Here is a 93,387-nt window from a genome sequence, read left to right as displayed (position 1 = left end):
CGTCGCCGAGCTCGTAACTCCGGTCGGGCTACGCCCTCCCTGCGTCACGAGCTCGGCGACGCTCTCTCATCCTGATTGACGCTCTGCTTCCATCCTGATTGCCGCGCGGCACCGTTGCATTCTTGCTAGGCGCCTTCCTAGCTCGTCGGTAGCGTCCATGCAGCGCAGCCCTACGAATTGCCAGACGGCAATATCTTATTCGGATTGCTCAATGACCTTGCTCGCATCAGGCTCATCAATCCCATCCGCCCGATTGCACTCGCAAGGCATGCCGGCGCCGCACTGACAGCCATGTGCCTCCGCCGTCCAAGGCAAGTGCGGATGGTTCTCGCAGACCCAGCCCAACCCCAAGCAAATCGGACAGGTCGGTTTGGTCATTCTTGAGCTTTGTCGGGCAGACCCAATTCCTTGCGGACCGCAGCAGCGGAGTTGCCGACCTTTTCGACGACCTTCTGAAGGTCATTCTTCGACACACCAAGTGCATGGGTCCAATACTTCACCTCGTATGGCTCGTGCATGTTGATCTTCGAGCGATCTGGCTGGACGCGGTTGGTTAAATTGTCCGGCATTGCTTCTATCCCAAAATAAAAGGTCGCGGCCGTTGGCTGGTCCGAAGAAGATCAGGCTATTGTCGGGGCGGTTTGCAAAATTGACCGTCGCGGCAGTAACGTCGGCCACCCAAAGCTAGTTCCTGCCAACGCTTCCTTGCCCCCGAAGATCCGGGGTACATTCTCAATCAGTTTAAACCGGTGGCCCCGGCTGCACCTCGCTAGGGCCGTCGACTCGGCCTCAGCGTCTCGCCGGGGCCGTTCTGTTCAGGGAACGAGCAGCAGTCCACGACGTCAAATCTAAACGATGGACTGGGACTATTACCGCGGCCTTAGCGCTCTCCGCGGGCGTTGAGGCCATTCTAACGTCAGGGGCCGCTTTTCGCGACTCGTGAATAGCTTCGCTAAAATCTCAGCCTGGTCTTTTGTCAGCTTCTCGGCGAACGCGCCGTCCTTTTCTATCTGGGCCGGTCCTTTGCATTCGCTATCGTAGACCATCCAGCCGTTGCCGCCTTGCCGAACGAGGAATCGGCCTCTCATCGGGCGTCCAATAAATTCCATTGCAACACCACCTGTGAAATTGAAGGGTTTCATGCGTCCAGCGAATTGAAACGCCCCCAACCCGAGGGCCGCCAACCCGAACAATGCGGGTTTTCCTCCAGCAGCCGGGGGGGGGCTGGATCGGCTGGGGGACCTGAGCCGACTCGTTGCCAAGCCGATCGTTCCTATTATCGATCGTTAGGATAAACGGCCCAGTGATGCTGGTTTTGGCGTGCAGGTGATCGTGGCAACTCGGCCCCTCCGCGCCGCGCCTCACCGCGTTGGGGCCGTTTTTGCAAAGACTACGCGAAAAGGTCTTTGCTGACCTGGGTGATCCGCGGAGTGCCAGCGTTATTAGCGAACCGAAATAAACATTCAGCTGAAGTCGTGTTTATTCGGTTAGCCGAACAGATTCTCGCCGGCCTGGGGTCATGCGATTGGGTGCCGTCCTAGTTAGGACATTCGCTGCGGGCCTACCTTAGAACGCGACAAAGAAAAAACCCATCAGTAGCAGGGCGAGCAAAACAGACGCCCCGGCCGCTATCTTTCGTCCGGCGCTTGGCTTCGCTGATTGGTTCATATGGGGGGCCAGAACCCGGAAGATTGAAGTCACTCGCTCATATGCGCGCCGGTCTCAGCTTGCCGGGTTCTCTTAAGTAGCTGCTCTTTTTCCATACCTGCGGGGAGTACGCTTGCTTCTTCACGAAGACTCTTGGCCTCTTCGGTAAGGCGTTCCTCCAGAGAGTGCTCTTGCTTGAAGTGCCGACGCTTAATGACCATGCGCTGTCCTTTCCGTGGCGGAAGGCGACGTGCCCCCCGAGCTGGAGCTACTTCGAGATAGCGATGCGGCGTTGAGCGCGTCGCCGAGGGGCGGATGGGCGCGGAGGCGACCATCTGGATTCGAGAATGCCCCGGCGTAGCTTTCTCAAGCAGAAAAAGCGGGTGCGCGTTTGCGACCGCTTTTTCTTGATGTCGGTTTGACGGGACCTCTTACTTTGCAGGCTCCATCATTGGTTTACCCTTATCGACGATATGGACCGTCAACATCTTCAGGGTTTTGTCGCCTGCCACCTTGAAACCACCGTGGGGCACGTCGCGAATGTTGATTGTTGCTGCTCCCGTAGGAAATGGCACCTCTTTTCCATCGGGTAGCGCCAACGTTGCGCCCTCTAGAACGTAAACGGCTTCCTCGCCATGATGCGTGTGGCGAATGAGATTATTTCCGGGCTGTACGTCGACGACGCTGACTACAATCTCCATATTCGTGCCGCTTAGGTCGGCGCGTTTCAACTCGGTGCGGTTTGTTTGGGCATTCGCGGACCAGGTAAGGGCGAAGAAAATAAGAGCAGTGATCCGAAGCATACTTTCCTCCTCAAATAGACAATGAAATGTTTTCGCGACACGCCAATGTGACGCCCACTTATCCAACAGCAACCATTACGAGAGTGCAAGGGAAGTGCAGCATAATCCATCCTGAAGCAGATTGTGGCGATTGAGGCGACGACTACACCACCCCGCCGATCGTGGTATCGACCCGTGATGGCCGCATCGTCAGAGATTGCGAAGCAAAGTAAACCTCCGCGCATCGGAAGGTACCAGTAGGAGAAATCGGCAGGGCCTACCAGAGACGTCCTTGGCGAATTGATCACTTCGCCTCACTCGATCCGGGTATCAACCCAGCCGACCTTGCCGCAGGCGGTGAACTTGCGGTGCACCGAGATTTCAGCCCAATCCCATCTGCAAGTCGGCAAGCTTCAGCAGCCGCTATGATGTTGGCAGCCGACGCAAGAACACAAGCACCGTCTTGAAACCGGCGTTGCGATCGACAGGGCCAGTCCAATAACGGAGATGACGGGCGGGTTTTCGACGCCAAGGCATGGGCCGATATACTCAGTGCATCGAGTTCATGGCCGGTCGGGCTGCGGAGCGCATGTTGCTAGGCGGCGAACTCGCCGCTCCGGTTGAAGAACGTCCTTAGCGGGGATCGCTTGTGCATTTCCCTGCACGAACGAAAACATCCAGGTCCGGAAGCTTCATTCGCAGCTCCTCAACGAAGAGCGGGCGAGCAAGCCGCCGCCGGCAATCCTGGCTTGTCAGCTCGGTTCGCAAAACCAGCTTCTAGAACTCATCTGCCGGGGACGCCCTATCCCCGCCGAGCCTGCTGCAGCTCTTCGGAGTGGATTGTCGCCACCGCGTGACTGAATACTTGGCTGGCGTCGCCTTGCGCAATCACCGGTAGAGAAAAAATCCGTGGACGCCCGCATAATCGAAAGTAGTGGGGAGCAGGCTCTCCACGGCGCCGCGCTGCGGACGGCGGCAGCATTTACCCGCGGCGGGGAATTGATTTCTTAACTCAAACCTTGGGTGCGGTGATCGCGAAGCTTGAGGACTTCCGAAGCGGTCCCTTGCCGGAAATTGGGCTTCATCCGCGATAGGTCGGGCCATGGGCTTTGCCGGTCATCATGTCCCGCTGAAACGTAACCCCGCGCCCATTATGCCGGGAGTGCCGCCGTCTCTTAAGAGTGGTCGCTGACAAGAGACGGCAAGGCATCCCTGCGGCACGGATATCCCCAGCCTCGTTGTCCACATCCGCAACTCCTTGAAGCTGCAGCAAAGACGAATGCCCTCGGAGCGCGCACCATAAGCCCACGTATTGTTCGGGAAACGAATATCGCCGGCGGCCTAGTTTCAAGTGCAGAAGCGATGTCTGCCTTCGGGGTCGATGCCGTAGCCCGTCGACATTCGCCGTCGCCCGCTCGTAACTGGCCTTCAGCTGCTTGACCTGCTGGCGTGTTTGCGCAAGCGATGCCTCGAGCTGGTTGACTTTGTACTGGAACGGCGCCGGATCGATACGAAACAGCACCGCGCCGGCGACCGCGGTGGTGTGCCTGGCACATGGGATAGGTTGATTGTCCAGGCGTCATCGACCCGCGACCCGTCTAGAAATGGTATCCGCGCGACAAGGAGAGGTCTGGCGCGATCTGGTAGGTCAAGTTGAGAAATTGGCCGGAGATGGTCGGAAGGAAGCAGACGAGGGGCACCACGCGCCTACGGCACGATGCCGGCACCGAATACGGGCTTTCGATATTCCGCGTGCGCGACAGAGCACGCGACTCCGAGAAGAATTATCGCATGTTGTTCGATTTGATTGATGAAGGATGAGGAATAGGCCCGGAGCAACTCGAGCGACGATGCGGGTAAGCCGACATCGGATCCCGAACGTTTTGGGCGTTTGCTGGAAGGCCTCCGGAAATACTGTCCCGGCATGATTGTGCAGCTCTCGACTGGAGGGCGCTCAGGCACAGGCCGGGAGCGAGGCGGAATGCTGTCACTGCGGCCGGACATGGCGTCGCTGTCGACCGGGTCGTGCAATTTTTCCACGCGCGTTTACGAGAATGCTCCCGAACTCGTCGACTGGTTGGCCTCCGAGATGCTGGCTCATGAGATAAAGCCGGAGATCGAGGCGTTCGACCTATCGATGATTTTCCAGGCCATCGCTATGCAAAAGATCGGCAAGATCAAAGGACCGCTGCACGTCCAATTCGTAATGGGCGTGAAGAACGCAATGCCCGTCGATCGAGCAGCGTTTGAGTTCTATATTGAGACCCTTAACCGGTTGGCGCCTGATGCGACCTGGACCGGCGCCGGCATTGGAAAGGACCAGATCACGCTCAATGCGTGGTCTCTTGAACTCGGTGGACACTGCCGCACAGGACTTGAGGACAATGTGCGACTGGATCGTGAGAAGCTTGCACCGTCGAACGCTGCGCTTGTCAAGCGTGTGGTCGAACTCTGCGGTCGATACGGGCGGCGTCCAGCGACCGTGCCGGAGGCGCGCGCGCTATTGAAGCTCGCTCCATGAGTTGGGCGTCGAAAATGCCTTTTAGTTGTCGTGCGAGGACGGCTAGGAATTGGTGCTGCTCGCCGGGATTATCGTCATGAGGGTCGGCCTAGCCATGCATACGTTGCGGTTGTGTAGGTCGCAGACCGTCTTTATGCGTAACCCTGATTACCCCTCACTATCCGACGCGCCTCGCACTCCTCGGCGCCACGCTCCCGGACTGACGCCGACCATTGCTGAAAATACCCTCGTAAAGTGGCTCTGATTGGCAAACCCAGCCGATTTCGCAACCTCGGACAGCGGCAGATCGCGGATGGTCATCAACTGCTCGGCCGTCTTCACCCGCCGGCGAAGTAGCCATCGATGCGGCGGCAGACCAGTGGAGATTCGGAACGCCCGCGAGAAATGATCGACCGAAAGATCAAACTCGGCTGCGATCTGCCGTAAAGGAGTCTTTCCGGCGAGATCGGCATTGAGCATATCGCAAGCGCGGTCTAACTGCCACGGAGCGAGGCCGCCGCGTATCGTCTTGGCGCTACGCCGAAGGCCACCGTAGGTTTGAGCGACGTGCGCAGTAAGTGCGTGCAACATGTGGTCGACGAAAAGCTGGTTGGTCTCGTCCGCTCGACGCAAAGCTTCCACGAGCGACGCACCGAGGTTACGGACGACTGCGTCGTCGTGGCCTATACCCGGCTCATAGGCAAGCTCGCCAATGCGCGGTGCGCCGGCCTGCCTCGCAATGTCGTCAAGGGCCGAGCGCGGAAGATAGAAAAAGAGGGAGTGAAACGGCTTGTCGATGACGTAGCGCGGATCGCGCTTCAGATCGTAGAGATAGGTCGCGCCGCCGTGGACATTCGTCTTGATGACGCATCGGCCCCGCTCCCAGCACTCGCAGTCCGGATAATCACGAAATTTGAGGCTGACGAGGTAGGCGTCCTCGGAGGGCAGCGAACCGGAAAGGCTCGGCACCGGGTCGTCGTTTCGGGTTTCGGTCACCGCCAGCTCGGAACTGCGCAGCGTACGTGCAATCAGCGAAGGTGCGTTCTTCGCCTGCAGGGGTCGTCCGAGCCTCGATCCGTAGACGCCGGCCTGTGCCATTTGAGTTGATCCGGAAGGTTAGACCGCAGGCGCTGATCGCCCTGCGAATTTTGCGGTGCATTATCGGAAATAGGCAAGCGGCTGTCCACGGCCACCCGGCGACGCGCAACTTTTCGTGAGGGCAAATCGTCGCGAAAGTCGCAACGGATTCGGAAGCAATTTCAATGCGGTCGACCCAATCAACTGCCGCCAGGAACTGGGGTGAAATCCGGAGCGCAGGTCGCAACGATTCGCAAGCACACGTGATTCCGCGACTCGCAGTCGCATGGTCCTCGTTTGGCACGGAATGAGGCAAGACATGACGGCTTTGGGAAAGACGCGGGGGCCCTGCGAGCCCTAGAAACACGCCGTAGAAGCCAAGTGACCGTGACGGCCGTGTCATGACATGGACCTTACGGGCATCTGCGAAAAAGCAGCGAAAGACCGCGGGGCAGAAGCGATCAGGAGGCCACGCAAATGCTTAGGGCAACCGTATCCACGGGCTCGCAGCCTTCATCGCACGTAGCGCGCTTACCTATGACTCTCAATACTAACACTGCAGACCGCCCACTTGTTTTGATCGTGGACGACGACGAGGAGATCCGGTCGGCGCTTCGGGAGCTTTTGCTATCGGTCGGCATCGACGCGTGCTGCTTTGGCTCGACGCAGGAATTGTTGCGTGCCGATCTTCCGGAGCGGCCCGGCTGCCTGATTCTCGATGTTCGCATGCCCGGAGCAAGCGGGCTGGATCTGCAACAGCGTCTGGCATTGAACGGCAACACGAGGCCGATCATTTTCCTCACGGGTCATGGCGATATAGCCATGACCGTCCAGGCAATGAAGGCGGGAGCCGTCGACTTCCTGACGAAGCCAGTCAGAGACCAGACACTCCTCGACGCCGTCGCGGCGGCGATCGAGAAGGATGTCTCGCAAAGAGCCGCGGCCAGGCGCATAACGCAACACGCCGCCCGCTTCGCAACGCTGACACCGCGCGAACGTGAAGTCCTGGGCGAGGTAGCAAGGGGCCGCCTCAACAAGCAGATCGCCTTTGATCTCGGCATCAGCGAGATCACTGTGAAGTTGCATCGCGGCAACGCGACGAGAAAGCTGCAAGCAACGTCCGTCGGAGACTTGATCCGGATTTGGGAAGCACTTCCTGCGGAACTTCGCGGGAGGTAGCCCATCCTACACCAAGGAATAGGTACAACCCGATCAGCAATGGGCAGATGATCGGCGGGCCATGCCAGCGAAAGTCATCTGTTTGTCCAAAACGCCCCTAGTTGCCATCGTAGATGACGACCAAGCTGTACGAGAGGCTCTTTGCGATCTCCTCCTGGTCCTGGACGTTGCGTGTCGCTCGTTTGATCGGGCGGAGGCGTTCATGGCTGAATTTGTGCCAGGCCGCTTCGATTGCCTGATCACGGATGTGAGCATGCCCGGCCGGAGCGGGCTCGAACTACAGGAGCGATTGCGCGAGCTGGGCTCGTCAATGCCGGTCATTTTCATCACCGCGGACACAAGCCCGGCGACAGAGGCTCGCGCACTGAGGGGCGGTGCCTATGCCTGCCTGACGAAGCCGGTCAATGATGAGGTGCTCTTTCATCTCCTGCAGAACGCAATGAACTGCGCAGGCCGCTCGCGACGCAACGAGCGACGGGATCCACCATCAGATGACTAATCTCGCCCGACAGATATCGCAAGGCGGCCAGCCGAATCTCGTTGCCTCTGCTCCCGGCACGGAACTGGCCGACCTTGTGTCCGAAAGCATCATCGTCAGCAACCTGCACGGTGTCATCCAGTACTGGAATGCCGCATCGGAAGTCCTGTACGGCTGGCCTTCCATGGCGATGGTCGGTCGACACGTGGCAGAGATCGGCTCGCACGGCCACTCGGGTGTCGATCACATCGACATACTGCTCCGCGAAGGTCGATGGGAAGGTATCGTCTTTCGGCGTAGCCTGACCGGGGTCGAGGTTGCGGCGGCCGTGCGGCAGGTGGTGCGACGAGACGCAACCGGCGCGGTCCTTGACATCGTTGAGTGTGGCCGAAATGCAGGACCACTAACCGAAGCAGCGTACCTGCGCATGGATGCCGAGTTGCAGGGATCTCTGGCCGCTGCTTGGGAGCTTGATGCCTCGCCGGCCCGGCCCCTGCTCGATGCAATCGCGAAGCACAGGCGTGGCGGAGCCGCTATCGACCTTGATCAGCATCCGGACTGGGTCAACGGACTGCTTACCGCCACTCGAATTCTGGCTGTCAATGATCGCGCGGTTCGCATGTTCGGGGCACATGCAGGGCACGAGCAGATGATCGGTCAACCGATCGGTACGTTCTGGCCGGCTGAAAGCCGCTCAATCCTGGCCGGACTAATCGGAGACGTTGCCACAGACCGCTCGCGCCTCGAGACCCGCAGAATGGTCCTGAGCGGCGCGATACGCAACCCCATCATCAGGGCCTGGCATTCTGCGGACCCGAAGCCGTCGGGCACCGTGCTCGTTACGATCAACGGCGCGATCGATGATGACCGCACGTCCTGGGAGTTGCACGCGAGCGAGGATCGATATCGCAAGCTCATTCAGTATCTACCGACGGCTCTCTGGCAGGTCGATTCCCGACGCGCGGGCGAGGTCTTCGACGATCTGAAGGCGAAGGGTGTTCGCGATATTGCTTCCTATCTGGCGACACACCCTGATCTTATCGAGCACGCCAAGGACGTCGTTCGTGTGACGGACGTCAACCACGATGCAGTCTCACTGTTTCGGGCACGCAATCCCGCCGACCTAATCAAACCGGTTCGATACCTGTTTGCCGCCGTCCCGGGGCTCGCCGAGCGGGTCATGGTGGCTCACTTTGAAGGTCGACGCAATCTCATAGAGGAGACCAGGATCCGTGCATTCGACGGTTCGCTCATCGATGTCCTGTTCACGGTCACATATCCTGTGCCCCCCGAGCAACTCGACAACACCTTCATCACCATCCAGGACATCAGTGAGCGCTTGAACGCCGAACGGCAACTTCGGAAGCTGCAAGCTGATTTCGCGCATGCTGGCCGCATCGCAACTCTTGGGGAGCTCGGAACTTCGATCGCGCATGAGATCAATCAGCCGCTTACGGCCATCGTGACCAATGGTGAGGCAAGCTTGAGGTGGCTGGCGCGCGCAGATCAAAACATCGAAAAGGTCACCCAGCTCACGTCCCGAATCGTGGCGAATGCGCGGCGCGCGAGCGAAATCATTCATCGCATACGAGGCATGGCGGCGAAGCATGAACCAGAGAAGCGGCTCATGGATATCAATGACGTCGCGAAAGAAGCGCTGTTATTCATTCGCCACGACATTGAGTCAAAATCAATTGCCTTGTCGACGACGTTTGCATCTGGGCTTCCCCAAGTGATTGGTGACCGGATTCAGCTGCAGCAGGTGATTATCAATCTGCTCGTCAACAGCGTCCAGGCCATCGTGCACTCCGGTCAACCGACACGTCGAATCGACGTCCAGACGTCGGTCACCGAAGAAGGCTCGGTCGGCTTCTCCGTCTTCGACAATGGGCCGGGTATCGCCACCGGAGATATCGGGCGCATCTTCGACAGCTTCTTCAGCACCAAGGATGCAGGAATTGGCATCGGCCTCGCGATCTGCCAGTCGATCGTTAGGGCGCACGGAGGCAGCATTTTGGGCGCGAATCGTCCAAATGGCGGCGCGCATTTTCGCTTCACGCTTCCGGTGCCGGCGACTGCCGGTCCCGATTCCAGCGTTGTCGCGCTCATTCGGTAAGTGCGCCAACGTTTGCATGAGCGCCTGCGTTTGCAAGGAATTGCGCCCGCGATGCGGACAATCTCTCCCGAACTATACCGAGGTATAGGTCGACCTATCCGCTGAACCAGCGCGACCAGACCCGCTGCACGATGCCCTCGTACAGCGCTCACCGCCATGATCGCAGCACACGGGAAGCGATGCATCCGCAGACGCGCGGAACGAACGCTCTTCCCCAATGCGAGTGGAAGTTCATGAGCAAGCCCATCTTGCGCGCCCCCCTGGACAATGTGCCCGGCGCGACGCAGGCGCATAGGAGTGACCTGCCGGTCGGTGAGCGGCGCCCCGCCAATGAAGAGATGGCACGCGTGCTCAGGACTAAGCCCTTTCGCGTTGCTTTGGAACCGTCCAGCGGCACGATTGCATACTGGAAGCACGAGCCCGTACACGACATCGTCAAGCCGATGGTCGATCACGTCATCATGACCTACCCGACCGGCGTACAACGGCTCGAGCGGCGCACCGGACGATCAGTTGCGATCGGAACGGCTCGTCCCGGCGTCGTGACGCTCATTCCGGCTGGTTCGACCTCTCGGTGGGATATTCACCGGCCGATGCATGTCCTTCAGCTCTATCTTCCGCAGGCAACACTCTCGCGTGTTGCCGACGAAGCCTACGTGGCCGCGCCCGGCGATCTTCTGGAGCGGACAGTGTACTCGGATCCCGTTACATCCCGGTTGCTGATGAGTGCAGTGGATGTTCTGGAAGGACACGCGACGCTGGAAGCATTGTTCAGGCAGCAATTGATGGACCTTCTGGCAACGCGCCTCTTGGCAGCACATGCTGGCTCGTCGATCACGGTCCGGCCAGCTCTGGGCGGCCTGTCGCCAAATGTCCTGCGCCGCGCCATCGAGCGCTTGCGCTCCGATAACGATGCGGACGTTTCCCTCGGAGCACTCGCTTTCGAGGCCGGCCTCTCGCGCTACCACTTTTGCCGTGCCTTCAAGGAGAGCACAGGCCTTTCGCCTCATGCCTGGCTCCGCCAGCGACGGCTCGAGCAGGCCATGGAGATGCTGCGCGACACGGACGCATCGGTCGTCGCGGTCGCGGAGGTCCTTGGCTACGGCTCTCAGACCGCGTTCGCCGCGGCATTCAAACGGTTCACCGGCGAAACGCCGACCAATTGGCGGCGCAGCATGCGTTAGCAGCAATCGCGCTGCAATCGGCGCAATCGCTCTTGGGCAGTGGTCCGCGAGCTCCCCTAGATAGCCGCAAGAAATCTGACGACACGGAGACCAACAGATGATTTCCAAAAAGGCCTTCAGCGGCCTCGCCACGTCGCGTCGAAACTTGCTGGCGAGCACGCTCATTTGCGCGACATCGCTGACCGTTCGCTCGCCTTCGGCGATTGGCAACGAAAGGGACCATTCGATGTCGGCCACACAAGGAAGCGATCCCGCGACTTCTGTGACGACCAAGGACGGCGTGCAGATATTCTACAAGGATTGGGGGTCGAAGTCCGCCCAGCCGATCGTCTTTCATCACGGTTGGCCGCTCAGTTCCGACGATTGGGACGCGCAGATGCTGTTCTTCGTCGGCAAGGGCTATCGAGTCATTGCGCATGACCGGCGAGGTCATGGCCGCTCGAGTCAAGTGAGCGATGGCCATGACATGGACCACTACGCAGCCGACGTTGCGACTGTCGTTGACCATCTCGATCTTCGCAATGCCATTCACGTTGGTCATTCCACGGGCGGCGGCGAAGCAGCGCGCTACGTCGCACGCCACGGCAGGAACCGGGTGGCCAAACTGGTCCTGATCGGGGCCGTGCCTCCCTTGATGTTGAAGACGGAAGCCAATCCGGCGGGCGTGCCCATTGAGGTGCTTGACGGATTGCGCAAGCAGCTCGCAGCGAACAGGGCACAGTTCTATCTCGAATTCGCGAGTGGCCCGTTCTATGGCTACAATCGCCCAGGTGCACAGGCGTCCCCGGCGGTGATCTGGAATTGGTGGCGCCAAGCAATGATGGGTAACGCCAAGGCACAATACGATGGCGTCAAAGCCTTCTCGGAAACCGACTTCACCGAGGATCTGAAGAACATCGACGTCCCCACGCTCGTCCTGCATGGCGGCGACGATCAGATCGTGCCCGTTGGCGATTCTGCAACCTTGTCGGCGAAGCTTCTGAAACGAAGCACTTTGAAAATCTACGACCTGCTACCGCACGGTCTGTGTACGACGCATCCCGATATCATCAACGCAGACTTGCTGAAATTCGTGAGCGCCTAACCCGGTGCCTTCATCGAAGAGAGTCAAACCCAAGGAGTAATCAAATGCGACTAGTCATCATTGGCGCCGGATTCGCCGGCATGTATGCCGCTCTCTCTGCGGCCCGGCTGCGCGACATCCAGGGCGTTTCGCCCGAGGCGTTCGAAATTGCGTTGGTTTCACCGGAGCCGACGCTGGTGATTCGACCGCGGCTCTATGAGCCGAAACCGGAGACCCTGACAGCTTCGCTCCTGGATGTGCTGAAGGCCGTTGACGTTGCCTATGTGAAAGGCAGCGCCGAGTCGATCGATACCAAGTCTCAAGTGGTAGACATCGTTGCGGCCAAGGGTGCGAAGCAGAGACTCACCTATGACCGATTGATTGTCGCAGCTGGTAGCCGGCTGTTCCGTCCCAGTATCCCCGGGCTCGCTGAACACGGTTTCAGCGTCGACCAGCTCGACGACGCGATCGCCCTCGACCGGCATTTGCATCATTTGGTGGGGTGGCCGGTATCACGGATGCGCGACACGGTTGTCGTGGCCGGCGGCGGATTCACTGGCATCGAAGTCGCGACAGAAATGCCCGCACGGCTTCGTGAGATCCTCGGCAAGGATGCCAAGCCGCGTGTCATCATCGTCGAACGAAACAGTGCGATCGCCCCCGACATGGGCGAAGGTCCTCGTCCTATCATCGAAGCCGCGCTCCGCAAGTTGGGGGTCGAGGCCCGGCTCGGCGTTGGCGTTACCTCGCTCGACAAGTCCGGCGTCACGCTTTCCAGCGGCGAGCATATTGATAGCGGGACCGTGATCTGGGCGGCCGGCATGCGTGCCGCTCCGCTAACCGCGCAGATTCCCGCTGAGCGCGACAACTTTGGGCGCCTGCTCGTCGATCCCGACTTGCGCGTGCTGTCGGTGCCTGGGGTCTTTGCGACCGGCGATGCGGCGAGGGCGGCATGTGACGAGGTTGGCAACTACGCGCTGATGTCCTGCCAACACGCCACGCGGATGGGCGCCTTCGCCGGCAACAATGCGGCCGCCGAGCTGCTCGGCGTCCCTACCAAACCGTACCGCCAGAAGGCTTACGTCACTTGTCTCGACTTAGGAGAAGCCGGTGCGCTCTTCACGCGCGGCTGGGAGCGCAAGGTCGAGATGGTTGGCGACGAAGCCAAGAAGACCAAGAAGGAGATTAATACCGTCTGGATCTATCCGCCGCGGGTCGAGCGTGCCGCTGCTCTTGCTTCCGCTGATCCGGAGCGTGTCACTGATCTCTAAACACCTCACGAGCATTGACCGCGCTTTCTGCGCGAAAGCACGAGCCGCTCAGGATCGAGCGCTGAAGTTCTCGAAGATGGATCGGATGATTCGCAATACTCAACAGGAGACAACCATGAACTTAGACACTGCCGCACGCTCCGTTAGATCGAAGCCCGACGAATTGGTACCATCGCGCTACGCGCTGAAAATCGGCGACATCGATGTTATGGTGATCAGCGACGGCGTGCTGCCGCTGCCGTCCAAGATGCTGGCGCACAACGCCGACCCGGCCGTCCGCGCCGCCTGGCTGGACGACATGTTCCTGCCGCCGGACGCGTTCGACTGGGCACTGAACGTGGTCGTGGTACGCAGCGGCGCGCAGACCATCTTGATCGACGCGGGTCTCGGACTGGACCCGGATCTGCACCTGCCGCGGGCCGGGCAGTTGGTCAAGCGACTGGAAGCCGCCGGCATCGACCTGGCATCCGTGACCGACGTGGTGCTGACCCACATGCACATGGACCATGTCGGCGGCTTGCTGGTCGAGGGCGTGAAGGACCGGCTGCGTCCGGACCTGCGGATCCACGTGGCGGCCGCGGAGGTCAAATTCTGGGAGGCGCCCGATTTCTCCCGCGTCTCCATGCCGCCGGGATTCCCGGACGCGCTTCGGGCCACCGCCAAGCGGTTCGCGAACGAGTACCACAACCAGCTGCGGACGTTCGAAGATGAGCACGAAGTTGCGCCGGGCGTCGTAGTCCGCCGCACCGGTGGCCACACTCCCGGACACAGCGTGGTTCGCGTGGCATCCGGCGGCGACCGGCTGACATTCGCTGGCGACCTCGTCTTCACCGTCGGGTTCGAGCACCCGGATTGGCACAACGGCTTCGAGCACGATCCCGAGGAAGCCGCTCGCGTCCGGATCGAACTTTTGCGCGAACTGGCGGCGAACCGCGAACTGCTGGTGGCCACGCACATGCCGTTCCCGTCGGTCGGTCATGTTGCGGTCGCAGGCGACGCGTTTCGTTGGGTGCCGGCCTTCTGGGACTACTGACCGATTGTTGGCTCAAATCCGAACCAGGGGCGGGCGCTGACAAGCGGCGACCGCGCCCGCCACTGACAAGCTTGGAGCTTACCACCGTGAAACACGAGACCGTGCGCGCATCGTCGTTCGCGATGCCGCTGAGCAGTCCGGCCTTTCCTCCCGGTCCTTACCGCTTCGTCGACCGCGAATATTTCATCATCCAGTACCGCACCGATCCCGACGCGCTGCGCCGCGTGGTGCCGGAGCCGCTGGAGATCACCGAACCAGTAGTGAACTACGAGTTCATTCGCATGCCGGATTCCACCGGCTTCGGCGACTACACCGAGAGCGGCCAGGTTATTCCCGTATCCTACAGGGGCCAGCTGGGCGGCTTCACCCATCAGATGTTCCTGAACGACCATCCGCCGATTGCGGGCGGGCGCGAGCTATGGGGGTTTCCCAAGAAATTGGCGCAACCGAAGCTCGAGGTCGAAATCGATACGCTGGTTGGCACTTTGAACTATGGCTCAATCCGCATTGCGACCGGCACCATGGGCTACAAGCACCGGTCGCTCGATACGGCGGCGGAAGCCCGCAAGCTCGCAGCCCCCAATTTCCTGCTCAAGATCATTCCGCATGTCGATGGTTCGCCGCGCATCTGCGAGCTGGTGCGTTTCCACCTAAAGGACATCACCGTGAAGGGTGCTTGGACCGGCCCCGCTGCCCTGGATCTGTACTCGCATGCCCTGGCACCCGTCGCCGAGTTGCCGGTGCTGCAGGTGCTGTCGGCCAAGCACCTCGTCGTGGACCTGACGCTCGGGCTAGGCGGCGTGGTCCATGACTATCTTGCCACCGACCAGGGCCGCGGCTCGGTCTCGGACGTCTTGATCGAAGCAAATGCCGGCTGACCGAGATCAGCCCTACATCCGGAGCTCCAGAAAATGCTGAACGTCATGCGCGGGGATATCGATCCGGCGCCGCAAGCGGCCAAGCCATTGCCATATGATGTCGTGGCCTTGGTGCTGCAGGGTGGCGGCGCGCTTGGTGCATATCAAGCCGGCGTTTACGAAGGCCTGCACGAAGCCGGCATACGGCCGAACTGGTTGGCTGGCATTTCGATCGGCGCGCTGAACGCCGCCATTATTGCCGGCTCGCCCGAGGCCGAGCGGATCGAACGGCTACGCAAGTTCTGGGAGAGCATCTGCGCGGCGGCGGTGGAATGGCCGGTCGGCGAAGGGCTTGCCAATGCGATGCCGTTCGCCTTCGATCTCCGCTCAGCGCACAATGCCCTGGCGGCGCTCAGGGCCCTCTTGCAGGGGCAACCCGGCTTTTTCAAGCCACGCTTCCCGCCACCGTTCCTGTCGCCCTTCTCGGGCAACGCGGCGACGAGTTTCTACGATACCTCACCATTGCAGCAGACGTTGGAGCGGCTTGTCGACTTTGATCGGCTGAACGCCGGGGAGGTGCGCGTCAGCGTTGGCGCGGTCAACGTCCGTACGGGCAACCTGACCTATTTCGACACGGCTGAACGCCGGATCGGACCGCAGCATTTCATGGCATCCGGTGCCCTGCCGCCGGGCTTCCCTGCGGTCGAGGTCGACGGCGAGCACTATTGGGACGGCGGCGTCGTTTCGAACACGCCTCTATCCCGAGTGCTGTCGAGCGAGCCGCGCGACACGCTGACCTTCCAGGTCGATCTTTGGTCGGCACGGGGCCGTGTGCCGAATGACTTGATGGAGGTGTCGAGCCGCCAGAAGGACATTCAGTATTCCAGCCGCACACGCGCCATCACGGACCAGGCGCTACGGATGCAGAAGATGCGTCAGGCGCTGCAGCGAATGCTCGAAATGTTACCGGATGGCGCGAAGCAGGATCCGGAAATCCGCGCCATCGCGGACATGGCTCGCCATCGCTCCTGCAACATCATCCATCTGATCTACCAGTCCAAGATCTACGAGCGCCATTCAAAGGATTACGAATTTGGGTTGAACGCGATGCGGGCGCATTGGCAGAGCGGTCTGGAGGATATCCGCCGTACGTTGGCCGATCCGCGGCGGCTCGACCCGCCTGCTCCCGAGCTCGGCATTGTCACGCACGATATCCACCGCCGTGACTGATCTCGCGGCAAATCTAATCCCAAACCATCGAAAGGAAGTCCCATGTTGAAGGGCAGGGTAGCCGTCGTCACCGGATCGACCAGCGGTATTGGGCTCGGTATCGCTAGGGAGTTGGCTAAGCTCCGGGCAGACATCGTTTTGAATGGCTTTGGCGATGCCAGCGAAATCGAGGCGATCCGAGGCGGCATCGAACGCGAGCATGGTGTGCGCGCCGTTTACGATGGCGCCGATATGTCGAAGGAGGAGGCCGTGCGCGGATTGATCGCAGCGACGGTCGAGAAATTCGGCCGGCTCGACATCCTCGTCAACAATGCCGGCATCCAATTCACTGCGCCGGTCGAAGAGTTCCCAGCCAACAGGTGGAACGCGATCCTGGCGATCAATCTGTCGGCCGCGTTCCACGGCATTGCGGCGGCGGTCCCGCAGATGAAGAAGCAGTGCTGGGGGCGGATCGTCAACATTGCCTCCGCGCACGGCCTCGTCGCTTCGACGCATAAGGCAGCCTACGTCGCGGCCAAGCACGGGCTGGTCGGCTTGACCAAAGTAGTCGGCCTGGAGACTGCCGGGAGCGGGGTCACATGCAATGCAGTCTGTCCGGGCTGGGTGCGAACGCCCCTCGTCGACAAGCAGATCGACGACATCGCTGTGCAAAGAGGGGTCAGCCGGACGGAAGCGGCCAGGACACTCCTGGCGGAGAAGCAGCCGTCCCTCGAATTTGTTTCTCCGGCGCAGCTTGGCGGCACTGTCGCTTTCCTATGTTCGTCCGCCGCCGACCAGATCACCGGAACCGCGATCTCGGTTGATGGCGGTTGGACCGCCCAGTAACCGCAAAGGAACGCGATCAACATGCATAGCGAAGAAAAGGTCATTGTCCTGACCGGCGGCACTTCAGGGATCGGGCGAGCGGCGGCAATCCGCCTTGCCAACCAGGGCGACAAGGTGCTCGTGACCGGCCGCCGGGCGGGTCCTCTGGACGAAACGATCGCCGAGCATCCGAACATCGCGGGTATCGTTGCGGATGCGGCCTCGATCGATGATGCCAGGCGCACAATTGCCAAGGCGATGGATCTCTGGGGCAGAATAGACGCCTTGGTCAACAACGCCGGCGCGGGCGCAATCCTTCCATTGGCCGATACCACGGCCGATCGGATCATGGATATCTTCTCGGTTAATGTGCTCGGTCCTAGCCTGCTTGCCTCCGCTGCCCTTCCGCACCTGAAGACGAGGTGCGGCACCATCATCAACGTGTCGAGCACCTTTGGTCACCGACCCGCGGCCGGACTGTCTCATTATGCTGCGAGCAAGGCCGCGCTGGAGCACCTGACCCGTTGTTGGGCGCTGGAGCTTGCGCCATTCGGCATACGGGTGAACGCTGTCGCCGCTGGGCCAACGGAATCCGGCGCCCTCACCGGCATGATGGGACTGACCCAGGAACAGGCCGCCGCGGTCAAGGAACAGGAGCGTGCGCGCATCCCGCTCGCGCGGCGCGGCGTTCCGGACGATGTCGCAGAATGGATTGTCCGGCTTGCCGGCTCAGCCTCGGAATGGATGACCGGCCAGGTGGTTGCCATCGACGGCGGCCTCGGGTTGGCCTAGTCGCAATCGGGGTGTGGGCGCTGAATCCGGAAGTGATGATCAGCACAATGGATGCCGACCTGAGGAACAGGGTCGATGAGCTCGAACAACGACTGCAGAGCGGAGTAGCCGAGAATGCCCGCCTGCAGGGCGAACTCGCGATCGCGTTGGAGCGGCAGTCCGTCACGGCAGGAATCCTCAATGTCATCGCCAGTTCGCCAACTGACGTGCAGCCGGTATTCGACGTCATATCCGAAAGCGCGAGGCGATTGCTTGCCGGCCAAACGGCGCTCGTGACACGTGTCGTCGGCGACATGCTTCATCTGGCGGCATGCACGGCAGGAAGCGTGGCCGGTGATGAGGAGATCCGAATCTCATTTCCCGCGCCACTCACGTCCTCCGGGATCCACAGCCGGGTCGCACTCACGTCGACGATTGCATTTCGCTCCGATATCGAGACCGAACCGGGTGTGCATCCGGCGATCAGGAGTATGGCACGCGCGAGGGGATATCGAAGCATTGTGGTCGTGCCCATGCTCCGAAAAGGCGTGGCGATCGGTACGATCGGCGTTTCGCGCGTCGAACCCGGAACCTTCACTGGCAGCCAGATCAACCTTCTCAAGACGTTCGCCGATCAGGCCGTGATCGCGATCGAGAACGCACGGTTATTCGAAGAAGTAGAGGCCCGCACGAAGGAGCTCGCTGGATCCCTCGACGATCTACGCGCGGCCCAGGACCGCCTGGTGCAGACCGAAAAGCTCATATCGCTCGGTCAGCTCACTGCTGGCATTGCGCACGAGATCAAGAACCCGCTCAACTTCGTCAATAATTTTGCCACGCTCTCGGTCGAACTGACCGGCGAGTTGAACGAGCTCCTCACTCCGGCCATGCTCCCGGACGACATCCGCGGCGAAGTGGATGAACTGAGTGAGCTGCTAACGGACAACCTTCAGAAGATCGTGCAGCACGGCAAGCGCGCCGACTCCATCGTCAAGAACATGCTCCTGCATTCGCGTGGTGGCGGCGGCGAGCACCGGCCTGCCGACGTCAATGCGCTCGTCGAAGAGAGCCTCAATCTTGCCTATCATGGCGCGCGCACCGAGAGACCGCAGTTCAACGTCACCCTCAGGCGCGAGTTCGATCCGAACACCGGGATCGCCGACGTGTTCCCGCAGGAGATCACGCGGGTGCTGCTGAACGTCATCTCCAATGGCTTCTATGCCGTGGCGAAGCGCTGTGAGCGCGGTGATCCCGGATTTGAACCCGCGCTCAGCGCCGTCACGCATGATCGCGGCGAATACGTCGAAATCCGCATCCGCGACAATGGCGTCGGTATTCCGCCCGAGGTGAAGGAGAAGATGTTCAATCCGTTCTTCACGACCAAGCCGCCGGGCGAGGGAACGGGCCTCGGACTTTCCATGAGCCACGACATCATCGTGAAGCAACATGGCGGCAGGATCGATGTCGAGACTGAGCCCGGCGAATTCACCGAGTTCACCATCCTGCTGCCGCGCAACATCGGTCTTTCTCACAGTATCGGGGGCTGACTATGACTGTATCGGTTCTTGTGGTGGATGACGAACCCGATCTGGAGGTTCTGTTTCGCCAGCAATTTCGACGCGAGCTTCGCGCCCGGCGCTTTGTGATGGACTTTGCCGGATCGGCAGCGCAGGCCCTGAACCGCATTTCCGATACCGGCGAGCAAACGCTGATCCTCATCCTCTCCGACATCAATATGCCCGGAATGAGCGGGCTGGAGATGCTGCCGGAGCTTCGCGCTCGGCGGCCCGACGTTCCGGTGATCATGATCACGGCGTACGGGGATGCCGAAACGCGCAAGACGGCACTTGAACGGGGGGCACACGCCCTGTTGACCAAGCCGATCGACTTCGGCCAGGTCCGCCAGGCGATCCAGGCGAGATTGGAACAGCCCGCATGACCTCCACCGTTCTTGTAGTCGATGACGAGCCGGATCTGGAGGTGCTCGTCCTCCGGAGGTTTCGCCGGCAGATTCGCGAACGGCAGTTAAGCTTCGTGTTCGCGCGTGACGGTCTTGAAGCGCTGCAATCGATCGAGCAGCATCCGCATGTCGATCTCGTGGTCTTGGACATCAACATGCCGCGCATGGACGGCCTTTCCCTGTTGGCGAAACTGCAGGAGCGAGAGGACAAGAAGGTGGCGATTGTCGTGTCGGCCTACGGCGATATGAGCAACATACGTACCGCAATGAATCGCGGCGCGTTCGACTTCCTGACCAAGCCCATCGATTTCGCCGACCTGGAATCCACGATCCAGAAGACCATCCGTCACATCGAGGTCTTGCGCGAAGCACGCCGGCGACAGGCGGACGCGGAGCGGGCTCATGCGTCGCTGTCGAGATATTTCTCGCCTGAGCTCGCCAAGCGCCTTGCTGCTGTAGATGGCGACGATGGAATGCAGGTCCACTGGCGCGACATTGCAGTGATTTTCACCGATATTACAGGGTTTACGTCACTCGTCGAGACGGCCGATTCGAATGTGCTGAGAGATCTGCTCAACGAATATGTCGGTGGACTGACGGAGGTCGTCTTCGCCTATGAAGGGACGGTGGCGAAGGTGATCGGTGACGCCATTCAGGTACTGTTCAATGCACCTGGCGACCAGATCGATTACCCCGCCCGCGCGATCGCCTGCGCGCAGGCGCTCGATCGATGGGCCGAAACATTTCGGGAGCGCTGGAAACAGAGGGGCGTTGACTTCGGTGTCACGCGGATAGGCGTCCACGCCGGACCTGCGCTGGTCGGCAATTTCGGCGGCGGCCGTTACTTTGACTACACAGCCTACGGGGACACAGTTAACACTGCCGCCAGACTGGAGGCGGCGAACAAGACATTGGGCACACGGATCTGCGTCAGCGACTCGATCGCATGTAAGGTTCGGGAGTTCAGAGGGCGGCCGATCGGCGACCTTGTTCTGCGGGGACGAAGTGAGGCGCTACGCGCCCACGAGCCCTTGTCAGCTGCGGAGAGTTATGGGTTGGCCGCGACACAGTACGCGACTGCCTTTAACAAGTTGGAGGCAGATGACACTGACGTGGTGCCAGCCTTCGCAGCACTGGTCGGTCTCAACGCCGCCGACCCGCTGGCGAATTTTCATCTGAAGCGGCTCCTCAACGGGGCCAAGGGTGTTCGAATGCATGTGGGGTAATTGGGCACACCTCCAGGGCGTGGGCTCATTGATGCGTAGCTTCACCTGAGCGTAGGGCCCTTCCGTCGGTGGCAACCGACCGCTATTGCTGAATCCCAATCATGTTAAACGAAGATCATATGATGCCGCTTGTTCTGACCAGCATCCTCGGAATTGCCGGTATCGTCGTTTGGCATCTTCAGGGGAGCAACCGTCCGACCGGCCGACTGATCGCCCAGATCCTGTTCTTTATCGGCATGAGTTTTACGCTCTATCTGGGCGGCATCGCTCCGCATCGCGTCGATGGCGCCCAGTTGCGGGGTCTCGGCGCGTTGCTCTCCATATCGGCCAGGATCCTGTGGTGGACCCATCTCGCATGGGCCATCATTGGCCTAGTCCACATCTATATGTTGCTCAATCGTCGGCCACGGGAAGCGCACCTGATCCAGGACATGGCCGTTGGTGTCATCTATCTCGGTGTGGTGCTGTCGATCATTGGTTTTGTGTTCGGTGTCCCGGTTGGTACGCTGGTCGCGACCTCAGGCGTCGTCGCGATCATTTTCGGCCTTGCGCTGCAAAATACCCTTGGCGATGTCTTCTCAGGGATCGCGCTGACGCTGGGGAGGGCCTATGCCATAGGCGACTGGATCCAATTGAAGGATGGCACGGAAGGCCGCGTCGTTGAGACCAACTGGCGCTCGACCAATCTGCTTACCGGAGGGTACAATGTCGTTGTTGTGCCGAACAGCATCCTGGCAAGACAGGGTGTTACCAATCTCAGCCGCCCCGACGAGACGCACCAGATAACGTTGACCGTACGCATTGCCACCACGACGCCAAACTTCGTCGAGCAAGTCATGCGGTCCGTACTGGATGCCAGCACGCGGATCGTCCAGGACCCGTCGCCGATTGTCGCCCTGAATTCGATTGACGCCGCCGCGATTGAAGTCGAGTTGTTATTCCGTGTGGAGAGTCCCGCCGGCTGGACGGCGGCCCGCAACGAAGTCATCGACCTCCTTTACAGCCAATGCAAAGCAAACGGTCTATCTTTGGCCGCGCCGGCCGAAAGCCTTGTCTTCGACTCGGCCGCGATCAGCGGCGAACATTCTGCCAGGGCAATCGAAGCGCATTCATCCCGCGCGGGTTAAGGTTCACGCAAAGGTATCCTTCCAGAGCGCCGCAGGTGTTTCCTTTGAAAGGAACGAGATCGGACAGCGTGACGCTGCGCGGTTTCTCGCGCCAAGCGTCGTCGGCCTCCCACATGATCTGTGCGACAGCGCCCCTAGTACCCCAACGCGTGGACATGGAGCTTGAGGTTGCCGTCCTCCCGGTTGCCGATGTCGATCGCGCTAAGCGATTTCGGCGGCTACAAGGCGTAGTCGATTGCGCAGCCAGGCGTGTGCGGGGTCGTTGTTATGTCGAGGATGCCAATACATCGCTTCGTGAATGTCGGGCAAGGCAATGGGGGGCTCGAATAGTTTGAGCCTCGGGCAGGAATGCAGCGCCCGGACCTCGCGCTCCAGCACGAGACTGATGAGCGGGGTACCCTCGATGAGAAACGGAACCAGCAGGAAGCTTTCGACCGTGACGTGAATGCGCCGCTGGATACCCATCTCGGCAAGGCGTTGGTCGGCCAAGTTTAGCTGCCGGTCCATACCGATGCCATAGACGAGATGCGGCAGTTCCAGGAACTGTTCGTGGGTCAAGCAATCCTTCGCGATGTGCGGATGTTGGGCGTCGGCGGCACATAGCCAGCGGTCGCGAAGTAGAGGCGTCGACGGGAATCCGGCGTCGCCAAACAGTTCGCTGGGCTCGATCACGAGGTCGGCCTGGCCGCTCTGCAACATGCGCCCCGGGTCGCGGGCGCGCGGCAGGAGATGAACGGTCACGTTGGGTGCTTCGGTGGTGAGCGCACGCACCAGCGGCGTCAACAATACCAGGACGGCGTAGTCCGAAGCACTTATCGAAAAGCTACGCGAATTTTCGGCAGGATCGAAATGCGCCTTCTTTGAAAGCGTCTGCTCGATGCGCTCCAGCGTCTCCCGCACCGAAACGATGAGCTCTTCTGCGTTTCGCGTCAGCTCCAACCCTCGACCGAAGCGAACCAGAAGCGGATCGTCGAACAGCTCGCGGAGACGCGACAGAGCCGCACTCATCGCAGATTGCGTAAGGCCAATGCGCTCGCCGGCGCGACTGACGTTTCGTTCCGTCAGCAGTGCATCGAGCACGACTAGGAGATTGAGGTCGACGCTGCGAAGGTTCAAAGCCCTGCTCCCGTTGACCGGCAAGTGGCACGATGCAGGAGTGTGCACGTTCCGACCGAACAAAATCAACCTGATTTGATGGTTTCGGGAGCCCGCGGCCGGGGAAAGATCGGGTCATAATATCCATACGATCGATGTTAGACATCCATTGCATCGATAGTGGGGCGCGGCGCCGGGTTTGCTGACCGCCACAGTCCGATCGCCTGCAAAACGCAGCATTCGCGTAAATATTTGAAATCACAAATATCGATTGGACGCCTTGTAATTCTCCCGAATAGCCTCGTGACGTTGCCAACATGTCGCGCACTTTCCTCCAAGCGGGGCAGGAAATAGCGCGAGGCTGCGATGGGAGGCTATACGATGAGACATCGTTTGGAGAAGGGCGTTAGTGCGCGCGCTGCGCTTTGGGATCTCGCTTCCGGTCCGCGACCCGATGCTTTCCGCACGGTGATGCGTCGGATCGTGGGAGGCGTCGCCGTTGTTGGCACGCTTCGGGAAGAACGGCCGTGGGGAATGACGGTGAGCGCGTACACGCCCGTCTGCATGGAGCCACCGACCCTTCTGGTCTGCATCAACGCGAAGACGGTCACGGCCGCGGACATCGAGAGAGACCGGAAGTTCTCGCTCAATCTGCTCAGTGAAGCTCAAGCCGGACTCTCTCAACGTTGCGCACAGCCCGGTGCTTCGAAGTACCTCGACGGCTATGTCGTGCCCGCGGACGAGCTTCCCGTCCCATCTTTTACACCCGTGCTGCGTGAGGCGATCGCAACGTTCGATTGCGACGCCTCCGAAATCCGACGGATAGGGACCCATGTCGTCGTGATCGGTGCGATCCGCACGATCTTGGCGCCTACGTCGCTTCGTCCCCTGCTGTACGGGCAGGGCCGTTACTTGAAGACAGTCGCGTTGGACCTCGCATCCGCAGGGGCGTCTGCATGAGTATCGAGAAGGTCGTCGAACGATTCTACGAAGCCCACAACGCCCGCGATGCCGCAGCGGTCGCGGCTCTTTATGCGCGCGACGCCAGTCACGAGGAGATTGCGCAACGCAAGGTCAAACAAGGTCCGAAGGAAATAGCGACGGGCCTGGAGCGCTTCTTCGGCTGGTTTCCCGACGCTTCCTGGACACCGGAACGGCGTGCTGTCGGTGCGAACGGTGTCGCCATGATGAGCTACCTCCTGAAGGCGACGCTCAAGAGCCAGATGGGACCGATCGCGCCGCGCGAGCAGGCGATTTCACTTCGCGGCGTGCATTTGTTGGTAATCCGCGACGGCCTCATTCACCGGAGCGAGGACTACTGGGATGCAGATACTTTTCAACGTCAACTCAACCATGTCTAACGGAGAATAGAAATGAGAAGCGGGAATGAATACCTGGAGTCGCTCCGCGACGGCCGGAAAGTCTATGTCGGAGGCGAACTGATCGAGGACGTCACGACTCACCCTGCGACTAAGGGCTATGCCCAAGCCATCGCCGGATATTACGATCTCCACCTCGATCCGAAGAACCAGGAAATTGCGACCTTCATCGACAAGCACGGTAACCGCCAGTCGATGCATTGGTTCCTACCGCGCAGCAAAGAGGACGTCGTCAAGCGCCGGCAATACTGCGACTTCCTCTGCCGCCATTTCAAGGGCGGCATCTTCACCAGGCCGCCTGCCGGCATGAACGTCGTGATGTTTACCCAGGTGGACGATCAGAAGCCCTGGTCGGAAAACTCCCGCTTCTCCGGAAAGAAGCGCGATCTCTCCGGCAACATCCAACGGCAGTGGGAAGAAGTGACTTCGCAGGATCTGGCCATCTCGCCGATGTTCCTCGACGTGCAGTTCGATCGCGGCCGCGACAATGCGATGGCCGAGACGCCGATGCTCAAGATCATCGAAGAGCGCGATGACGGCATTCTGGTGCGAGGCTGGAAGGCGATCGGCACTTCCGTTCCGTTCGTCAACCACCTCCTCATTGGAAACCTCTGGCGCCCCGGTCAGACGCCCGAGCAGACCGTTTACGCGCTGGTACCGATCGCCACGAAGGGCATCTCGGTCGTCGCCCGTAAATCGAACGCTCAGCCAGATGCCGATCCGTACGATCGTCCCTTGGCCACGATCGGAGACGAATTGGATGCGATGGTGTACTTCGACGATGTCCTGATTCCCTGGGACCGCGTCCAACACGTCGGTAATCCCGATCATGCCAAGTGGTATCCGCAGCGGCAGTTCGACTGGGTGCATCTCGAGACTCAGATCCGGCATTGCGTCCACGCCGAACTGATGGTTGGTCTCGCGCTGCTCCTAACGCAATCGCTGGGTACCAGCACCAATCCGGTCGTACAGGCCCAGCTCGCTGAACTCATCCGCTTCCGCGAGACGTGCCGTGCATTCATGATCGCCGCCGAAGAAACCGGCTTCGCGACGCCCGGCGGTCTTTTCAAGCCGAACAACATCTACATCGACTTCGGCCGTGCCTATTATCTTGAAAATCAGAACAAGATGGTCAACTTGCTCATCGATTTCTGCGGCCGCGGCGTCGTGATCCAACCGTCGAGAAAAGAGCTGGAGGACCCCTACATCGGTCCGAAGCTTTCCGAGGCTTTGCGCGGTGCCGAGATCAGCGCGTACGACCGCATCAAGATCTTCCGTCAGATCAGCGAGCGGTTCCTGACCGAATGGGGCAACAGGCACGAGATGTTTGAGAAGTTCAATGGAACGCCGCTCTACCTCATCAATCTGCTCACGATGCAGCGTACGGAGTACCAGGTAGACGGTCCATTGACCGAGTTGGCTCGGCAGGTTCTCGGCTTCGGCGATACGGCAGAACTCGGCAAGCGAGCTGCAGAGGCACAGAAGAACTCGCACTACGCCAATGTGCGCTTCCAACCCGAATACGCCAAGGCGCAGGACCAGCGCGACGGTTATATGTCGACGGCCGCCGAGTAGAAAACATCCTGAAGCGCTCGGGCGAAAGCCCGAGCGTCGAGGGCTCTCTTCAGTGACAGGCCGGCAGGTGGCAGCGCTCCGCCATCGACCAACCCCTCACATTTCGGACTTGAATCTACTCGATACGGATTTGCAAGGCGCCGCGGCAACCGCTGCGATGCCCTCGAACTTGAGCGACCCACGGATCGGGCTGCCAACTTACGCTCTCATAAGAACAGTGCTGGCATGATCGGATCATTCACGTACGAAAGTCTTCCGTGTCGCGTTGTCTTCGGCAGTGGCACGCTGGGTACCGTCAACGCCGAGGTCAGACGCCTCGGTGGCAAACGAGCTCTGGTGTTGACCAGTTCGCAACAAATGACGCAGGGCGTCTCGCTCGCGGACGAGCTTGGGTCGCTCTGTGCCGGCATATTCTCCGACGCCACGATGCATACGCCGGTCGAGGTGACAGAGCGGGCATTGACCGCGCTGAGGACGTGCCAGGCGGACTGTGTCATTTCGCTCGGCGGCGGATCGACCATCGGCCTCGGCAAGGCGTTAGCGTTGCGCACCGGCGTCAATCAGCTCTGCATTCCCACCACTTATGCGGGCTCCGAAATGACTCCGATTCTCGGAGAAACCCGCGATGGACGGAAGACAACCCTACGCAGTGCGGCCGTGCTGCCGGAAACGGTTGTCTACGACGTCGACCTGACGATGACCTTACCTGCTAAGCTTGCCGCGACTTCGGGCATCAATGCGATCGCCCATGCCGCGGAGGCGCTCTATGCTCAAGAGGCCAATCCCGTGATCTCGCTGATGGCGGAAGAGGGCATCCGTGCCCTTGCACATGCGTTGCCCGTGATTGCCGTCACAAGCGACGATCACGACGCGCGCACCGAAGCACTCTACGGCGCATGGTTTTGCGGGGTTTGTCTCGGTACCGTCGGAATGGCACTGCATCACAAGCTTTGTCACGTGCTCGGTGGTCGGTTCGATCTTCCGCATTCGGAAATGCACGCCATCGTTCTCCCGCATGCGCTGGCCTATAATGCGGCGGCAGCCCCCGACGCCGCGGCTCGCATCGCCAAGGCAGTAGACGCGAACAACGCAGCCACCGGGTTATTCGATCTAAGCCGGCGACTAGGCACGAAGCGCGGGTTGCGCGAGATCGGTATGCCGGAGGATGGTATCGACCGTGCGGCGGACCTTGCGATAGTCGACGCCTATTGGAATCCCCGTTCTCTCGAGCGCGACGCAATCCGAGACCTTATCGCCCGCGCTTGGGCAGGCGAACCGCCTGCCGTACCTTAGGAGACGATGCTCTCTTCCGCCAAACAAAGCGAACTCAACCCACGGAGTGATAATGCGCAACTTCAACGAAGATACGATCACTGATGCGGTGCTTGAGCGACTGCAGGGCGCAACGAATGCCCGCATTCGAGAGATCAGCGAGGCCCTGGTGCGACATCTCCATGCGTTTGTACGCGAGGTGCGTCCCACCCAAAAGGAATGGGAATACGGCATCGACTTCCTCACGAGGACCGGTCAAATGTGCGACGACAAACGCCAGGAGTTCATTCTGCTCTCGGATACTCTGGGCGTCTCGATGCTGGTCGACGCGATCAATGTTTCTTCGGTGCCCGGCGCGACGGAAAGCACGGTGCTCGGCCCGTTCTTCGTTCAGGACGCTCCAGAAGGGAAATTGGGGGAGGACATCTCCAACGGCGTCGAAGGCGATCCGCTTTTCGTCACGGGCTCGGTCTCGACCGTCGACGGTCTCCCCCTTGCCGGCGCATCGGTCGATGTCTGGCATTCCGACGACGATGGTAATTACGACGTGCAGCAACTCGGTGAGATCGGGGGGCTGGCGATGAGGGCCCGCTTCCGCACCGACGCCAGCGGTCGATTTAATTTTTGGTCGATCAAGCCGGCAGCCTATCCGATACCGCACGACGGCCCAGTCGGCGAAATGCTAAAGGCACAGGGCCGGCATCCTTGGCGGCCGGCACACGTGCACTTCATGATTTCCGCCCCGGGCTTCGAGCAATTAGTGACGCACATCTTCGTCGCAGGCGACCAGTACCTCGATTCCGATGTCGTCTTCGGCGTGAAGGACGATCTGGTCCGGGAATTCGTGCTTCGTAACCCCAGCGACGAAGGCGACGGTCGGGCCACCAATAGAAAGTACTACTACCTAAACCACAATTTCGGTCTGAAGAGGGCTGCGAAAAGCTCACAATCCTTGGAGTCAACGAAGGTCTCGAGAGTTCCCGGCGCACAAACCTGAGTGCGTTCGCCGCTCAGCTCTCTCGACCGTAGCGTCGAGCAGCTACTCACTAGTGTTGGGCTGCCAAGATGAGCATAGGCGCCACGCAGGGCTCAGCGCGCCCGGCGAGACTCGCGGTCCATCGTCCGATCCCTGTTGCCGGCACGCGTGGCCCATTCCGACAAAGCAAAATTATCTAATGATCTCAATAGCCCGAAAGGCTGCAAAATATCGGAATAGCACCAGAAAACATTGCCGAGATTCGAAGACTTCCAATCTGAATGGAGACCGGCTTCTCGATCATCTTAGCGCGATAGGAGGTCGCGTCGAGGCGGCTTTAGGCGAAAGATTTCAGAAGGTACCGTAGGTTTTCTGGCTGTGCGGAAAGGCGGTAGCGCTCCCCCGCTACCATGCGGCATTCGTCATCCCGTCGCGGTTCATCGCCTTATCCAGCCTCCGAAGGGATGGTGCTTTCCACGCGGTCCGCCAGCTCGGGGGCCAGCTCGCTCTGCGGCCACGGCGCGAGTAACGAGGGAAAGGCTGCCTGGCGTTCAGCTGTCGGGTGGGGGCGCTGCATCCTCATGCTCGACTCTCGCCGTTTTGATGGCGGTCGTCAATCTAAGACCTTCGTACGAGTGCGGTGCCTTGGCGACCATTGAGCGAATTAGTGGCGCCAAGCTTCCCGGCCGTCAGCGTCGTACCAAGATACGGCCCAGCAATGCCGTGCTGTACTCGCCGGTGGCCCTCGCCAGATTTCTTGCGCTCGAACTCGGCTGCCCGCCCGGAAAGTTGAAGGGCAGGCTGAGCGTCCAAGGCGCGATGAACCGGAATCCCCAGGAGTCGTCCTTTTGCGGTGGCTTTGAGATCGGTGCGAGTTCGATCTCCTCTGCCTTATGGGCGAAAGGCGAGGATAGCGCGATCTTGCCCTTGATGGGTTGAACGACCGCACCGCCAAGACCGTATTTCAGCATCGAGTAGATGAAATTGCCATCCGGCTGGACGCCGACCAGAGGCTGATCCAGTTTGTCGCGGAGTTGCTTGATGACGAGATAGCTGTCGATGCCACCGGGCACGCCGTCGCGCTCGAACCAGGTTCTTATGGTGCCGGATGAGCTTCGCATGGAGAAGGAGTCATTATCATCCTGGATTCGTGCGACCTGTTTGTTGAAGCCGTAAAAATTCTGACCGATCAACGTGGCTGCCAGCGAGCTCACGAACAAATGCGGCATGTAGCTGAACAGGACGTTCTGCAATGAAGGTGCGTTCTTATGGACAACGTCGGGAATCAGCTGGGCGATTTCGAGGTAGTGCGCGCCGCCGAAGGGTAGTGGTCCCGGACGCACGTTGCGTTGCCGGGCAAAGATCAGGACGACATGATGCGGTGGCTCGGGAATAATCTCCGGTGTCCTTTCCGTCTTGCCCTCTGCATCGGACGACGCGCCGTGATGCGCTGTCTTGATCGTGCTGTGGGGCGCTGGAGGTTCGAGGAGTGTCAGCCCATCGGGTAGCATCTTCTCGAGTTCGCAGCGCGGCCGTTGTTGGACGACGCAAAACGCCTCGATTTCGCCGGTACCGGCGACGGCGTTAGTGGCAAGCTTGCGCAACAGGTCCAATGCCGGCAACAAGGCGGTTGGCAGCGAAACGTCGTTGAAGTCGTTGGCGTTTGGCATGGCAATATCTACTCCTGCAATTGCGGCTGCCGCGGCGCGGCCCGCCATGACCGATGCTTCAATACAACCCGCATTAATACCGGTACGAACCCAGTCGCCGGCGAGAAAGAGATTGTCGACCCCCGACTTGCCGGCCTCCATGCGTTTGAACACGCTGCCGGGAACCGATAGCACATATCGGTCCGAGGGATTGATGTTCACCCTCGGATATTGCGCGAAGAACCGCCTTCGAGTCGGGGGGGAATAAGCACGATAGTCGAAGAATCGCTCCCAACGAATGGCATGGCCGGGGCCTTCAATTCCGGGCCATAGGAAGTGAAGGTTGCTCTCGACCCAGTGCAGCATCCTTCGCCTTTGCCGCGCGAGCATCCTGGCCGGATAACTGTGTTTGCAGAACGGGGGCGGCGGATGCAGGGGATCGTCGACCAGGGAGCCAACGAAATATGCCAACCCCTTGGGAGGCGATTGAGGCCATTTTTCCAGTGGCAACATCAGGCTGAGGTCGGCCCAGGTATCGAGCGGCAATACGAATCCCGAAAGAGCCGTTCGATCCTGCTTGCAACCGAGCTCTCGCATGCCGACGCTTGTCCATGCCTGAAAGGCTACCGTCGCCGTCGTCTTGATGGCATCGACCATCTCTCGCCAGCCGGGCGTGTGGCAGATCAGGTCGCTGCATATCGTGCAAAATGCGCCGATGCCGATGCCGAGCACGACATCGTCGAAATCTCTCCCTCGCAGCAGCTTTCGGGGAGGGGCGACGCCGGGCCACTTCGTCCACGCCGATTCCAGGTCTATTCTTTGGTCCCGCAGATCCTGTCCTTGGACCAGCTGACAGTAGTCTGGATGGGAAGGCCAGCTCGGGATAGTGCCATCTGCGCCGATCCAGATCAGCGGATCGTAAGAATTGCCGGAGTGGGTGGTCGCCTGCACGGTGGTGTCGATGAACTCGATCGAAGCTTTGTCTTGAGACAGTCCGATGTGCTCGACCTTGGTAAAGAATTCGAATTTGACATGGCGTTTCGTGAGGACCTGGTAGAGCGGAGCGAACAGCAGCTCGCCCATGGTCGCCTTGAGAAGGTAGAAGAACGACCCGCGATATGTGAAGAGCAGCTTCAACAGGATGCGGGTGCCGGTGCCTGCCGCCACGTTCCTGCAGGGAATGACATTCCCGTATTCATGCGTGTGGCGGCTACCGAAGAACCCGAACACATAATCATAGCAGCCACGGATAATGGCGGAATCCAGCGTCGAATCCGAGCAACCGTTCGACCTCATCCAATCGGTCCACTCTTGATGGTCGATGCAGTCGAAGCCCTGCCACAGCACGCCGTCGCTCAACATGCCGATCGCGATCGTCAGCGCGACCTCCGCCACGATCTCGCGCGGGTCGCGTGGCATGGCGGCTGACGCCGGCTTGTCGCAGAGCTGAGACCGCGCATGCCTTAGTATCGTCTGTAGTTCGGCGGCGTCACTCGGGCTGACCGCCCTGGGATCCTGCGGCAGGATATCGATCTTCGCCCGCGCCGTTCTGAACGGACCGTCGGTTGTTCCGGCCGCCACGGCGGAGTGCTGGGTCGCCGCCGGCCATTGGTCGGTGAAACCAGCGATCGACTGGCTCTGCTGCACCGAGCATTCGAGCAGGGAGCGCAGAAAATCGACGAGCGAGACTGCGGGACGCGGTGTGCCGGGAATACCTTCATGGGGTGGAATGTCGATAGTCCATGAAGTCCAACCGGAATTGAACGGCTCCATGAGCACGGATCGATCGAGGCCCTCGAAGGCGTTCTCGCGTGATCCGAACGGCGGGCTGAGATCGAGATCGTTCATCGCGGCATAAAGCCGGTCGACCAGTTCGAATGCGTTATCGTAGAAACCGGTCCAGACATGAAGTCCGTGTTCTTCGGCGCGATATCCTTTTTCCTTGTCGCGGCCGACCGCTCCCTTGCCGCCAAGCCGCCAGCCGATCGTGTAGACGGTGATGTCGAACAGTTGATGCTGCGGATCTTGCTCCGTCAGCTCGAACGCCGCGCTGAGCGCCGCGACACCGCCTCCCAGGATTGCAATCTTTCTGAGCGCCATGCGGCCGATCCTCATTCAGCGGGGGCGGGCGCGCAGCTGCGCATAACATCACAGAGAGACACAAATTGTCGGGTAGCGTGAAGGAAACGCTCGCCGGGAATTTCGAGCTCTGCGCCGGTGATCGCGCGCGCCGCCTGCATTCCCGAGATCACGGCTGTTTCAACGCATTCGGTGTTGAAGCCGGTGTCGATCCAGGTTCCGGCGAGGTACAGGTGCTTGAAGCCGGACTCGTCGGTCTTCAGGCGCCAGGCGCTGGTGCCGGCCGCGGTCGCGACACAGCAGTCCCAGGGACTGATATTGGCTTTGACGTGCTGAGCCCTGATCCGGCGATAGCCGTGGCGATCCTGATCGTCGTAAAGCACGGTCCAGTCAAACGCACCGTTCGTCATCACCTTCGGCCAGATGAATTTAGCCTTGTGCTCGAGCCAATCCAGCGTCTTGAGATAGGCGAGCAGATTTGCCATCTCCTGGGTATGCCGGCTTGTCTGCGGCGCTGCGTACAATTTCGAAGGGAAGACGTCACAGAGGTAGTGAAGCGAGTAGGGAGGAGGGACGCGGCGCTCATACCGCAGGAGCTGAAACATGTCCGCCCAGATGTCGAGAGGATTGGGGCCTGACACCAGCGCGGGCTTTTGTCCGGGCCAGCCGAGGTCGGCAAGCGAGCGCGTGCTCCAGAGCTGAACTGCGATGCTGGGCACCAGGCGAAGCTTTGCCGCCATATTCCAGAAGCCGGTGCTGTAGTTGTAAAGGTCGTCGAACGGCTCGTGCTTTGCTTCAATGCCAGATAGGCCTGGTCCGGGCGGTCGCTCGACACTCTTGTTGCCCGTGAACTTCTTGAAAGCGCCGAGCGGTATCGCCAGGACGACATCGTCGAAATCGTCGACGCGTGTCTTTACGTCGGTGCCGACCCGCTCGTTGCACCAGAACGATTCAAAATCAACGCAGCCGTTCGGGGGCACGTCGAGGTGAAGCCAGTCGGGTTGGCTGCTCCAGCCGGACAGTCCATCGCCAATCGGCACGGTCCATTCATAGCCGGACTTCGGTATCGCCTGCACGTCAAAGTGCAGTGAATCGACAGATCGCCCATCCGACGAGACCCTGATGTCGGTCAGTTTGTGAAAGAACCGAAACTCGACGTCTCGCTGCTTGAGTATCTCGAACAGGGGAGCGACGATCACTTCGCCTGCACCGGCCTGCAGCTCCCACGCCACGGCTCCTTGATAGGTTCCGAGTGCTCGAAGCAGGACCTGGACCGCAGTTCCTGCTCCGTAGCTCGCGTTGGCGATGTCTCCGTCCGGATACTGAAACATCGTGTCGTAGAGCGCTTTCACCATTGGCGAATGCTTGACCAGTGAGGGCTCGGCGCCATGACGAACCAACCAGCGGCGAAAGTCCTCGCCGTCCATCTGCTGGATGGATCGTTGCTCAATCACGATGTCGTCGAAAATGCCGTCCACCAGCGGCCACGCTAGTCGCAAGGCCTGGTCGAACAAGTGACCGGCTGCGGTATTCGCAAAGGTCATATGACAACTGGCGCCGGCAGCGCCCTGAAGCACCCGGCGGACTAATTCCATGTCCGCGGGGCCAAACGAGATCATGTCTTCGTCGAGATGCAACAGCCATGCCGAGGCAATCTCCAGACAGGTTCTTGCCGTCACCACACCGAGTAGTCTTGAGGGGGGAAACCGCGGGTCGTCGCGCATTTTTATCGTTTCGATCGAAACTTCGTCGAGCTTGACGATCGGCGAGTCTGACCCGAGCGCATAGTCGTGGAAGTTGATCAACAGCCCTATCGCGTGCGACAGACAATTGGCGATGCTGAGGTCAGCCGGTTCTCTGCCGGGTATACCGACTTTCTTCGATGTCGGGAAGTTGACGTCATACACGGTCGGCTTGGCCCCATCGGGATCGCCGATCGGCGTGTAACCCTGTGGGAGAATCAAAGTGTTCAAATCGACTTTCGCTCCCTTCCGCGGCAAGTTTCGGTAAACTTCGGCCAACATCTGGAAAGCGTTCAGGTAGTGGCCGAACCAGATATGCAGGCCATGCTCGATGTTGCGGCCCTGCGCATCGCGCCCGCTGGCGCACTTGCCTCCGAGCCGCCATCCCAGCTGATAGACCGTGACGTGATATTGCTTGCGCAATTCCGATGTAAGGCTGAGCTGATAGGCGGCGGAAAGTCCCGCCATTCCGCCGCCCACGATGATGATGCGGCGCTGGCTCAAGCCTGTCTCCATTGCGACGACGGCGATGGATGGACACGTTTCAGTTCGGCGAGCTCCTTGGCGGCGCCGAGGCGTTCAAAGATGTCGGCCGCCTGCCGCAGGCGAGACTCACGCTCAGGATCGCTCGCGCTGGTCGCAAGGCCGATTCGATAGATCGCCTGCGCCTGCTCGCGGGGGGTTTGCAGCAGCTCGGCCACTTCGGCGGCGCGCTTCCAATTCTCGAGCGCCCGCGCCGGTTGACTGGTCAGGAAGCGCAATCGGCCGTTCATTAACAGGCTGTAGAGACGGCAGATCGGCGATGTTCGAGCCAGCCGCGAAAGCTCCCGGCACGCCAGCTTCGCCTGGCTTTGAATGTTCGAAGAGACCGCGCCGGAAGCTTGCTCCCAATGGCTCAGTAAGACATCGGCGATTCCTGCCGGCCCGAAGGCATATCCGCCCCACACAACGCCGCATTCGCGCAGGATTGGAAGTCCCCGTTCCGCAAGCTCAAGGGCGACCGCGGCCTCGCCGCGCTCGAGATAGCCGGCCGCGGCCACGCCCGTGCAAAGCAATTGTTCGGTGCGGATCAACCGCTGGCCCGCCAGCGCTTTCAGTTTGTCGAGGCATCCGGTATCGGCCCCGCCCCGGGTGATGTCGATCAATGCCCGTAAGGAAAGACTCCAAGCGCGGATCTGCGGCGGGGAATCGTCGGAGAGTTCCGCGAACAGCTTGGCAAGCCGCTCGTCGGCGAGCGAAATATATCCCCGCAACAGCGCGATGAAGATCAACATCGTCTCGCTGTTCTGCGCACGCTTTCGGTCTCCCAGGCGCTCGTAACAACGTCTTGCATGCTCGCCATGCGCCTCGGCATTATCCCATTCGGCGAGGCCATAAGAGAGAACGCCGAGCACGAGTCGGACCCGCGCGATCTCGGGCAGCGAGCCGTAACCTTCCGCAAGTTGGATCGCGCGCGCCGCGTACCTGCGGCCGATCCCCACCATGCCGGACATCCCAATTCCGAGCGCCAGCGCGCTGTATCCTCGAATCGTCTCCGGGGTCGCGCCGCATTTTTCGGCCAGGTTCAACGAGGCCAGCGTTCCGTTGAGCACGGCCAGCGAGTCATTCTGGTAGAAATACTGCTCCGACAGAAATTCGTGCATATGAGCGACGCGCTGCATGTCGGACCTGTCCTGCTCAGCCAGGGCCACTTGTTTCGACGAAGTATACCGTAACCTCAACTGGGTTGCGGCGTTGCGAACAAGCGCGCCGATTCGTTCGGTCTTGCTCGCCGGAAGACGATGACCAAGCAACTCCATCGCGCGGTGGTAGTGGTTGGCGGAGCTCTCGTAGTCCGACAATTCGTGACAAGCGTCACCGAGGATGACCTCCCAAGCCGCTTTGCGGCTGCGTCCGATCTGGATTGCTTCGCGCTGCGTGAGATCGAATAGCTTCTCCACGTAACGGATCGCTTCGCGATTTGCCGAGTTGTTGCGCGACTGTTGCGCCGCAAGCTCGAGGTAAGTGATCGCCCGCAACGGCTCGCCGCCAAGCTCGAGATGCCTTGCCAGGCGCGCATAATTCGGTTGCAGCTCCTCGGCGTGATGCTGCTCGATGAAGCCGGCAATCCGCCGATGGAGGGTTTTTCGCTGCGCAAAAGACAAGACATGATAGGCAACCTCCATCGTTATGGAGTGCCTAAACACAAAGGAAAGTGGCCGCGTCTCGCGATCGAGTTGCAGGAAGTCGAAGTCGATCAATCGGCGGATGCATTCCGCCTTGGTGGCAGCGGACAACTCCGGGACGATTTGATCCAGCAACTCGGAGGAGAAGGCGTCGCCGACCGCGCTGGCGGCCTTGAGCACCAGCTGGTCGTCGAGCGATAGCAGGTCGATCCGGCTGACGATTGCGCGTTCAACGCTGGTCGAGAGCGAGATACTGGAATCGGCGAGGCTCTGTTCATCGAACGAACATATCCCCCGCGTAACCTGAATCTTTCCAGTGTCCCTGAGCGCGAGCGCGAGCTCCTCGCTGAAGAACGGATTTCCACTGGCATGACCGTAGACATATCGCACCAGTTCCGGCGGAACCTCGGACGATCTCAGGCGCCGCTTCACCAGCAGCCGCACGTCGTCGCGCGATAGCCGGTCGAGCCGCAGCTGCAGCGATGAGGCGAGTTCGACGGCAAGACGCTGCTCTGCGATCGCTGTCGTCTGGGTCCGCTGAGTAACCACGATCAGGAAGTCCGAAAGCCGGCGCGCGACGGCGCCAAGCAGTTCGATCGAGGGGCCGTCGAACCAGTGGACGTCCTCCATCAGGAGGATGCGAACGCTCGATCGGCGAAGGATGAAGATCACGAGTTCTTCGATCGCGCTCGCGCGAGCCGAGCCGACGATCTGTTCGGTGAAGGCGAATTCGGAAAATCCCAGTGGAATGACTTCTTCGAGCAGCGGAAGCCAATTCAGCAGCGACTCGTTTTCGAGCAGCGCTTCCGACAATTCGCGTCGAACCCGCGGTCCGTCGCCCGGTCCTTCAAACTGCAAGATCTGCCGCAATACGGCGCGCCACACGAAATAGGGCGTCGATCTTTCGATCGCCGTGGCATTTGCAACCAGGACGGCGTGATTGTCGGCCTGCGCCGATCCGATGAAGTCTTCGAGTAGGCGCGATTTTCCGATGCCGGCTTCGCCTGCAATGAGGACGAGCTTACCGGTTCCTGTCTTCAGACCGTCGAGACAGCTCCTGAGCATCGCGGTTTCGCTGACGCGGTCGATGATGGTGCGCCGGGGTGGAGCATGGAAATCGTCGGTCACTGCCGCCGGACTGAACGCCAACATCGATGCGCCCGTCCCCTTGACCTGGAGATGTGGCAGCAGATTGAACACGATCCTGCGCCCGACGGCCTGGGCCGTCGTGGCGTCGCAGACGATGTCGCCCTGTGCGGCCTCGGCGAAATGCGCGGCCACATTGATGGCCTGCCCAAAAATCCCGAACGTCCTTTGATGGAGGCCGCCATAATTGCTGCAGAACAGGCGGCCGGTCGCCAGGCCGACAGAAATCGGAATGGCCTTCGCTTCCAGCTGGCGACGGAGGCGCAGACACGCCTCGACTGCCCTGAAGGGATCGTCTTCGTGGGCAAGCGGAGCCAATCCGAAGACGAGCGTAAGAGTCAGGCCCTTGTCGTCCATCAGGACCTGATGAACGGTTCCCTCGAGCCGTTCGGCGATTTGCTGGATGTCAACGACGAAGGCCTGCAGTCTCGTCAGGAAATCATCATCGAAATTGAAATCGGGGAGGCCGACCCGCGCCACTGTGAGCGTGCGAAACTCGCCGACCCAGTCGCTGGCATCGGCCTTGCCCGTGTGGCTTCCGAAGATAATGCCGTCTATCGGTGCGACGGCATCGGGCGCGTTCATTCCAAGGAGCCGTGCTCCATAGGGCATGGGCTCGAGTTCGCACGAGCCCGTCAACAGCCGCGCGGCGTTTGCACACAACGCGATGTCGCCGATCGCGGCCTTCTGATAGGCGAGGCCGATGCTGTAAAAGGGTTCTCCGGCTGCAACATAGTGCCATTTGTCCTGCCAGCCGCCGAGCCTGCAGAAGAACACTTCGCCGGTTTCCACCGCCGTACGCGCACTGATCGCTTCTCGGCCCGGCCCGGCGGTCATGGCCTGTCGCAGCGCAAGGCCGCAGCGCACGGCCTGCGCGGTAGCGACGGCCGCGTCCGGATCGACCCAAATCGCGAGAATGGCGTCGCCGGCGAAAGCGACGATGTCGCCTCCCTCTGAATCAATCACGTCGGCCAGTATCGCAAAGCAATCGTTGATGAAGTAGGTAAGGCTTTCAGCGCCGTCGCCGGCAGCGCGGTCGGTCTTCGCTGTGAAGCCGGCAATGTCGATAAGCAGCACTGCCGCGGTCCGGGCGTCCGCGCGAGGGTTGTTGGACCACTCCTGAGACCGGAGGCGTGCATTCACCCATTTTGGCGTGTGGGCGGCTTGCTCCCTCGCGACAGCTCCGGCAGGCATTGCACGACCTCGGCTCAATGGAGCCGGAATGGAACCCTGTCTTGGAGAGAAAATCAACAAACCTGCGGTTCTCGGACCGCCGGAGACCGTCAGCGGTCTTGTCCAATGTCTAAAATGCCTTTTATCACTTCGGCCGCATCCGGGCTGTGGGGTGGTTCACAATGATCGTCAAACTTCGGGTCCGTTCGTGATCCGGAAAGAACGCGACCACAGGCGATGACCTTGTCACTCACACGCATGTCGACGTGCACATGACGGGCCGGCCGAGCCGTGCGCATGAGGCGGCGCGAACGCGCGCCAAAGGACCGTCACTGGCTCTCTTGGCTTTCGACACCTTGCTTTCGTTCCAGTCTTCATGAGGCTGCGCCTTCTGAACAAGCTCGACTTCCAAATTGAGGCTCAACCTATTGAAAACACTGGGCCGGGAAATGACGGGGCGATCCCGGCAGGAGGGATATCCCAAGCAAATTCAATGGCATGGAATTGATAACCCCGCCAATGCCGCCATTGCCTAGCGTTTTCGTTGCGGTGGCTACCGTGTTCGTCGCTGAAAGGGGGTATCAGCGCGAACAAAACGGACTAGCCGTTCTGCCCGTCGCGGGGGGCTGCCCGACTGCAGGGATTGGGTGGTTTTCAGTGCTGTGGGTTGACCAGGATCGGCTTACTGGTCGGGACGGCTTGCCCGTGTCCGTGGGCCGTTCGAACGTCTCGATACTTGCCGAGATTTGCGGAAATCTCCCTTGCGACGGGCGACCGTGAAGGTCACCGACGCTCCCCGACCTCTCCCGACTGGCGGGTCGCAGGCGATACATTCTCGAACCGGTGCGCTTGCCAGCCTATGCTCAAGCCGAGCTGTGCTGCCGCCATCACCGCAGCCCGGGCCAAGATCCCTCTGTAGGTGGGGTAGGCTCAACCGCGACGTTCAGCCGCTTCGTGTCTGCGACCCAACCCACTGCCAAAACCGCAAGCGAGGCTTCAGCATCCAACCGGGCTCCATTCTTCGTAAAGACCATGCGCACGCCATCAGGTGTCTTCGCGAACGCCTCGATGGTGCCGAAACTCTGGTATCCTGAGCGTTATGGTGTCATTTGTCGCTGCCTCGCAGCTCATGCCGATGCTTGCGATTTTGTTGAATCTAGAGAAGCGATGCCGTCACCCGCAACGTCGACAATCGAGCGTCTGCGTTGTGAAATTCAACCTGAGGTTAGTTAGCCCTCCGGACATGGCCGAAGACTCCTTCGCCTTTGTTTTGACGGACAGGCGTGTGACGAATGCTGCCAAGAGAGTAGCGAAGCTCCGGCCGGCAATCCCGGTATGCATCGAGGTGAGCAATGAGTTCATTCGAGGCTTTCCCGTCAGCTCTGCACGACCGCCACTTGGGGGAGGTGTCGTGTGAGATGGCTGCCCACCGCGCCAGGCGGGGAGATCCAATCTCGCAACGCAAGCGGACGTCGATTCGACCGGTCTGGTTATGCATCCTGGCGCTGGCGGTGGCCGCGTTCGGCTGCGGCGCCCTTCACGCCCAAGCTGCCGCGGCCCCTGACAGGGAATTAGTCGTGGCGACCAAGCAGGCCCCTCCATTTGCCATCAAGCAGCCGGATGGGAGTTGGAGCGGTATGAGCATCGCGCTCTGGAAAAGGATCGCCGATCAGGCACACCTACGTTTTCGCCTGGTCGAAACCCAGAGCGTGCCGGATTTGCTGGACGGCGTCGCAAACGGCAGATTCGATGTTGGCGTCGCGGCGGTTACAGTGACTGCCGAGCGTGCGCGCAAAGTCGATTTTACGCAGCCGTTCTACAACACCGGGCTCGGCGTTGCGGTACCGGTCAACGAAAACCCCTGGGTCGCGATCGGGCGGGCGCTTCTCTCTTTCGGATTCTTCCAGGCCGTCGCGGTGCTGCTTGGTTTCGCAATGGCGGTCGGATTCCTGATCTGGATGCTGGAACGGCGCAAAACGGAGCACTTCGGTGGCGGCGCCAAGGGACTCGGCTCCAGCTTCTGGTGGTCGACCATCGCCATGACGCAAGCCGGAGCCGCTCAGAATGCGCCGACAACACTCCCCGGCAGGATCGTGGCAATGGGATGGATGATCGCTTCCGTGATCGCGATTGCGGTGTTCACCGCCGGTATCACCTCCACCCTTACGCGCAGAGGGCTCGAGGGCGCCGTTCACGGCTTCAACGACCTGCGTTCCGTGCGCGTCGGCGCGGTCGCGAACTCCGCGACGACCGACTACCTCGCTCGTCAGCGGCTTTCGTTTCGAACGTTTCCGGACATCCAAGGCGGCCTCTCCGCGCTGGGGCGTGGGACAATCGATGCCTTTGTTCATGACAAGCCGTTGCTGACCTGGATGGTTCGCAGCGACTTCTCGGCCTCGGCTCGCGTCGTCGATACCAGCTTCAGCAGCGAGAGCTATGCGATCGTACTGCCCAAAGATAGCGCCTTGCGGCCGATGCTCGATCTCGCCGTACTCGATCAAATCGAAGGTGATTGGTGGCAGCAGACGGTGTTCGAGACGCTTGGAAACGCTCAATCTCGCTGACGATACCGTGCGAGGAGCCCGGTCCGTTCAGTGCTGTCAGGGCCTCATCGTTGCAGCGGAACCGACAAAGTTCCGAACATCGGCCTCGCGAGCGATGCAAACCGTCAATAGCCCTGTGCGTATGCGCGAGTTGCTGTTCCACCAAATCAGCTTCAAGCTTGGTTCATCCTCGGCGTGGCGGCTTGGCGCATTTTCTAACATGGCCCCCAAACCACGTGCGTGAGTTGCCGTTGCCGAGGAACTGCTCCAGCGCGCCTTGTCCGTAGACCGAGTTCGATCCATCGGCCAACTACGCGGGCCAATCATTCCCATCTGAGCGGCCTTCCTATTGGCGCGGTCTCAACCTGTTGTCGGCAACTGTGCTGGCGCGAGTGCGTTCCATGCTTCTGCGAGATGTTCTCCGGTGCCGCGACTGGCGCCACCGGGCACGCAACGTGAGCGTGATTTCCCAACCGTCGCGTCCGTGCCTGACCAGCATTGTCGACCATCGGGGCCGGCTGCCCGCACGCTTTGATTCGTGCAGCACCAGAGTTGATCCTTTTCTCTGCCGGAGCGATTGGCATTTTCGACATCATCCTGACCGCACATCAAGCCGCCCCAACAGGCGATGGTCTCGAAAAAGGAGGCCGCGTTACACGCGCGCGCACATCAGTGCGCAGCGCAGTTCCACGAAGCGAGGTTGAAAAAAAGCGCAATGGGTTTGTGCGTCGATCAATCTCTGCAATAGGGTATCAAGCACTTGAACGCAGCAGCCGTCGAGTGGCTTGCAAGTTGAAATAGGAGACCGGGTTGCAAACACATTTTTCGCGCATCAATCAGTCCAAGGCCGTCTTCGATGATATTTATGCCCTGGATGATCCCAGGGCATATTTCTCTGTCCTCGGAGATTTGGATTACATGATCCCGGACGTGGCCGAGCCGGTTGTGCGCCAAATTCTGGCAGCGAAGGTTTCGGAAACCGGCGTCAAGCCGACCGTGCTTGATGTTGGCTGTTCATACGGAATCAACGCAGCGGTGCATCGGTTTCCACTGACTTTCGGGGGCTTGCGCCATCGCTACGCCCGGCGCGAGATGAGGGCGATCGGTTCTGAGACATTGGTGCGTCTCGATCGCAATTTTTATGCGGCTTGGCCGGATGTCGGTCTCGCGCGATTTATCGGTCTCGATGTATCGGCGCCGGCGATTAGGTATGCAACGGGTGTTGGTCTGCTTGAGCAGGGCATTGTCGCAGATCTTGAAACGGAGGCGCTCTCGACCGACAGCGCGCATCTTGTCCGATCCGCTGATGTCATCATGTCGACGGGGTGCATCGGCTACGTCACCGAGAAGACGTTCAGCAAGATTCTCGATGCGACGGAGAAGCGTCCATGGATCATTTCGTTCGTGCTACGAATGTTCCCGTTCGAATCTCTAGCCGCGACGTTCGCGAAGCGTGGTCTTGTGACAGAGCGTCTTGCCGGCGCGACTTTTATCCAGCGTCGTTTTCGCGATGCTGAAGAGTTTGAAAGTTGCTTGGCAAGCCTGGCGGCTCTTGGCATCGATGCTACCGGTCTTGAGTCGGAAGGGCTGTTTCACGCCGACCTGATGTTGTCCCGCCCTGAGGCGGATGCGCGCGCCGCTCCCCTGGAAGACATTGTCACTGTTGCCAGCGGCAGGGGGCGTCCGATCGGACCGCGTTATGTCCATGTTGAGGGCGACGACGGCCTGCAGGTCGCGTTGGAGCCGTGACGGGCTCGCCTTCCGAAGATGGGCGTGGGTGTGACCCAGGGACCTGCGCATCCAAGCGGATCATGCCCTGACTCCCGCTTGGTCATTTTCTGCCAGTTTCTGCAGTCCACAGGGAGGCCCTGTTCATGACAGCTTCGCCGATTTCGAATCCGTCCAATTCCGTGCCGTATATCGAGATCGATGCTGTATCGAAATCCTACGATGGGGGACGGAGCGTTGCTGTTTCCAACGTATCGCTCGACGTACAGCAGGGGTCACTGGTCGCGCTCGTGGGCGGCTCGGGATCCGGCAAGACCACGCTGCTGAAGACCATCAATCGACTGGTCGATCCTGACGTTGGAGAAGTCAGGATCGACGGAGTGCCTGTAAGCAAAGCCGAACCGCCGATGCTGCGGCGGAGCATCGGCTATGTCTTTCAGGGGATCGGTTTGTTTCCACACATGCGCGTTGCCGACAACATTGCCGTGACACTCAAATTGCGTGGCTGGCAGGCGAACGAGATCGAATCGCGGGTAGCCGAGATGCTGGATATGGTGGACTTGCCGCAGGATTACGCCAGCCGCTTTCCGCACATGCTGTCCGGAGGTCAGCGCCAACGGGTTGGCGTCGCGCGTGCAATCGCCGCCCGACCGCGCATTGTTCTGATGGACGAGCCACTGGGTGCGCTCGATCCTGTCACCCGCGACAGCCTGGGTTCTTCCTACCGCGAGCTGCACGACCGGTTCGGCATGACGACCCTGATGGTCACCCATGACATCCAGGAAGCTGCGCTGATGGCTGATCGAATCGTCGTCATGAAGAACGGCCGCGTACTCGCGGACGATACGCCGCACACGTTGATGATGGGCTCTGGTTCTGACGATCCGGACGTGACCGCCTTGATGGAAGTCCCGCGACGTCAAGCGGAGCGCATCGCCGCGCTTGCGACCAAGAACGGACCTGCTCGTGCCTGATGCCGGCGCAGAGCTGCTTTCCAGTGCCCGATTAGACGCGTTGTTCGACGCCTGGCGCCTGCTTCCCACCTATCTCACACCACATATTGTACTTTGCGCCACGGCGCTTGCGCTTGGACTGCTCGTCAGCCTGCCGCTGGCTGCCCTCGCAGCGGAACGACCATGGCTACGCAGGCTGGTGCTTGCCATCGCCAGCTTGATCCAGACCATACCGGGACTTGCGTTGCTCGCACTGTTCTATCCATTGCTCCTTGCGCTCTCGACATTGACGGCACGGCTCTTCGGCTTCGGTATCCCCGCGCTGGGATTCCTGCCGACGCTGATCGCATTGACGCTCTATGCGATGCTTCCGATCTTGCGCAACAGTGTGGTTGGTTTGAATGGCGTCAGTCCAGCTATCGTCGAAGCTGCAGAAGGCGTTGGTATGACGCCTCAGCAGATTCTGACGCGCGTCAAGGCGCCGCTCGCCACGCCTGTCATCATGGCCGGGGTGCGGACTGCAGCTGTATGGACGATTGGAGCAGCCACGCTTTCCACGCCCGTCGGCCAAACCAGCCTTGGCAATTACATTTTTACGGGGTTGCAAACCGAGAACTGGGTTTCCGTGCTATTCGGCTGCATCGCCGCGGCCGGGCTTGCTCTGATCACCGACTTCTGTCTCGGTCTTGTGGAGACAGGGGCGTCTGAACGCAGCAGGAAGCGTGTGTTGTTCGGCATCGCCGGGCTTGCTCTCGGTACGCTCGCCGGTTTCGCGCCGCTGCTCTCGAACGAAGCAGAAACCTATGTCATCGGCGCGAAGAGCTTCTCCGAACAGTTCATTCTGGCGGACCTGATGGGTGACCGGCTGAAGGCTGAAGGAGTCGGCGTAACGCGCAAGGATGGACTCGGTTCGGCTATCGCCTTTCGCGCGCTGGCTCACAATGACATTGATGCTTACGTCGATTACTCCGGCACGCTCTGGCGCAACGTTATCGGTCGCACCGACATGCCACCGCGCGAGGAGATGCAGGCGGAGATCGTCCGCTGGATGAAAGCGGAGCAGGGCGTCACGGTACTCGGTGCGCTTGGTTTCGAAAATGCTTACGTTCTCGCGATGAAACGGGAGAGAGCGCAGGCACTAAACGTCAGGTCGATTGCCGATCTTGCTCGTGTTGCACCTCAACTCACCATCGGCGATGACCTTGAGTTCCTGGGGCGACCGGAATGGCGCTCGCTTAAGGATGCCTATGGTCTGTCGTTCAGAACGCGACGCTCGTTCAATCCAACGATCATGTATCACGCTCTCGAGGCCGGCGAGGCCGACGTCGTCTCCGCGTTCTCCAGCGACGGGCGTATCGCGGCGCTTGATCTGCTCGTACTGGCTGACCCGAAGCATGCGATACCTTCCTATGATGCGCTGATCCTCATCTCGCCAAAGCGTGCCGCCGATGCGCGGCTGAAGCGAGCACTTGTTCCGCTTGTCGGCTCGGTGCCCGTTGAGGCGATGCGCGCCGCTAACCTCATGGTCGACGGTGATACGGACAAGGCTTCTCCGGCAGAGGCGGCGCGAGCCCTGGCAAAGGCCGTGCATTTGCAGTCGCGATAAATACGAGAACACGATCAGGGGCGTTCTCGTTCGAGGTTCGACCATCGCCGATGAGTCGTGCTCAAGGTCCCGGACGAAATTGCGCGTCACGCAATGAACGATCACTTCGGCAGCGTGATTCATAATGAAGCCACGAATCGTTGTCACGAATGTACAACCGTATTTGGGGATGACAATGCGGGCAAAAAGAGTGGAAAGGGCGGTTGGTTCCAACCAATCGCTACTCGAGCTGCTCCAGGCAGAACTTGCAGCCCTCAATTCGCAAATCGAAGCGGTTGAAAAGACGCGGGCAGAAACGCACTCGATCGATGAGTTGAGAGAGTGTGCGATCCGCGCGTGTCGACGGATTGACGAGATTCGTTCCATCGTTGCAGCCGAACAGTCGAACGACGCGCCCAACAGCGCAACTCGTGAATCTCCGTCTACGGTTGCTCGTTGAAGCATGTTCGAGACGCTGTTTTAAGCATCGCCGGCCGCGTGGTCCGTCTCTCGGATTCCTGAGCGGTAGACGCGATCAAGGCGCTCGCCAAACGGGGGCGGCGATGCTCCGCTCGCTCGTCTGCGGCGGTCGTCCTGAAGGCGAGGACGAATCTCGACTTGCGTCATGCGCTTGGGCACCAGCCCTAACCAAAATCGTCCCTTCGATCCCGACAGCCGCGCGTATCGCAATCAGCCAACTTCCGGGTGTAGCGCGATCAGCAAGATCGCCACCGCGACCACTGCGAGCCAGCATTCAGCGGCGATGATGGCCCATTCGGTGCCGGTTCGATTTTTCATTGGCGCCACCTTTTTCGACGGCTCCGACGTGAGTCTGAGGGGTTTCAACGTCGGAGCCATCTTCGCCGGTGCTTCGGACTATCCGAGTTTGATGCGCTGTGGGGCTCGGCTGATCCGAGCGACGATCAGATCACACTCGGCCTTAGATGGAAGTGCACTTTGTGCCAACGCAACCGGCTCCGTTGCCGTGGTTGCATCGAAATTCATGCGCAATCCATGCCGCCTATCGTGAGGCACCCAACTGTGTTGCCGCGAGTGCATTCCAGGCCAGCCCGAAGCTCAGTCCGATGGACGACACTTGATCCGCGTTAAGCGCAAGCCTGATTTCCCATCCGCGTCCATGCTGGCGTGAAATCAAAACCTCGGACGACCCAAATCCGCGCACGTCGCGTTTCCATTCGCGCAGCATTAGAATCAATTCCTTCTCTTCCGCGCTCACTTCTATTCTCGACATCGCCATCACCGCGCATCAAGCCACCCCAACCGGCAAAGCTATTGAGCGCCGCAACGCCGCGTCAGCACGCGCGCGTGCATATCCGACAATGGCACTTCATGGCTGTCGCCCATCTCGCAAGCTCCGCTGACACAAGCGACGGCCCCGACGTGCTGTCTGAGGGCCGCGCCGGAGCCGTCTTTGCCAGTATTTTCGGATTGGCCGAGCCGATGCGCCTGCTCGGTCGATCCGATGTACGCAATGAGATCACAGCCGCCTCGTGATGGGATGTGCAGTCCGTGCCAACAGCACAGGTTCCATGGTCACGATTGCATCATAATCAATCAACAACCAAAACACCCACGTGTGTTGCTGTTCCATCGAATGCGTTTCACTTTGCATTCTCCTCGGCGGTGGTGGGCGACTCATGATCCAGCACTGGACTCGCAAAGTGTGTCGGCTAGCACTCGCCGGGGAACGGAGGCCATGATGAAACGCTGCGACCGCAAGCGCTCCGACATGACGCCGTGCGTGATTACCGACGGCGCGGATGCCTATAGCTTCGAGAGCGATCAGGACACTCGGCCGATCTGCGTTGGCTGCGGTCGCAGCCCGCAAGTTACAGGCGTGGCGCCACCCGCCGATTGGGCTGAGCAGGTTGCCGACTATCTGAAGGCCGTGCAGATCAGGCATCGGCGCTGAAGCTTCGCAGCGCGCGGCGCCCACGCGGCAAATCCGACCGGCCTGTCCAAATAACCAGCCCGGCCAAACCGCTCGCAACGGGCCTCCTGTTCGCGCTCCATCAGCCCGATGAGCGTTAGCTGCCATCGTCCCTTCGAGGTCAGTTCCATGACGCATTGATCGTCGTGCGTCATGTCGTCACGGATCAGTCCGTCAACGTGCGTCAATCGACCGCGCTAGAGGCTTCCAATCCAGGAGGAACCACCGTTCCAACGAAAAAGCTCCGGGCCTTTGTTTGGCCCGGAGCTCTCATGTCGCTTGGAGTTAAGCGAGCGATCAGTACCTGGCGACGGCCGGGCCGCCCAGGTTGAACCTGTAGTTCAAGCCCGCCTTGATGGTGTGCTGGTCGTTGCGGAAGCTGCCGATAAAGCCGAGAGAATCGGACACGTTGACGGTGCCGAAGTCATAGTACTGGTATTCGAGCTTGCCCGACCAGTTCTGGGTAAACATGTATTCGAGACCGGCACCGACGGTGTAGCCGTCACGGCCGCCGTCGCCGCCGAAGCCGTTTGAGAAGCGCGTGTCAGCCCAGGCATAGCCGCCCTTGACGTAAAGCAGCGCCGGACCCCAAGTGTAGCCGAGGCGGCCGGTTACCGAACCGAGGCCACGATTGGCGAAGCTCGAACTGGTATCCAGAAAACTATAGTTGGCTTCAAGACCCAGCACCCAGCTCGGCGCGAACTGGTAATCATAGCCAGCCTGCACGCCGCCCATGAACACACCGTCGTTGCCACCGCCGAAGCCGGGGGCGAGGACGTTGTCGTTGCCACCGAACGCACCACCGACGTGACCACCGATGTAGAACCCGGTCCAGTTGTAGATCGGGGTCGGAGCAACATAGGGCGGAGCCTTGGTGTAGGGCTGAGGCGCGAGATCAGCCGCGGAAGCGGGCGCGACCGCGCCGAGCGCGATCATGCTGGCGGTGACAAGCAGAATTTTCTTCATCTTTTTCATTCCAACTTTCTTGTACTAGCCCAGCCCCAAGTTCATCGCCTATCAGACACGTGCGGAATTGCTGTAACTTGGCTGCAACAGGCGGCGCCAAACGGGGGCTGCTAACGACAAAGGCGAGGGACGCTTGGCGTTAGGCGAGCTCGGAACTTTCGTGACGCGGATTATGCATTGCAGATCACGTCCCGGCGCAACGCGTCGGTGGATAGATGACTATCTTCGCATGGAACTGGGGCAAGCTCGAAGACGACCGAGAGCGAAGCGCGGGCCTGCAGCGCTTGTCGAGCCAAAAGGAAGAGTCACTATCGGGCCTCTGTCCCGTAGCGGAACGAAGTGGGGGCCCCGACGCATACCAGCCCCGCGCCGCGGTCCGTTTGCGTGCGCGCAACACCCCGCCCGATATCTCTGACAGATTGATCCAGCGATAATGCAGGGCAGCGTCCCGATGATGGGAGTCCTGAACCAGGCTGTGTCAATCACCGGAGAGGATGTCGCAGCAGACTCGTCCGATGAGCCACGAAATAAGGCCAAGGGCGGCGATCACGACTCCAACTATTGGGGCAAACGCCACGTAATGGCGATAGGTCGTCGATTGGGGCGCTACGTAAGCCTTCTCGTTCGCTGGACGGTGCCGTTCTCGTGAAAACGGCGTGCTGTGCGTTCGGCCGGAGTAAAGTGCCCGTAATGCGGTCACATTCTCTGCGCTTGCAACGCGAACTCGGCTTCGTCGCTTGCGCTGAACTAGGAGCGCTTTTCGAGTCGCGGCCGCGGCCCTTCGGTGATGCGGAACCGGGACAGCACGTCGGTGCGAATGGCGCCGCGGAGGATCTTGCCGATTCCGTTGCGCGGCAATTCGTCGAGGGCAAGCAGCAGGCGCGGACGCTTGTAGTCGGTCATGTTCGGCACCACGCGATTGATGCGCTCCTCCCAGCCTGGTGCGGGATTTTCCACCGCTGCCAGAATGACCTCGCCCCAATAGTCCGAGGGAATGCCGACCACCGCGACTTCCGATGGCTGCAGCCCCGGCGCAAGCAACCGTTCGACCTCTTCCGGCGCTACTTTGTAGCCGCCCGACTTGATGACGTCGGCGCTACGGCCGGTGAGGTGCAGCCGGCCGCGTGCATCGAGATAGCCGAGATCGCCGGTTTCGTGGAATTCATTCGGTGCCAATCGGACGAAACCCTCGGCGGTGCGGTATCCGGCCATCAGATGTTGCGCGCGCATCAGGACTTCGCCGCCATCGCCCATGGCGGCCGGCCGGCCGTCCTCGCCGCGGATGACGATTTCAACACCGGGAGCGGGCCAGCCGACGCAGGCGTCCTCGCCTCCGGATGCATACCAGGACTCGGTCTCCTCGGCTTCAAGCACTGTGATCGGATTGAATACCTCGCTCTTGCCATAGGTCACCCGCACCACGGGGCCGAACATCTCCTTGACGCGCGCGTAGAGCGTGGGCTTCAGCACGGCCGTGCCGCAGAAGATCGTGCGCAGCGACGAGAACTGGCGCGTGCCCGCGGCAGCCACGATCTTTGCCAGCACGGTCGGCGGCGCAAACATCGCATCGCATGCGCCGCGTGCAAGGATATCAAGTACGCGCGGCGGGTCGACGCCGTCGAGCAGTGTCACGGCCGCACCCGACGACAGATAGGCATGCGTCATCAACGAGGAGCCGTGCGAGAATGGCGTCATCAGCAGGACGTTGCTGCCGGCACCCGGGCGGAACGGCAGGTTCGCCCGCAGCAATATGTTGGCCGTCCAGCGGCCGATCTGGCTGTGAACCGCGCCTTTCGGACGTCCGGTGGTACCAGAGGTGAAGACGATACGCGCCGGCGCGTCGCCGTCGACCTGCGAAAAGGCGGCCGGATCCAACGCGGTCCGTTCGATGCTTTCGACCTCGATGATGATCGGACCGCCGGCGGCCTTTTCGGTCGCGAGGGCCGCGCCGGTGATCAACAGACGAACGTTGGAGACCGCGAGGCAGTAAGCGCGTTCGTCGCTGCTCAGCGCAGGGTTGATCGGGACTTCGACGGCGCCCGCCAGCATGACGCCGAAAGTGGCCGCAACGGCGTCGGCGCTGTTGCGGAACAATGTAGCCACGGCATCTGCCGGGCCGATCCCGGCCTGCATCAGGGCATCCGCAACGCCGGCGGCTTTGGCGAACAACTCCGCATAGGACGTCGTGCCGGCGGCGTCGACGACAGCCGGCCTGTTGCCGTAGCGGAGCGCGAGCGTGGAGAATTCGCCGGCCCAATGGATTGATTTCGATAACATGCTCGAGTTCTCCGTCGAGACGATCCGCGCTGCTAGCCCGCGCCATAGACCAGATTGGGCAGCCAGAGCGAAAGCTGTGGGACATAGGTGATGATTGCAAGGCACAGCAGCAGCAGGCCGAGGAACGGCAGAACGCCGCGCACCACTTCGGTGACCGGCGCCGTCGAAATCGTGGCCAGCACGTAGAGGTTCAGTCCGACCGGGGGATGAACCAGCGCGATCTCCATGTTGTGGGTAAAGACGATCGCGAAATGGACGGGATCGATTCCGAGCGGTTTCAGCGCAGGCGCAAGGATCGGCATTACCACCAGCAGCGTGGCGGCGACCTCGAGAAAGCATCCGAGCACGAGCAGCAGCACGTTGATCGCGAGCAGGAATTGCCAGGGATGAAGCTGGTTGTCGAGCGTGAACTTCACCAGCGAGGCCGGGATGCCCGAGTCCGTCATCCAGTGGCCGAATGCCAAAGCGGTCGCGACGATGATCATGATCGTCGCGGCGCTCTTGATTGCCTCGGCGATCACCTCGAGCGTCTGGCTGACCTTAAAGCCGCGATAGAAGAACAGGCTGACGAGAAGAGCCACCGTGGCCGAGACCGCGGCTGCTTCGGTGACGGTCATCAGGCCGCCGTAGATTCCGACCATCACGATGAAAGGTACGCACAGCGCGGGCAGGGCATTGAGACTCATCCGCACCAGTTCGGCGCGAGGCACGGACGGTTCGCGCGGCAGCTCGTATTTGTGCGAGTAGTAGAACACCCAGCCGAAGAACATCGCTGCCTGCAGCAGCCCGGGCATGATGCCGGCCAGGAACAGGCGCGGTACCGATTGCTCCGCGATCAGTCCGTAAAGAATCAGCGACAGGCTGGGAGGAATCACGATGCCGATCGTGCCGGAAGCGCCGACCACGCCAAGCGCAAAATGACGCGGATAGCCGCGCTCGATCATCGCCGGCACCAGAATGGTGCCCATGGCGAGCGCGGTCGCAACTGAGGAGCCGCAGATCGCGGCAAACAGGGTGCATGACACCACCGTCACGAGACCGAGTGCGCCCCGCAATCGTCCGAACCAGGCGATTGCGACATCGACCAGCGCTTTGGCGACGCCGCCGCGCCGCATGAATGCGGCGGCCATCACGAACAGGGGCAAGGCCATCAGTGTGCTGGAATTCATTTCATCGGCGATCTTCTGCGCGATCGCCACCAGAGGCTGGTCGCTGAAGCCGAACAGGACCGCCGCGCAGAGACCCAACACCAGAAAGATCGGCATTCCCGCGCAGAGCAGCCCGAAGAACATCAGCAGGAAAAGCATCGTCCACATCGTGTCGGTCTCGTTGTTGCTGGACCTGAAGCGTCCCGATGCGGGACCACGACGGTCAGTTTGCCGATGGCAGATCGGTCATCAAGACGGCTGACGTCGTCGATCGCTCAGTGATCGTGAACGGCGATGACCATGGTGGCGGGATCGAAGCGGAATACGAGCAAATAAAGCTTGATGACGTAGCGCAACAGCATCAGCACGGCGCCGGTCAGGATGGCCGAGTAGTAGATCCACATCGGGAATTCGAGGCCCGTGATGCTGCGCTCGTCGAGGCTGCGGGCGACATCCGCAACCTGGAAGCCGCAATAGGCCAGGCCGCCACAAAACAAGATCGCGACACAGCAGTTGAATGCCTCGACCCATCTTTGCCCTTGCGGCGGCAACAGTCGCAGCACGACGTCGGGCCTGACATGCCCATCGGTCCGGACCAACTGGCTCGACGCCAGAAACACCGCCCAGACCGTCAGATAGACCACTACCTCCTCGCCATTGATGAAGGCGAAGTTCTTGTTCACGTAGCGACCGATGACCTGAGCGGTCCCGACCGTCAGCGCGGCGGCACCAAGAACTCCTATCAACAGGAGTTCAAGCCTGTTCCAGATCTTCATCATGGGTGGCAATCAATGGCCGACGGTCGTTACATCCGCCTGCACCTGCAGCAGCAAGGCGGGCGAAATCCGCAACTCCTTCGCGATGCCGTCCTGCAAAGGCAGCATCTTGGCGCGGACCGCAGCGAGCGCGCTCTCGGACGGCGAAACGAACACGATGCCGTTCTTTTCCAGCGTGTGGCGCGCCTCGGTCTGAGCTTCTTCCATACTCTTGCGGTAGGCCTGGATGTTCTCCTGCCAGAGGTCGACGACCAGCTTCTGGAGATCCGGCGGCAGCTTCTTGTAGAAGCTCTCGCTGATCATCGGCACGTAGAACCCGACGAATTCGCGATCCGCAAATCCATATTTCACGCCGGATTCCCAGAGCTTTGCGCTGGCAAGGCTTTCATCGGTCGAGCTCAGCCCGTCGAACGTGCCTTGCGAGAGCGCCAGCGGAACGTCCGGCCAGGCTGTGACGTTCGGTGTTGCATTGAAGAACTTGGCTCGCGCCGATTGTCCGGCACCGCCGGAGTTGCGGATCTTCATGCCGGCCTGATCGGCGAAGTCGCGGATCGCCTTGTTGGTGCTGTAGGTGTTTTGATATCCGAGCTGCAGCCAGGGGCCGAGCAATTTGACATCGAGCTTGCTCTCGAATTGCTTGTTGATGATCTCGCCGATCTTGCCGTCGGCAGCAGCATAGACCACCGGGTAGGGCTGCCCGAAAAATGCCGGCAGCTGGAAGACGTCTGCATCGGGGACGAAGCCGGTCAGCACCCAGGTGCCGGGGATCGCCATCTCGACGGCGCCCTGACGCAGCGCCTTCACCACGTCGCGGTCGCGAAACAACTGGCCGCTGTGGAACAGCTCGGTCGTGATCCGGCCGCCGGATTTTTCCTGCAGCTTCTTCAGGTAGTCGGCGGCAGACAATGTCCGTCCGTGTGTCGCCGACGTGTCCACCGAAGCCCGCAGCTTGAACTGAGGTTCAGCTGCTAGCGCTCCCTGGCTGCACTGAATCGCAAGCACGGCAAGCACGGCCGTCACGGCGCACCGCATCATCGAGTTTCTCCCCTTGGCCGTCGTCTTCTGTCCGCGACGGGTCACGGAAGCTAACGGGCAGGTTAGGTTGATTCAAGTGGAACGTTTCATTGCATAGGTGTGTCAGTAGCGGTGCGTCGTTTGGAGTTTCTGATGGATCATTCGATCGACAGGGGAAATTACTGTTATTATTCATGTTTATTGCATGTCCAGAACGTTGGCTCATCTCAAGCATAGCTGATCTGCCCTATTTTTCATGAAACGTTTCATTGACAAGGCGACCTCCGCGCGCCTAGCGTCCCGGCGCCGAGCGATACGCGCGGCCCCGGGGCGAACGCTTCGGGTTTCCACGCAACAAGTGGACGGCGCATGAGCCGCAACAAATTACGGGGGGAGTGATGAGCACTACGCGGAGAAATCTGCTGTTGTCTGGCATCGCCGTCGGCGCTGCGCTGGCCAGTTCGAATGTCTCGGTGATGGCGGCGGGACAGGAATTGACGCTCGGCGTCGTCGGCGTTCTGTCGGGTCCCGCTGCGCAATGGGGCCTCGCGCTGCGCGGCGCGGTCGAACTCGTCGCCGCCGAGGCCAACCGGGACGGCCTGATCAAGGTCGACGGGGCGCCATGCAAGGTCAACGTCGTTGCCATCGACAGCAAATACACGGCCGAAGGCGCCGCCGCTGCAGCCAACACGTTGGCAGGGCAGGGCGTTAAATTCATCATCGGCCCGATCGGCTCGCCCGAGCTCACCGGCGTGAAGCCGATCGCCAAGCGCAATTCGATGCTGGTGATGGGCAACGGCTACGCCAAGGATGCGCTGTCGCCGCAGTTGCCACTGGTGTTCCACATGGGGCCGGGTCCTTCGGGCTGGGCCGAGCCGATCATCAAGATCGCCAAGCAGAAGTTCGGCATGAAGAGCGTGGTGCTGGTCGCGCCGAACGACCAGGGTGGCACGGATATCGCGAGCGTCGACGCCGACGCATACAAGAGAACCGGCATCACCGCTTCCGAAGAATATTATCAGCGTGGCACCACCAATTTCGCGCCGATCGTGACCCGGATCATGAACGCGAAGCCCGACGCCGTCGATCTCGCTTCATCGCCCCCTGGCGACGCCGGCATCATCGTGAAGCAATTGCGTCAGGCTGGCTTTGAGGGACCGATCGGACGTCTCGGCGGTCCGGGATACACCGAAATCTCCCGCGTCGCCGGTGGCGACGAGGTGCTGAAGGACTTCTATTGGTACGAGCCGGTTCTCATCGACGAGAAAGTGCAAATGATCGCCGACGAGTACAAGAAGCTGCTCGGTGCCGAGCGGCCGGAAAACAATCTGTTCTTTCAGTGGGTCTCCGCCGCCCGCATGGTAACCAAAGCCATCGCCAAGGCCGGTACCATCTCGGACACGGCCAAGGTTGCCGAGGCCCTGCGATCGTTGCCGGTTGAGGATCCCAATATCGGTCCCGGTCACTGGATCGGGCAGGATTTCTTCGGCATCAACCAGGAACTGTCGTTCCCGTTCGGTGTCGGACTCGTGGAAAAAGGCAAGCTGCAACCGACCATCAGGGTCGAAGCGGCCGGCGGCAAGTAGCGGGTACTCCGTGCAAGGTTTTGTCGCCACCTGCCTCATCGGCATCAGCCTGGGTGCGCAGTACGCGCTGCTCGCCCTCGGCTTCACCCTGATCTTCGGCATTCTGGGAGTCGTCAATTTCGCGCATGGCGGCTTCTACGTTCTCGGAGGATATCTCGCCTATTCCGCGGTGACCTATCTTGGCATGCCCTACGCGCTGGCGGTGATCTGCGCGGCGCTGGGCACCACGCTGCTCGGATTCCTGTTCGAACGCTTCGTGCTGGATCGCGTGATCGACGATCATCTGGCGACGCTGATGCTGACGCTCGGCCTCTATTTGATGATGTCGAGCGGCATATTGGTGGTGTTCGGACCGCAATCTCCGGCCTTCGCCTTTCCATTGACCGGTGTCATTCACGGCCATGGCTTCTTTGTGCCGATCGAGAATCTCGTGGTGCTGGGCGTCTGCATCGTCGGGATCCTGTCGATCTACGGCCTGATCTATTACACCGATTTCGGCCGCGCGCTGCGAGCGCTGGCCGATGACCGCGCGGTGGCGACAGCGCAGGGACTGCGTCCCGCGATTCTGTTCCCGGCTGCCTTCGCCCTGGCGACGGGGCTCGCCGGCCTCACCGGCGCGCTGGTCACACCGATCCTGTCGCTCGCGCCGCATATCGGCGATCCTGTGCTGGCGACGTCCTTCCTGATCGTCATTCTCGGCGGTCTCGGTAGCGTCGGTGGTGCGACAGTCGCGGCTTTCATCGTCGGCATGGCGGAGGCGTTCTCTGCGGTCTATCTCGGTGGCTCGAAGGGCGCACTCGCGCTGTTCGTGCTCGTCCTGGTCATGCTGGTCGTCAAGCCATCGGGTCTTTTCGGTCACCGGGTTCGGGGAGCTTGAGCACATGACAGCCCGCACCCTTTCCAAGCGCGGCGACCTGGCCGAGGCAGCAAGCGTCGTGGTCATCGCGGCCGCTTTCGTAGTTCCCTGGCTCAGCCAGAACCCGATGGTCTATTCACTGGCCAACCAGATGCTGATCGCGATTACGGCCGCGTTCAGCGTCTACATCATGCTGCGCATGAATCTGATGACCTTCGCGGTGCCGACCTTCATGGCGATCGGCGGTTACACCGTCGCGATCCTGGGGCTTCGTCACGGCGTGACCGATGTGCTGCTGCTGGGGCTTGCGAGCTTCGTGGTGCCGGCGCTGTTTGCGCTGCCGCTCGGCGCGCTGGTGCTCCGTCTGACCGGCGTCTATTTCGTGCTGGTCACGTTCGTCCTCACCGAGATCACGCAACTGTTGCTGTTTGAAACGCCGGGGTGGACCGGCGGGTCCAATGGACTGGTCGGCATGCCGGCCGTGACGCTGTTCGGGCTGGAGCTCGCCGACAACCGCGCGGTGCTGCAGGTCACGATCGGGCTGGCGCTCGCCGGCGCTATCGTCACCGCTGCGGTGACCCGCACGCTGCGCCAGCATTTCGCGGCGATCGAGGAGAACGAACTGCTCGCCCAGAGTCTTGGTCTCGTCGTCTGGCACTACAAGGCGTTCGGCTTCGCCATCGCCGCGGGCGTATCCGGGCTCGCCGGCTTCGCCCTCGTCAACATGCTGCTCACGGCCCATCCGACCTCGTTCAGCGCGCTGTCATCGGTCAACTACATTGCCTATGCGATCATCGGTGGGAAGAGCAGCATGCTTGGCCCGGTTGTCGGTGGCGCCCTGCTGATCTGGGCAGGAGACGTCTTCGCATTGCGCGGGGAGTATTCCCAGTTCCTGTTCGGCTTCCTGATCGTGGTGGTGGTGCTGGTCGCGCGCGAGGGCGTCGTCGGGACGATCCATCGCCTCGGCGTCCGCGTGTTTTCGCCACCGTCGCCGTCGCGGTCTTCCACCGTCGCCTCGTCGCCGACGCTGAGTGTGCCCAATGCGATGGAGCCCCTGCAATGACGGCTGAACGCACCGGACGGACCGACGGCGGCGCGCTGCTCGAGGTCGCAGCCATCTCCAAGCGTTTCGGCGGGCTGCATGTCTTCGACAATGTCAGCTTCGCCATCCCGCCAGGCGACGTCCTTGGCGTCATAGGGCCGAACGGCGCCGGCAAGACCACGCTCATCAACGTCATTTGCGGCATGCTGCCGCCGACCATCGGCCGGGTGCGGCTCGACGGCAAGGATATGACCGGCAAGCCGCTGCATGCCGTCAGTCGCATGGGAATTATCCGCAGCTTCCAACAGACCAACACCTTCCGTACGGCATCGGTCCGCGAGAACATTTCGAGGGCCCTTCGCTTCAGCGGCAGTGGGCCCGGATGGGACAGCGTCGCGCCGCTGATCGACGAGTTCGAGCTCGAACCGCAGCTCGACGAGCAGAGCGACAAGCTGCCGTACGGGCTCCAGAAGATGCTGGGCCTTATTCTGGCTTGCGCCGCCCGGCCGAAAGTCCTCCTGCTCGACGAGCCGGCGGCCGGTCTCGAGCGGCGGGAGCGCCTGCGGGTCGATGCTTTCGTGCGCCACGTGAGGACGGAGCTCGGTTGCGGGGTCCTGATCGTCGAGCATGACATGGATCTCGTGCGCCGCCTCTGTCCAAGAATACTGGTGCTCGATTCCGGTCGTGTCCTGGCCGAGGGCGCTCCGGCCGACGTCCTGGCACGCAAGGATGTCATTGACGCCTATCTCGGGACAGTGGACGAGGAGGCGGCCTGATGCTGGCGGTGAAAGACCTCGAAGTCCGCTACGGCGGCATCACGGCAATCAGCGGCGTCTCGATCGACGTCGCCGAGGGCGAGACGGTGCTGCTGATCGGCGCCAATGGTGCCGGCAAGTCGAGCCTGATCAACGCCATCATCGGTCTGGTCCAGGCCTCGCATGGCAGCGTGCGCTTCGCGGGCCGTGATCTCAGTGCCGTATCCTGCGATGGGCGCGCGCGGGCCGGAATTGGGTATTCGCCCGAAGGGCGCCGCGTGTTCCCGACCATGTCGGTCGCTGACAACGTCCTGAGCGGCGCCTGCTGGCACGGCGGAGCGAGCCAGCGCCAAGCCTGGGCCTGGCTTTGTGGCATCTTTCCGATCCTGAAGGAGCGCGCCAGCCAGCCGGCCGGACAATTGTCGGGGGGACAACAGCAGATCGTCGCCTTGGCGCGCGCCATGAGTTCGTTTCCCAAGCTGCTGCTGCTGGATGAACCCTTCCTCGGGCTCGCGCCGGTGTGGATCGCGCAGATCAGCGAGGCGATCCGTCATATGCAACAGCGCGGCACGACCATTCTCATGACCGAGCAGATGGCGCGTCCGGCGCTCAAGCTTGCCACACGCGGCTACGTGATGCGCGGTGGCGAGGTCAGGCGGAGCGGCACCGTCGCCGAAATTCGCGACGTTGCGCTTGCCGAGGAGTATTTGTGATGTCCGCTACTTTGAACGCCACTGCGCTGCTCGGGACCTTCGCCGCAACGACGTCGGCGAGCGAACTGTCCCCGGATGTCGCCACGAAGGCAGCCATTTGCCTGCTGGACTCGCTGGGGCTCGCGCTCGCGGCGCGACACGAGCCGACGGCCGCGGCCGCGCGCGCGATGTCCGCGGAGGTGCTGCCTGGACCGCGCACCGCGCGCATCTGGGCGAGCGGCAAACATGCCGCGCTGTCCGAGGCGGTTCTCGCCAACGGCATTGCCGTTCACGCCCATTTTCAGGACGACACCGACCACGATTCATGGACGCACCCGGGATCCCTGATTGCGCCGGTCGCGGTGTCGCTTGGTGAAACGCTGGATGCGCCGCTGCGCACCGTATTGACCGCTCTCACGGTCGGCTATTCCACGCTCAAATGGCTTGGTGCGGGTGAAGTCGTTGCCCGCGGCCTGATCGGCAGGGGCGTGCGGACCAGCCCGACCTTCGGCACGATCGGTGCTGCGGCGGCGGCCGCAGCCGCACTTGGGCTCGATCCACCGAGGTCCACCAGCGCGGTTGCAATCGCGGCCTGCACGACCGGCGGCACGCTGGAGCCGGTGCGCTGCGGCTCCGATGAATGGCGCGTACAGAACGGGCGCGCCGCCCAGGGCGGGCTGGTGGCCGCGGAGCTTGCGGCGCGCGGCGTCCAGGGGGCGCCCGATGCGCTGGAAGGACCGAAGGGATTGTTGCGCTCGCTTGCCGGCCTCGATCGCACGCCAGAACAATGGCAGCGAGGCCCCGATGTCGCGACGATGATCGGCATCATGGCAAAGCCGTTCGCAACCCTGGGCGACAACATGTCGGCGGTGCTGGCGGCGCATATGCTTCACCGCGACGGCATCGATCTGTCGCAGGTGAAGCGGATCACCGTGACGATCTGGGAGCCCTATACGCAATATCCGGGAACGTCATTCAAGGGACCGTTCACGCGGACCGTGCAGACCCAGGCCAGCACCGCCTTTGCGGTCGCCGCCATGCTGCGCTACGGCCGCCTCGACTACGAGATGGGCGTCGAGCACCGCCAGGACCGGGAGATCATGGCACTCGTCGGAAAGACGATCGTCGAGCCGGACGCGGTCGGCACCCATCTCGACGCGACCGTCGAGTTGGAGATGGAAAATGGTGCGCGTCTTCGCCGGACCGCGCGCGAGGCGCCCAAGGTTCTGGTGTTCCAGGACGAAGCCCGCGCCACCGAGGTTTTCGATAGCCGCCTGGCCGGCACCGGAATTCCGGCCGGCGAAGGCGCCAGCCTTGCGGCCGAGGTTTTCGCCTCGGCACGTAGTGGCGGATCGATGCCTGTGCGCAGGCTGCTCGACCGCCTGACCCGATCTCAAAGGGATGCGATCAAATGAAACTTGGACTTGAAGGCAAGACTGCGATCGTCACCGGCGGCAGCAAGGGCATTGGTCTCGAGACCGTACGCTTGCTGGCGGAGGAGGGTGTCAAGGTTCTGGTCTGCGCGCGCCGCGAGGACGCGCTGGCCGAATGTCGTTCTGACGTCGAGCGGAGCACCGGCGTCAAGGTCGAAACGCTGTCGCTTGATGTGACGGATCTGAAGCAGATCGAGCGGCTGCCGGCGGTCGCCCGCGACCGTCTCGGCCGCGTCGACATCCTGGTCAACAATGCCGGCACGGGCACCTACAAGCCGTTCCTCGAAGTCACCGACGAGGAACTGCAATACGGCATGGCGATCAATTTCTTCGCTCAGTTCCGTATCTGTCAGCGCATCATCCCGATCATGATCGAGCAGAACGGCGGCGGCATCGTCAACGTGTCGGGCGAAACCGGGATCATGGTGACGATGCCGCCGTTCCTGTCGTCATGCACCGGTCCGGCCAAGTCGGCCGAAATCCGCTTCTCCAAGATTCTCGCCAACGAATTCGGGCCGCACAACATTCGCGTCAACTGCGTCGTTCCCGGTTTCGTCAATACTCCGGAACGTTTTGCAAAATGGGAGCGTGAGCTCGCCAAGCGCAATCTGGGCGAAGAGGAGGCGGAAGCCGAACGCAAGCGCTGGTCGGAAAATAACTCGATGCGCAACACGCGCTGGGGCACGCCGGAGGAACTCGCCAATTTGATCGTCTTCGCGCTGTCCGACCGCGCGAGCTTCGTCAACGGCGCGGTGCTGGTTGCCGACAATGCGCAGGACAAGTCGTGAAAGCGACGCCGCTCGACATGATGAATCGATTGATGACAACAGGAACGTCGGCGGCCCTTGCGGCAGCCGGGAGGATTTGATGGACGTTGACAAGCCGCTCGCTGGTATCACCGTGATTGAACTCGGACACAGCGTGGCCGCCCCCTATGCCGGATTGATTCTGGCCGATCTCGGCGCCCGTGTGATCAAGGTCGAAAATCCCAAGAGCGGCGATTATGCGCGTGGCTGGGGGCCGCCGTTCTGGAACGGAACGGCAAGTGTGTTCCATAGTCTCAATCGCGGCAAGGAAGGCATCACCGTCGATTTCGGCGCAGCGGAGGATTGCGAGAGGCTGAAGTCGCTGATCCTGAACGAGGCCGATGCCGTCATCCAGAATCTGCGGCCCGGCATTCTGGACAAGTTTGGTCTCACCGCGGATGCGCTCAGCGCCGCGAAGCCATCGCTGATCTGGTGCGACATCGGCGCGTTCGGCGCCAAGGGGCCGCTCGCCAGCAAGCCCGGCTACGATCCGCTCGCCCAGGCGAGCACCGGTATCATGAGCGTCACCGGCGAGGGCGGCCGGCCGCCGGTGCGTGTCGGCGTCTCGCTGGTCGACATGGGCTCCGGCATGTGGGCAGTGATCGGCATGCTCGCTGCGTTGGTGGCGCGCAACAAGGGCGGTCAGGGTCGCAGCGTTGCGACCTCGCTTTACGAGACCGGGCTCGCGTGGATGACCGTTCCACTGGCCGGCTATGCGGCGTCAGGTGAGGTGCGCAAGCCCTATGGATCGGGCACCGCGGAAATCGCGCCCTATCAGGCATTCGAGGCGTCCGACGGATGGCTGATGATTGCCGCCGGCAACGACAATCTGTTCCGCAAGCTGTGCGTGGCGTTGAGTCTCGAGGCGCTTGCGCATGATCCTGACTTCGCGACCAACGCGGCAAGGGTCGTCAACCGCGAACGACTGATCCCCCAAATCGCGGCCGCGGTGCGTAAGTATACGGCCGATGCGCTTGGCTTCATTCTCGACGGCGCCGGGGTTCCCAATGCACCGCTGCTGACCACCGATCAGGTTGCGGAGCATCCGCAAACCCGCGCCCTCGACATGATGGTGCGATGTGCTGGCGACGATATCGATCTTGTCGGCGTTCCGCTTGCCTTCGACGGTATGCGACCGCGCGCACGCACCGCTGCGCCGGCGCTCGGCCAGCACAATGCCATTCTTCGAAAGCCTGCGAGCAAGGGAGCCATCAATGCGAACTGATTTCCAGACCATCAAGGTCGAACGGCGTGATGGCGATATCCTGCTGGTGACCTTGCACCGGCCGGAAGCGTCGAATGCGATGAACACCCAGATGGGCCTCGATCTGGTGGAGCTGTTCGAGGGCTTCGCGACCGACATCGAGGGGTTGCGCGCGGTGATCCTGACCGGACACGGCGACAAGGCGTTCTGCGCCGGGGGCGATCTGAAGCAGCGCAACGGCATGACGGACGAGGCCTGGCAGGCGCAGCATCTGGTCTTCGAGCGCATGCTGCGCGCTCTGCTGGGCTGTCCGATTCCCGTGATCGGCGCGATCAATGGTGCGGCCTATGGCGGCGGCTGCGAGATCGCCGCGGCGCTCGACTTCGTCTACGCCTCGACCAATGCGCGCTTCGCGCTGACCGAAGTGACGCTCGGCATCATGCCGGGTGGCGGCGGCACGCAGAATCTGCCGCGCGCCGTCGGCGAGCGCCGCGCCAAGGAATTGATCCTGTCCGGGCAGCCGTTCTCGGCTGCCGAGGCCGAGCAGTGGGGGCTGGTCAATCGGGTGCTGCCGCCAGGGGAGTTGCTGGAGGCGACCTTCGCCATCGCCCATCGCATCGCTGCCAATGGCCCGATCTCGGTGCGCCAGGCCAAGCAGGCGATCCATCGCGGTTTGCAGATGTCGCTCGCCGATGGCCTCGCCTTCGAGATCGAGGCCTACAACCGTCTGGTCCCGACCGCGGACCGGCGCGAAGGGGTGCTGGCGTTCAATGAGCGCCGCAAACCCAACTTTCAAGGCAAGTAGGAGGAGGCGCGAAATGCGTGAGAAAGCTCATGTTCGCGAGGTCGGACCCCGCGACGGCATTCAGATGGTCAAAACCATCCTGCCGAGCGCGCGCAAGCTGGCCTGGTGCCGTGGCGCGGTGGAGGCCGGAATCCGCGAGATCGAGGTGACCTCATTCGTACCGGCCAAGGTGATCCCGCAATTTGCCGACGCGGAGGAGGTGGCCCGCGGCGCGCTGACAATGCCGGGCTTGCGGCCCTCGGTTCTGGTTCCGAATCTGAAGGGGGCCGAGCGCGCCTTCGCGCTCGGTGTGCCAATCGTCAACTACGTGCTGTCGGCGAGCGAGGAGCACAACCAGGCCAATGTTCGCCGCAGCACAGAAGAGTCGCTGCAGGACTTCGCGCGCATCGCCGCGGAGCGCGATCAGCGCCCCGGAGCACGAATCGGACTTGGTGCGGGCATCGCGACCGCGTTCGGCTGCACCATCTCGGGGACGGTATCGGAGGCACGAGTGGTCGAGATCGCGGTGCGACTCGCCGGGATGGGCGCCGACGAGATCATCGTCGCCGATACGGTCGGCTATGGCGATCCGGGTCAGGTCCGCCGCCTGATGGGCGCGGTGATCGCCGCGGTGCGCCCACTGCCGGTCGCCTGCCACTTCCACGACACGCGCGGTCTCGGTCTCGCCAATGTGACGGCGGCACTGGATGCGGGTGTACGCGCCTTCGACGCATCCCTCGCCGGACTCGGCGGCTGTCCGTTCGCACCCGGCGCCACCGGCAACATCGACACCGAGGATACCGTCTTCCTGCTCGAGCAACTCGGTTTCGATACCGGCGCCGATGTCGAGCGGCTGGTCGCCTTGCGACGCGAGGTCGAGAGCTGGCTGCCCGGCGAACGGTTCTCCGGCGCGATCGCCCGCGCCGGCCTGCCCAAAACGTTCCGCGTGTCGGCCAGCGCCGCCGCCTGAAAGGATATGACATGAACTATCACGACGCCGCCCAAACCGCCGACATGGAGGTCACCGTCACGTTGGGCGAGGATTTCTCCGACCTGCGCAACACGGTGCGGCAGATCTGCAAGGGCTTTCCGGGCGAATACTGGCGCAAGCTCGACGATCAAAGCGCCTATCCGACCGAATTCGTCGCGGCGTTGACGGAGGCGGGATTCCTCGGCGCGCTGATCCCGGAGGAATATGGCGGTTCGGGCCTGCCGCTGCGTGCGGCGGCAGCGATCCTCGAAGAGATCAATGCGAACGGCTGCAGCGCCAGTCCCGCGCATGCCCAGATGTACATCATGGGTACGTTGCTTCGTCACGGCAACGAGACCCAGAAGCGGACCTACCTGCCGGAAATCGCGGCGGGACGGCTGCGGCTGCAGGCCTTTGGCGTAACCGAGCCCAATACCGGCTCCGATACCACCCAGCTCAAGACCCGCGCCGAGCGTCAGGGGGACGTCTATGTCGTCAACGGCCAGAAGGTCTGGACGTCGCGGGCGCTGCACTCCGACCTGATGCTGCTGCTGGCGCGCACCAGTCCGGTCGATCAGGTGAAGCGGCGCACCGACGGACTTTCGGTGTTCCTGGTCGACTTGCGTGAGGCCAAGGGCAACGGCGTCGAAATCCGCCCGATCAAGGCGATGGTCAATCACAATACGACAGAGGTGTTCATCGAGAACCTGAAAGTGCCGGTCGCCAATCTCATCGGGGAGGAAGGCAAGGGCTTTCGCTACATCCTCGACGGCATGAACGCCGAACGAATCCTGGTCGCCTCCGAATGTGTGGGCGACGGACGCTGGCTTCTCGGCAAGGGCGTCGCTTATGCCAATGAGCGGCGCGTCTTCGGACGATCGATCGGCCAGAATCAAGGCATCCAGTTTCCGCTGGCGCGCGCCTACGCCGAACTCGAAGCCGCCGACATGATGTGCCGCCGCGCCGCCGCGCTGTTCCAGGCCGGGCAGCCCTGCGGAGCAGACGCCAACATCGCCAAGCTGCTGGCGTCGGAGGCCACCTGGAAGGCTGCCGATACGACATTCCAGACCCATGGCGGCTTCGCCTTTGCGCAGGAATACGACGTCGAGCGCAAGTGGCGTGAGGTCCGTCTTTACCAGACAGCCCCGATCTCGACCAACATGGTGCTGGCCTTTGTGGCGCAGCACGTGCTCGGTCTTCCGCGTTCCTACTGAGGAGACGACCCATGCTGGATATCACGCGTCAGACGGCCAATTTTGTAGCCGGCCTCAAGCTGTCCGATCTGTCCGGCCGCTGCCGCGAGGCGGCGCGGACCGGCATCATCGACTGCGTCGGCGTCATGATCGCTGGCGCCGCCGAGCAGCCGGTGCGGATCGTGTCGGCGATGGTGGCCGCGTCCACGCAGAACGACGGCGCGCTCGAGGTTCCGTCGGGCCGCAATCTCGCGGCGCCGGATGCTGCGCTCGTCAACGGCGTCGCGGCGCATGTGCTCGACTATGACGACGTGGCGCTGGCCGGACATCCGAGCACGGTGCTGGTGCCGGCCATCCTGGCCGAAGGCTGGTCGCTCGACTCCAGCGGTGCCGACGCGCTCGCCGCCTATGCCGCGGGCTACGAAGTCTGGGCGCAGGTCATTGCGCTGGAGCCCGGTCACCTCCATGAGCGCGGCTTTCACCCGACGGCCGTGATGGGCGCGCTCGCCACCGCGGCCGCCTGTGCGCGGCTGCGCAATCTCGACTCCACGAAGACCGCGCATGCCATCGCGATCGCCGCCTCGCTCGCCTCCGGACTAGTCGCCAATTTCGGCACCATGACCAAATCGCTGCATGCCGGCCGCACCGCTCAATCCGGCGTGCTTGCCGCGCGCCTCGCCGATCAGGGATTTACCGCATCGCTGGACGTGCTCGAGCACCAAACCGGCTTCCTGCGCGCCCATTCGCCATCGGGCACGCCGGATATCGAAAACGGGACGATCGATATAGGCCGCAACTGGCGGCTGGCCGATCTCGGCATCAATGTGAAGCGCTATCCGACCTGCTATGCGACCCATCGTTCGATCGACGCGATGATTGGCCTGGTGAATGCGCACAAGCTCAAACCCGACGACGTGAAGGAAATTCGGGTCCACACCGGCGTCACCCAAAGGCTGATGTTGCGCAACACCAATCCGCAGACCGGTCTCGAGGCCAAGTTCAGCATGGAATTCGCGATGACCGCCGCGCTGATCGCCGGCCGTGTCGGGCTGTCCGAGCTCACCGATGAGTTCGTCTCGCGGCCCGACGTCGGCGCTACCTTCGCCAAGGTCCGCTGCACGACGACGGACGAGATCATGCCGGGCGACCAGCCGTTCGCGCCGGCCGACCGCGTCAGCGTCGTGTTGACGTCGGGCGAAGTGCTTGAGCACGCGCCGGTGGTTCATGCCAAGGGCAGCTGGCAGCGCCCGCTTTTGCGCGACGAACTGCAGGATAAGTTCATGGACTGCGCGACCCGGGTGTTCAAGCAAGGCCAGGCCGCAGCACTGTTCGAGCAGCTCTGGAATATCGAGGACCTCGGGTCGATCCGTTCGCTGCGCCTGACCAACGATCGGGGCGACGCATGAGCGCGGCAATGCCTGGGAAGAGATCGACGCCGCGGATCTGGCACCAGTCGGTCAACGAGCTCGATCATCTCGAAGTCTACAAGCGCGCGCTCGAGGCCCATGCGGCGGAAATCCTTGGCGACGACGCCGAGGTCGTCGTCCACGGGCTTCCGTCCGGATCATACGCCGGCGCTTCGGCCACTGCGGTGCTCGGCAATGCATTCGCCTATCACCGCATTCTCAGCCGGGTGATCGACAATGCGATCGCGGCCGAGCGGCAGGGTTATGATGCCTTCGTGATCGGCTCGTTCAGCGAGCCGTTTCTGCGCGAGATCCGCTCCGCGGTGGATATTCCCGTCGCCTCGCTGACCGAGAGTGGTCTTCTGGTCGGCTGCTCGCTCGGCAGCTATGTGGCATTGATCTCCAATGCGCCGGCGGTGCAGTGGATGACGAAGGTGGCGGTCGACAAGCACAAGCTCGCCGCGCGTGTGCTGGAGGTCGCGGCGATGGATCCGCCGCTCGACGAGCCGCAGCTGGCGCGTGCTTACGCCGACCCGGCTCCGGTCATCGCAAATTTCACCGCCGCGGCCGAGCGCCTGGTGGCGCGCGGCGCTGACGTCATCATTCCGGCGGAAGGCGTGCTGGCGGAACTCTTGGTTCGTCACGGCGTCCACCGCATCGCCGGTGCTCCTGTGATGGACGTGTTTGCCGTCACCTGGGCCTACGCGCTGATGCAGATCAGGCTCTGGTCGAAGGCGCAACTTGGCGTGGGCCGGAGCTGGCACCACAGGCGCGACGATGCAGCGATCGTTGCAAGAATTTGGCAAGGGGACGCACAATGAGCACTTCACCCTCAACGCAAGTCGCGGGAGTCTATCACCGCAGGCTTGGCGACGCGCTGGTCACCGGCCTCAGCGACGGTTACGTCGACATGGGATACACGATCTTTCGCAATATCCCCGAGGAGGAAACCAAGGCCATTCTGGCGCGCGATCATCGCACCTCGCCGCCGCGCATCTCGGTCAACGCCTTTGCCGTGCGCATGGACAACCGGACCTACCTGATCGACTGCGGATCAGCGGATCTGATGGGGCCGACCTGCGGTCGCCTGCCGGCAAATCTCGCTGCCGCCGGCATCGATCCGGCCTCGGTCGACGCGGTGCTGCTGACCCATGTCCATCCCGACCATTCCAACGGGCTGACAGATGCCGCAACCGGAACGCGGCTGTTTCCCAATGCGGAAGTCATCGTCCATGAGAACGAGATCAATCACTGGTTCAACGACGAGGCGATGGCCAAGGCGGCCGAGCGGCCCCGGCGCCGCTATTTCGAGGCCGGCCGCACCCAGCTGAAGCCCTATATGGCTGCCGATCGCGTCAAGACATTCCGGAAGGGCGAGGTGCTCCCGGGCGTCACGGCGATCCCGATCCACGGTCATACCCCCGGCCACGCCGCCTATGTCGTATCGCGCGGCCGCGAATCAATGGTGGTTTGGGGAGACACGGTCCATGTGCCGGAGATCCAGGTTGCACGTCCGGAAGTGACAATGGAATTCGACACCGACCCCGAGGCCGCCGCGGCCGCTCGTCAGATGATGTTCGACATGGTGGTCACTGACGACATGCTGGTCGGCGGCATGCATCTGCATTTCCCCGGGTTCGGACATTTGCGGCGCGAGGCAGGCCGATACAGCCTGGTGGCGGAGCAGTGGGCGTTCGAAGTATGAGCCGCAATATCGTCGAAGCCGACGCCATCTGATCGTTCCGGAACAAGGACGGGAGGCCAGGCCGTTTGGATCACGGTGGAGAAATGCACAAATCATTTGCCTTCGGCCGGCGGATAGCACCTGCGGCCGAATTGGCTTCCGCGTATTGTGCAGGGGATTGAGGTCTCAGCCCCGGTGATGGTGATGGCAGAACAGCAAACGGCAGGTCGCGGAAGCAAATTGACGATCCGCGACGTGGCGACCGCAGCGGGCGTTTCGACCGGCACGGTGTCGCGGGTGCTCAATGCCAATGCCACCGTCCATCCCGACATCCGCCGGAAGGTCCAGCGCGCAATCGATGATCTGGGCTATACGCCGAACGCGGTGGCGCAGAGCATGCGCATCCGGTCGACCCACACGATCGGCTGCATCTTGCGTGAGATCAACATTCCGCAACTGGCGGGCTTCGTCAAAGCCGCGCACGACGTGCTGGACGAGGTCGGCTTCTCGCTGCTCATATCCAACTCGGAAGGCCGCAAGGAGCGTGAGCGAGAGCTGCTCAGCCGGCTGTCGCGGCGGCAGGCCGACGGCGTGATGATGGGGCCGTACACGCCGATCGCCGGTGAGTTCGAGGCCTTCCTGCGCGATCTCGATATTCCGATCGTGCTGATCGATCGTGATCAGCCGGATTGGACTGATGCCGTTATGGCCGATCACGCCGAAGGGATGCGCGTCGCGGTCAGTCATTTGCTCGATCTTGGTCATCGGCGCGTGGCGCTGATCACCGGCGACGCCGGGCTCTATCCGGCGCGCGAACGCGTTCGCGGCTATCAGGAGGCTTTTGCCGCGCGAAATCTCGAGCCCGATCCCTCGCTCGTTCACGCCGGGAGCTTCCTGCCCGGCGCTGGATTTCGTATCACCTCGGCATTGCTCGGCCAGCGCAACCCTCCGACCGCGATCATTTCCGGCGGCATCGACATGCTGTCTGGCGTGCTGCGCGCGGTGCGCGGGCGAGGCCTGCGGATACCTGAGGACGTGTCGCTGATCGCGTCAGGCCATTCCGAGCTCGCCGAGCTCGTCTCGCCGGCCGTCGCCATCATCGGCTGGGATCAGGCGGAGGTCGGCCGGATTGCGGCTGGCATGCTGCTCGATCGCATCCGAAACGACGGTCCGCACGAGCCGCGGCGCGTGCTCGTGCCCAACGAGTTCATCCCGCGCGCGTCGCTGGGGCCCCCAAGACGTACCTGAAGACTTGCCGTCCATGGCACGAACGGACGGCCATAGCATGCAAGGAGACAGTTCCATGAGTGGTGAAATGATCAACGGCAAAGAAGACGAGCGGCCGATGCTGTTCAAGCCACTCACGATTCGAGGCCTTACGCTGAAGAACCGCCTCGTCGTGCCGCCGATGGTCCATTACAGCTGCGAACCGGGAAATACCTGCGGAGCGTTTCATCTCGTACACCTTGGTCGCTATGCCCTCGGTGGATTTGGGCTCGTCTTCGTCGAAGTGACGGCGGTGGAGGAAGTCGGACTCACCAACGAAAACGATCTCGGCATCTGGAATGACGAGCAGGCCGAGAGCTTCAAGCCGCTGGTCGCCTTCATGAAGCGTCAGGGGACGGCGATCGGCATTCAGATCGGCCATGGCGGCCGCAAGTCGTCGGCACAGTCCGCCATGCAAGGCATGGGGCCGCTGACCGAAGAGAATCTGAAAGCCGGCGCCAGGATCTGGCAACCGGTAGGCCCGACCGCCGAACCGGTCGCCAAGGGCTGGCTGACACCACGGCAATTGACCACCGCCGAGTGCAAGGCCATGGTCGGCACCTGGGCAGCCGCTGCAAGGCGGGCGGTTGCCGCCGGGTTCGACACCATCGAGATCCACACCGCGCACGGCTATCTGCTGGCCTCGTTCCTGTCGCCGGTCTCCAACACACGTAATGACGAGTATGGCGGCGACCGCGCCGGGCGCATGCGTCTGCCGCTCGAGATCGTCGAGGCGGTGCGCCGCGAAATGCCGGCGGACATGCCGCTGTTCGTGCGCGTCTCGTCCGTCGACGGCACTGTCGAGGGCTGGAACATGGATGATACGGTCGCCTTCGCGCGCGAGCTGAAGGCGCGCGGCGTCGACGTCGTCGACTGTTCCTCCGGCGGAATCTCCGGCGCGGCTACGGCAGCGCAAGTGCCGCGCAGCCTCGGCTTCCAGGTTCCTTTCGCCGAGCGCGTGCGCAAGGAGGCGGATGTCACCACCATGGCCGTCGGCATCATTCTCGAGGCGCAGCAGGCCGAGGCCATCCTTCAGAAAGGCCAAGCCGACCTCATTGCCGTCGGGCGGCAATCGCAGTTCAATCCCAACATCGCCCACCACTGGGCGCACGATCTCGGCATCAACAGCCGTTTCGAAGATTGGTCGCCCGAGTTCGGCTGGTGGCTCGAGAAGCGGATCAAGACTCTCCAGGGCTTTGCCACGCCGACGGGTGTCGTTACGCGTCACTCCTGACCGGCGTCACACACATCGCTCGCAGCCGGTGAACGGAACGCCGTCCACGGCATCGCTGCTATCTTTGAGGATCCGCGGTGCCGCGCGACGGGTATCGCAGCGCGGGTCCAGCAGCGCGTTTCAGGTTCGCTGCTGAACCTGCGCCGAGTAGATATCGGCGAAGCGGTCGCACAACAGGTTCTTCTGCACCCTCCCCATCGTGTTGCGTGGAAGTAACTCGACAATGACAATCGAACCGGCTCCTTCGCTTTCAGCCGGATTCCGACAAGCGGCGGAATCATTTCGTGGAAGGTCCGGGTTTTTACGGACTGAGCGTTAACGCTGCCGCACGAGCACAAAGGTGGGGGTCTTGTCAGGAAGCGATTTGGCCATTTTAATCGAGAGATTGCAGTACGTTATTCTTATTGTAGAGCGCATTTCCGATGAAAGCCATCGAGCAGATTGTTGCCGGCTACGTTTCGTTGAAGGATCGCCAAGCCCTGGAAAAGCTGAGGCACCATCGACAGCAATTGCTGGATGATGTTCAGATGCACACCATTCCAGGGTTCAAGCCGTCGATCGTGAGCGATATCCTCCGCGAGGAGATCGAGGTCATCGAAGGCGCGCTAGCGCGCGTAGATGAGGATCGATCATTGCCATGAGCAGAACCTTCGACGAGATCGAGACACTGAAACCAATGGCCTGCAGTGCCATCACCGATCCCAATCTGAGGATGATATACGAAGCTATCCGCGGCGCGCTCGAGGCCGACGATGAATTCGAGGCAAGCGGCAAAGATCCCAAATTCCGAGTCCGATCGACGGCCGAATGGAAGCGGCATGCCCGCGATCTTGAGGCAGAGATGTTGAAGCGAGGGCTCGAGTTCGACGTTATCGATTGGACGAATGGTCAGAGTGAGCGGCGAGGAAGCCGGTGAAGGCACTCGCTGCTCATGCGTAAACGCCGTTGCAATGGCACCAACGGACAAACGTGTAGATGGACCAGACCCGCGACCAGTATATGCCGGGCGCTCCGTCGAGAAAGGCTCGCCAAAGTCGCTCAACCGCGTCGGGATTCAGGCCGGTAGTTGCGATCGCCTGCGGATCGCGCATGGTTCGATCCATGGCGTCCTTCAATCCGCGGCGAATCCACCGGTCAAAGGGCATGACGAAGCCGGTCTTTGGGCGCTCGAAGAGCGCAGGATCGAGACCGCGCAATCCGATCCGCCGAAGCATATCTTTGCGCCCCAAGGGCTGATATCGCACTTGGTCCGACAGGGCGTCGACGCTTTCAAACAATACGTGGTCGACCAGCGGAACGCGCTGCTCGAGCGAACTGGCCATGCTTGCTGCATCATTGTCGCGCAGGAGGCGTTCACCCAAAAAGAGACGTTGTTCCATCACGCTAATAGCGGAAACTGGGGTACGGCCTGCCGTTTCGGCCGTCAGCCGCCGGCGCATCGCGTCGGGAAGGCCTTCCACGAGCGCGCCCGCGAAATCCGGTGCAAGCAATTCACCCTGAAATCCAGGCAGGAAGAGCGCGTAGGCCATCTGGTATAACGCCAGCAGATCCTCGCTACGATCGACCATATCCGGAAGCTTCGCCCAGCGCGTTTGAGGCGGCACGGGATGCGAGGATCGTCGCAGGGGCCAAGTCAACAAAGCTGCAGCCCTGGCCTGCCATTTTCTGGGCAATGCGCGGCCCCGATGACACCACTGCTGCAAGATCGGAAGATCGCGATACGTCGGATACCCGCCGAACAGTTCGTCACCCCCGGTTCCTGACAGTGCGACGGTAAAGCCTGCTTGGCGAATGGCCCGGGAGATGAAATAGGCGTTCAGTCCATCGAAGGTTGGCTGGTCGAGACTATCGAGGGCGTCGTCCAGACTGTCGACGAACCGCTGCTCGGACAACACCACCTCATGATGCTGAGTGCCGATTGCCGCAGCGGTCTGTCTTGCGAACGGCGCTTCGTTGAACTGCTGGTCCTCGAACGCGAGCGTGAAAGTATGAACCGGGGCGTCAGCGGTCAGTTGCGCGAGATTTGCCATCGCGGAGGAATCGATGCCACCCGACAGGAAAACCGCGAGCGGCACATCACTGGCGAGGTGAAGCTTCATCCCTTCGTCGAGGATCGAGGCAAGCGCCGCTTCGTCCATTGTCGGTTTTGGCGCCTCTCCGGGAATGCGCCAGAAATCGTGCTCGCTTATTTTGCGGCCTGTCCCGTCAAACTCGGCGTAGTGACCCGGCGCAAGAAGTTCAACACCCTGAACGGCGGTGCAGGGGCCGACAACAAACCCGTTCCATACGTTGCTCGCAACCGCCTGCGGATCAAGACGCGGCGTTCCGAGCAAGCCTGAGGCCAGCAATGCACGCAATTCGGATGCAAATATCAGCGACCACGTCGTGTTCGGATTGCTGGACTGCGCGATATAGAGCGGCTTGATGCCGAGCTGGTCGCGCGCAAGGAGAAGTCGTCGCTGTTGCGGATCCCAGCTTGCAAATGCGAACATGCCGCGCAGCCATCCGACTGCCTTTAGGCCATGCAGCCCAAGTGCCCGCAGCATGACGGCGGTGTCGCCGCTGGATCGAAAAGACTGCCCTTCGCTCTCGAGGCGTTTGCGCAGGGCGACATAGTTGTAGATTTCGCCGTTGAACGAAATCACGTGCCCGGTTGTATCGTCCACCATCGGTTGGGCGCCGGCGGACGACAGATCGAGGATCGAGAGGCGGCGGTGATCGAGCATGACACCCCAGCCGCGGGCATCCGGCGTCGAAGCCCACGAGCCATGGCCGTCCGGCCCGCGATGGATCATGGCCTTGCTCATCCGAGCGAGCGCGGCCCGGTTGTTTTCGTCAAGCCGGCCGATGATACCCGAGATACCGCACATTCAATCGTCGCCTTCGCGGCTTGAGCTTGAGCTGGCCCGCACGAGGTAACGTTGCGGAGAACCTACCAAGACTGCTTCGGCAATGCTTTTACGTCGAAAATCCAAGCGGATAAATGGACACGCCGCCTTTCTATCATTGTTTCGTTAAGAGGAACGAGGCAACTATTAACGCAAAGCGCAGGCTTAAGCATTGAGTAAGCCGAGCTATGTGAATGTGGGGCCCAGCGAGCATCTCAGTACCTGTCGACGTCGGCAGGCAGGTTTGGATCGATGCACTCAGACCGCCTAAATATTCTCTTCGTGTCACAGATGCCTGCGAGCCCGCCGCGGATCGGCGCGCAGGCACGCATGCACGGTTTGATGACGGAATTGGCTCAGCGCCATGACCTGACGGCAGTCATGCTCGTGGATGACGAGCACGACATCGACGAATGCCGAACTGCCATGCAGGCCTATTGCCGCAAGGTGGTGCTCGTGCGTAACCCGTTCGGTCGCGATGGGATGCCGAAGCGCTTGCTTCAACTGCGCTCCCTGGTATCGCCCCTCAGCTTCGAGCGTTTGCGAATCACGGCAGACGTCGTGCGTCAGACGCTGGATGACTTGCTTGGGTCGACGCGCTTCGACGTGGTTAATCTCGAGTTCACGTTCCTTGGTCACTACGAACTGCGCAAGGCGCCGGCAGGAGAGAAGCTTCCGGTATTGGTCGTGGATTCTCACAATATCGACTACGACCTTGCCCGCCAGTACGCCCAAAGCGGCGACAGCTTGTTTCGTCGCCTTTATTCCGAAGTCAATTGGCGCAAGCTTCGGAAGGAGGAGCTCGGGACCTATCGTGACGCGGATGGCGTCTATCTGTGCAGCGCTGCTGACGAACGACGGCTGCTTGAAGAAGTGCCGGAAGCCAGGACTGCCGTCATACCCAATGCCGCGGATATCGAGTTCTATCGCCCGCGTGCCGACGGTCCGAAGCCCGACGGACGCACCGTCGTATTCTTTGGCCTCTTGTCGTATGCACCGAATGTCGACGGTGTCATCCACTTCATCAATGATATATGGCCGCGCATCGCGGCCAGCCATCCGGATGCGCGTTGCAAGATCATTGGCGGTTCGCCGCCCTCCGCCCTGTTGGCGCTGGCAGGTCCCCGAATCGAGTTCACCGGCTTCGTGCCGGATCTGAGACCGCATCTTGCCGAGGCGGCGGTCGTCGTCGTCCCCCTGCGATTGGGAGGCGGGACACGGCTCAAGATTGTCGAGGCTATGGCGATGGGCAAGGCAATCGTCTCGACAACCCTGGGCGCCGAGGGGATCGAGGCCGTGCCGGATCGTAACATCATGATCGCGGACGATTTCGAGAGCTTTGCCGCCCGTGTCAGCGGCTTGCTGGGCGATGCCGATCGCGCTGCGGATCTCGGACGTTCCGCAAGGCATTTGGCCGAAAGCAAGTATGCCTGGAGTTCAGCAGCTCGCGCTCTCGAGGGTTTTTACCATACGAGGCTCGCCATCAGTTGCGGTACGGATGGGAAGGCGCCAACGCTTCGCCAGCAGCAACGGTGTGCTGAGCTTTGAAGAACCGCTTCAGGTCCAGGAAGCGCTTTTCGACGAATTCATAGCTCAGATAAGCGATCAGCAGCGAGACGAGTGCTCCCGCTGTCGCCTGTATTGCCACGGCTGCGCTGTGAGAGCCGAGCCATTCGCCGAGTGCCAGTTCGGTTCGGTGAGTCACGAGATAGTACGATATAAAGTGATGGTAGACGTACAGGCCGTAGCTATAGGTCCCGAGAAACATCAGCGGTCGGCTGCAGAAAAGGCGCGATAACAAGGAATGTTTTGGCGCAACGAGCACCCAGATGAGGAGACAAGCCAACAGCACGGTGATGATGGAAGACCGAACCGGAAGGACGAAAGCGTTACCTTGGTCGGTCACCAAGCGCGTCCAGGTGAAAGTCAGGGACAGCAAGCCAAATGCAGTGGTCGCAACGTATGGAAGGGCGCCAACAAGTCGCTGAAGTCCGCCCGGTTGTCGGACCACCACGGCGAGGAAGGCGCCAAGGGCCAGACCGTCCAGGCGAAACGGTGTCAACACGTAGGTTGTCCACCAGCTAAGTCCGGCCAAGGAGCCGCCCAGGCGAGCGAGCATCGCAGCGACCGATAGGCCGAGGCTGACCGCAATCAACTTTCTCGGTTGCTTCGCGACCAGATATACGACGAGCGGCCAGAAGAAATAGAAATGTTCTTCGATGCAAAGCGACCAGAGATGCTCCAGATATGAGAATGACCAGTCACCGTTCCATGCGATGTAGACGTTGACTCCGTACAGCCAGGCCCAAGCCTGACGATCTATCAGATAGTCGAGGGTCGGACCACGCAGCGGGCTCACAAGCGGAGCAACGAAGAAGACAAGTGCGAGCACGCCATAATAGAGCGGAAAAATGCGCAGCACTCGCCGTATATAGAAATTGCGGAAGAAGTTCGGCTCCTCCCGTGAATCATAGAGGATTCCGGTGATGAGAAAGCCGGACAGGACGAAGAACAACTCGACGCCATAGGAGCCGTAGTTGGTGATTCCGACGACGATCTTCTCGACAGCGTTGGTTGGTAACGTATTGCCGACGAAGTGCAGCAGCATCACCATTGCGATGGCAAGTCCCCGCACGCCGTCGAGCGCAGGAATGTGTCCGTGAAGGCGGGGCCACCGGTCGCGGACTGTTGCCTCGGCGGATTCGGTTGCCGGCAGCATACCTGCCGCGCGAGCCGATTCCGCCAGGCCAATTGTCGTCATCGGGACGACGTAACGATGGTTGTCGCGCCAGAGATGCTGCCGTTGGCGAGTCCCTTCAGCGTGTAGGCATCGATCCCGGCGACGATTGGATCGCTCACTGTGCCGATGATCATCCGCAGGTAAGTCATGAACTTTGTCGCTTCGACAGAATTTGCGTTGGACGCGAAGATGACATCTTTATTCCGCATCTCGAATTCTGTCGCGATGAAGTAGCCGCCGGGATCTCTCAAATCGAGAATATAGATAACGGGGACAAGGGGTCCGCTATAGCGAGTGCAGTCGACGCCGAGCTGCTTGGCAACTTCGCGTGGCTCTCCTCGGTAGATAAACACGGATCCAGGGTCGGCGTGATCATCCTTGAGGCCGCCTGCCTTCGCCATGGCCTCGGCCAGTGTCAGGCGCCAGGCTCCAAACGAGAACTGCCCCTGTTGCCCGGAGGCGCCCATCGCGAGGAAGGTTTGCGGCTGCGTGAATACGTAGACCGTATCTTGGGGGCGAACGAAGATGTTGTTTGCCGGTTGGCTGAGCAGCGATCCGAACGGTGCGGTACCCTGCCGGCCGTCGCGTTCGAGGGTCACCCAGGTATCGAAGCCGGGATTCTTGGGGCCGCCCGCACGCGTGATGATGTCGAGCAGCCGCTCGCCGCTGGCGCTTGCGGGCAAGCGTGCAGGCGTTCCGACCTCGCCCAATACGCTGATGGACGTTGCCTTCTGATCCACCAGCGCAACCACTGCCTGTGGTTCGATCGCACGGTCCTGCAGGGACTTCACGATCGCATTCTGGACTTCCTCCGGCGTCCGGCCCGCAGCGCGGATCGAGCCACCATACGGAACCGTGATGTTGCCTTTGTAGTTCACGGCCTGATTGGGCAACGTGACGTAATTTCCCTGACGTGTGCCGGCTTCGGTTGGAGTAAACAGGCCACCGGCCATCGATTCGAACAGCGTCACGCTGACCGTGTCGCCGATGCCAAAACGAATCTCGGGCGGACCGCGGCGATCCGTGAAAACGCGGTCGATCCGCCTGGAGTTGCGCACGAGGACCCTCTCGGTGTCAGCCGTGAGGCGCACCAGAGCATAGTGCACGCTTTCAGGGTCGGTCTGCCCCGCGCGGACATACGAGCTTGCCGGTCCCGAGGTCGGCATGGTCGAGCAGCCAGCGAGCGCGATTGTCGCTGTGATGGCCAGGGCGCCCAATAGGCGGCCACCACCGAGACGCGAGGAATTGCCAGCCGAATGCGCCGGCGTCACTTCGCGAGTGGTCAGGCGCGGCGTTCGTTGACTACTCTTGCCTGCACTTCTCGGCACGACATTGGACCCTGGTTAACGAAGATTAGCGAACGGAGTCTTGGTAAACGCCGGTCTCTTCTTCGCGCTTGCTTGCGCGCCGCTTGCGGTCGTCGCCGTCCGGCATCGACCGCCGCACCGCCGGACACAGGCTCGGAAGAAATTTGCGCGAGTAAACATGTGCTTACGCGGCATCCACAATTTCCCGGAATATCAATCGACCAGGCGAAACAGCCCGCCCTGTGCGCCACGCTAGGGGACAAGCGTTAACGAAGCGTTCACTATAAAAATTCAGGAAAGATTGACTTATCGTTGGTGTTCGGAGCCGTGTCTGAGTACGTGTTGGCGCCAGCGCCATTGAGAGGCTGATCGTATCGCTGCGTGGCCCCACGATCGGGCAAGGCGGGCGAGTAACGATCAGCGTGCTGCCTTGGCGACTGGAGTTGACGGGCACCGAGCATGCACGAAGCCGTATTGCGTTCTCAGCGACCAGGCTTGGCGGCCCCGTCCGATCGGGTAATCGATAGATACGCAATCATCCCGCTGCTGGCTTGTGTCTACGCCACGATTGCTTTTCCCCTGATCCTCGTGACCTGTAGTCCGTCGGACTCGGCATGTCTTTTGGAAGCTCGACCAGAGAGCAAAATCTTTTGGCCGATCCTGTCCGCAGTCGCGCTCGTCGTTGCGCTGCGCAATCGGTCGCGACTCCGCTTTCCGCCGATCCTGATCATACTGTTTGCCTATCTTGCGCTGGCGGGGGCGAGCGTTGCCTGGGCATTCAAGCCGGAGGCTTCGGGGATCAGGTTTGCGCAGCAGGCCATGATCATTGCCTCGATCGCGCTCCCGGCGATCGTTGCAACTCGATCGACCGACCTGCTGCGCGGCTTGTTCTGGTGCTTCTTTATCGCTGCCGTGCTGAATCTGCTGTTCGTCATGGGCCGGCCGCCGATCGATGTGAAATTCGCCACATGGGGCTATCCGGGCTATTTCTCAGGCAAGAACTATCTAGGCGAATGCGCTGCCGTTGCATTCCTGCTTGCGCTACATGAACTGCTTCATCCCGGACGGCGACGGATTCTCGGCATCGTTACCGCGCTGATGTCTGTTGCGCTGCTGCTGCTGAGCAATTCAAAGACGGCACTTGCACTTGCGGTGCTTGTCCCGGCGTTCGCCTGGACCTTGCTCAAGCTTTCCAAGGCTACCCGCGTTCCGGTGTGGGTGATTGTCGTATCGATACCGATTTGCTGGATGGTCTTTTCGTTCGTCACCGGCTTCAGCATGAATCGCGTGTCGTACATGCTGTATGGCGATTCGACTTTCACAGGCCGTACCATCATTTGGGATTTTGCAAATATGCAAATCGCAAAGAAGCCGCTGCTGGGCTGGGGTTATCAGTCGTTCTGGCTGGTTGGACCCGACGCGCCGAGCATCGTGGAAGCGCCGGGCTGGGTCAAGGAGATGCCCAACGCCCACAATGGGTATAAAGACACGTTGCTCGAACTTGGCTATGCGGGATTTTTCCTGCTTGTCGCGTTCATCCTTGCGACGATACACGGCATTGGTCGCCTGGCGCGTTTTGATCTTTCGCGGGCATGGATCCTGCTGTCGATCGTTCTCTACGTTGCCATTACCAACGGTCTCGAGAGCACGTGGATGCGCGGCTTCGAAATGCTGTGGGTCGTGTTCGTTATAGCCGCGGTTGAAGCTGCCAGATATTGGGGACAGGCGCGTCCCGCGGCCAGCTTGCGGATAGCCAGGCGTCCAGCAATGCGGCGCACCCACGGATCGCGGTTCAGGCCGCCGTCCACTCCCGTCAACGTCGTGAGGTCACGCTAGCAGGCGCGAAGCCGGTCGGTTCGGCGCTGCAAGTCAGAGGATGCATGTTCAACCGGAAGGTCATCGCGACGCGGCGCAACCCTGATCACGAGACGCTGCGAGCCGCCCCGCGGCGGCGACCTTGGCGATGTTTGGCTGCAACGATGATCTTCGTTGCATGCTCAAGCCATTCGTCCGCATTTGCTCTCGACTCGATGGAGATACTGCCCTCAGATCGCGCGACCACCTGGCAACCCGGCCTGATGGCCGAGGGTAGTATACCCTCTCGAAAAACCATCTGCGCGACGCTGTCGCCTCGTGGCGGCACACTCGATGACGCTGCGGTAATCCAGGGCGCAATCAACGCATGTCCGGTAGGGCAGGTCGTGCAACTGTCCGCGGGACGGTTTCTGATCAATGGCGGCAATTTCCTGCTGCTCAACAAGGCAATCACGCTGCGCGGCTCCGGTCCGGGCCGGACGATGCTCGAAAAGCAAGATGGCGCGAAACCTTTTAATGACGCAGTCGGTGCCAAGCCGTCTCCGCTGGTCGTGGTGGGACCGTCGCTTTTCTCCAGCACGAGCGATACGGTCAATGCCGTGCGATCGGCGAACCTTCGGAATGATGCAATAAAGGGCGAAAAAACCGTCGAGGTCGACGATGCTGCAGGCTTCGTGCCTGGACAGATCGTGCTGCTCGACGAGGCGTCGGCCGCTGATTGGCGTGTCGACCCGCAGGGGCGAGGGGAGATCTGGGCGTCGGAAGATTTCAGGGTTGTCTGGCAAAAGCACAAACCTGCAATTCAGTTTGTCGACGACTTTGCACCCGATGGGTTTCCGTCGACGCCACAGAGCGCTGGATCGTGGTTCGGGAGACCTGATCGGCCCGTCGCCGAGATCAAGGAGATCAGCACCGTCTCCGGTTCCAGGATCACCTTCACGACCCCAATTCACATCAGCTATCGGAAAGCAAACGCAGCTCAACTGTCGCGGTTCGCGCAGCCGCATGTGAAGCACGCGGGCATCGAAGATCTGGCGCTCAAGGGGGGCGACGCGGGCAATCTTCGCTTCAATTGGGCTGCTTCTTCGTGGGCGAAGAATGTCGACAATTCTGTCTGGCACGGCGAAGGCTTTGCAATTCACAGCTCCTTCCGGGTCGAACTGCGCGAGTTCTACGTGCACGACGCGGCCTGGGCTCAACCCGGCGGAGGCGGATATGCCATTAGCCTTTCCGCCGGATCGTCGGAAGCTCTGATCGAGAATGGAATTGCCGTGAGGGCCAACAAGCTGGTGGTGGCGCGTTCCGCCGGGGCTGGTTCGGTGGTCGGTTACAACTACATGGACATGGGCTACATCAATACCAATGGAGCCTGGATCGAGACCGGGCTCAACGCCAGCCACATGGTGGGCGCCCATCACGTCTTGTTCGAGGGCAACTATGCTCAGAACGCCGACAGCGACGACACTCACGGCAACAGCATCTATCACACGTTTTTCCGCAACTATCTGCGCGGCGTCCGGGCAGCGTTCGACAATCAGGCTGGCGGGACGATCGATGATGTGTCGCAGCTCCGCAATGGGCCGCGTCGCGCCGCCGGTCTGATGGCGTATTCCTACTGGATGTCTTTCATAGGAAACGTGCTCGGGGTTCCCGGTCAGATGGACGGCTGGTCGTATGAAACTCGTTTTACCGACGCAAAGCCCGGCGTCTGGATGCTCGGCTGGGACGCCGTGAAGCCATATCCGACGGACGCAAAGGTTGCGACGTCCACGATTCGATATGGCAATTTTGATTACCTCACCAACAAAACGCACTGGGATTCCGGAAGCGAGGATCAGGCCTTGCCTGCTTCCATGTACCTCACAAGCCGCCCCCCGTTCTTCGATGCCGGGCGCGGATACGAGTGGCCTTGGGTGGACCCGGTCGGGATAACGAAGCTTCATGTGCTTCCGGCCAAAGCGCGCTATGACGCCGGCACGCCGTTCGTGCAACCGAATTTGGATGGATCGGCACGCAAAAGTTCGCAGTGAGCATACGCCTCGCGGGCAATGATTAAATATGTTTTGAACAGGCGCGGTATTGCGTCAATGCGTCACCTGACCGACGCCGAGCTCGGAGGCTAACTAGGCGAGCGCCCGATTTAAATGCTGCAGACGTCGTTAACTACAATAGAAGCTAAGGCCTTCTGATCCGCGCGGACCTTGGGCATTTCTGCACGTTTTGGTTTAATCAGATTGCCGATTCGCTATCCGGTTAGTCTCCGGAAGAGGAATTTGATGCGCAAATCGGTCTTTCACGAGGATTGGTGGCTGGATGCGCTGGCTCCCGGTGGCTGGCGCGAAGTCACTTGTTCGCGTGGCGGGCGCGTCGTGGGTTCTCTGCGGTTCGTCACGCGTACTGAAAGCGGGATGAACATATGTGAGATGCCTCAGATCACGCGTTTTCTCGGGCCGACGGTCACGCTGCAGTCCGGCAAGACGGAAGCGCGCATGCGGTTGGCGCATGCGGTCATCACTGACCTGCTCAAGCAGGTCGCGGATTTCGATCACGTCGAGATGACGCTCGATACCGGGTTCAGCGATGTGGCCGCGTTCCTCGCGTGCGGCTACGAGGTGCGCGCGCATCCGACTTTCATGCTGAAATGCACGATCCCCCGAGACGAGCTCTGGTCGGGATTGCGCGACAAGACGAAGAACGTGATACGACGCGCGCGGGAACGGCTCGCCATTCGCGAAGTCACGTCCCCAAAATACTTCGTGAAGTATTACCAGGCCAACCTGGAGGGCGCGAAGTCGTATTTCGACCTCTCGCGATTGGAAGCTGTCTATGCCGCCGCGAACGAGCGACAGCAATGCAAGATCCTCGCGGCGGTGGACTCGAACAACAACGTCCACGCCCAGGTCTTCTTCGTCTGGGACCACAAGTTCGTGCACTATTTCCTGTCATCGCGGGACAGGAGCATTGCGCATCCAGGCGCAGTAAGTCTGCTCCTCTGGAGTGGCATCGAGCTGGCGCACGAGCGGGGCCTTCATTTCGATTTCGATGGCGGAATCGAAAACGAGGCGCGATACAAATTCGTTGTGGCGTTCGGCGGAGAACTGGCCAATCGCTTCGACGTCAGCCGCTCCACCACACGTTACCGGCTTCACCGGCAACTACGCAGAGTTCCCCAAGCGCTGCTGCGGCGTCTCTCGCCTGGCGCCGCTACCGGCGACGTCAACGATCATGGGGTACGGCTCAACCATTTTCCGTCGTCCTGAGCGGATCGTTCCCGCAATTTCAGGCGCGCCATTAACTAAGGTTTTACAAACACGTGCATCAGCGGGCGATTTTGAAATAAGTAGGCGAGATAGAAACAGAATAAATTTGGAGGCGTTTAGATGCGCGTTCTCGTGAGCGGACATCTCGGCTACATCGGAACAGTGCTCACCCCGATGCTACGGCGTGCCGGGCACGAAGTCGTGGGCCTCGACAGCGATCTGTACTCTCGCTGCACATTTGCAGAGGGCGGGTCGATCGTGGATGTGCCGGCCCTTTGCAAGGACACGCGAGACATCGAACTTGCGGACCTGAAGGCTTTTGATGCGGTCCTGCATCTTGCCGCGCTGTCTAACGATCCGCTCGGCAATCTGAGACCTGGCCTTACCGACCAGATCAATCATGTAGCCAGCGTGCGCCTCGCGCAGCTGGCCAAGCAAGCCGGTGTGCGACGGTTCGTGTTTGCGTCCTCCTGCAGCAACTACGGCAAGGCGGGCGACGGGATGATCGACGAAACCGGAGCCCTCAACCCGGTGACTGCTTATGGCGAATCCAAGGTGCAGTCGGAGCGCGATATTGCCAGCCTCGCCGGTGACGGATTTTGCCCGGTCTACCTGCGACCCGCAACGGCTTACGGCGTATCTCCCCGGCTCCGATTCGATGTCGTGCTGAACAATCTCGTTGCCTGGGCGGTGACAACGCGGAAGATCCTCTTGAAGTCGGACGGCACGCCCTGGCGGCCCATCGTTCACATCGAGGACATCTCCCGCGCCTTTATCGCGGCGATGGAGGCTCCCGAGGCGGCGGTGTTCAATGAAGCTTTCAACGTCGGCCAGACGGCGCACAACTACCAGATCCGCGATCTCGCGAAGATCGTCGCCGATGTTGTCCCCGGTTGTCAGATCGAATTTGCCGATGGCGCCGGTCCCGACACGCGGTCCTATCGCGTGAGCTTCGAAAAGATTCGAACCAGGCTGCCGGAGTTCAAGCCGCAATGGGATGCGAAGATGGGCGCGGAGCAGCTCTATAAGGCCTACCGGGTCTCGGGCATCACGCTCGAAGAGTTCGAAGGTCCCCGGTATCAGCGCATCAGCCACGTCAACAAGTTGCTGGCGGACGCCGTGCTCGATGCGGATCTCCGCCATGTAAAGTCGAGGCGGAGCGTCGGGCAATCGGCTCTCGCCGCGAACTAATACACGCGCCGATCGATTTGACACACCAGGAGGACGGCGTGTCGGCGGCAGACGATGGCACGAGTTCAGGCGCAAAGATCTTTGCGCTTGCCCAAAAGATCTACCCGATCTGCCGCAGCATTACCGGTAACGGTGTGCGGCAGACCCTTCGGGAGATCGGTGCGTACATCTCCCTTGATGTCCACGAGGTGCCGACCGGTACACCCGTTCTCGACTGGGTCGTGCCACGTGAGTGGAACATCCGGGACGCGTACATCAAGGACCCGCGGGGCCGGAAGGTCGTAGATTTCAACGAATCGAACCTGCACGTCATGAGCTACAGCGTGCCGGTGCGCCGCACCATGTTGTTCGACGAGCTTAAGTCCCACATCTTCACATTGCCCGATCAGCCGGACCTGGTCCCCTACCGAACGTCTTACTACCAGGAAAACTGGGCTTTCTGCATGGCCCACCGACAGCTCGAGCAACTGCGGGACGATAGCTACGAGGTCGTGATCGACTCGACCCTCGCCGACGGGCATTTGACCTATGGTGAGTATTTTCACCGGGGAGAGTCAGACGACGAGGTGCTTCTGTCGGCGCATGTTTGCCATCCCTCGCTTGCCAATGACAATTGTTCCGGTCTGGCCCTGCTTGCGGAGCTCGCAAGCCGCATCTCCCAGATGCGAACGCGATACAGCTATCGGTTTCTCTTTGCGCCGGGAACGATTGGCGCGATCACCTGGCTCGCCCGCAATGAGCATCGTGTGTCTCATATCAAGCACGGCCTCGTGGTATCAATGGTCGGAGACGGCGCCGGTCCGACATACAAGAAGAGCAGGCAGGGCGATGCCGAAATCGACCGTGCAATGTTACACACGCTGCAGCATTCCAAACTGACGCCGACGATTTTGGCGTTTTCGCCCTACGGCTATGATGAGCGGCAATACTGCTCGCCCGGGTTCAACCTGCCGGTGGGATTGTTTCAGCGCAGCCGTTTCGGTGCCATCCCTCAGTATCATACCTCGGCCGACGACCTGAGCTTCATTCGGCCGGAGCACCTCGGGGAATCCTTCCGCATCATTTCCGAAGTCATCGACCTGCTCGAAGGCAACCGTAGCTACTACAACACGTCGCCGAAAGGCGAACCGCAGCTGGGTAGACGCGGACTCTATGGTGCGATCGGCGGCGACAAGGACGCTGCTGCAGCCAACATGGCGATGCTGTGGATTCTAAATCTGTCCGACGGACATCATTCTCTGCTTGATATCGCCAGGCGTGCCGACCTGCCGTTCCCGGTCATTCTGACGACAGCAAAAGTGCTCGAGCGCCACGGGCTCCTCGCGCCTGTGCGGTAAGCGTTCACGCACCCCGAAGCGGCCAGTTCAGGTCCTTATCGGAGATCGTGCTGACGGCCAGAGGCCAGCTGATGCCGAACATCGGGTCGTCGTATCGGACGCCGCTAGCAGCCGAAGGCTCGTAGAACTCCGAAATCAGGTAATTGACCTGAACGTTGTCGCTCAAGGTTTGAAAGCCGTGTGCGAACCCCTCGGGGACGTAGAGCTGCGAACCGTTCTCCGCTGAAAGCTCGAAGCCGCGCCATTGACGAAAGGTCGGCGAGCTCGCACGCAGATCGATGATGACGTCCCAAATCGATCCGTTCAAGCAGCGCACGAGCTTAACTTCGCCGTGCGGCTCATTCTGAAAGTGCATTCCGCGCAATGTTGCCTTGCGCGAGGAGCTCGAGATGCTGTGCTGGGGAAATCTGGTCACGAGCCCATGTGCACGAAACTCGTCTTCGCAAAACGTGCGCGCGAAAAAGCCGCGCTCATCGTGTGCAGGCTCGACTTTGACGAGCCACGCTCCGTCAAGTCCTGTTGCTTCAAAGCGCATGGGACGTATCCACTCCCGACCGAGAGGCCAATTGTCGATGACCAGTTCTATACAATTTTACTAAAATTTTCAGCAACTGCGTGGTTTACCTTGTTGTTCGATATCGCTTCATATTGTTCGCTTTCATACGATAAAATTCAATCTAACGAGCCCGATTTAAGCGCCGGCAATCTCATATTCGGCAATCCTATATTCATGGTACGGCCCAATGAACGCTCACTCGAGATTCGAATCGATTCGGTCGAAATCCTCTCACGGTAACTGCCGTCTGTGCGGCGCGACGTTGAAATCGACGTTTGTCGACCTGGGGATGTCGCCTCTCTGCGAAAGTTTTCTCACAGCCGACCAGACCGACGCCATGGAGCCGTACTACCCGCTGCACACCGTGGTTTGCGGGTCCTGCTTCCTGGTGCAACTCCAGGAATACGTTAAACCGGAGCATATCTTCACCGAGTATGCCTACTTCTCGTCTTACTCGACGTCGTGGGTGGAACATGCGCGGCGCTACTGTGAGATGATCAAGGCCAGGCTGAGCCTTGGTGCCGAGAGCCGCGTCTACGAGATCGCGAGCAACGACGGCTACCTGTTGCAGCACTTCCTGCCGCTCGGGGTGCCGGTCACGGGAATCGAGCCGGCGGCCAACGTGGCCGAAGTTGCTAGGCAGAAGAATGTCCCGACAATGGTCGAGTTCTTCGGCCTGGAGCTGGCGCGGAAGCTGGTGTCAGATGGCAAGCGCGCCGATCTGATTATCGGCAACAACGTGCTGGCACAGGTTCCGGATCTAAACGATTTCACCGCCGGAATGGCGTGCCTGCTCACGCCGAAAGGCGTGATTACGCTCGAATTCCCGCATCTTGAGCGGCTCATCGACGAAAATCAGTTCGATACCATTTATCACGAGCATTTCTCCTATTTCTCGCTGGTCACGATCGATCGTCTGGCGCGGCGGCATGATCTGAAGGTTTTCGACGTCGAGCAGATCTCAACGCATGGCGGCTCGCTTCGCGTCTATCTCTGCCGCGCCGATGCGACTCACGCCGTCTCCGCCGCGGTGACCGCACTGCTGGCCCATGAGCGTCGGATCGGCCTGGAAGACATAGGTCAGTACGAGCAGTTTACATCGCGGGTTCATCGCACCAAGCGCGAACTGCTGTCGTTCTTGATCGCGAGCAAGAACAAGGGCGCGCGGATCTGCGGCTATGGCGCTCCCGGCAAGGGCAACACGCTGCTGAACTACTGCGGCATCGGTACGGACTTCCTCGACTTCACCGTGGACCGCAACCCTTACAAGCACGGCCGCTATACACCGGGAATGCACATTCCGATCCTCCCAGTCGAAGCCATCGACGAGGCTCGTCCCGACTACCTGTTCATCCTGCCCTGGAATTTGAAGAGGGAAATCGTCGCGCAAATGCGGCATGTCGCGGACTGGGGCTGCAAGTTCATCGTTCCGATTCCTAACGTCGGAATCATTGATCCGCGTGAGGTTGCGCCATGAAGGTTGTCCTTTTTTGCGGCGGTCTCGGTACGCGGATCCGCGAGTATTCGGAGAGCATACCGAAGCCGATGGTCCCGATCGGCCATCAGCCGATCCTCTGGCATGTGATGCAGTACTACAGCCAGTACAATCACAATGATTTCATATTGTGCCTTGGCTACAAGGCGAACGTCATCAAGGATTACTTCCTCAATTATCGCGCGACTGCGAACAGCGACTGCGTGATTTCGGAGTATGGCAAAAAGGTCGAGTTGATCGGCGAACATCAGCCGGACTGGCGGGTTTCGCTGGTGGATACGGGGACATGGCGCAACATCGGGCAGCGCTTGCTGGCCGTCCGCCATCTCGTCCAGGACGAGGAGATTTTCCTTGCGAACTACAGCGACGGGCTGACCGATGCGCCGCTGCCGGACATGATCCAGAAGTTCAAGGAAAGCGGAAAGATCGGCTGCTTCGTGGCGATCCATCCACCGATCAGCTTCCACCTTGCCGAGTTTGACGCCGAGGGGTCGGTGCAGCGGATTCGCTCCAGCCAGGAGTCCGAGATCTGGATCAACGGCGGCTACTTCATCTTCCGCAACGAAATCTTCGACTACATCAAGGAGGGAGAAGAACTCGTCCAGGAACCGTTCAACCGTTTGATCGAGGGCGGTCATCTCATGGCCTATCGCTATGAGGGTTTTTGGCGCGCCATGGATACCCTGCGCGATAGACAAGTGTTGGAGGACATGGTGGAGCGCGGCGACACGCCGTGGCGGCTGAATCACTCGTCGGTAGCCAGCGCGGCATAACCGGAATGAGAGCATTGCAGCTTGCCAAGCCCGGAGACCGTCTGTCGATCCTGTGCCTTGGCGCCCATTCGGATGATATCGAAATCGGCGCGGGAGCGACGCTGCTGGATCTGATCGAGCGGGGTATCAAGCTGGACGTGCATTGGTGCGTTCTAAGCGGTGGCGCCATACGGGAGGCTGAGGCGAGAGCGTCGGCAGCTGACTTCTTGTGCGAGGCGGCATCCGCGAATATCGAGGTGCTGTCATTTCCCGACGGATTTTTCCCGGAAAGGGGAGAAGCCATCAAGGAATGGTTTGAATCGCTGAAGCGGCGGGTCGAGCCCGACGTCATTCTGACGCATCGCAGGGATGATGCTCATCAGGACCATCGTCAGGTCTGCCGCCTGACCTGGAACACGTTTCGTGATCATCAGATTCTGGAATATGAGATCCCGAAGTGGGATGGCGACTTCGGTCAACCCAACGTTTACATGCCGGTGTCGGCGGCGGCGCTCGATCGTAAGATTGAACTCCTGCTCAAGCATTTCGGGACGCAGCGATCCAAGCAGTGGTTCGATGCGGACACCTTTCGCGGCCTCGCACGGATTCGGGGCATGGAGTGCAGGGCTACGGAACGCTTCGCCGAGGCATTTTTTGGACGAAAGTTGACACTGATCTGACGATGGTTGCGCGGATGTCACGCAGCCGGTGAATTTCTGATTGCAGGGTGTATCTCAAGGCGCACGATATGAGCACGCTATTTTCAAGCATCTTTCGCGCTGGTGACCTGGTGGAGGTCAGAAGCAAGGAGGAGATCCTCGCGACGCTGGATGCCAACGGCCGCCTGGAGGAAATGCCCTTCATGCCCGAGATGCTGAAGCATTGCGGCAAGAGGCTTCGCGTCGGCAAGCGAGCTCACAAGACCTGCGATCCCGCGCTCGGTATCGGCGGGCGCAAGATGCTGAACACGGTCCATCTCGAGAACATTCGCTGCAACGGCGCGGCTCATGACGGCTGTGAGGCAGCCTGTCTGATATTCTGGAAGGACGCCTGGTTGAAGCCGGCGGGCGAGAAAACGCCGTCGCCAGATGGCGCTGACAAGCCGTTCAGGTCAGGCGGCTGCAGCGAGGATACGCTGTGGAGCACGATCAAGCATCCGCCGAAGGTCGGCGAAACCGAGCCGACCTACGTTTGCCAGAACACACAGGTCAAATTCGCCACGCAACCCCTGAAGTGGTGGGATCCGCGTCAGTATGTCGAGGACTACACTTCGGGTAACGTTCGGTTGCAGGACCTCGTCGCCGGATTGACGTTCTCGGTCTGGCGCACGGTCACCGAAGCAGGGCTCGGCATTGGCACCGCGATGCGCTGGATCTACGACACATTCCAGCGCATGAGAGGTGGCGTGCCTTATCCGATCAGGCCCGTCGGTGTGCCGGAGGGTAGCAAGGTCCCGCAGTCCCGGCTTGATCTGCAGGTGGGCGACGTCGTGCGCGTCAAGCCGTACAAGGACATCCTCGAGACACTGGACAGCAATTACCGCAATCGCGGCCTGTATTTCGATCCGGAGATGGTGCCGTTCACCGAGCGCGAGTACGAGGTCGAGAGGCGTCAAAAGCAAATCATCGACGAAGGCTCATGCAAGATGGTCCGTTTCAAGACGGACGCGATCATCCTGAAGGATGTCGTGTGTGAGGCGCGCTATGCGATCTGCCGCCGCTTCTGCCCGCGCGCCATCTATCCCTATTGGCGAGAAATCTGGCTTGAGCGGGTACCTCAAGGCCAGAATCCAGCGAATTGAACGGGAACGGCGCGTGCATCGGAACGAACGTACCGATCAGTATTTTGCGGACAACAAGCCATATTCTGGCCTTGGCCGCAGGTCGCTGCACAGCGGCGTAGCGTTCATTGCTGCGCGTGGACTGAATATCTTCGTTCAATTGGCCTCGACGATCGTGCTGGCGCGACTGCTCGGACCGCACGATTTCGGGTTGGTGGCCATGATGCTGGCCCTGATCGGCTTCGCGCCCCTTTTCGTCGATCTCGGGATGAGCGAGGCCTCCGCCCAGCGGCGCAGCATCTCACGAGCCGAGGTCAGCACGTTGTTCTGGCTGAACGTTCTGATCGGCGTCGTGCTGGCTGTCGTGCTGGCTGCGTCCGGTCGGTGGATAGCGCGTGCCTTCGGCGAGCCATCGCTCGCGGGCATGGCATTGGCATTGTCGGTGACCTTCCTGATGATGGCCTTGTCGACGCAACACTATGCGCTGATGCGTCGGGCAATGCAGTTTCGCCGCATCGCGATGATCGACATATCGGCGAACATCATCGGAAGCGCTGCAAGCGTCGGACTGGCGCTTTCGGGCTGGAGCTACTGGGCGCTGATCGCCAAGCCGATCATAACATCGGCCTTGACCGTCGTGGGAGCCTGGACCGCCTGTCGATGGATCCCAGGCAGGCCCGGACTTACGCCAATGGTCAAGGAACTGCTGCGGTTCGGGCTGGGAGTCACCGGCTTCACCGTGACAGATTGCTTCGCTCGTTCAGCGGACAGAATCGCGATGGGGTATTTCCTCGGGGCAGGGCCGCTTGGCTATTTTCAGAACGCCTTCACGATCTACAACAACCTGCTGTCGATTCTCAGTGAGCCGCTGCATAACATCGCGGTTTCGGGACTGAGCAAGCTCCAGCACAGTGCGGCCGAATTGAAGCGTTCCTGGGAAGGCGCGCTTTCATTGCTTTGCTACTTTTCGGGACCTGCCTTCGCGGCCCTGGCCGTGAGCGCTCATGACATCGTGATCGTGCTTCTCGGAGAAAAATGGTCTCCCGCGGGCCCCCTGCTCTGTATCCTCGCCATTCGCGGCATTGCAGACTGCATCGAGCGAACTCTCGGTTGGGTCCATGTCGCTGTCGGGCGTCCAGATCGGTGGATGCGATGGGGCATCTTCAGTGCAATCTGCCAATTGGTTGCGCTTGCAGCTGGACTGCCGTTCGGCGTGATCGGAGTGACGATCGCCTACACGGTCACCATGTTCGTGCTGTTCGTTCCAGCGCTGGTCTACGCCGGCAGGCCTGTCGGGATCACAATCGGGGACGTCCTGCGCGCGACAGCGCCGCAGACCATTGCTGCGCTGGTCGCCGTCGCGGTCGCCTCCTCGATACAGGACGCATTCCTGCAGGAATTGCCGCGGTTGCTGCGAATTCCCGTCGCGAGCGTGATCTGTGTGACGGCCTACCTGACCGTCGTGATCGGGGTCTTCAGGATCACGCGGCCACTGCAACTCGCGTGGTCGTTGCTACGCGACTTCGGCATTGTACGACTGCAAGTCAACTCCTGATCCTGGATTACGCCCATGACCTCCGTTGAGCGCTTCCTGATTAACTTGGACACCTGGCCCGCCGGGGCATTCCTGAGGATCGGCCTCGGCCTTTGCATTCTGCCGGTGTTCCGACTGCTGTCCGGCGGCGACGATCGTATCGTGGTCGCGTTGACGATGTTTCTTGCCTTGCTGCTCACGCTTCGCCTTGTGCCGGCCGTGTGCCGACGTGTCCTTCCGTTTTCGCGCGAAGCGAAAGATCTGTGGTTCAAGCGTCGCAATCTTGGCAAGAGGTACGACTCCTACCAGTGGCAAAAGCTCTTCTGGATGGGTCTGGGCATGCTGCCCGACGCACTGATCTCTGGTGGATTGGGGCGCGGTGAAATCGTGCTGCTTGCGATCTGTACGATCGGCGGCGGAGCAGGGTTGCTGCTTTGGCGCAAGACCGGCCAGCTCAGCGTCGGTGTTGCCACTGCGAAAGCGACAAAGTTGCCGCCGGCCGCGGTCGCGTCGACGCCGCCCTAGGACCGGGCCGCCCTACATTACGGGAGCCTGCGGCACTCGGTGAACCTGTCGCCGTCCGGCGTTTCCGCCCTCTCGAGGCAATGAGCCTTATCGGTAACCTTGCCGGCTACGACAAAGTCGTAGGCCTGGTTTTTGAAGACCAGCACGTAACGGCCGGGTGAGAGGACGAGATCTGGGTTCACTGGCTGCAGCTCGACCATCTCGCGGCTTTCAGGGACCGGCGCTACGGTCAGGTCGACGGAAACGGACCGGATAGCCCAGGCATCGTTGGCCATAGCGACTGCCGGTGACGACGGTGTTCGTGCCACCTGGGCGAGAATGCGCAATTGTGCGTTGTCGGGCGCGCTTGTCATAAGCTCGCGCTGATACGCGACAAACGAAAGCGGGCCGTGCGGCACCACAACCGTGCCCGGCTTCGTGGTCAATACCGACACGGCGATCCGGCTGTCGGGAAGGCGGATGTTCATCGGCTCGAGCCGGATCATCCGCCCGATGCTTGACGCAAAAATCCCATATGTCGTCGGCAGTGAACGTGCGGGTGGAGCGGGCGCGGCTGCTTCGATCGGAGCACGATGTACGAACGTGGCAATTGCCGGTTTCAGCTTGCGTCTGCTTTGCGGTGGCGACTGAACGGGCGTCGCGTTCGAATGGCTGACAACCTGGGGTGTTGTATTGAACACGGATGCAACATTGCCCCGCATGAGCATTCCAGTGCCAATCGCCAGCAGAACCGCTGTCGGAGCAAGGAACCACACAAAGTTGCGCACTTTCCATTCGCTGGTGATGGAACGTCGGTCTCGCGGCGAGCTCTGAAGTTCTTCCGCGATCAGCTTGTCGATCAGTATGATCTGCTGTTTCTGCACCGCGACGCTCGCCTCGGCGGTGCTGGTGTGCACGGGCGGTTGCACTGCTGGACGGATTGATGCCGGCGGCACCGAGTTCGGACCTGGGTCCGCGGCCGGACTGAATCCCTCTCCTTCATCTGCTTCGGGCGTGTACGAGGCAACGGCTGAGCCGGCATGCGAGTCCGGTGGCGCTGGCTGCGTGTCGTTGTCGGATTCCTTCGCTGAAGCATCGTTTGGATCGGCCGCAGAGGAGACGGACCCGTCGTCTGGTCCGGCATCAGGCGGAGCCACATTTGTCCAGCGGCCGATGTTCTCCGCGGCCTCATTCAGGCGCAGACTGACCTCATCCTGCGGGAGCACGATCGGCTGCAGGTGTTCCAAGTCGGGGACCGGGTGGGCTTCATTCGTCGGCCCACCGCCTGGCAAGCTCGGATTGTCGCCGAGGATCGTCGGTTGCTTGTCGGTCGGACTGTCTGGCGGCGGCTCGGCGGGATTTCGTTCCGGATTTACGGGCTCGCGCAGGCGGGCTTCGACGAATTGCGTCCAGGCGCCACGCCGTCGCAGAGGTGCAGCAAGCCTGTCTGCCTGACGTGGCAAGGGCGGCGCATTGAGGATGGCCGCCTGAGCCGAGGGGAGCTGACTGGAGCGTTTCATGCCTGGATACGCAGCTTGACGTTTGTCCGCCATTGCGGACGTTCGCGACACCCTGGCGATCATATGAAAAGGATCGCCGACCTGCCGGGATGTAGCAGCCGCCGCTTAACAGGCCGTTAACCATAAACCGGCGGAAACGCCGCATTGCTCCGCACCACGCGAGGGCGACGATTTCAGGCGGCCGCTGGCAGCTCAAAGGATCCGGCGATCTGGCGCAGACGGTTGGCTCGTGCGCGCATCTGATCGGTATGAGCAATACCGAGGATGTCGAATACCGTCTGTATGCGGTAGAGCCAATCG

75 protein-coding genes and 2 pseudogenes (1 of these 77 running past the window's edge) are annotated in these 93,387 nt (G+C 61.0%); 57 read left to right on the top strand and 20 right to left on the bottom strand.

Annotated features, from left to right (window positions below; genetic code table 11):
• Positions 1-374 precede the first annotated feature (374 nt).
• The 3 genes from ACZBJS_RS13725 to ACZBJS_RS13715 all read right to left on the bottom strand — a co-directional run bounded on the left by ACZBJS_RS13725 (position 375) and on the right by ACZBJS_RS13715 (position 2,450).
• On the bottom strand, positions 375-569 hold the full coding sequence (locus tag ACZBJS_RS13725) for a DUF3606 domain-containing protein (RefSeq protein ID WP_016844186.1): 195 nt from the start codon (positions 567-569) through the stop codon (positions 375-377).
• A gap of 1,128 nt (positions 570-1,697) precedes the next feature.
• Positions 1,698-1,868, bottom strand: a complete 171-nt coding sequence (locus ACZBJS_RS13720) for a hypothetical protein (RefSeq protein WP_168855288.1) — start codon at positions 1,866-1,868, stop codon at positions 1,698-1,700.
• A gap of 210 nt (positions 1,869-2,078) precedes the next feature.
• A complete protein-coding gene (locus ACZBJS_RS13715) occupies positions 2,079-2,450 on the bottom strand; it encodes a cupin domain-containing protein (RefSeq protein ID WP_016844188.1) in 372 nt (123 codons plus the stop codon).
• Positions 2,451-4,287: 1,837 nt separating this feature from the next.
• Here ACZBJS_RS13715 and ACZBJS_RS13710 point away from each other — a divergent pair.
• Positions 4,288-4,950, top strand: a pseudogene (locus tag ACZBJS_RS13710) (3-oxoadipate:acetyl-CoA acetyltransferase); the annotation flags it as partial.
• A 147-nt stretch (positions 4,951-5,097) separates the two neighbouring features.
• Here ACZBJS_RS13710 and ACZBJS_RS13705 read toward each other — a convergent pair.
• Positions 5,098-6,027 carry a helix-turn-helix domain-containing protein gene (locus ACZBJS_RS13705; protein ID WP_141340809.1) on the bottom strand — a complete coding sequence of 310 codons (930 nt, stop codon included), beginning with the start codon at positions 6,025-6,027 and terminating at the stop codon, positions 5,098-5,100.
• Between the two features lie 516 nt (positions 6,028-6,543).
• Between ACZBJS_RS13705 and ACZBJS_RS13700 the strand changes: the two genes are divergently transcribed.
• The 15 genes and pseudogenes from ACZBJS_RS13700 to ACZBJS_RS13630 all read left to right on the top strand — a co-directional run bounded on the left by ACZBJS_RS13700 (position 6,544) and on the right by ACZBJS_RS13630 (position 22,305).
• Positions 6,544-7,185, top strand: coding sequence for a response regulator transcription factor (locus ACZBJS_RS13700; RefSeq protein WP_141340810.1), 642 nt, complete (start codon positions 6,544-6,546; stop codon positions 7,183-7,185).
• A 61-nt stretch (positions 7,186-7,246) separates the two neighbouring features.
• On the top strand, positions 7,247-7,684 hold the full coding sequence (locus ACZBJS_RS13695) for a response regulator transcription factor (protein ID WP_141340811.1): 438 nt from the start codon (positions 7,247-7,249) through the stop codon (positions 7,682-7,684).
• On the top strand, positions 7,677-9,779 hold the full coding sequence (locus ACZBJS_RS13690; RefSeq protein ID WP_463438801.1) for a PAS domain-containing sensor histidine kinase: 2,103 nt from the start codon (positions 7,677-7,679) through the stop codon (positions 9,777-9,779). Before ACZBJS_RS13695 ends, ACZBJS_RS13690 begins: the two co-directional genes overlap by 8 nt.
• 233 nt (positions 9,780-10,012) lie before the next feature.
• Positions 10,013-10,963, top strand: coding sequence for a helix-turn-helix transcriptional regulator (locus tag ACZBJS_RS13685; protein WP_463438800.1), 951 nt, complete (start codon positions 10,013-10,015; stop codon positions 10,961-10,963).
• Positions 10,964-11,189: 226 nt separating this feature from the next.
• Complete coding sequence (locus ACZBJS_RS13680; protein WP_076826970.1) at positions 11,190-12,047, top strand: alpha/beta fold hydrolase; 858 nt, start codon at positions 11,190-11,192, stop codon at positions 12,045-12,047.
• A gap of 44 nt (positions 12,048-12,091) precedes the next feature.
• Positions 12,092-13,297, top strand: coding sequence for an NAD(P)/FAD-dependent oxidoreductase (locus ACZBJS_RS13675; RefSeq protein WP_463438799.1), 1,206 nt, complete (start codon positions 12,092-12,094; stop codon positions 13,295-13,297).
• A 76-nt stretch (positions 13,298-13,373) separates the two neighbouring features.
• Positions 13,374-14,330 (top strand): MBL fold metallo-hydrolase, encoded by a 957-nt coding sequence (locus ACZBJS_RS13670; RefSeq protein WP_463438802.1) that lies wholly within the window; start codon positions 13,374-13,376, stop codon positions 14,328-14,330.
• An 86-nt stretch (positions 14,331-14,416) separates the two neighbouring features.
• Positions 14,417-15,208 (top strand): acetoacetate decarboxylase, encoded by a 792-nt coding sequence (locus ACZBJS_RS13665; protein ID WP_316397992.1) that lies wholly within the window; start codon positions 14,417-14,419, stop codon positions 15,206-15,208.
• 33 nt (positions 15,209-15,241) lie between these two features.
• Positions 15,242-16,417 carry a DUF3734 domain-containing protein gene (locus ACZBJS_RS13660; protein WP_463438798.1) on the top strand — a complete coding sequence of 392 codons (1,176 nt, stop codon included), beginning with the start codon at positions 15,242-15,244 and terminating at the stop codon, positions 16,415-16,417.
• 42 nt (positions 16,418-16,459) lie between these two features.
• A complete protein-coding gene (locus ACZBJS_RS13655) occupies positions 16,460-17,242 on the top strand; it encodes a 3-hydroxybutyrate dehydrogenase (protein WP_168855294.1) in 783 nt (260 codons plus the stop codon).
• Positions 17,243-17,263: 21 nt separating this feature from the next.
• Entirely contained in the window at positions 17,264-18,013 is a 750-nt protein-coding gene (locus ACZBJS_RS13650; RefSeq protein ID WP_076826845.1) for an SDR family NAD(P)-dependent oxidoreductase, read from the top strand.
• Between the two features lie 110 nt (positions 18,014-18,123).
• Positions 18,124-19,539: pseudogene (locus tag ACZBJS_RS13645) on the top strand (GAF domain-containing sensor histidine kinase); the annotation flags it as partial.
• 2 nt (positions 19,540-19,541) lie between these two features.
• Entirely contained in the window at positions 19,542-19,931 is a 390-nt protein-coding gene (locus tag ACZBJS_RS13640) for a response regulator (protein WP_076826847.1), read from the top strand.
• Positions 19,928-21,178: an adenylate/guanylate cyclase domain-containing protein gene (locus ACZBJS_RS13635; protein ID WP_076826849.1), complete on the top strand. Its 1,251-nt coding sequence runs from the start codon at positions 19,928-19,930 to the stop codon at positions 21,176-21,178. Before ACZBJS_RS13640 ends, ACZBJS_RS13635 begins: the two co-directional genes overlap by 4 nt.
• Before the next feature lie 101 nt (positions 21,179-21,279).
• A complete protein-coding gene (locus ACZBJS_RS13630) occupies positions 21,280-22,305 on the top strand; it encodes a mechanosensitive ion channel family protein (RefSeq protein ID WP_168855297.1) in 1,026 nt (341 codons plus the stop codon).
• Between the two features lie 201 nt (positions 22,306-22,506).
• Here ACZBJS_RS13630 and ACZBJS_RS13625 read toward each other — a convergent pair whose 3' ends face one another.
• A complete protein-coding gene (locus ACZBJS_RS13625; RefSeq protein WP_463438797.1) occupies positions 22,507-23,421 on the bottom strand; it encodes a LysR family transcriptional regulator in 915 nt (304 codons plus the stop codon).
• A gap of 360 nt (positions 23,422-23,781) precedes the next feature.
• On the opposite strand from ACZBJS_RS13625, the gene ACZBJS_RS13620 reads away from it, so the two are divergent.
• The 5 genes from ACZBJS_RS13620 to ACZBJS_RS13600 all read left to right on the top strand — a co-directional run bounded on the left by ACZBJS_RS13620 (position 23,782) and on the right by ACZBJS_RS13600 (position 28,623).
• Complete coding sequence (locus tag ACZBJS_RS13620) at positions 23,782-24,360, top strand: flavin reductase family protein (RefSeq protein ID WP_316397996.1); 579 nt, start codon at positions 23,782-23,784, stop codon at positions 24,358-24,360.
• Positions 24,357-24,761: a nuclear transport factor 2 family protein gene (locus tag ACZBJS_RS13615; protein ID WP_253625479.1), complete on the top strand. Its 405-nt coding sequence runs from the start codon at positions 24,357-24,359 to the stop codon at positions 24,759-24,761. Before ACZBJS_RS13620 ends, ACZBJS_RS13615 begins: the two co-directional genes overlap by 4 nt.
• Positions 24,762-24,773: 12 nt before the next feature.
• Positions 24,774-26,354, top strand: coding sequence for a 4-hydroxyphenylacetate 3-hydroxylase family protein (locus ACZBJS_RS13610; protein WP_168855299.1), 1,581 nt, complete (start codon positions 24,774-24,776; stop codon positions 26,352-26,354).
• Positions 26,355-26,579: 225 nt separating this feature from the next.
• Positions 26,580-27,647: a maleylacetate reductase gene (locus ACZBJS_RS13605; RefSeq protein ID WP_253638742.1), complete on the top strand. Its 1,068-nt coding sequence runs from the start codon at positions 26,580-26,582 to the stop codon at positions 27,645-27,647.
• 52 nt (positions 27,648-27,699) lie between these two features.
• The gene (locus ACZBJS_RS13600) at positions 27,700-28,623 is read left to right on the top strand and encodes an intradiol ring-cleavage dioxygenase (RefSeq protein WP_076826860.1); all 924 of its coding nucleotides are present in this window, start codon (positions 27,700-27,702) and stop codon (positions 28,621-28,623) included.
• Positions 28,624-29,291: 668 nt separating this feature from the next.
• Here the strand turns inward: ACZBJS_RS13600 and ACZBJS_RS13595 are convergent.
• Genes ACZBJS_RS13595 through ACZBJS_RS13585 form a run of 3 tightly spaced genes read right to left on the bottom strand, consistent with a single transcriptional unit; the run spans position 29,292 to position 38,460 of the window.
• On the bottom strand, positions 29,292-32,351 hold the full coding sequence (locus ACZBJS_RS13595) for an NAD(P)-binding protein (protein WP_316397997.1): 3,060 nt from the start codon (positions 32,349-32,351) through the stop codon (positions 29,292-29,294).
• Between the two features lie 11 nt (positions 32,352-32,362).
• On the bottom strand, positions 32,363-34,576 hold the full coding sequence (locus tag ACZBJS_RS13590) for an NAD(P)-binding protein (RefSeq protein ID WP_316397998.1): 2,214 nt from the start codon (positions 34,574-34,576) through the stop codon (positions 32,363-32,365).
• A complete protein-coding gene (locus ACZBJS_RS13585) occupies positions 34,573-38,460 on the bottom strand; it encodes an AAA family ATPase (RefSeq protein WP_316397999.1) in 3,888 nt (1,295 codons plus the stop codon). Before ACZBJS_RS13585 ends, ACZBJS_RS13590 begins: the two co-directional genes overlap by 4 nt.
• A gap of 1,448 nt (positions 38,461-39,908) precedes the next feature.
• On the opposite strand from ACZBJS_RS13585, the gene ACZBJS_RS13580 reads away from it, so the two are divergent.
• The 4 genes from ACZBJS_RS13580 (at position 39,909) to ACZBJS_RS13565 (ending at position 45,386) form a co-directional block, all read left to right on the top strand.
• Positions 39,909-41,120: a transporter substrate-binding domain-containing protein gene (locus ACZBJS_RS13580; protein WP_244558769.1), complete on the top strand. Its 1,212-nt coding sequence runs from the start codon at positions 39,909-39,911 to the stop codon at positions 41,118-41,120.
• Positions 41,121-41,909: 789 nt separating this feature from the next.
• A complete protein-coding gene (locus ACZBJS_RS13575; RefSeq protein ID WP_316399361.1) occupies positions 41,910-42,848 on the top strand; it encodes a class I SAM-dependent methyltransferase in 939 nt (312 codons plus the stop codon).
• A 125-nt stretch (positions 42,849-42,973) separates the two neighbouring features.
• The gene (locus tag ACZBJS_RS13570) at positions 42,974-43,801 is read left to right on the top strand and encodes an ATP-binding cassette domain-containing protein (protein ID WP_168855306.1); all 828 of its coding nucleotides are present in this window, start codon (positions 42,974-42,976) and stop codon (positions 43,799-43,801) included.
• Between the two features lie 40 nt (positions 43,802-43,841).
• On the top strand, positions 43,842-45,386 hold the full coding sequence (locus ACZBJS_RS13565) for an ABC transporter permease/substrate-binding protein (RefSeq protein WP_092081762.1): 1,545 nt from the start codon (positions 43,842-43,844) through the stop codon (positions 45,384-45,386).
• A 1,000-nt stretch (positions 45,387-46,386) separates the two neighbouring features.
• Here ACZBJS_RS13565 and ACZBJS_RS13560 read toward each other — a convergent pair.
• Complete coding sequence (locus ACZBJS_RS13560) at positions 46,387-46,602, bottom strand: hypothetical protein (protein WP_143029505.1); 216 nt, start codon at positions 46,600-46,602, stop codon at positions 46,387-46,389.
• A 56-nt stretch (positions 46,603-46,658) separates the two neighbouring features.
• Between ACZBJS_RS13560 and ACZBJS_RS13555 the strand changes: the two genes are divergently transcribed.
• The gene (locus ACZBJS_RS13555; RefSeq protein WP_316399365.1) at positions 46,659-46,880 is read left to right on the top strand and encodes a hypothetical protein; all 222 of its coding nucleotides are present in this window, start codon (positions 46,659-46,661) and stop codon (positions 46,878-46,880) included.
• Positions 46,881-47,082: 202 nt separating this feature from the next.
• A complete protein-coding gene (locus tag ACZBJS_RS13550; RefSeq protein ID WP_463438796.1) occupies positions 47,083-47,298 on the top strand; it encodes a hypothetical protein in 216 nt (71 codons plus the stop codon).
• A gap of 315 nt (positions 47,299-47,613) precedes the next feature.
• On the opposite strand, the gene ACZBJS_RS13545 is transcribed toward ACZBJS_RS13550, so the two are convergent.
• The 5 genes from ACZBJS_RS13545 to dctP form a co-directional block, all read right to left on the bottom strand.
• The gene (locus ACZBJS_RS13545) at positions 47,614-48,282 is read right to left on the bottom strand and encodes an outer membrane protein (RefSeq protein WP_057017476.1); all 669 of its coding nucleotides are present in this window, start codon (positions 48,280-48,282) and stop codon (positions 47,614-47,616) included.
• Positions 48,283-49,029: 747 nt separating this feature from the next.
• Positions 49,030-50,559: a class I adenylate-forming enzyme family protein gene (locus tag ACZBJS_RS13540; protein ID WP_463438795.1), complete on the bottom strand. Its 1,530-nt coding sequence runs from the start codon at positions 50,557-50,559 to the stop codon at positions 49,030-49,032.
• A gap of 32 nt (positions 50,560-50,591) precedes the next feature.
• Positions 50,592-51,875, bottom strand: a complete 1,284-nt coding sequence (locus tag ACZBJS_RS13535) for a TRAP transporter large permease (protein ID WP_253589162.1) — start codon at positions 51,873-51,875, stop codon at positions 50,592-50,594.
• Positions 51,876-51,982: 107 nt separating this feature from the next.
• Positions 51,983-52,486, bottom strand: coding sequence for a TRAP transporter small permease (locus ACZBJS_RS13530; protein WP_057017373.1), 504 nt, complete (start codon positions 52,484-52,486; stop codon positions 51,983-51,985).
• Between the two features lie 9 nt (positions 52,487-52,495).
• Positions 52,496-53,518: a TRAP transporter substrate-binding protein DctP gene (gene dctP, locus ACZBJS_RS13525; RefSeq protein ID WP_463438794.1), complete on the bottom strand. Its 1,023-nt coding sequence runs from the start codon at positions 53,516-53,518 to the stop codon at positions 52,496-52,498.
• Between the two features lie 404 nt (positions 53,519-53,922).
• Between dctP and ACZBJS_RS13520 the strand changes: the two genes are divergently transcribed.
• The 18 genes from ACZBJS_RS13520 (at position 53,923) to ACZBJS_RS13435 (ending at position 71,324) form a co-directional block, all read left to right on the top strand.
• On the top strand, positions 53,923-55,083 hold the full coding sequence (locus ACZBJS_RS13520; RefSeq protein ID WP_253625491.1) for an ABC transporter substrate-binding protein: 1,161 nt from the start codon (positions 53,923-53,925) through the stop codon (positions 55,081-55,083).
• A gap of 10 nt (positions 55,084-55,093) precedes the next feature.
• A complete protein-coding gene (locus ACZBJS_RS13515; RefSeq protein ID WP_028333424.1) occupies positions 55,094-55,960 on the top strand; it encodes a branched-chain amino acid ABC transporter permease in 867 nt (288 codons plus the stop codon).
• Positions 55,961-55,964: 4 nt separating this feature from the next.
• Positions 55,965-57,002 (top strand): branched-chain amino acid ABC transporter permease, encoded by a 1,038-nt coding sequence (locus tag ACZBJS_RS13510; RefSeq protein ID WP_028333423.1) that lies wholly within the window; start codon positions 55,965-55,967, stop codon positions 57,000-57,002.
• Positions 56,999-57,757 (top strand): ABC transporter ATP-binding protein, encoded by a 759-nt coding sequence (locus ACZBJS_RS13505; protein ID WP_076826880.1) that lies wholly within the window; start codon positions 56,999-57,001, stop codon positions 57,755-57,757. The genes ACZBJS_RS13510 and ACZBJS_RS13505 overlap by 4 nt, the downstream gene beginning before the upstream one ends.
• Positions 57,757-58,449, top strand: coding sequence for an ABC transporter ATP-binding protein (locus ACZBJS_RS13500; RefSeq protein ID WP_050387518.1), 693 nt, complete (start codon positions 57,757-57,759; stop codon positions 58,447-58,449). Before ACZBJS_RS13505 ends, ACZBJS_RS13500 begins: the two co-directional genes overlap by 1 nt.
• A complete protein-coding gene (locus ACZBJS_RS13495; RefSeq protein WP_076826882.1) occupies positions 58,449-59,843 on the top strand; it encodes an MmgE/PrpD family protein in 1,395 nt (464 codons plus the stop codon). Before ACZBJS_RS13500 ends, ACZBJS_RS13495 begins: the two co-directional genes overlap by 1 nt.
• On the top strand, positions 59,840-60,649 hold the full coding sequence (locus ACZBJS_RS13490; protein WP_057017379.1) for an SDR family NAD(P)-dependent oxidoreductase: 810 nt from the start codon (positions 59,840-59,842) through the stop codon (positions 60,647-60,649). Before ACZBJS_RS13495 ends, ACZBJS_RS13490 begins: the two co-directional genes overlap by 4 nt.
• A gap of 79 nt (positions 60,650-60,728) precedes the next feature.
• Positions 60,729-61,892: a CaiB/BaiF CoA transferase family protein gene (locus ACZBJS_RS13485; protein ID WP_316393890.1), complete on the top strand. Its 1,164-nt coding sequence runs from the start codon at positions 60,729-60,731 to the stop codon at positions 61,890-61,892.
• The gene (locus ACZBJS_RS13480) at positions 61,882-62,676 is read left to right on the top strand and encodes an enoyl-CoA hydratase/isomerase family protein (protein WP_316393891.1); all 795 of its coding nucleotides are present in this window, start codon (positions 61,882-61,884) and stop codon (positions 62,674-62,676) included. Before ACZBJS_RS13485 ends, ACZBJS_RS13480 begins: the two co-directional genes overlap by 11 nt.
• 13 nt (positions 62,677-62,689) lie before the next feature.
• Positions 62,690-63,625 (top strand): hydroxymethylglutaryl-CoA lyase, encoded by a 936-nt coding sequence (locus ACZBJS_RS13475; RefSeq protein ID WP_057017382.1) that lies wholly within the window; start codon positions 62,690-62,692, stop codon positions 63,623-63,625.
• Positions 63,626-63,636: 11 nt separating this feature from the next.
• A complete protein-coding gene (locus ACZBJS_RS13470) occupies positions 63,637-64,839 on the top strand; it encodes an acyl-CoA dehydrogenase family protein (RefSeq protein ID WP_410469682.1) in 1,203 nt (400 codons plus the stop codon).
• 11 nt (positions 64,840-64,850) lie between these two features.
• On the top strand, positions 64,851-66,224 hold the full coding sequence (locus ACZBJS_RS13465; RefSeq protein ID WP_316393894.1) for an MmgE/PrpD family protein: 1,374 nt from the start codon (positions 64,851-64,853) through the stop codon (positions 66,222-66,224).
• Between the two features lie 8 nt (positions 66,225-66,232).
• Entirely contained in the window at positions 66,233-67,045 is an 813-nt protein-coding gene (locus ACZBJS_RS13460) for an aspartate/glutamate racemase family protein (protein ID WP_463438793.1), read from the top strand.
• The gene (locus ACZBJS_RS13455; RefSeq protein WP_253589172.1) at positions 67,042-67,929 is read left to right on the top strand and encodes an MBL fold metallo-hydrolase; all 888 of its coding nucleotides are present in this window, start codon (positions 67,042-67,044) and stop codon (positions 67,927-67,929) included. The genes ACZBJS_RS13460 and ACZBJS_RS13455 overlap by 4 nt, the downstream gene beginning before the upstream one ends.
• A gap of 219 nt (positions 67,930-68,148) precedes the next feature.
• Positions 68,149-69,156, top strand: a complete 1,008-nt coding sequence (locus ACZBJS_RS13450) for a LacI family DNA-binding transcriptional regulator (RefSeq protein ID WP_233475241.1) — start codon at positions 68,149-68,151, stop codon at positions 69,154-69,156.
• The gene (locus ACZBJS_RS13445) at positions 69,038-70,408 is read left to right on the top strand and encodes an NADH:flavin oxidoreductase/NADH oxidase (RefSeq protein ID WP_244558771.1); all 1,371 of its coding nucleotides are present in this window, start codon (positions 69,038-69,040) and stop codon (positions 70,406-70,408) included. The genes ACZBJS_RS13450 and ACZBJS_RS13445 overlap by 119 nt, the downstream gene beginning before the upstream one ends.
• 422 nt (positions 70,409-70,830) lie before the next feature.
• Entirely contained in the window at positions 70,831-71,049 is a 219-nt protein-coding gene (locus tag ACZBJS_RS13440; protein WP_076826890.1) for a hypothetical protein, read from the top strand.
• Complete coding sequence (locus ACZBJS_RS13435; RefSeq protein WP_316393900.1) at positions 71,046-71,324, top strand: hypothetical protein; 279 nt, start codon at positions 71,046-71,048, stop codon at positions 71,322-71,324. The genes ACZBJS_RS13440 and ACZBJS_RS13435 overlap by 4 nt, the downstream gene beginning before the upstream one ends.
• Before the next feature lie 13 nt (positions 71,325-71,337).
• Here ACZBJS_RS13435 and asnB read toward each other — a convergent pair whose 3' ends face one another.
• Positions 71,338-73,278 carry an asparagine synthase (glutamine-hydrolyzing) gene (gene asnB / locus ACZBJS_RS13430; RefSeq protein WP_316393901.1) on the bottom strand — a complete coding sequence of 647 codons (1,941 nt, stop codon included), beginning with the start codon at positions 73,276-73,278 and terminating at the stop codon, positions 71,338-71,340.
• 348 nt (positions 73,279-73,626) lie between these two features.
• Between asnB and ACZBJS_RS13425 the strand changes: the two genes are divergently transcribed.
• Positions 73,627-74,844 (top strand): glycosyltransferase family 4 protein, encoded by a 1,218-nt coding sequence (locus ACZBJS_RS13425; protein ID WP_410469683.1) that lies wholly within the window; start codon positions 73,627-73,629, stop codon positions 74,842-74,844.
• On the opposite strand, the gene ACZBJS_RS13420 is transcribed toward ACZBJS_RS13425, so the two are convergent.
• Both ACZBJS_RS13420 and ACZBJS_RS13415 read right to left on the bottom strand, forming a co-directional pair.
• The gene (locus ACZBJS_RS13420) at positions 74,780-76,057 is read right to left on the bottom strand and encodes an acyltransferase family protein (RefSeq protein WP_316393902.1); all 1,278 of its coding nucleotides are present in this window, start codon (positions 76,055-76,057) and stop codon (positions 74,780-74,782) included. The genes ACZBJS_RS13425 and ACZBJS_RS13420 overlap by 65 nt on opposite strands.
• Positions 76,054-77,253 carry a polysaccharide biosynthesis/export family protein gene (locus tag ACZBJS_RS13415; protein WP_057017391.1) on the bottom strand — a complete coding sequence of 400 codons (1,200 nt, stop codon included), beginning with the start codon at positions 77,251-77,253 and terminating at the stop codon, positions 76,054-76,056. Before ACZBJS_RS13415 ends, ACZBJS_RS13420 begins: the two co-directional genes overlap by 4 nt.
• Before the next feature lie 549 nt (positions 77,254-77,802).
• On the opposite strand from ACZBJS_RS13415, the gene ACZBJS_RS13410 reads away from it, so the two are divergent.
• From ACZBJS_RS13410 to ACZBJS_RS13390, 5 genes are all read left to right on the top strand, one after another.
• Positions 77,803-79,179 carry an O-antigen ligase family protein gene (locus ACZBJS_RS13410; protein WP_316393904.1) on the top strand — a complete coding sequence of 459 codons (1,377 nt, stop codon included), beginning with the start codon at positions 77,803-77,805 and terminating at the stop codon, positions 79,177-79,179.
• 44 nt (positions 79,180-79,223) lie between these two features.
• The gene (locus tag ACZBJS_RS13405) at positions 79,224-81,188 is read left to right on the top strand and encodes a hypothetical protein (RefSeq protein WP_463438792.1); all 1,965 of its coding nucleotides are present in this window, start codon (positions 79,224-79,226) and stop codon (positions 81,186-81,188) included.
• Between the two features lie 246 nt (positions 81,189-81,434).
• A complete protein-coding gene (locus ACZBJS_RS13400) occupies positions 81,435-82,418 on the top strand; it encodes a GNAT family N-acetyltransferase (protein WP_244558774.1) in 984 nt (327 codons plus the stop codon).
• Between the two features lie 120 nt (positions 82,419-82,538).
• Positions 82,539-83,609 carry an NAD-dependent epimerase/dehydratase family protein gene (locus ACZBJS_RS13395; protein ID WP_057017394.1) on the top strand — a complete coding sequence of 357 codons (1,071 nt, stop codon included), beginning with the start codon at positions 82,539-82,541 and terminating at the stop codon, positions 83,607-83,609.
• A gap of 17 nt (positions 83,610-83,626) precedes the next feature.
• Positions 83,627-84,946, top strand: a complete 1,320-nt coding sequence (locus tag ACZBJS_RS13390) for a DUF4910 domain-containing protein (RefSeq protein WP_316393909.1) — start codon at positions 83,627-83,629, stop codon at positions 84,944-84,946.
• Between the two features lie 4 nt (positions 84,947-84,950).
• Here ACZBJS_RS13390 and rfbC read toward each other — a convergent pair whose 3' ends face one another.
• Positions 84,951-85,481, bottom strand: coding sequence for a dTDP-4-dehydrorhamnose 3,5-epimerase (rfbC, locus tag ACZBJS_RS13385; RefSeq protein WP_463438791.1), 531 nt, complete (start codon positions 85,479-85,481; stop codon positions 84,951-84,953).
• Between the two features lie 208 nt (positions 85,482-85,689).
• On the opposite strand from rfbC, the gene ACZBJS_RS13380 reads away from it, so the two are divergent.
• The 6 genes from ACZBJS_RS13380 (at position 85,690) to ACZBJS_RS13355 (ending at position 91,588) form a co-directional block, all read left to right on the top strand.
• On the top strand, positions 85,690-86,979 hold the full coding sequence (locus tag ACZBJS_RS13380) for a methyltransferase domain-containing protein (protein WP_316393912.1): 1,290 nt from the start codon (positions 85,690-85,692) through the stop codon (positions 86,977-86,979).
• A complete protein-coding gene (locus ACZBJS_RS13375) occupies positions 86,976-87,770 on the top strand; it encodes a glucose-1-phosphate cytidylyltransferase (protein ID WP_057017398.1) in 795 nt (264 codons plus the stop codon). Before ACZBJS_RS13380 ends, ACZBJS_RS13375 begins: the two co-directional genes overlap by 4 nt.
• A gap of 5 nt (positions 87,771-87,775) precedes the next feature.
• The gene (locus ACZBJS_RS13370; RefSeq protein WP_463438790.1) at positions 87,776-88,429 is read left to right on the top strand and encodes a PIG-L deacetylase family protein; all 654 of its coding nucleotides are present in this window, start codon (positions 87,776-87,778) and stop codon (positions 88,427-88,429) included.
• A 68-nt stretch (positions 88,430-88,497) separates the two neighbouring features.
• Positions 88,498-89,550: a hypothetical protein gene (locus ACZBJS_RS13365; RefSeq protein WP_463438789.1), complete on the top strand. Its 1,053-nt coding sequence runs from the start codon at positions 88,498-88,500 to the stop codon at positions 89,548-89,550.
• Complete coding sequence (locus tag ACZBJS_RS13360) at positions 89,513-91,084, top strand: lipopolysaccharide biosynthesis protein (RefSeq protein WP_316393915.1); 1,572 nt, start codon at positions 89,513-89,515, stop codon at positions 91,082-91,084. Before ACZBJS_RS13365 ends, ACZBJS_RS13360 begins: the two co-directional genes overlap by 38 nt.
• A gap of 15 nt (positions 91,085-91,099) precedes the next feature.
• A complete protein-coding gene (locus ACZBJS_RS13355; protein ID WP_253638771.1) occupies positions 91,100-91,588 on the top strand; it encodes a hypothetical protein in 489 nt (162 codons plus the stop codon).
• A gap of 17 nt (positions 91,589-91,605) precedes the next feature.
• On the opposite strand, the gene ACZBJS_RS13350 is transcribed toward ACZBJS_RS13355, so the two are convergent.
• Together ACZBJS_RS13350 and ACZBJS_RS13345 are read right to left on the bottom strand one after the other, a co-directional pair.
• Positions 91,606-93,120, bottom strand: a complete 1,515-nt coding sequence (locus ACZBJS_RS13350) for a hypothetical protein (RefSeq protein WP_463438788.1) — start codon at positions 93,118-93,120, stop codon at positions 91,606-91,608.
• Between the two features lie 140 nt (positions 93,121-93,260).
• Positions 93,261-93,387, bottom strand: the 3' end of a protein-coding gene (locus ACZBJS_RS13345; protein ID WP_253606972.1) for a glycosyltransferase family protein. Its footprint extends 1,007 nt past the window's final position; 127 of the gene's 1,134 nt are visible here — the last part of the coding sequence; its start codon lies off the right edge, out of view — the gene reads right to left on this strand; the stop codon is at positions 93,261-93,263.

The organism is Bradyrhizobium sp. KZN70725 (genome assembly GCF_055264925.1).
This window is presented reverse-complemented; position numbering and strand designations above follow the sequence as displayed.

Bases quoted from the DNA above. Each gene is read 5' to 3' on its own strand.
- ACZBJS_RS13650 (WP_076826845.1), top strand. From the start codon at position 17,264: ATGCATAGCGAAGAAAAGGTCATTGTCCTGACCGGCGGCACTTCAGGG.
- ACZBJS_RS13715 (WP_016844188.1), bottom strand. From the start codon at position 2,450: ATGCTTCGGATCACTGCTCTTATTTTCTTCGCCCTTACCTGGTCCGCG.
- ACZBJS_RS13435 (WP_316393900.1), top strand. From the start codon at position 71,046: ATGAGCAGAACCTTCGACGAGATCGAGACACTGAAACCAATGGCCTGC.
- ACZBJS_RS13630 (WP_168855297.1), top strand. From the start codon at position 21,280: ATGTTAAACGAAGATCATATGATGCCGCTTGTTCTGACCAGCATCCTC.
- ACZBJS_RS13425 (WP_410469683.1), top strand. From the start codon at position 73,627: ATGCACGGTTTGATGACGGAATTGGCTCAGCGCCATGACCTGACGGCA.
- ACZBJS_RS13505 (WP_076826880.1), top strand. From the start codon at position 56,999: ATGACGGCTGAACGCACCGGACGGACCGACGGCGGCGCGCTGCTCGAG.
- ACZBJS_RS13495 (WP_076826882.1), top strand. From the start codon at position 58,449: ATGTCCGCTACTTTGAACGCCACTGCGCTGCTCGGGACCTTCGCCGCA.
- ACZBJS_RS13355 (WP_253638771.1), top strand. From the start codon at position 91,100: ATGACCTCCGTTGAGCGCTTCCTGATTAACTTGGACACCTGGCCCGCC.
- ACZBJS_RS13545 (WP_057017476.1), bottom strand. From the start codon at position 48,282: ATGAAGAAAATTCTGCTTGTCACCGCCAGCATGATCGCGCTCGGCGCG.
- ACZBJS_RS13705 (WP_141340809.1), bottom strand. From the start codon at position 6,027: ATGGCACAGGCCGGCGTCTACGGATCGAGGCTCGGACGACCCCTGCAG.
- ACZBJS_RS13690 (WP_463438801.1), top strand. From the start codon at position 7,677: ATGACTAATCTCGCCCGACAGATATCGCAAGGCGGCCAGCCGAATCTC.
- ACZBJS_RS13670 (WP_463438802.1), top strand. From the start codon at position 13,374: ATGGATCGGATGATTCGCAATACTCAACAGGAGACAACCATGAACTTA.
- ACZBJS_RS13610 (WP_168855299.1), top strand. From the start codon at position 24,774: ATGAGAAGCGGGAATGAATACCTGGAGTCGCTCCGCGACGGCCGGAAA.
- ACZBJS_RS13485 (WP_316393890.1), top strand. From the start codon at position 60,729: ATGGACGTTGACAAGCCGCTCGCTGGTATCACCGTGATTGAACTCGGA.
- ACZBJS_RS13595 (WP_316397997.1), bottom strand. From the start codon at position 32,351: ATGGCGCTCAGAAAGATTGCAATCCTGGGAGGCGGTGTCGCGGCGCTC.
- ACZBJS_RS13470 (WP_410469682.1), top strand. From the start codon at position 63,637: ATGAACTATCACGACGCCGCCCAAACCGCCGACATGGAGGTCACCGTC.
- ACZBJS_RS13530 (WP_057017373.1), bottom strand. From the start codon at position 52,486: ATGATGAAGATCTGGAACAGGCTTGAACTCCTGTTGATAGGAGTTCTT.
- ACZBJS_RS13620 (WP_316397996.1), top strand. From the start codon at position 23,782: ATGAGACATCGTTTGGAGAAGGGCGTTAGTGCGCGCGCTGCGCTTTGG.
- ACZBJS_RS13600 (WP_076826860.1), top strand. From the start codon at position 27,700: ATGCGCAACTTCAACGAAGATACGATCACTGATGCGGTGCTTGAGCGA.
- ACZBJS_RS13440 (WP_076826890.1), top strand. From the start codon at position 70,831: ATGAAAGCCATCGAGCAGATTGTTGCCGGCTACGTTTCGTTGAAGGAT.
- ACZBJS_RS13480 (WP_316393891.1), top strand. From the start codon at position 61,882: ATGCGAACTGATTTCCAGACCATCAAGGTCGAACGGCGTGATGGCGAT.
- ACZBJS_RS13635 (WP_076826849.1), top strand. From the start codon at position 19,928: ATGACCTCCACCGTTCTTGTAGTCGATGACGAGCCGGATCTGGAGGTG.
- ACZBJS_RS13685 (WP_463438800.1), top strand. From the start codon at position 10,013: ATGAGCAAGCCCATCTTGCGCGCCCCCCTGGACAATGTGCCCGGCGCG.
- ACZBJS_RS13725 (WP_016844186.1), bottom strand. From the start codon at position 569: ATGCCGGACAATTTAACCAACCGCGTCCAGCCAGATCGCTCGAAGATC.
- ACZBJS_RS13695 (WP_141340811.1), top strand. From the start codon at position 7,247: ATGCCAGCGAAAGTCATCTGTTTGTCCAAAACGCCCCTAGTTGCCATC.
- ACZBJS_RS13535 (WP_253589162.1), bottom strand. From the start codon at position 51,875: ATGTGGACGATGCTTTTCCTGCTGATGTTCTTCGGGCTGCTCTGCGCG.
- ACZBJS_RS13510 (WP_028333423.1), top strand. From the start codon at position 55,965: ATGACAGCCCGCACCCTTTCCAAGCGCGGCGACCTGGCCGAGGCAGCA.
- ACZBJS_RS13350 (WP_463438788.1), bottom strand. From the start codon at position 93,120: ATGGCGGACAAACGTCAAGCTGCGTATCCAGGCATGAAACGCTCCAGT.
- ACZBJS_RS13465 (WP_316393894.1), top strand. From the start codon at position 64,851: ATGCTGGATATCACGCGTCAGACGGCCAATTTTGTAGCCGGCCTCAAG.
- ACZBJS_RS13720 (WP_168855288.1), bottom strand. From the start codon at position 1,868: ATGGTCATTAAGCGTCGGCACTTCAAGCAAGAGCACTCTCTGGAGGAA.
- ACZBJS_RS13475 (WP_057017382.1), top strand. From the start codon at position 62,690: ATGCGTGAGAAAGCTCATGTTCGCGAGGTCGGACCCCGCGACGGCATT.
- ACZBJS_RS13460 (WP_463438793.1), top strand. From the start codon at position 66,233: ATGCCTGGGAAGAGATCGACGCCGCGGATCTGGCACCAGTCGGTCAAC.
- ACZBJS_RS13395 (WP_057017394.1), top strand. From the start codon at position 82,539: ATGCGCGTTCTCGTGAGCGGACATCTCGGCTACATCGGAACAGTGCTC.
- ACZBJS_RS13405 (WP_463438792.1), top strand. From the start codon at position 79,224: ATGTTCAACCGGAAGGTCATCGCGACGCGGCGCAACCCTGATCACGAG.
- ACZBJS_RS13570 (WP_168855306.1), top strand. From the start codon at position 42,974: ATGACAGCTTCGCCGATTTCGAATCCGTCCAATTCCGTGCCGTATATC.
- ACZBJS_RS13410 (WP_316393904.1), top strand. From the start codon at position 77,803: ATGCACGAAGCCGTATTGCGTTCTCAGCGACCAGGCTTGGCGGCCCCG.
- ACZBJS_RS13655 (WP_168855294.1), top strand. From the start codon at position 16,460: ATGTTGAAGGGCAGGGTAGCCGTCGTCACCGGATCGACCAGCGGTATT.
- dctP (WP_463438794.1), bottom strand. From the start codon at position 53,518: ATGATGCGGTGCGCCGTGACGGCCGTGCTTGCCGTGCTTGCGATTCAG.
- ACZBJS_RS13660 (WP_463438798.1), top strand. From the start codon at position 15,242: ATGCTGAACGTCATGCGCGGGGATATCGATCCGGCGCCGCAAGCGGCC.
- ACZBJS_RS13500 (WP_050387518.1), top strand. From the start codon at position 57,757: ATGCTGGCGGTGAAAGACCTCGAAGTCCGCTACGGCGGCATCACGGCA.
- ACZBJS_RS13640 (WP_076826847.1), top strand. From the start codon at position 19,542: ATGACTGTATCGGTTCTTGTGGTGGATGACGAACCCGATCTGGAGGTT.
- ACZBJS_RS13370 (WP_463438790.1), top strand. From the start codon at position 87,776: ATGAGAGCATTGCAGCTTGCCAAGCCCGGAGACCGTCTGTCGATCCTG.
- ACZBJS_RS13550 (WP_463438796.1), top strand. From the start codon at position 47,083: ATGATGAAACGCTGCGACCGCAAGCGCTCCGACATGACGCCGTGCGTG.
- ACZBJS_RS13490 (WP_057017379.1), top strand. From the start codon at position 59,840: ATGAAACTTGGACTTGAAGGCAAGACTGCGATCGTCACCGGCGGCAGC.
- rfbC (WP_463438791.1), bottom strand. From the start codon at position 85,481: ATGCGCTTTGAAGCAACAGGACTTGACGGAGCGTGGCTCGTCAAAGTC.
- ACZBJS_RS13365 (WP_463438789.1), top strand. From the start codon at position 88,498: ATGAGCACGCTATTTTCAAGCATCTTTCGCGCTGGTGACCTGGTGGAG.
- ACZBJS_RS13380 (WP_316393912.1), top strand. From the start codon at position 85,690: ATGAACGCTCACTCGAGATTCGAATCGATTCGGTCGAAATCCTCTCAC.
- ACZBJS_RS13420 (WP_316393902.1), bottom strand. From the start codon at position 76,057: ATGACGACAATTGGCCTGGCGGAATCGGCTCGCGCGGCAGGTATGCTG.
- ACZBJS_RS13375 (WP_057017398.1), top strand. From the start codon at position 86,976: ATGAAGGTTGTCCTTTTTTGCGGCGGTCTCGGTACGCGGATCCGCGAG.
- ACZBJS_RS13700 (WP_141340810.1), top strand. From the start codon at position 6,544: ATGACTCTCAATACTAACACTGCAGACCGCCCACTTGTTTTGATCGTG.
- ACZBJS_RS13605 (WP_253638742.1), top strand. From the start codon at position 26,580: ATGATCGGATCATTCACGTACGAAAGTCTTCCGTGTCGCGTTGTCTTC.
- asnB (WP_316393901.1), bottom strand. From the start codon at position 73,278: ATGTGCGGTATCTCGGGTATCATCGGCCGGCTTGACGAAAACAACCGG.
- ACZBJS_RS13580 (WP_244558769.1), top strand. From the start codon at position 39,909: ATGAGTTCATTCGAGGCTTTCCCGTCAGCTCTGCACGACCGCCACTTG.
- ACZBJS_RS13680 (WP_076826970.1), top strand. From the start codon at position 11,190: ATGTCGGCCACACAAGGAAGCGATCCCGCGACTTCTGTGACGACCAAG.
- ACZBJS_RS13400 (WP_244558774.1), top strand. From the start codon at position 81,435: ATGCGCAAATCGGTCTTTCACGAGGATTGGTGGCTGGATGCGCTGGCT.
- ACZBJS_RS13540 (WP_463438795.1), bottom strand. From the start codon at position 50,559: ATGTTATCGAAATCAATCCATTGGGCCGGCGAATTCTCCACGCTCGCG.
- ACZBJS_RS13675 (WP_463438799.1), top strand. From the start codon at position 12,092: ATGCGACTAGTCATCATTGGCGCCGGATTCGCCGGCATGTATGCCGCT.
- ACZBJS_RS13455 (WP_253589172.1), top strand. From the start codon at position 67,042: ATGAGCACTTCACCCTCAACGCAAGTCGCGGGAGTCTATCACCGCAGG.
- ACZBJS_RS13615 (WP_253625479.1), top strand. From the start codon at position 24,357: ATGAGTATCGAGAAGGTCGTCGAACGATTCTACGAAGCCCACAACGCC.